120 protein-coding genes and 1 tRNA gene (1 of these 121 running past the window's edge) are annotated in these 111623 nt (G+C 65.4%); 35 read left to right on the plus strand and 86 right to left on the minus strand.

Translation table 11 applies throughout. The features are described 5' to 3' along the window. Positions 1–282 precede the first annotated feature (282 nt). The 17 genes from DQ353_RS07650 to DQ353_RS07730 form a co-directional block, all read right to left on the minus strand. Positions 283–1461, minus strand: coding sequence for a flagellar hook protein FlgE (locus DQ353_RS07650; protein WP_113762184.1), 1179 nt, complete (start codon positions 1459–1461; stop codon positions 283–285). Between the two features lie 65 nt (positions 1462–1526). After that, positions 1527–2006 carry a flagellar hook capping FlgD N-terminal domain-containing protein gene (locus tag DQ353_RS07655; RefSeq protein WP_113762185.1) on the minus strand — a complete coding sequence of 160 codons (480 nt, stop codon included), beginning with the start codon at positions 2004–2006 and terminating at the stop codon, positions 1527–1529. Between the two features lie 15 nt (positions 2007–2021). Continuing rightward, on the minus strand, positions 2022–3617 hold the full coding sequence (locus DQ353_RS07660; protein ID WP_146755220.1) for a flagellar hook-length control protein FliK: 1596 nt from the start codon (positions 3615–3617) through the stop codon (positions 2022–2024). Then, positions 3614–4444 (minus strand): C40 family peptidase, encoded by an 831-nt coding sequence (locus tag DQ353_RS07665; protein WP_220093986.1) that lies wholly within the window; start codon positions 4442–4444, stop codon positions 3614–3616. The genes DQ353_RS07660 and DQ353_RS07665 overlap by 4 nt, the downstream gene beginning before the upstream one ends. Then, positions 4441–4866 (minus strand): flagellar FliJ family protein, encoded by a 426-nt coding sequence (locus tag DQ353_RS07670; RefSeq protein WP_113762187.1) that lies wholly within the window; start codon positions 4864–4866, stop codon positions 4441–4443. Before DQ353_RS07670 ends, DQ353_RS07665 begins: the two co-directional genes overlap by 4 nt. Continuing rightward, entirely contained in the window at positions 4866–6185 is a 1320-nt protein-coding gene (locus DQ353_RS07675; protein ID WP_113762188.1) for a FliI/YscN family ATPase, read from the minus strand. Before DQ353_RS07675 ends, DQ353_RS07670 begins: the two co-directional genes overlap by 1 nt. Beyond that, the gene (locus DQ353_RS07680; protein ID WP_113762189.1) at positions 6182–6802 is read right to left on the minus strand and encodes a FliH/SctL family protein; all 621 of its coding nucleotides are present in this window, start codon (positions 6800–6802) and stop codon (positions 6182–6184) included. Before DQ353_RS07680 ends, DQ353_RS07675 begins: the two co-directional genes overlap by 4 nt. After that, a complete protein-coding gene (gene fliG, locus DQ353_RS07685; protein WP_113762190.1) occupies positions 6786–7817 on the minus strand; it encodes a flagellar motor switch protein FliG in 1032 nt (343 codons plus the stop codon). The genes DQ353_RS07680 and fliG overlap by 17 nt, the downstream gene beginning before the upstream one ends. Then, complete coding sequence (gene fliF, locus DQ353_RS07690; RefSeq protein WP_113762191.1) at positions 7814–9406, minus strand: flagellar basal-body MS-ring/collar protein FliF; 1593 nt, start codon at positions 9404–9406, stop codon at positions 7814–7816. Before fliF ends, fliG begins: the two co-directional genes overlap by 4 nt. After that, entirely contained in the window at positions 9406–9708 is a 303-nt protein-coding gene (fliE, locus tag DQ353_RS07695; protein ID WP_502696385.1) for a flagellar hook-basal body complex protein FliE, read from the minus strand. The genes fliF and fliE overlap by 1 nt, the downstream gene beginning before the upstream one ends. A gap of 5 nt (positions 9709–9713) precedes the next feature. After that, positions 9714–10109 carry a flagellar basal body rod protein FlgC gene (locus DQ353_RS07700; protein ID WP_113762193.1) on the minus strand — a complete coding sequence of 132 codons (396 nt, stop codon included), beginning with the start codon at positions 10107–10109 and terminating at the stop codon, positions 9714–9716. Further along, on the minus strand, positions 10106–10447 hold the full coding sequence (locus DQ353_RS07705) for a flagellar basal body rod protein FlgB (protein WP_113762325.1): 342 nt from the start codon (positions 10445–10447) through the stop codon (positions 10106–10108). Before DQ353_RS07705 ends, DQ353_RS07700 begins: the two co-directional genes overlap by 4 nt. A gap of 114 nt (positions 10448–10561) precedes the next feature. Continuing rightward, entirely contained in the window at positions 10562–10891 is a 330-nt protein-coding gene (locus DQ353_RS07710; RefSeq protein ID WP_113762194.1) for a hypothetical protein, read from the minus strand. Beyond that, a complete protein-coding gene (gene fliS, locus DQ353_RS07715; protein WP_113762195.1) occupies positions 10884–11288 on the minus strand; it encodes a flagellar export chaperone FliS in 405 nt (134 codons plus the stop codon). Before fliS ends, DQ353_RS07710 begins: the two co-directional genes overlap by 8 nt. Positions 11289–11290: 2 nt before the next feature. Beyond that, positions 11291–12595 (minus strand): flagellar filament capping protein FliD, encoded by a 1305-nt coding sequence (gene fliD / locus DQ353_RS07720; RefSeq protein ID WP_113762196.1) that lies wholly within the window; start codon positions 12593–12595, stop codon positions 11291–11293. Positions 12596–12757: 162 nt separating this feature from the next. Beyond that, positions 12758–13630: a flagellin N-terminal helical domain-containing protein gene (locus DQ353_RS07725; RefSeq protein ID WP_113762197.1), complete on the minus strand. Its 873-nt coding sequence runs from the start codon at positions 13628–13630 to the stop codon at positions 12758–12760. Positions 13631–13747: 117 nt separating this feature from the next. Further along, a complete protein-coding gene (locus DQ353_RS07730) occupies positions 13748–14560 on the minus strand; it encodes a sigma-70 family RNA polymerase sigma factor (RefSeq protein WP_113762198.1) in 813 nt (270 codons plus the stop codon). Between the two features lie 221 nt (positions 14561–14781). On the opposite strand from DQ353_RS07730, the gene DQ353_RS07735 reads away from it, so the two are divergent. From DQ353_RS07735 to DQ353_RS07765, 7 genes are all read left to right on the plus strand, one after another. Further along, entirely contained in the window at positions 14782–15267 is a 486-nt protein-coding gene (locus tag DQ353_RS07735) for a flagellar protein FlgN (protein WP_113762199.1), read from the plus strand. Between the two features lie 9 nt (positions 15268–15276). Continuing rightward, positions 15277–16686 (plus strand): flagellar hook-associated protein FlgK, encoded by a 1410-nt coding sequence (flgK, locus tag DQ353_RS07740; protein WP_113762200.1) that lies wholly within the window; start codon positions 15277–15279, stop codon positions 16684–16686. Positions 16687–16703: 17 nt separating this feature from the next. Continuing rightward, positions 16704–17582 carry a flagellar hook-associated protein FlgL gene (gene flgL, locus DQ353_RS07745; RefSeq protein WP_113762201.1) on the plus strand — a complete coding sequence of 293 codons (879 nt, stop codon included), beginning with the start codon at positions 16704–16706 and terminating at the stop codon, positions 17580–17582. After that, on the plus strand, positions 17579–17953 hold the full coding sequence (gene fliW, locus DQ353_RS07750) for a flagellar assembly protein FliW (RefSeq protein ID WP_113762202.1): 375 nt from the start codon (positions 17579–17581) through the stop codon (positions 17951–17953). Before flgL ends, fliW begins: the two co-directional genes overlap by 4 nt. 377 nt (positions 17954–18330) lie before the next feature. Continuing rightward, the gene (locus DQ353_RS07755) at positions 18331–19200 is read left to right on the plus strand and encodes a GDSL-type esterase/lipase family protein (RefSeq protein WP_113762203.1); all 870 of its coding nucleotides are present in this window, start codon (positions 18331–18333) and stop codon (positions 19198–19200) included. A gap of 133 nt (positions 19201–19333) precedes the next feature. Then, on the plus strand, positions 19334–20596 hold the full coding sequence (locus DQ353_RS07760; protein WP_113762204.1) for a class I SAM-dependent methyltransferase: 1263 nt from the start codon (positions 19334–19336) through the stop codon (positions 20594–20596). 133 nt (positions 20597–20729) lie between these two features. Then, positions 20730–21872 carry a glutamate--cysteine ligase gene (locus tag DQ353_RS07765; RefSeq protein WP_113762205.1) on the plus strand — a complete coding sequence of 381 codons (1143 nt, stop codon included), beginning with the start codon at positions 20730–20732 and terminating at the stop codon, positions 21870–21872. An 80-nt stretch (positions 21873–21952) separates the two neighbouring features. On the opposite strand, the gene tsaD is transcribed toward DQ353_RS07765, so the two are convergent. The 7 genes from tsaD to coaA form a co-directional block, all read right to left on the minus strand. Next, positions 21953–23026: a tRNA (adenosine(37)-N6)-threonylcarbamoyltransferase complex transferase subunit TsaD gene (gene tsaD, locus DQ353_RS07770; RefSeq protein ID WP_113762206.1), complete on the minus strand. Its 1074-nt coding sequence runs from the start codon at positions 23024–23026 to the stop codon at positions 21953–21955. 104 nt (positions 23027–23130) lie between these two features. Next, positions 23131–23616: a ribosomal protein S18-alanine N-acetyltransferase gene (gene rimI / locus DQ353_RS07775; RefSeq protein WP_353616672.1), complete on the minus strand. Its 486-nt coding sequence runs from the start codon at positions 23614–23616 to the stop codon at positions 23131–23133. After that, entirely contained in the window at positions 23613–24284 is a 672-nt protein-coding gene (gene tsaB / locus DQ353_RS07780; RefSeq protein ID WP_113762207.1) for a tRNA (adenosine(37)-N6)-threonylcarbamoyltransferase complex dimerization subunit type 1 TsaB, read from the minus strand. The genes rimI and tsaB overlap by 4 nt, the downstream gene beginning before the upstream one ends. A gap of 10 nt (positions 24285–24294) precedes the next feature. Continuing rightward, positions 24295–24843: a tRNA (adenosine(37)-N6)-threonylcarbamoyltransferase complex ATPase subunit type 1 TsaE gene (gene tsaE, locus DQ353_RS07785; RefSeq protein WP_502696386.1), complete on the minus strand. Its 549-nt coding sequence runs from the start codon at positions 24841–24843 to the stop codon at positions 24295–24297. Next, on the minus strand, positions 24836–25981 hold the full coding sequence (gene alr / locus DQ353_RS22220; RefSeq protein WP_286166689.1) for an alanine racemase: 1146 nt from the start codon (positions 25979–25981) through the stop codon (positions 24836–24838). The genes tsaE and alr overlap by 8 nt, the downstream gene beginning before the upstream one ends. A 221-nt stretch (positions 25982–26202) precedes the next feature. Further along, positions 26203–26601: a large conductance mechanosensitive channel protein MscL gene (gene mscL / locus DQ353_RS07795; protein WP_113762210.1), complete on the minus strand. Its 399-nt coding sequence runs from the start codon at positions 26599–26601 to the stop codon at positions 26203–26205. Positions 26602–26696: 95 nt separating this feature from the next. Further along, entirely contained in the window at positions 26697–27656 is a 960-nt protein-coding gene (coaA, locus tag DQ353_RS07800) for a type I pantothenate kinase (RefSeq protein ID WP_113762211.1), read from the minus strand. 148 nt (positions 27657–27804) lie between these two features. On the opposite strand from coaA, the gene glmS reads away from it, so the two are divergent. Further along, a complete protein-coding gene (glmS, locus tag DQ353_RS07805) occupies positions 27805–29676 on the plus strand; it encodes a glutamine--fructose-6-phosphate transaminase (isomerizing) (RefSeq protein WP_113762212.1) in 1872 nt (623 codons plus the stop codon). A gap of 81 nt (positions 29677–29757) precedes the next feature. Here the strand turns inward: glmS and DQ353_RS07810 are convergent, their stop codons facing one another. Beyond that, positions 29758–30339 (minus strand): mycothiol transferase, encoded by a 582-nt coding sequence (locus DQ353_RS07810; RefSeq protein WP_113762213.1) that lies wholly within the window; start codon positions 30337–30339, stop codon positions 29758–29760. Between the two features lie 104 nt (positions 30340–30443). Between DQ353_RS07810 and DQ353_RS07815 the strand changes: the two genes are divergently transcribed. Continuing rightward, positions 30444–30794 (plus strand): holo-ACP synthase, encoded by a 351-nt coding sequence (locus DQ353_RS07815; RefSeq protein WP_113762214.1) that lies wholly within the window; start codon positions 30444–30446, stop codon positions 30792–30794. Between the two features lie 84 nt (positions 30795–30878). Further along, positions 30879–32414 (plus strand): NAD(P)H-hydrate dehydratase, encoded by a 1536-nt coding sequence (locus DQ353_RS07820; protein ID WP_113762215.1) that lies wholly within the window; start codon positions 30879–30881, stop codon positions 32412–32414. A gap of 241 nt (positions 32415–32655) precedes the next feature. Here DQ353_RS07820 and DQ353_RS07825 read toward each other — a convergent pair whose 3' ends face one another. From DQ353_RS07825 to rpsL, 41 genes are all read right to left on the minus strand, one after another. Continuing rightward, positions 32656–33999 carry a UDP-glucose dehydrogenase family protein gene (locus DQ353_RS07825; RefSeq protein ID WP_113762216.1) on the minus strand — a complete coding sequence of 448 codons (1344 nt, stop codon included), beginning with the start codon at positions 33997–33999 and terminating at the stop codon, positions 32656–32658. Positions 34000–34127: 128 nt separating this feature from the next. Further along, positions 34128–35474, minus strand: coding sequence for a phosphoglucosamine mutase (glmM, locus tag DQ353_RS07830; protein ID WP_113762217.1), 1347 nt, complete (start codon positions 35472–35474; stop codon positions 34128–34130). 176 nt (positions 35475–35650) lie between these two features. Beyond that, complete coding sequence (gene rpsI, locus DQ353_RS07835; protein ID WP_113762218.1) at positions 35651–36151, minus strand: 30S ribosomal protein S9; 501 nt, start codon at positions 36149–36151, stop codon at positions 35651–35653. Between the two features lie 36 nt (positions 36152–36187). Then, positions 36188–36631, minus strand: coding sequence for a 50S ribosomal protein L13 (rplM, locus tag DQ353_RS07840; protein WP_071212959.1), 444 nt, complete (start codon positions 36629–36631; stop codon positions 36188–36190). 343 nt (positions 36632–36974) lie between these two features. After that, positions 36975–37919, minus strand: a complete 945-nt coding sequence (truA, locus tag DQ353_RS07845; RefSeq protein WP_113762219.1) for a tRNA pseudouridine(38-40) synthase TruA — start codon at positions 37917–37919, stop codon at positions 36975–36977. Between the two features lie 133 nt (positions 37920–38052). Next, the gene (rplQ, locus tag DQ353_RS07850) at positions 38053–38565 is read right to left on the minus strand and encodes a 50S ribosomal protein L17 (RefSeq protein ID WP_113762220.1); all 513 of its coding nucleotides are present in this window, start codon (positions 38563–38565) and stop codon (positions 38053–38055) included. A 94-nt stretch (positions 38566–38659) separates the two neighbouring features. Beyond that, positions 38660–39667 carry a DNA-directed RNA polymerase subunit alpha gene (locus DQ353_RS07855; protein WP_071212957.1) on the minus strand — a complete coding sequence of 336 codons (1008 nt, stop codon included), beginning with the start codon at positions 39665–39667 and terminating at the stop codon, positions 38660–38662. Positions 39668–39840: 173 nt separating this feature from the next. Further along, positions 39841–40242 carry a 30S ribosomal protein S11 gene (gene rpsK, locus DQ353_RS07860; RefSeq protein WP_113762221.1) on the minus strand — a complete coding sequence of 134 codons (402 nt, stop codon included), beginning with the start codon at positions 40240–40242 and terminating at the stop codon, positions 39841–39843. Positions 40243–40285: 43 nt separating this feature from the next. Further along, positions 40286–40660, minus strand: coding sequence for a 30S ribosomal protein S13 (gene rpsM, locus DQ353_RS07865; protein WP_113762222.1), 375 nt, complete (start codon positions 40658–40660; stop codon positions 40286–40288). A gap of 149 nt (positions 40661–40809) precedes the next feature. Next, on the minus strand, positions 40810–40923 hold the full coding sequence (rpmJ, locus tag DQ353_RS07870; protein ID WP_013349661.1) for a 50S ribosomal protein L36: 114 nt from the start codon (positions 40921–40923) through the stop codon (positions 40810–40812). 85 nt (positions 40924–41008) lie between these two features. Continuing rightward, positions 41009–41230 (minus strand): translation initiation factor IF-1, encoded by a 222-nt coding sequence (infA, locus tag DQ353_RS07875; protein WP_068731548.1) that lies wholly within the window; start codon positions 41228–41230, stop codon positions 41009–41011. 231 nt (positions 41231–41461) lie between these two features. After that, a complete protein-coding gene (gene map, locus DQ353_RS07880) occupies positions 41462–42292 on the minus strand; it encodes a type I methionyl aminopeptidase (protein ID WP_113762223.1) in 831 nt (276 codons plus the stop codon). 110 nt (positions 42293–42402) lie between these two features. Continuing rightward, on the minus strand, positions 42403–42975 hold the full coding sequence (locus tag DQ353_RS07885; RefSeq protein WP_113762224.1) for an adenylate kinase: 573 nt from the start codon (positions 42973–42975) through the stop codon (positions 42403–42405). Further along, positions 42972–44276: a preprotein translocase subunit SecY gene (gene secY / locus DQ353_RS07890; RefSeq protein WP_113762225.1), complete on the minus strand. Its 1305-nt coding sequence runs from the start codon at positions 44274–44276 to the stop codon at positions 42972–42974. Before secY ends, DQ353_RS07885 begins: the two co-directional genes overlap by 4 nt. A gap of 288 nt (positions 44277–44564) precedes the next feature. Beyond that, positions 44565–45020 carry a 50S ribosomal protein L15 gene (gene rplO, locus DQ353_RS07895; protein WP_113762226.1) on the minus strand — a complete coding sequence of 152 codons (456 nt, stop codon included), beginning with the start codon at positions 45018–45020 and terminating at the stop codon, positions 44565–44567. Positions 45021–45022: 2 nt separating this feature from the next. Continuing rightward, the gene (rpmD, locus tag DQ353_RS07900) at positions 45023–45229 is read right to left on the minus strand and encodes a 50S ribosomal protein L30 (protein WP_113762227.1); all 207 of its coding nucleotides are present in this window, start codon (positions 45227–45229) and stop codon (positions 45023–45025) included. 2 nt (positions 45230–45231) lie between these two features. After that, complete coding sequence (gene rpsE, locus DQ353_RS07905) at positions 45232–45939, minus strand: 30S ribosomal protein S5 (protein WP_113762228.1); 708 nt, start codon at positions 45937–45939, stop codon at positions 45232–45234. After that, on the minus strand, positions 45936–46307 hold the full coding sequence (gene rplR, locus DQ353_RS07910) for a 50S ribosomal protein L18 (RefSeq protein WP_113762229.1): 372 nt from the start codon (positions 46305–46307) through the stop codon (positions 45936–45938). Before rplR ends, rpsE begins: the two co-directional genes overlap by 4 nt. 2 nt (positions 46308–46309) lie before the next feature. Continuing rightward, entirely contained in the window at positions 46310–46846 is a 537-nt protein-coding gene (gene rplF / locus DQ353_RS07915) for a 50S ribosomal protein L6 (protein ID WP_113762230.1), read from the minus strand. 21 nt (positions 46847–46867) lie between these two features. After that, on the minus strand, positions 46868–47266 hold the full coding sequence (gene rpsH, locus DQ353_RS07920; RefSeq protein WP_071212946.1) for a 30S ribosomal protein S8: 399 nt from the start codon (positions 47264–47266) through the stop codon (positions 46868–46870). Positions 47267–47328: 62 nt separating this feature from the next. Next, positions 47329–47898 (minus strand): 50S ribosomal protein L5, encoded by a 570-nt coding sequence (rplE, locus tag DQ353_RS07925; protein ID WP_113762231.1) that lies wholly within the window; start codon positions 47896–47898, stop codon positions 47329–47331. Next, entirely contained in the window at positions 47898–48242 is a 345-nt protein-coding gene (gene rplX, locus DQ353_RS07930; RefSeq protein WP_071212944.1) for a 50S ribosomal protein L24, read from the minus strand. Before rplX ends, rplE begins: the two co-directional genes overlap by 1 nt. A 2-nt stretch (positions 48243–48244) precedes the next feature. After that, complete coding sequence (gene rplN / locus DQ353_RS07935; RefSeq protein WP_113762232.1) at positions 48245–48613, minus strand: 50S ribosomal protein L14; 369 nt, start codon at positions 48611–48613, stop codon at positions 48245–48247. Positions 48614–48939: 326 nt separating this feature from the next. Then, complete coding sequence (locus DQ353_RS07940) at positions 48940–49815, minus strand: endonuclease/exonuclease/phosphatase family protein (protein ID WP_181578294.1); 876 nt, start codon at positions 49813–49815, stop codon at positions 48940–48942. Positions 49816–50138: 323 nt separating this feature from the next. Next, entirely contained in the window at positions 50139–50426 is a 288-nt protein-coding gene (rpsQ, locus tag DQ353_RS07945) for a 30S ribosomal protein S17 (RefSeq protein ID WP_113762234.1), read from the minus strand. Then, the gene (rpmC, locus tag DQ353_RS07950; protein ID WP_113762235.1) at positions 50426–50695 is read right to left on the minus strand and encodes a 50S ribosomal protein L29; all 270 of its coding nucleotides are present in this window, start codon (positions 50693–50695) and stop codon (positions 50426–50428) included. The genes rpsQ and rpmC overlap by 1 nt, the downstream gene beginning before the upstream one ends. Before the next feature lie 2 nt (positions 50696–50697). Beyond that, entirely contained in the window at positions 50698–51114 is a 417-nt protein-coding gene (rplP, locus tag DQ353_RS07955; protein ID WP_113762236.1) for a 50S ribosomal protein L16, read from the minus strand. Continuing rightward, on the minus strand, positions 51115–51945 hold the full coding sequence (rpsC, locus tag DQ353_RS07960; RefSeq protein ID WP_113762237.1) for a 30S ribosomal protein S3: 831 nt from the start codon (positions 51943–51945) through the stop codon (positions 51115–51117). 1 nt (position 51946) lies between these two features. Further along, on the minus strand, positions 51947–52312 hold the full coding sequence (gene rplV / locus DQ353_RS07965) for a 50S ribosomal protein L22 (RefSeq protein ID WP_071212937.1): 366 nt from the start codon (positions 52310–52312) through the stop codon (positions 51947–51949). Positions 52313–52369: 57 nt separating this feature from the next. Beyond that, positions 52370–52651, minus strand: a complete 282-nt coding sequence (gene rpsS, locus DQ353_RS07970) for a 30S ribosomal protein S19 (RefSeq protein ID WP_068731512.1) — start codon at positions 52649–52651, stop codon at positions 52370–52372. A gap of 12 nt (positions 52652–52663) precedes the next feature. Beyond that, complete coding sequence (gene rplB, locus DQ353_RS07975; protein ID WP_113762238.1) at positions 52664–53503, minus strand: 50S ribosomal protein L2; 840 nt, start codon at positions 53501–53503, stop codon at positions 52664–52666. A 30-nt stretch (positions 53504–53533) separates the two neighbouring features. Next, entirely contained in the window at positions 53534–53836 is a 303-nt protein-coding gene (gene rplW, locus DQ353_RS07980; RefSeq protein WP_071212935.1) for a 50S ribosomal protein L23, read from the minus strand. Beyond that, positions 53833–54435, minus strand: a complete 603-nt coding sequence (rplD, locus tag DQ353_RS07985) for a 50S ribosomal protein L4 (protein ID WP_113762239.1) — start codon at positions 54433–54435, stop codon at positions 53833–53835. The genes rplW and rplD overlap by 4 nt, the downstream gene beginning before the upstream one ends. 4 nt (positions 54436–54439) lie before the next feature. After that, on the minus strand, positions 54440–55090 hold the full coding sequence (gene rplC / locus DQ353_RS07990; protein WP_071212933.1) for a 50S ribosomal protein L3: 651 nt from the start codon (positions 55088–55090) through the stop codon (positions 54440–54442). 20 nt (positions 55091–55110) lie between these two features. After that, the gene (rpsJ, locus tag DQ353_RS07995) at positions 55111–55419 is read right to left on the minus strand and encodes a 30S ribosomal protein S10 (protein WP_003803825.1); all 309 of its coding nucleotides are present in this window, start codon (positions 55417–55419) and stop codon (positions 55111–55113) included. A 575-nt stretch (positions 55420–55994) separates the two neighbouring features. Continuing rightward, the gene (locus DQ353_RS22225; RefSeq protein WP_286166679.1) at positions 55995–56123 is read right to left on the minus strand and encodes a hypothetical protein; all 129 of its coding nucleotides are present in this window, start codon (positions 56121–56123) and stop codon (positions 55995–55997) included. Between the two features lie 87 nt (positions 56124–56210). After that, positions 56211–60293, minus strand: coding sequence for a hypothetical protein (locus tag DQ353_RS08000; RefSeq protein WP_113762240.1), 4083 nt, complete (start codon positions 60291–60293; stop codon positions 56211–56213). 217 nt (positions 60294–60510) lie between these two features. Beyond that, entirely contained in the window at positions 60511–61701 is a 1191-nt protein-coding gene (gene tuf, locus DQ353_RS08005) for an elongation factor Tu (RefSeq protein ID WP_113762241.1), read from the minus strand. A 234-nt stretch (positions 61702–61935) separates the two neighbouring features. Then, positions 61936–64050, minus strand: a complete 2115-nt coding sequence (gene fusA, locus DQ353_RS08010) for an elongation factor G (RefSeq protein ID WP_113762242.1) — start codon at positions 64048–64050, stop codon at positions 61936–61938. An 81-nt stretch (positions 64051–64131) separates the two neighbouring features. Further along, positions 64132–64602, minus strand: coding sequence for a 30S ribosomal protein S7 (gene rpsG / locus DQ353_RS08015; protein ID WP_113762243.1), 471 nt, complete (start codon positions 64600–64602; stop codon positions 64132–64134). Then, positions 64602–64976 carry a 30S ribosomal protein S12 gene (rpsL, locus tag DQ353_RS08020; protein WP_007271021.1) on the minus strand — a complete coding sequence of 125 codons (375 nt, stop codon included), beginning with the start codon at positions 64974–64976 and terminating at the stop codon, positions 64602–64604. Before rpsL ends, rpsG begins: the two co-directional genes overlap by 1 nt. A gap of 507 nt (positions 64977–65483) precedes the next feature. Between rpsL and DQ353_RS08025 the strand changes: the two genes are divergently transcribed. Beyond that, positions 65484–66683, plus strand: a complete 1200-nt coding sequence (locus DQ353_RS08025; RefSeq protein WP_146755221.1) for a hypothetical protein — start codon at positions 65484–65486, stop codon at positions 66681–66683. Next, positions 66635–67267 (plus strand): HNH endonuclease signature motif containing protein, encoded by a 633-nt coding sequence (locus DQ353_RS08030; protein WP_181578295.1) that lies wholly within the window; start codon positions 66635–66637, stop codon positions 67265–67267. The genes DQ353_RS08025 and DQ353_RS08030 overlap by 49 nt, the downstream gene beginning before the upstream one ends. Before the next feature lie 521 nt (positions 67268–67788). On the opposite strand, the gene DQ353_RS08035 is transcribed toward DQ353_RS08030, so the two are convergent. Together DQ353_RS08035 and rpoB are read right to left on the minus strand one after the other, a co-directional pair. Beyond that, on the minus strand, positions 67789–71682 hold the full coding sequence (locus DQ353_RS08035; protein ID WP_113762246.1) for a DNA-directed RNA polymerase subunit beta': 3894 nt from the start codon (positions 71680–71682) through the stop codon (positions 67789–67791). 198 nt (positions 71683–71880) lie between these two features. Further along, on the minus strand, positions 71881–75387 hold the full coding sequence (gene rpoB, locus DQ353_RS08040; protein WP_113762327.1) for a DNA-directed RNA polymerase subunit beta: 3507 nt from the start codon (positions 75385–75387) through the stop codon (positions 71881–71883). Positions 75388–75696: 309 nt separating this feature from the next. On the opposite strand from rpoB, the gene DQ353_RS08045 reads away from it, so the two are divergent. Both DQ353_RS08045 and DQ353_RS08050 read left to right on the plus strand, forming a co-directional pair. After that, entirely contained in the window at positions 75697–76890 is a 1194-nt protein-coding gene (locus DQ353_RS08045) for an acetyl-CoA C-acetyltransferase (RefSeq protein ID WP_113762247.1), read from the plus strand. A gap of 5 nt (positions 76891–76895) precedes the next feature. Beyond that, on the plus strand, positions 76896–77399 hold the full coding sequence (locus DQ353_RS08050; protein WP_113762248.1) for an aminoacyl-tRNA deacylase: 504 nt from the start codon (positions 76896–76898) through the stop codon (positions 77397–77399). Here DQ353_RS08050 and DQ353_RS08055 read toward each other — a convergent pair. From DQ353_RS08055 to DQ353_RS08090, 8 genes are all read right to left on the minus strand, one after another. Beyond that, entirely contained in the window at positions 77362–78555 is a 1194-nt protein-coding gene (locus tag DQ353_RS08055; RefSeq protein WP_113762249.1) for an acyltransferase family protein, read from the minus strand. The two genes, DQ353_RS08050 and DQ353_RS08055, sit on opposite strands and share 38 nt — an antisense overlap. A 205-nt stretch (positions 78556–78760) precedes the next feature. Then, complete coding sequence (gene rplL / locus DQ353_RS08060) at positions 78761–79132, minus strand: 50S ribosomal protein L7/L12 (RefSeq protein WP_071212923.1); 372 nt, start codon at positions 79130–79132, stop codon at positions 78761–78763. 68 nt (positions 79133–79200) lie between these two features. Further along, a complete protein-coding gene (rplJ, locus tag DQ353_RS08065) occupies positions 79201–79755 on the minus strand; it encodes a 50S ribosomal protein L10 (RefSeq protein WP_007271013.1) in 555 nt (184 codons plus the stop codon). A gap of 1029 nt (positions 79756–80784) precedes the next feature. Beyond that, positions 80785–81495 carry a 50S ribosomal protein L1 gene (gene rplA / locus DQ353_RS08070; RefSeq protein ID WP_113762250.1) on the minus strand — a complete coding sequence of 237 codons (711 nt, stop codon included), beginning with the start codon at positions 81493–81495 and terminating at the stop codon, positions 80785–80787. A 158-nt stretch (positions 81496–81653) separates the two neighbouring features. After that, positions 81654–82085, minus strand: coding sequence for a 50S ribosomal protein L11 (gene rplK / locus DQ353_RS08075; RefSeq protein ID WP_071212921.1), 432 nt, complete (start codon positions 82083–82085; stop codon positions 81654–81656). A gap of 132 nt (positions 82086–82217) precedes the next feature. After that, entirely contained in the window at positions 82218–83015 is a 798-nt protein-coding gene (gene nusG, locus DQ353_RS08080) for a transcription termination/antitermination protein NusG (RefSeq protein ID WP_113762251.1), read from the minus strand. A gap of 57 nt (positions 83016–83072) precedes the next feature. Continuing rightward, positions 83073–83339 (minus strand): preprotein translocase subunit SecE, encoded by a 267-nt coding sequence (gene secE, locus DQ353_RS08085; RefSeq protein ID WP_113762252.1) that lies wholly within the window; start codon positions 83337–83339, stop codon positions 83073–83075. A gap of 117 nt (positions 83340–83456) precedes the next feature. After that, positions 83457–83529, minus strand: a tRNA-Trp gene (locus tag DQ353_RS08090). 171 nt (positions 83530–83700) lie between these two features. Here DQ353_RS08090 and DQ353_RS08095 point away from each other — a divergent pair. From DQ353_RS08095 to DQ353_RS08105, 4 genes are all read left to right on the plus strand, one after another. Further along, entirely contained in the window at positions 83701–84279 is a 579-nt protein-coding gene (locus DQ353_RS08095; RefSeq protein WP_113762253.1) for a hypothetical protein, read from the plus strand. A gap of 197 nt (positions 84280–84476) precedes the next feature. Further along, complete coding sequence (locus DQ353_RS08100) at positions 84477–85676, plus strand: pyridoxal phosphate-dependent aminotransferase (protein ID WP_113762254.1); 1200 nt, start codon at positions 84477–84479, stop codon at positions 85674–85676. 678 nt (positions 85677–86354) lie between these two features. Then, complete coding sequence (locus tag DQ353_RS22230) at positions 86355–86525, plus strand: NAD(P)-binding domain-containing protein (RefSeq protein ID WP_286166681.1); 171 nt, start codon at positions 86355–86357, stop codon at positions 86523–86525. A 10-nt stretch (positions 86526–86535) separates the two neighbouring features. Then, a complete protein-coding gene (locus tag DQ353_RS08105) occupies positions 86536–86958 on the plus strand; it encodes an NAD(P)-binding domain-containing protein (protein WP_286166682.1) in 423 nt (140 codons plus the stop codon). Between the two features lie 291 nt (positions 86959–87249). Here DQ353_RS08105 and DQ353_RS08110 read toward each other — a convergent pair whose 3' ends face one another. Next, the gene (locus DQ353_RS08110) at positions 87250–87900 is read right to left on the minus strand and encodes a LuxR C-terminal-related transcriptional regulator (protein ID WP_113762255.1); all 651 of its coding nucleotides are present in this window, start codon (positions 87898–87900) and stop codon (positions 87250–87252) included. Continuing rightward, entirely contained in the window at positions 87893–89152 is a 1260-nt protein-coding gene (locus DQ353_RS08115) for an ATP-binding protein (protein ID WP_113762256.1), read from the minus strand. Before DQ353_RS08115 ends, DQ353_RS08110 begins: the two co-directional genes overlap by 8 nt. Positions 89153–89277: 125 nt before the next feature. Between DQ353_RS08115 and DQ353_RS08120 the strand changes: the two genes are divergently transcribed. From DQ353_RS08120 to DQ353_RS08140, 5 genes are all read left to right on the plus strand, one after another. After that, positions 89278–90645, plus strand: coding sequence for a PspC domain-containing protein (locus DQ353_RS08120; RefSeq protein WP_113762257.1), 1368 nt, complete (start codon positions 89278–89280; stop codon positions 90643–90645). After that, positions 90642–90872, plus strand: a complete 231-nt coding sequence (locus DQ353_RS08125) for a hypothetical protein (RefSeq protein ID WP_113762258.1) — start codon at positions 90642–90644, stop codon at positions 90870–90872. Before DQ353_RS08120 ends, DQ353_RS08125 begins: the two co-directional genes overlap by 4 nt. Positions 90873–90946: 74 nt before the next feature. Continuing rightward, complete coding sequence (locus tag DQ353_RS08130; protein WP_113762328.1) at positions 90947–91192, plus strand: PspC domain-containing protein; 246 nt, start codon at positions 90947–90949, stop codon at positions 91190–91192. Positions 91193–91476: 284 nt separating this feature from the next. Further along, the gene (locus DQ353_RS08135) at positions 91477–92505 is read left to right on the plus strand and encodes a 6-phosphofructokinase (RefSeq protein ID WP_113762259.1); all 1029 of its coding nucleotides are present in this window, start codon (positions 91477–91479) and stop codon (positions 92503–92505) included. Positions 92506–92597: 92 nt separating this feature from the next. Next, the gene (locus DQ353_RS08140) at positions 92598–93326 is read left to right on the plus strand and encodes a GNAT family N-acetyltransferase (RefSeq protein WP_113762260.1); all 729 of its coding nucleotides are present in this window, start codon (positions 92598–92600) and stop codon (positions 93324–93326) included. A gap of 79 nt (positions 93327–93405) precedes the next feature. On the opposite strand, the gene ygfZ is transcribed toward DQ353_RS08140, so the two are convergent. From ygfZ to DQ353_RS08155, 3 genes are all read right to left on the minus strand, one after another. After that, positions 93406–94482, minus strand: coding sequence for a CAF17-like 4Fe-4S cluster assembly/insertion protein YgfZ (gene ygfZ, locus DQ353_RS08145; protein ID WP_113762261.1), 1077 nt, complete (start codon positions 94480–94482; stop codon positions 93406–93408). Further along, the gene (locus DQ353_RS08150) at positions 94479–95078 is read right to left on the minus strand and encodes a heme-binding beta-barrel domain-containing protein (protein WP_113762262.1); all 600 of its coding nucleotides are present in this window, start codon (positions 95076–95078) and stop codon (positions 94479–94481) included. Before DQ353_RS08150 ends, ygfZ begins: the two co-directional genes overlap by 4 nt. Before the next feature lie 228 nt (positions 95079–95306). Next, positions 95307–96056, minus strand: coding sequence for a hypothetical protein (locus DQ353_RS08155; protein ID WP_146755222.1), 750 nt, complete (start codon positions 96054–96056; stop codon positions 95307–95309). Positions 96057–96257: 201 nt separating this feature from the next. Here DQ353_RS08155 and DQ353_RS08160 point away from each other — a divergent pair, with 201 nt between their 5' ends. From DQ353_RS08160 to asd, 12 genes are all read left to right on the plus strand, one after another. Further along, on the plus strand, positions 96258–96956 hold the full coding sequence (locus DQ353_RS08160; RefSeq protein WP_113762264.1) for a winged helix-turn-helix transcriptional regulator: 699 nt from the start codon (positions 96258–96260) through the stop codon (positions 96954–96956). Positions 96957–96981: 25 nt separating this feature from the next. Continuing rightward, complete coding sequence (gene mshD / locus DQ353_RS08165) at positions 96982–97959, plus strand: mycothiol synthase (RefSeq protein ID WP_113762265.1); 978 nt, start codon at positions 96982–96984, stop codon at positions 97957–97959. 87 nt (positions 97960–98046) lie between these two features. Next, positions 98047–100260 carry an RNA degradosome polyphosphate kinase gene (locus DQ353_RS08170; RefSeq protein ID WP_113762266.1) on the plus strand — a complete coding sequence of 738 codons (2214 nt, stop codon included), beginning with the start codon at positions 98047–98049 and terminating at the stop codon, positions 100258–100260. Positions 100261–100264: 4 nt separating this feature from the next. Then, the gene (locus tag DQ353_RS08175; protein ID WP_113762267.1) at positions 100265–101230 is read left to right on the plus strand and encodes an NUDIX hydrolase; all 966 of its coding nucleotides are present in this window, start codon (positions 100265–100267) and stop codon (positions 101228–101230) included. A 92-nt stretch (positions 101231–101322) separates the two neighbouring features. Beyond that, positions 101323–101658: a GNAT family N-acetyltransferase gene (locus DQ353_RS08180; protein ID WP_113762329.1), complete on the plus strand. Its 336-nt coding sequence runs from the start codon at positions 101323–101325 to the stop codon at positions 101656–101658. A gap of 121 nt (positions 101659–101779) precedes the next feature. Continuing rightward, a complete protein-coding gene (locus DQ353_RS08185) occupies positions 101780–103648 on the plus strand; it encodes a hypothetical protein (RefSeq protein ID WP_220093987.1) in 1869 nt (622 codons plus the stop codon). Further along, positions 103645–104031, plus strand: a complete 387-nt coding sequence (locus tag DQ353_RS08190) for a GntR family transcriptional regulator (protein ID WP_113762269.1) — start codon at positions 103645–103647, stop codon at positions 104029–104031. Before DQ353_RS08185 ends, DQ353_RS08190 begins: the two co-directional genes overlap by 4 nt. A gap of 140 nt (positions 104032–104171) precedes the next feature. Continuing rightward, positions 104172–104975, plus strand: coding sequence for a thymidylate synthase (locus tag DQ353_RS08195; RefSeq protein ID WP_113762270.1), 804 nt, complete (start codon positions 104172–104174; stop codon positions 104973–104975). A gap of 59 nt (positions 104976–105034) precedes the next feature. Further along, positions 105035–105544 carry a dihydrofolate reductase gene (locus DQ353_RS08200; RefSeq protein WP_502696388.1) on the plus strand — a complete coding sequence of 170 codons (510 nt, stop codon included), beginning with the start codon at positions 105035–105037 and terminating at the stop codon, positions 105542–105544. After that, positions 105541–105786, plus strand: coding sequence for an NF038396 family protein (locus tag DQ353_RS08205; RefSeq protein ID WP_181578296.1), 246 nt, complete (start codon positions 105541–105543; stop codon positions 105784–105786). The genes DQ353_RS08200 and DQ353_RS08205 overlap by 4 nt, the downstream gene beginning before the upstream one ends. Next, positions 105783–106283: a hypothetical protein gene (locus DQ353_RS08210; protein WP_146755223.1), complete on the plus strand. Its 501-nt coding sequence runs from the start codon at positions 105783–105785 to the stop codon at positions 106281–106283. Before DQ353_RS08205 ends, DQ353_RS08210 begins: the two co-directional genes overlap by 4 nt. A 65-nt stretch (positions 106284–106348) precedes the next feature. After that, positions 106349–107467: an aspartate-semialdehyde dehydrogenase gene (gene asd / locus DQ353_RS08215; RefSeq protein ID WP_113762273.1), complete on the plus strand. Its 1119-nt coding sequence runs from the start codon at positions 106349–106351 to the stop codon at positions 107465–107467. A 132-nt stretch (positions 107468–107599) separates the two neighbouring features. On the opposite strand, the gene DQ353_RS08220 is transcribed toward asd, so the two are convergent. The 5 genes in view from DQ353_RS08220 to DQ353_RS08240 are tightly spaced (at most 59 nt apart) and all read right to left on the minus strand, a layout consistent with a single transcriptional unit that may run on beyond the window. Continuing rightward, a complete protein-coding gene (locus DQ353_RS08220; RefSeq protein ID WP_113762274.1) occupies positions 107600–108766 on the minus strand; it encodes a winged helix DNA-binding domain-containing protein in 1167 nt (388 codons plus the stop codon). Positions 108767–108784: 18 nt separating this feature from the next. Next, positions 108785–109861, minus strand: a complete 1077-nt coding sequence (locus DQ353_RS08225) for a UDP-N-acetylmuramate dehydrogenase (protein ID WP_113762275.1) — start codon at positions 109859–109861, stop codon at positions 108785–108787. Between the two features lie 12 nt (positions 109862–109873). Continuing rightward, positions 109874–111064: an MFS transporter gene (locus DQ353_RS08230; protein ID WP_113762276.1), complete on the minus strand. Its 1191-nt coding sequence runs from the start codon at positions 111062–111064 to the stop codon at positions 109874–109876. Positions 111065–111123: 59 nt separating this feature from the next. Further along, the gene (locus DQ353_RS08235; RefSeq protein WP_113762277.1) at positions 111124–111564 is read right to left on the minus strand and encodes a MaoC family dehydratase; all 441 of its coding nucleotides are present in this window, start codon (positions 111562–111564) and stop codon (positions 111124–111126) included. After that, positions 111564–111623 carry the 3' portion of an FAS1-like dehydratase domain-containing protein gene (locus tag DQ353_RS08240; RefSeq protein WP_113762278.1) on the minus strand. 390 nt of this gene lie beyond the right edge of the window, so only the last 60 of its 450 coding nucleotides appear in the window; its start codon lies off the right edge, out of view — the gene reads right to left on this strand; the stop codon is at positions 111564–111566. Before DQ353_RS08240 ends, DQ353_RS08235 begins: the two co-directional genes overlap by 1 nt.

Here is a 111623-nt window from a genome sequence, read left to right on the forward strand (position 1 = left end):
GGGGTTACGGGCTAAAGGACGTTGTTGAGGGCCGGTGGCTCCCTCCCGGGGAGGTGCCGGCTCTCAACGGCAATAATGGTGGCTCCGAACGGCAATATCCGGTGGCTCTCAAACCTCCGAATATTCAAGCTTGACGTAGAGGGCGGTGCCACCCCAACTCCATGGCCAGGCCACTGGGTCCAAGGGAAGAAACGCCCATGCAGTGTCATCGTGCCGCTAACCGGTAGTTTGCACAAAGCCCCCGAACCGGATTTGGCTCGGGGGCTTAGTTGCGCGTCATGGTTAACGCTTGAGGTTGGCCAGTTCCTGCAGGACCTCGTCGCTGGTGGTGATGATCCGGGCGTTGGCCTGGAATCCACGCTGGGCGACGATCAGGTTGGTGAACTCCTGGGACAAATCCACGTTGGACATCTCCAACATGCCGCCGGCGATCGAGCCCATGCCCGGATCCCCCGGCGCACCGAATTCGATGTTCCCTGAGTTTGCGGTGACGGTGTAGCCCGAGCCTCCGGTCTTCTGCAGGCCCGAGGGGTTGGCCACGGTCCCGAGCACGATCTGCGCAATGGCCTGCTGCTTGCCGTTGGAGAAGGTGCCGGTCAGCGTGCCGTCCGAACCCAGGGTGTAGGACTCCAGGGTGCCGGCGGCGTTGCCGTTCGCCGAGGCGATCGACACGGTCTTCAAGCCTGCGTACCCGGTGACCTTGGAGATATCGATTTTGATGCCGCCCAGGTCCGGGAGGGTGCCGGTAAGCGTGCCGTTGGCGGCCAGGGCCAAGTTGGTTGCGGGCATAGTGTTTCCGGCGCCGTCATTGCCGGTGACCGACCAGCCGCCAGCGGTGCGGGTGAAGGTCAGGGACATGGTGCGGCTGGTGCCGTCGGCGGCGAAGATTTCCTTGTCCTGGATGATGGACTGGCCCACTGCTGTTTCGCTGGGCAGGTTGCCGGTGAGCGCCGCCTCGGTGGTGGCGGTGCCCGGCGAGACCAGGTCGCGGGGCAGGACGATGTCGCCCAGTGCGCCGCCGGTGGGCATGACGCCGTTGGTGTTGGCCATCCGGCCCTGCACGATTCCGCCGTCGGGGCTGGTGAGCCGGCCGTTGGCGTCGAACTCGAAGGCACCGGCGCGGGTCAGGGTGGTTGCGGTGCCCGAGCGGGTGATGAAGAACCCGTCCCCGGAGATCATCATGTCCGAGGCGCGCCCGGTGCTCTGGGACGAGCCCTGGCCGAAGTTGGTGGCGATGCCGGCAACCTGCACGCCCAGGCCCACCTGGGCCGGGTTGCGTCCACCGGTGTTGGCACCGGGGGTGGTGGCGCCCTGCGTCATCTGCGAGAGCGTGTCCTGGAACTGGACGGAAGAGGACTTGAAGCCCGCGGTGTTGACGTTGGCGATGTTGTTGCCGGTGGTGTCAAGCATGGTCTGGTGGGCGCGAAGACCGGAAATTCCTGAATACAGTGAACGAAGCATGGTGTGTGGTCACTTTCTGCGTTGAAGGAAAGGCGGGTGGATCAAGGGGAATTGCGGGATTGCGGTTAGACGACGGTGGGATCGGGTTCCGTGGTTTCGGGTTCGGGGTCCTGAATGGGAGCCTCCACCGCCGGCGGATCATCCGGCATTCCGACGGTGATGATCTGTCCGTAGGGGATCTGCTTGTCCCCCACGGTGACCACCGGGTTGACCCCGGCAAAGGAGACAGCCGTGACGACACCCGTGACGGGGTCATCGCCGCCGGTGGTGATCTGCTGTCCGATCAACGCCGAAACGGCCAGGCGCTGCTGGATGGCCAGGGACACGTCCTGGGTGGCGCTGAGCTGGTTCAGCCGCTCCATGGACGCCAGCTGCGTGGTCTGGGAAATCATGTCGTTGGTGTCCATGGGCGAGCTGGGGTCCTGGTTGGCCAGCTGGGTGACCAGCAGGTGCAGGAACATCTCCCCGTCCATGGTCTGCTTTGGCACGCGGGCAGGTGCTGCGCCGGCCCCGAATTGGGCGGCCTCGATGGGTGGCACGGTCATGGGCGTATTTCCTTCCTAGGCCATCACGTCGAGATGGGATGTGGCACGGTGCGTCGGGAGTTCTGGCTGGGCCTGGAATTCGGGCGCTTCTCCGGTGTCCCCGGGCAACACCGTGGACCGGGGGCCGGAGGCTGCACGCTGCTCTCCCCCGCCTCCGAACGCTTCGCCCCTGGGGCTTCCCCCGGAGGACGAGCCGTCCGCGGAGGTGTTCAGGGTGATATTGCCGCCGCCGCTGGCCGCCAGCTCGCGGCGCAGTTCCGGCAGCATGGCGCGCAGCGCCTCGCGTCCGGCTTCGGTGGGGGCGGAGAGGTCCATGCGGATTCCTTCGGATCCCAGGTGGGCCTTGACCGTGATGGGTCCCAGCGCCTCCGGGGCGATGTTCACGCTGAGCGTGCGTTCCCCGTTGGGGCCGGCTGCCAGCGTGGCGATGGGCCCGAACAATTGACGGTGCAGCGGCAGCGGGGCTTGGGTCCGGGCCTGGGCAGTCTGGGCCTGCGGGGCTTCGAGCGCGTCGATGGCCCCGACGCCCACACCAGCGGGCTGGCGGGCCACGACGGCCGGGCCGGAGTCCGTAGCCTGGCCAACGGCGTGAACCGGAATTCCTGGAGCCGTCACCAAGGCTGGAGGCACGACGGACGGCGCTGGGTCGGCAAGGACAACGCCGGCGGCAGCAGGTGCCGGCCCGCCTCCGGCCCGGGGGCCGTCACCCGCGGGGATGGACGGTTCGGACGTGTCGGACCCGGTTTCGGGGACTTCTGGGTGGATCTTGACCGGTGCAGTACCCTGCACCGTTGCCGACCCTGGCGATGTGGCGGGCAGGGTGGCGGTCGGTGCCGGTTGCCTCGCGTCCGGGGAGCCCTGTTCGACAGCAGAGTCCAGCAGCTGTGGTGCACCCGGCGCGGAGTCGGCCGACTCCGGCAACTCGATGACCAGCAGCGGAGCCTTGGCCACCGGCAGCGGCGGCGCAGCGGTCTCGGGTGTCGGCCCGCCGGACAACGGCAAGGTGAGCAGCGGGGCAACGGCCACCGGCAGCGCTGGAGCCTGCGGCGGTGCAGCTGTCTCGGGGGTTGGTGCCCCGGGCACCGGAACCGTGGGCAGGGGGGCAACGGCGACAGGGAAGGATGCCCGGGCTGCGGAACCGGTTGCCACAGGATCACTGCCGGCGCGGAGGTCCGGAGCTTGTGCGGTTGGGATTTCGGTCTGGCCAGGCGAAGCAGGCTCGTTCGTCGTTGGGGCCATGTCCGTCGAACCTGGTGCGGCAGCATCCGGTGTGGCTTCGACCGGTGCCAAGGTCGGATAGTGCGCCCGCTGCGCCAGCAGCAAGCCCTCCGGCGGGGCTTCCGTCGTCTGGGGTGTCGCGGCAGCGGGTTGTCCCTCCGCGGCGGGATCCTCCGGGGCCACGGCTGGATCCGTTGTCGATCGGACAGAGGCGTCCGCTTCTTGTCGTGGTGCCGAAACGGGGACCATGGAGGCGAAGAGTTCGGCGAACAGGCCCGGCGCCGCTGCTCCGTGGAGCTCGGTGCCACCGGCACGGGCCGATGTGCCGATGCCCGTGGTTGAGGTGCCGGCCGAAGCCGGGAACACGGTTGGTGTGGGGAATGCGGGCATCATGCGCCGTTCACCGCCGTGGAGAAGAGGGCTCGCTGCACGGCAGCGGTCAGTTCGGCCTGTTCGATGGCTGCGTCCTTGGTCGTCCCGGAGGCCGGCTTCGCCGCGGCCGGGGCGGGGGTTTCGGAGGGCACGATCCGGCGTATGGTCATGATCGTGGCGTCCGTTTCAAAGAGCTTGCGGATGCTCACGCTTTCGCCGGGGCGCGGGGCATGGATCATCTTGTTGTCTCCCAGGTAGATGCCGATATGGCCGCCACCCCGGGTGACGATCAAGTCCCCCGGTTTGGCCTGGGCCAGCGACGGGACCTCGGTGCCTTGCGTGGCCTGCTGCCGGGCGACGCGCGGCAGGCCCACGCCCAGGTCCTTGAAGGTGTGCTGGACGAAGGATGAGCAGTCAAGGCCGATCTTCGGGTTGTTGCCGCCCCACACGTAGGGAACGCCAAGGTACTTCTTCGCGGCCGCCACCACGTCCGATCCGTCAACGCCGCCGGCCTTTGCCTGCGGTTCGTTGCGCACGGCGTCCGGCTTGGCAACGGCGGTGCCGGAGCCCGGGGCAACGGAGGGCGCCGGCACCGGGGGCGCAGTCTTCGGGGCGAGCACCGCCGGGGAGGCCATGGCCTCCTGCAGTGCCTGGGTGAAGGCTGCAGGGGTTGAAGGGGCAGCGGGCAACGCGGAATTCGTGCCCGTGGTTCCCCCCGCGTACATGGAGGCCACTGCGCCGGTTCCGGCCGACAGCGGTTCCGGACGCGCCGTCGCCGTGGTGCCGCTGACGCGTGCCAGGGTTCCCTGGATCGCACCGATGCGCGAGGCCATGTCGGTGAAGCTCACGGTGTGGTCCCTTCGAAGGCGTTGGTGGCACCCAGGTCGTCAAGCAGTACCTGCTCGCGGGCCAGGGCCTGGTTGCGGATGGTGATCTCGTGGCGGTCGGCGAGTTTTTCCAGGGACTTCAGCTCGGCCCGGGCCTGCCGGTGCGCCTCGCGGGCGAGGTCCGCGTCCGAGTCCAGGGTCGCGACCACCGCGTCCAGCTCCAGCAGCATCCCGCGCGTGGAGGCACGGGCGGCCATGAGCGCCAGCAGCGTTTCGCTGTCCACCGGTGCATCCTCGGGAGCCCCAATGGACTCCCGCAAGGTGTTGCGCTCGCCGGTGCGTCGGCGCAGGGCATGGTTGGCCGCGGCGAGTTCGCCGGCAGCCTTGGTTTCCTGCAGGCCGCGCAGGCGCAGCAGGCCGGACAGTGCAAATCCCTTGGACATCAGGACACCCCCATGGAAAGCAGCAGCGCTTCAAGCTCGGCCCAGGACCGGGCGCTGGGCACCGGTTCCTCAAGCCTTTGCTGCAGGAAATTGTTGATTGATCCCTCGTGCTCGACCGCAGCGTCGGCCAGCGGGTTGCTGCCGCGTTGGTAGGCGCCCACATCGAGCAGGTCCTGCACCGAGCGCCGCGCGGCCAAGACCTTGCGCAGCGTCCCGGCAGCATGGGCCTGGTCCCGGGTGGTGACCTTCGAGGCGACGCGCGAGACCGAGGCCAGCGCGTCGATGGAGGGGAAGTGCCCGGAGATGGCCAGCTTGCGGTCCAGCACGATGTGCCCGTCCAGCAGCGAACGGGTCGCATCGGCGATGGGTTCGTTGTGGTCGTCGCCGTCCACCAGCACCGTGTAGATCCCGGTGATCGAGCCGTTCGCCGAGGTCCCGGCGCGTTCCAGGAGCCGGGCCAGCAATGAGAAGGTCGAGGGCGGGTAGCCGCGGGTTGCCGGCGGCTCGCCGGCCGAGAGCCCGATCTCGCGCTGGGCCATGGCCACGCGGGTCAGCGAGTCCATCATCAGCAGCACCTGTGCCCCGGATTCGCGGAAATGCTCGGCGATGCGCGTGGCGACGAAGGCCGCCCGCAGGCGCATCCGTGCCGGCTCGTCCGCGGTCGAGACCACAACGATGGACCGGGCCAGGCCCGCAGCGCCAAGGTCCTCCTCGAGGAACTCGCGCACCTCGCGCCCGCGCTCGCCGACCAGGGCGATGACGTTGATTTGCGCGGCGGTGCCGCGGGCAACCATGGACAGCAGCGAGGACTTGCCGACACCGGACCCGGCGAACAGGCCGATACGTTGCCCGGCACCCACCGCGGTGAGCGTGTCCATGACCCTGACACCCAACTGCAGCGGGTCGGTGATCCTGCTGCGCTCCAGGGCGGCCGGTGCCTGGTTCTCCATGGGCACCATGGTGTGCTCCCCCAGCGCGCCCTTGCCGTCGATTGGCGCGCCAAGCCCGTTCAGCACCCGTCCCAGCAGGCCGGTGCCGACCGGGATGTAGGCAGCGGTGCCGCTGCTGTGCACGAAGTCGCCCACCTGGATCTCATCCAGGGCGCCCAGCGGCATGCAGTGCAGGGTGTCGCGGCGTGCGGCCACGACCTCGGCGGGGACCTTCTCGTCCCCGATGTGCAGCACCGTGCCCACGGGGGCGTTGAGCCCGGCGACCTCCAGGCCCAGGCCCACCACGGAGGAGACGACCCCCATGGGCACCGGTCCGGCCGCGGACAGCGCGGCACCAAGGCCCGTCCAGGAACCCGTATCCAGGCTCATGCGATTCCGCTCCGCAGGGCGGCGGCGGCCCGCTCGAATGCGGTGGAAATACGTGCGTCGAGGAATCCGGCCTCGAAGGCGGTGAGCGCGTCCCCGCGGGCCAGCGTTGAATCGGGGACCAGCGCGATCGAGGTGCCCGGCACGGTGTCCAGTTCCAGCAGCGCCAGATCCTGCGGGTTCATCCGCACCTGTCTCACGGTGGCCGCATCAATGCCGCCCATGGCGCGGTCCAGCGCGGCCTTGGCCCCGAAGCGGTCGTTGGACAGCTCCCTGCCCACGATCCGCTCCGCCAAGAGCAGTGCGGATTCCACCAGCACGCCGGAGGCCGACTCCAGCACCGGGACGGTGCGTGCGTGCAAAGTTGCAGCCGCACCGGCCAGGGCGCGCAACGCGTCGGCGTGTTCGGCTCTCCGCGCGGCTTCGGCCTCGGCGGCCGCCCGCGCCGCATCCTCGCGTGCGGCCCGTGCCACGGCCTCCGCTTTGCGGATGCCCTGCGCGTAGCCGGTGGCATAGCCGTGCGCCTGGGAGGCGCCATTCTCGCGCCTGTCCTCGGGCGAGGGTGCCAGCACGCTGAAGTGCACCGGTTCGAACTGATGGGCGTTAGAGGACATAGTCATCCTCTTCTCCGCGCTTGATGGTGATCTCGCCGCTGGCTTCCAGCGCCCTGATCGACTGGACGACGTCTGCGCGGGCCTCCTCGACCTGCGAGAGGCGCACCTTGCCCATGGAGGAGATTTCCGCGTCCAGGATGTCCTTGGTGCGGTCGGAGATGTTGGCGCGGATGGTTTCCTCGACCTCGGCCGCCGCACCCTTGAGCGCGAAGGCCAGCGTGGTCGGGTCGACCCCGCGCAGCACGCGCTGCACGTCGCGACGTTCGAACTTGACCAGGTCCGCGAAGGAGAGCATGCGCGAGCGAACTTCCTCGGCCAGGCCGGGGTCCCGCTCGTCAAGTGAGGCCAGCAGGTCCTTCTCCATCGTGACGTCCGAGCGGTTCAGGATGTCCACCAGGGGCTGGATCCCGCCGACCGTCTCGAGCGGTTCGTGGCTCGTCATCACCGATCCGGTGCGTTTCTTCAGTTCCTCGGCGACCACGCGCACCGCCTCGGGCACCGCGGTGCCCATGGTGGCCAGGGCCCTGGCGGTGTCGGTGCGGGCCGGCCCCTCGAACCCGGCCAGCACCACCGAGGCCACCTCGGGACGCAGGTGGGCCAACACCAGGGCAATGGTTTGGGGCAGTTCGCCGTCGAGCAGCGAGGCGATGTGCGCCGGGTCGCTGCCGTCGAGGAACTCGAAGGTCATCCCGGACATCGAGGAGGACAGCCGGTTCATCACCGTGGTGGCCTTCTCGCTGCCGAAGGAGGCCTCCAGCAGGCCCGCCGCCACGTCGCGGCCCCCGCGTGCGGTGGGTTTGCCGGAAGTGGCCATCTCGTGGATCTCATCGATGGTGTCCTCGACGGCTAGCGCGTCGACCCGGCGCAGGCGCACCAGCTCGGCGGCGATCTCGTCCGCCTCGAACTCGCTGAATTGGCGCATGACCTCGGCCGCGTGGTGCTGATCGAGCTGCATCAACACAATGGCGACCTTTTGGGTGCCGGTCAGCTTTCGGGCGCCATTGTCCGGGTCCTGCTTCATTCGTTGCCCCTATCGTCCATCACGGCGCGCAGGTAGTCGGCCATCTTGGCCGGGTCGCTGGCGGCCAGTGCGGAGAGCTCGTCGCGCTTGACGTGGTGCGGGGTGGCCAGTGCGAGGGCCGGTTCCGGGATCGGCACCTGGCTGATGGCCATGGTCTCCGGGTGTGCGGTCTCTGCGGCCGGGATCGAAATCGGGGCGAATTCACGGAATTCGCCCAGGTCCACCGGCTCCCGGTTCTGTTTGTTGCGCCGCACGTACAGCGCGTAGACGGTTGCCAGTATCAGCGCCAGGGCGATGACCCCGCCGATGACCAGGGTCTTCTGCAGGGCGGCGTTGCGTGCCGCGGTCTCCGCGGCGGCGGCAGCGGCCAGGGCGTCCTGCGCGGCGGAAGCGGCATCCGCGTTGAACGGGACCACCGAGACGTTGACCGTGTCGTTGCGCTCGGTGTCGATGCCTGCCGCGGTGCTGACCATCCGGGTGATTTCCGGGATGTCCAGACCTTGGGCGGCCGCAGAGTCCAGTGCGACTGACACGCTCTGGCGGTTGAGCGTGCCGGAGGGGATCAACCGGTTTTCGGTCACCTTGTTCACCGCGTTGGTGCGTTGGGTGTCGGTGGAGTTGAAGGTTCCCTCGCCATCGGAGCCGCCGGGCACCGCGATGTTGTCCGGGCCCAGGACCCCGGCACCGGCACCGCCGCTGCCCTCGTACTCTTCTTCCTTGCTTGATTCGGTCAGCGCGGGGTTGCCCTCGGGGTTGGTGAAGGATTCCTCTGTGCGTTCGGCGGATTCCAGGGAAAGGTCCGCGGCGACGGCCACCGTGGCGTTGCCCGGGCCCACCACGCGGTCCAGCATGCCCTGGATGACGCTGGCAACCCGGGACTCGTAGTCGGCCGTTTGCTTCTCGGCCCCTCCGGTGAGCCCGACGCCCGCGGCGGAGAGCAGCTTGCCGGTGGAATCCACGACCGAGATGTCCTCGGCCTTGAGCCCGTCGACGGCAGAGGAGGTCAAATGGACGATGGATTGGACCTGGCTGCTGGACAGGTTTACGTTCGGCTTGGTCTCGACGAAGATCGAGGCGGTGGGGTTGGTCTTGGAATCCACGAAAACGGTCTGCTCGGGGATGGCAAGCTTGACCGAGGCGAGCTTGATGCCGTCCATGGCACCAATGGTCATGGCCAGTTCCCCCTCGAGGGCACGCTTGTAGGTGATGGACTGCTGGAACTCGCTCGAGGTCACGCCCATGTCGTCAAGCAGCGAGTAGCCGCTGGTTCCGGCGCTGGGCATCCCCGCGGCGGCGGCCTTGAGCCGCGAGTCGTAGACGTTGGCCTCGGGCACCAGGATGGTGCCCCCGCCCCCGGTCAGCTCGTAGGGAACCGCATCGGCCTTGAGCTGTTCCACGATGCCCGCGGCATCTTCGGGCGCCAGGCCCGTGAATAGCGGGGTCAACTTGGGTTGGCTCATGAAGGCCACCAACGCAATGGTGCCCAGGACCAGGACGGCGATGCCGATCAGGGCGATGGTGCGCTGGGCCAGGGAAAAGCCGCGCACGGCATCGAGTGCCTTGGTCACAGGCGCTGGAACGTTGGCCACTAGGCTTGCATCCTCATGATTTCGTTGAACGCCTCAACACCGCGGTTGCGGAAGGTGGAAACCATTTCCAGGGCGACCGCGGCACGCGTCGAGGCCAACGTGGCTGCGTGGATGTCGGTGAGGTCCCCGGTCACGGCCTTGATCGAAAGGTCGTTCGAGGTGGACTGCAGGGACTGGACCTGGTCCACGGCCCCGCCCAGGGCGGTGGCAAAGGCCGATCCGTCGGTGGACGGCGTTCCGGCCGGCTTCAGGTACCCGGTGGGCTGGGTGGGGAGGACCCCGGCGACGGGTGCAATATCCATGGGCATTACTGGTTGCGTCCGATCTGCAGTGCTGCCTGGTAGGTTTCCTTGGCACGGTCCACGACCGCGGCGTTGACCTGGTAGCCGCGCTGGGCCATGATCAACGATCCCATTTGCTCGGACATGTCGATGTCCGGGTAGCGGACGTTGCCCTCGGCATCGGCCAGCGGGTGGTCCGGTTCGTGCACGATGCGCCCCGCGGCGTCCCCGAGCTCGGTCCCGGCAACATACACGCCGGTGTTTTCGGCGCCGGCCTGGGCCAGCACGTAGCGGGCCCGGAAGGCGTCACCGTCGGTGGAAGTGGCGGTGTTGACGTTGGCGAGGTTGTCGGAAACGGCGTCAAGCCATTTGCGGTGGACGGTCAGCGCGGTTCCCGCGATTCCGATGGCATCAAGCATCAGTTGCTCCGAAGTGCGGTGCGGATGGAGTTGAACGGCCCGGAGGCTGCCTGGGTGGCGAATTGGTAGCGCAGCACGGTGTCGATGTTGGACAGCGTCTCGGTGTCCAGGTTCACGTTGTTTCCGTCAAGGCGCGTGGGCTCCAGCGAGGTCGACGTGGTTGCGGCAACGTGGCCGTTGCCCTCGGACACGGACTTGGCCAGGGCGGACTCGAACTCGATACGGCGGGCGTGGTAGCCGGGGGTGTTGACGTTCGCGATGTTGTTTGCGATGGCACGCTGGCGCAGGGCCAAGCCGTCCAGCGCGCTTTCCAGCGCCAAGGACGTGACGGAATCGAACACGACGAATTGCTCCAGGGTCGGTGCGTGGCCCATCCGTGGGCGCAAAAGGAAAGTGAGCTATCCGTGCTCTTCCTAGACCATCGGCCGATGTCAGCTAGCCGTTAGCTGTTTGCTCTATCCGATTGAATCCAGATAGATGGCGCTCTGCCCGGTGTCCCGGGGAACCGAGTCGACGGCCCGCAGCTGCTTCATGGTGGCCTCACGGCGCTGCTCGAGCAGCGGAGCAAGGTCCTGCATCTGGGACAGCAGAGCTGCGGCCCGCGACGCGAGTCCTTCCGGGATCGCCCCCAAGCCTTCCGGCGGGAGCCACTGGGCGACGGGCAATTCCAGAAGCATGGATTCATCCGCGGCGGCGGAGCGGAGCGTTGCCACGTGGGCGGCCAACCCGTCCAGGATTTGTTCCCAGGAATCCGTGACGTGGACCGGTGCCGGGCTATCAGCCAATGTGTTCGCCGCCGGCAAGCGGTGCGGAGGGTGCAGCTGCGGCCTCGTGCCAGGTCTGGCGCAACGGTTCCATCAAAGTGATGGCCTGGCGGGTCAATGCCGGGTCGCGCTTGATGTTGGCGTCGATGAGCAGCTGGGTGGCGAAGGCGTAGATGCTGTGTAGCTGCGTGGCCCCCGACCAGAGATCGCTGTTTAGGGAGGAAATGAGCTCGGCGATGATCGACTGGGCGTGCACCAGGTTTTCCGAGGCCACCGGCCAGTCCCCCGAATTCTGTGCGGCTTCGGCTCGGTTGAGGTCAAGCAGCAGGCGGTCGTAGAGCATGGTGAGCAGGCGCGCGGGGCTGGCCGAAAGGATCGCTTCGCGGTTGAGCTGCGCACGTTTCAGGGCCGGGTTCATCATCACTTCTTCTGCGTGTTCGGGAGCGAGGCCAGTTGCGAGGCCAGGTATGACTGTTGGGAGTTGAGGTTGCTCAACTGCACTTCCAGGGATGAGTAGATCCGCTTCAGCGTGGCCTCGCGGCTGTCCAACCGGCGATCCCAGTCCAGGATCTGGGTGTCCAGCCGGGAGACCATCGATTCCTGGCCCTTGATCCTGGAGGTGATGGCCCCGTCGTATTTGTCGGACATGTTCGAGGCAACCGTGGAAACCCGCGAGGAGATGGTGGTGAGCACCGATTCGACTCGGGCGGGGTCCTCGGCCAGGGCCTTGGAGAACTTCTCGGCGTCGAACTCGAGCTTGCCGTCCTTGGTGATGGAAATGCCTATTTCCGAGGGCGACTTGCCATCGATCGGCATGATGGCGGCATCCATGGTGCGCTGCTTCACGTCGCGGGCGGTGCTGTCGCCGGTGAAGATCATTCCGCTGGTGGCGCCGCCGGCGCCCGAGGTGACGGAGGAGTTCGTGGCAAGGAACTTGAACAGGTCGTTCAGGGAGTTCACCAGGTCAGAGGCGACCTTGGAGGTGGCCTCGTTGTCGCGTTCGATCGACACCGTCACCGGTTCGGTGGAAACCTTGGATACTGTGACGTCCACCCCGGGTAAGAGGGCCGCAAAGGTGTTGGTGGACGATTTGATCGTCTGCTCGGCGGCGGTGCCGGCCCACAGCGTGGCTTCGGCGTCCTGCGCTGCACGGATCGGGGTCATCGGAACGGTGGTCCCGGAAATCGTGAACGCGTTCTCGGCGCCGGACTCGGTTGCGGAAAACTGCACGCGGTATTCGCCACCACCCGAGGCAACTTTGACCGCTTTGACTCCCGAATCCGAGGCATTGACTGCGGTAATGATGTCATCGAGGGAGTTTGATTTGGCCGTGATGACGGTGTCGGTGCCACCCGCGGTGATGGTGATGGTGGATGCATCCCATTCGGTGACGGGATCGGATACCTGCAGCTGGCTTTGGGCGAGCTTGTTGACCGTCAGGTCAAGGGTTCCAGAGGTGGCCCCGGTGGAGGTTGTTACCTTCAGGCCCTCGGAGCTTCCCGCGGTGTTGAAGAGCTGGAGCGACTCGGGCTTGGCCAGCTTCGTGGTAAGCGTGGCGAGGTCGGCGACCTTGGTGTTCAGCGCCTGCAAGGCGGCCACCATGGTCTTGGTGGCACTTACCTTGTTTTTCAGGATGGCCTGCGGGATCGCTTCGACCTGCATCAGGGATTTGATCAGCGAGGTGGTGTCCAGCCCACTGGCGAGTCCGTCGAGTGCCAGGCCCATGTTTTCTCCGCTTTCTAGCTGTGGTGTTGATACCGCGAATCTCCCGTGGCAAGCACAGGGCTCGGGGAGCCCAAACCTGCCACGGGAGATCGTTGGATGCTTAGCTCGGTTCCGAAGCGCTTCGTGGCTCGGAACCGCTAGTTGCTAAACGGCTTGAGATGCTTAGCCGAGGAGCTGTAGGACACCCTGGTTTGACTGGTTGGCCTGCGCGAGCATCGCGGTACCAGCCTGCGACAGGATGTTCGAGCGGGTGAAGTTCACCATTTCGGCAGCCATGTCGACGTCGCGGATACGGGACTCTGCGGACTGCAGGTTTTCGCGGGAGACGTTGAGCGTGTTGATGGCTGATTCGAACCGGTTCTGCACGGCACCCAAATCTGCTCGTGAACCCGACACTGCGGTAATTGCCGTGTCCAACAATTCAATCGAGGCCGCAATCGTGGTCGTGTCGGTGACGTCAATCAGCGAATCCGTGACATCGGTGCCGTCTGCGGTCGTTGTGACGATTCCAGCCAGTGCGCCAGCGGTGGAGATGTCAGCGTGATTCACAGTGATCGTGTTGGAAACGTCCGTAGCGGTGTTTCCGTTGGCACCGATCTGGAAGCTCATCGATCCACCCTGAAGTAGCTTCGATCCGTTGAACTCGGTGTTGTTCGAGATTCGGTTGAGCTCAGAGGAGAGCCCGTCGATTTCCTTATCGATGGCTGACAGCGATTCGGTGTTGTTGGACCCGTTTCCGGCCTGAACTGTCAGGTCACGCATGCGCTGCAGGATCGAGTGGACCTCGGTCAGGGCCCCTTCGGCGGTCTGGATCACCGAGATACCGTCCTGGGCGTTGCGTGCCGCAACACCCAGGCCGTTGACCTGCGAGCGCAGGCCCTCGGAGATCGACAGACCGGCGGCGTCGTCGGCCGCGCGGTTGATGCGCAGGCCCGAGGAGAGCTTCTCCAACGACTTGGAGAGGTCGTTCTGCGTGTTGGAAAGGTTGCGGTGAGCGTTCAGCGCCGCGATGTTGGTGTTGATCTGCATACCCATGGTGAATTCCTCCGTGAGACGGGTGTATGTACCAAGGTCCGTCCGTGGACCTCAATCACCGACTATCGACCGCCCAACAAGGTCGGTTAGCAGTCACGGGAAATAGGTGTTGGGCCGCTATGCCGAGGGCCATGCAGGCTGGCCGGCAAGCCGGACGATGCCACCGGCGACACGTTCGCCAAAGTCATTCAGGTACTGCTCCCGCCGCTGCGTGGCCGCCTTGGTTAGACTCGATTCCGGCAAGGGTGCCTGGTCCGGAATGTACCGCGATTGCAGTCCCTCGTGCAGCAGCTTCATCGCGGTGGTGCGTCGCTGGGACACCGCCGAGTGGGTGACTCCCATTTCGGTCGCGAGTTCCTTCACGCTGGAGCCCTCGAAGTAGATGCGTTCGATGACCAAGCGCAGGTTGTCCGGCAGCGCCGCGACGGCATCGCGGATGACCTTGGTGCGTTCCGCTTCGAGCAATGATTCTTCCGGCGTCTCGATGCCGGAAGAGAGGTAGTCATTCATGGTGTCATCGATCGCCACCACGGTGCGTGCCGAGTCGCTCAAGATCGCGAGAGTAGCCGTCTGGTCTAGGCCCAGCGCTTCAGACAGTTCGGTAACCGTCGGCGTTCGCCCCAGCGCGGCGGTCAGGGAGTCCTGGACGGTGCGTGTTTCGGTGATCTTCTTGCGCGCGCCGCGTGTGGCCCAGTCGTTGGATCGCATGTCGTCGGCGAAGGCACCCACGATTCGCCGCCTGGCGTAGGCCCCGAAAGGAACCCCTAGGGTGTTGTCGAAGGAATCCGCCGCGGTGATCAGGGCAATGGCCCCCACCGACGCCAAATCCTCGCGGGAGAGATGCGTCGCCTTCGCGCACAATTCTGCGGCGAGATAACCTACCAGCGGAAGGTTTTCCAGCACCATCTGGTTGCGTACTTGTCGCTCCAACCGGATCGTCCTTGTCCACTTGAGTGATCAAAAGTCCAGAAGCCATTGCCTCTGGCCAACTAGCCATTTTCCCCAAATGCGTAATTCCCCAAGAACAGATGTTAGCCGCAATCCGGCCTAAATGGTCCGTTGGATAACTAACGTTCACTTTGTGTCGGCCGATAGACTCCTTTGACTGGGGGAAATTATTGGGGCACAACAGTTTTGGAGAGACAAAAATCATGGGTACCAATGAGCTTTCGGCTCTGTTGTGGAAAGAACGGGAACTGCTTGAGCTGCTGCACTTCAAGTTGGAGGAACAGCATCTTTTGCTCGTTGCCGGCAAGTCCCAATGGATCCAGCTGGCCACTCGTGAGATCGAAAATGTCTTGGAGAAGGTCAACGCCGCGGGCCTGAACCGTGCCGTCGAGGCAGCGCGGGTTGCCCTGTCTTGGGGACTTGACGCAGCTGCGCCACTGTCGGAAATCATCGAAGCCGCACCCGAAGGGCCATGGCACGAAATCCTCGGCGCGCATCTGGCGGCACTGCGACACACCGGTGCCGAGATCGGCCAACTGCGGGATGCCAACGAACAGTATTTGCGGGCCGCCCACCGCTCCACGCAAGAAACCCTGGCGTCCCTCGGTGACGATCCCTCGTTGTATGGCCCGGCAGGGGCAACCGCGTCGCGAAATTCCGGCGCCCACATCATCGACACCAACCTCTAAGGAACCGACGTGAGTACATTCAGCGGCCTGAACACGGCCATGTCCGGCCTGAATGCCGCGCGCCTGGCGATGGAGACGGCCGGCAACAACATGGCCAATGTGGGCACGGCCGGCTACACGCGGCAACGCGCAGACTTCCTGTCCGTCGGCTCCGTGGCATCGACTGGCCTGCTGGCTTCCCGGCCCGGCGTCGGACAAGGCGTAACCCTGACAGGGATCGCCCGTCTGGCCGATGCGCACCTAGATGCCCGCGTTCGCGGAACCATCGCCCTGGCTGCCCAGTCCGACACCCGCGCCGAGGCCATGACCAACCTCGAGGGGATCTTGCGGGAACCGGGCGAAAACGGGCTCTCGGCACTGCTCAACGATTTTTGGGCCGGCTGGCAGGATGTCGCCAACCAGCCCGGCGAGGCCTCCCCCGCGGTGGTGCTGATCGAGCGCGCCAAGGCCGTGGCCAACCGGATAGGGCTGTCCCGCACCGAGATCTCCGACCAGTGGGAAGCCCAGCGACAAAGCCTGGACACCATGGTCGGGGACATCAACGCCGCGGCCTCCGCCGTGGCAGGGCTGAACGAACAGATTCGATCGACCCTCGCGTCCGGCGGCACTCCCAATGCCCTGCTCGACCAGCGGGACCTGCTGACCCAGAACATCGCCGAGCTTTCCGGCGCAACCGTCCGCGAACTGCCCGACGGGACCATCGACGTACTGATTGACGGAAATGCTTTGGTCACCGGCGGCACGGTCCGCCCGCTGGAAGCCACCGGCGCCATGAACTTCGGTGGCGCAGGAGCCGCGCCGTCCATTCAGTGGGCCCACCGCACCGGGTCGCCAATTGCCCTGCAATCCGGACGCCTCGCCGGGGCGCTGGCGGTCCTTGCCCCGGCCGATGGCAACGGAACCGGTGGCTCGCTCGCCGAAGGCGCGAAGGCGCTAGAAGGCATCGCCAAGGAACTGGCTGGCCGAGTCAACGACGTCCAGGCTGGCGGCTTCACCGTGGCGGGCGGCCCCGGCCAGGCGTTCTTCGGCTTCGACGCTGCCGGCAACCTGGCGGTCCTGGCTCAGGGTGCTGCAGACCTGGCAACCAGCAGCACCATTGATGGGAACCTGGACGGTTCCAACGCCGCGAAGATGACGGAACTCGGCAAGGTGCCTGGTGGTCCCGACGCCTTGTGGGCGAACCTTGTCATCAAGATCGGCACGACCACCCGCGCCGAGGCCCAGCAAGCGGTCTCCACCGCGGTGGCGGCCTCCGGCGCCATCAACGCCCAGCAATCGGTCTCCGCGGTATCCCTCGATGAGGAGAACGTTGCATTGATCGCCAACCAGCATGCCTTCCAGGGTGCCGCACGCGTCATGACGGCCATCGATGAAATGCTCGACACGCTGATCAACCGCACCGGACTCGTCGGACGCTAGGGGAAGGAACCAAACCCATGACCAGAATCACGACCGCGGCACTCAACCTCAATGCCGAGCGCAACCTACAGGCAGCCATGACCCGGCTGGCCACCATCCAGAACAAGGCCGGCACCCAGAAGGAAATCGGCAAGCCAAGCGACGACCCCTCGGGCACCGCAAATGTCATGGCCCTGCGCGCCGAACAGCGACTGAATGCACAGTTCTCCCGCAACGTGCAGGACGCCAATGGCTGGCTTTCGACCACTGACAAGGCCCTGACCAGCGCGACCAACATCATCCAGCAGATCCGCGACCTCACCGTCAAGGGAGCCAATGACGGCGCCCTGAACCCGGACGCCAAGGAAGCGATCGCCCTGGAACTCGACCAGTTGCACGACGCCCTGCTCACCGCGGCCAACACCCAATTCATGGGACGCCATGTCTTTGCCGGAACCACCAACAAATCAGAGGCGCTGGACAAGAACACCTACCAATTCCACGGTACCGCTGCCGTGGATCGGCGCATCGGCCCGAACTCGACGGTCCGCGTGGACGCCGCCGGGGCCACCGTCTTCGGGGAAGGGGACGACAGCGTGTTCAAGCTCGTGAAGGACATTGCCGATGCACTGCGTGCGGGGACCAACATCTCCCCCAAGATCGGTGACGTCGACAAGCACCTCCAACAGGTCCTCGGGGCCCAGGCCACCATCGGCGCCAGCCACGCGGCCGTACTGGCAGCCGACGATGCGCTGCTCTCGGACGCCGTTTCCCTCGAAGCCCGCCGCAGCGGCATCGAGGACATCGACCTGGGCAAGGTCATCCTGGAGCTCAAGACCCAGGAGGTCGCCTATCAGGCGGCCCTGTCCGCCGCGGCCCGCACCCTGCAGCCCTCGCTGATGGACTTCCTGCGATGAGCCGGGTACTGGTTCCCGCCGCCGCGCTGCCGGGATTCCCCGAGGCCACCACGCTGTCCCTGGAACCCGTCGAGGGTGCGCTGGGGCTGTACTCGTTGGCTTCGCCGCAGTCCGCGGGGCTGCGCCTCTTCGTGCTGGATGCGGCATTGCACCTGGCCGACTACAAGCCGGTGTTCACCAACGAACAAATGGCGTTGCTCGGGGAGCCGGAGCCCGCTTCCCGCTGCGTCCTGGTCGTGGTGAACACTTCCGACAGCCAAGCGAGCGTCAACCTGCTGGCGCCGCTGGTGTTCAACACCAATACCGGGGCCTGCGCCCAGCTCATCCTGGAGGGCCAGGACTGGCCCATCCGCTCGGCACTGCCGCTCTGATCCCGGGCCCGGAACCCGTTTGCCAGCCTCGGGACGACTTCCGAGAACCCGGTAACAGCCGAGGCCACGGGCTTCTGCCTGCTGCTCCCCGGGAGCCGCAGCGCCGTGACGTGCCATGTTCCCCCTCCCAAACCCTGTCCAATGGCCATTTTCAGTCCTAGGATTGGCAATACGTGCGAGTCGAGAGCCTCGGTCCCGCATCCTGGCACACCGGCCGTGCCTCGCGCCCGGCCGGATGGTGGTTCCCATCCTTGGGGATTCGAACCACGGGGCCCCTTCCGGCAACGGCGCGGCGCCCCACACGGCCACCCGACCCTTCGGGAAACCGGCGGCGCGTCACCGACGCCCCGCCATGTTGAAAGCAGGGGGACCTTCCCATGGCTCGCTTCGCACCATCTCGACTTTTCGCCATATTCGCCGCCGGCATTGCCGCGTGTGCCCTGTCCCTCACCGGGATGGGCCCGGCCGCCGCGCTGGCGCCGCCGACGGAAACCAGCACCTCGGGGATCGTGAACTACGTCAACCTCGGCGACTCGTACTCCGCCGGATTCGGCTCCGGGGCCTTGGTCCCCGGTCCGTTCCCGGGTTGCCTGCAAGGAAACGGCCAAACGCACGTCACCAAGATCGCTGCCATGGACAACGTCAACCTCACCGCCAACGTTGCCTGCGCGGGGTTCACCACCGCTCAGATCGGGGCAGTGGCCCAGCAGGTCACCCCGTACCTTGCCACCGCGGACCTGACGACCCTCACGCTCGGCGGCAACGACCTTAACCTGGCCGGCTTGGTGATCGCCTGCAGCACCCTGGGATCGGATGCGGCCTGCGATGCCGCACTGGCAGCAGGGAACGCCGCGCTCCCGATGGTTGGCGGGTCCGCCCACCAAACCCTGCAGTTGATTGATGCAGCGACACCCGGCGAGATCCTGGTGCTGGGCTACCCGCGGCTGTTCACGGCCTCCAACGGAGACCAGGCGCTGATGAGCGCAAGCCACGCGCGGGACCTGAACAAGCTGGGCGATTCGCTGAACCGGGCCATCCGCGACGCCACGGAGGGCACCAGCGCCACGTTCGTGCCGGTGCTGGGACCGTTCAACAACCACGGCTTGGGTGCAACGGATTCCTGGATCTACTTCAACATGGCGAACCTCGGCGATCCGTTCAATCTGCACCCCACCACCAACGGCTACCTCAATGGCTACTACCCCGCGGTGCGCAACCACATCCACATGAACCAGCTGGTGCGCTAACTCCCACCGGCGGTTTATCGACCGCGGCCACCCGCACGGCATTTCAGCGGCCGTGCGGGTGGCCGCACACTGCCCGCCGCACCGCGTCCCGCCCGTCCGCGGACCGGACCGCATCCGTACTAGGCTTGAACCCATGGCAAACCAAAGCTCCGAGGCCGCAGCATCCCAGCTGGAAATACTGTTGACACCCCAGGGGTGGGAACTGCTGAACTCGGTCGACCCGTCCGCCGCCGGCACCAAGGAGGCGGCGCTGAACCTGAACCTGTCGCTGCGCAAGGCCGGGCACCCGGTGGAACTGGTCACCGCCGTGGTCCAGCAGGCGCAGTTGCGTTCCAAGGCCCGGGTCAAGTTCGGGCCCTTCGCCGACCGCATGGTGTTCACTCCCGCGGGCCTGGAACAGGCCACGCGCTTGAAACTTGCTGGCCTGCATGCCCAGCGTTTCACCCGCGCCGGTATCAAGAAGGTGGCCGACCTTGGATGCGGCATCGGCGCGGATTCCCTCGCCCTGGCCAGTGCCGAGATCGAGGTGACCGCCGTGGAGATGGACGAGACCACCGCGGCCGCGGCCACCCTGAACCTCATGCCCTGGCCCACTGCCACGGTCATCAACGCCGACGCGACCGAGTTCGACCTCACCGGCTTCGACGGGGTCTGGCTGGACCCGGCCCGGCGCACCACCGACACCTCCGGCACCTCGCGGATCTTCGATCCCGAGGCGTTCTCCCCTCCGCTGTCTTTCGTCGAGTCGCTGGCCAACCGCGGGCTGGCCGTGGGCGTGAAGATGGGCCCGGGCCTGCCGCACGGTGCGGTCCCGGCCAATTGCGAGGTCCAATGGGTCTCCATCAACGGGGATGTCACCGAGGCCGCCCTCTGGTTCGGCCCGCTGGCCCGCCCCGGCGTCCGCCGCGCGGCCCTGGTCATCGGCGCACACGGCGCCACGGAACTGACCAGCCCCGTCGACTTCGACCCCGACGCGGCGCTGCGCGGGGACGTGCCGGTCGGCGCGATCGATTCCTACATCTACGAACCCGACGGTGCGGTGATCCGCGCCGGGCTGATCGACCAGCTGCTCAAGGACACCGGCGGGCACCTTCTCGACCCGCACATCGCCTACTTCAGCACCGCCGAAGCCGTGGACACCCCGCTGGCCAAGGCCTACAAGGTCCTGGCCATCCACCCGTACCACGTGAAGAACCTGCGCGCGTGGGTCAAGGCCGAAAAGATCGGCGTGCTGGACATCAAGAAGCGCGGCATGGACGTCACCCCGGAGGAGCTGCGCAAGATCCTGCTGGCCGGCACCGGACGCGATGCAAAAAACAAGGCGACCCTGGTGCTCACCCGCATCGGCGATACGCGCCTGGCCATCGAGGTCGAGCCGGTCGCTTTCCCCGTGTGAGCGCAATTACACGACCGCTGGACCGCCAAACCCCACCGAACCTCCAGCGGTGGCATCAACTGTGTGGTTTCGCTCGATAGACTGGCGGGAAGAACATATTGGGGTGGATCGCCTCATGAATCATGGAGGTTCGATGCAAATAGATTTCGCATCATCACGCCAGTCCACGCTCGGTGTGGAATGGGAAGTTGCGTTGGTGGATCGCCATACTTCCGACCTGCGTTCGGTAGCCGAGGAAGTCCTCGCCGAACTGAACGTGCGGCACGGATCCCTGGGCGTCGGCGACGAACATCCCCATGTGAAGCAGGAGTTGCTGCTGAACACCGTGGAAATCGTGACGGGTGTGTGCGAAACCGTGGCGCAGGCGAAGGCCGAACTGCACGAGAACCTGGTGGCCGTCCGCGAGGTCACCGACCCCATGGGCGTGGATTTGTACTGCGCCGGGTCCCACCCCTTCGCGCCCCCGAAGCTGCAGCCGGTCTCCGACAAGGACCGCTACGCGAAGATGATCGACCGCACCCAGTGGTGGGGCCAGCAGATGGTCATCTACGGGGTGCACGTGCACGTGGGCCTGGATTCCCGGGCCAAGGCCCTGCCGATCGTCGACGGGCTGATCAACTACCAGGCGCACTTCCAGGCGCTCTCGGCCTCCAGCCCCTTCTGGGGAGGGGAGGACACCGGCTACGCCTCGCACCGCGCCCTGATGTTCCAGCAGCTGCCCACCGCCGGGATCCCGTACCACTTCGGGGCGTGGGAGCAATACGAGGCCTACGTCGCGGACATGATGCACACCGGGGTCATCGACGACATCTCCGAGATCCGCTGGGATGTGCGCCCGGTGCCGCGCTTCGGGACAGTGGAAATGCGCATCCCCGACGGGCTGTCCTCGCTGCAGGACATCGGTGCGATCGCCGCACTGACCCAGTGCCTGGTCGATGACATGTCCTCCACGCTGGATGCCGGGGGAACCATCCCGGTCATGCCTCCGTGGTTCCGGGTCGAGAACAAGTGGCGTGCCGCCCGCTACGGCATGGAGGCGATCATCATCCTCAACGCCGCCGGCGACGAAATGCTCGTCACCGACCACCTGCGCCTGGAGCTCGAGCGACTGGCCCCGGTCGCCGAAAAGCTCGGCTGCAGCGCCGAGCTGGCCGATGTGGAACGCATCATCACCGGCGGCGCCGGCTACCAATGGCAGCACAAGATCGCCTCGGCGAACAACGGCGACCTCCACGAGATCGTCAAGGACAACGTCCGGCGGATGCACCTGGCCTGAGCCAAGGATCCAAATATGCAATAAGGGGTGGCCGGGAAATTTCCCGTCCACCCCTTATTGCATCCAAAGATGTCTTGGTTCTATGCCACCAATGAAACCAGGGACACCGGCTGCCCGGAGTCGGTGGAGAAACCCAATCCGGTCGGGGCAATGCCGCCGGCGACCAGCTGGGCGCCCAGGGCAGCGACCATCGCGCCGTTGTCCGTGCACAGGTTTCGCGGCGGCACCCGCAGGGTGATCCCGGCCGAGGCGCAGCGCGCGGCCAGCAGTTCGCGCAGCCGCGAGTTCGCCGCCACCCCTCCCCCGAGCATCAGGTTGGTCAGCCCGTGTTCCTGGCAGGCGCGCACCGCCTTGGAGGTGATCACATCGACCACGGCCTCCTGGAAGCCGGCGGCGATGTCGGCCACCGGCACCTCCTCGCCGCGCTTCTGGTACTGCTCCACGCAGCGTGCCACCGCGGTCTTGAGCCCGGAGAAGGAAAAGTCGTGGCGGTGCTTGCCCGGTTCCTCGGCGGTGCCGATGAATTTGGGCAGGGTCAGCCCGCGCGGGAAGCGGATGGCCTTGGGATCCCCGTCCTTGGCGATCCTGTCAATGACGGGTCCGCCGGGGTAGCCCAGGCCCAGCAGCCGGGCGACCTTGTCATAGGCCTCCCCCGCGGCGTCGTCGATCGTGGCCCCGAGCAGGCGCACATCGTCGGTCAGGGAGTTGACCTGCAGGATCTCGGTGTGGCCGCCGGAGACCAACAGCGCCCCGAGGTTTTCCGGGAGCTTGCCCCCGTCCAGGATGCCGACGCCCACGTGGGCGACCAGGTGGTTGATCGCGTACAGCGGCTTGCCCGTGGCCAGGGCCAGGGCCTTGGCGGCGGAGACCCCCACCATCAGGGCGCCGGAGAGCCCGGGGCCGCTGGTGACGGCGATCGCGTCGATCTCATCCAGCGTCACCCCCGCGTCCTTCAACGCGGCCGACAGCGTCGGCACGAAGGCGTCCAGGTGGGCGCGGGAGGCAATCTCGGGGATGACCCCGCCGAAGCGCACATGCTCTTCCATGGAGGAGGCCACGGCGTTGACCAGGAGTTCGGTTCCACGCACGATACCCACCCCGGTTTCGTCACAGGAGGATTCAATGCCAAGAACGAGCGGTGCAGTAAGGGACATGGTTCCAATTTTAGGGCCGGGGCCCCGCTTTGGGCGAAGCGGGCGCATTCACCGCTGCGTTGCCCGCCGGCCACGGGCCACCCGGAAGCGTGGATGCTGCGGGATCAAGCGGGAGTGAACAGCACCTTGCGCATGATCACGGCATCGACGCCGTCGCGGTAGTACCCCCTGCGGCGGTGGATGGCCTCGAACCCGTGGCGCTCATACAGGCCCTGGGCCCTGGGGTTGTCCTCGCGGACCTCCAGCAACAGGTCGGTGGCGCTGCGCGCAGTGGCGGTGTCGATCATCAGGCGCAACAGGTGCGTGCCGATCCCCCGGCCCTCGTAGAGCGGATCCACGGCGATGGTCTGCACATCCGCCAACGGCAGCACGCACATCAGCCCGCAGTACGCGATTGTTTTCCCGGCGTCCTGCACCACCCAGTAGTTCCGGGTGTCCACCAGGTCCAGTTCGCCGATGAACATCTCCCGCGGCCAGGCATCCGCCGGGAAGAGCGCCTTTTCCATCTTCCAGACCTCGTCCACGTCCGAGTGGAGCATGGGCCTGGTTTCCAGGCCCGCAGGCACGGAGTTGGCTTGTTGCCCGGTCACAGCAGCTTGCCCTTCATCACCGCGGGCACCTTGGCGTCGGATTCGCGCAGGTACAGCGGCTCGGTGCCCAGCAGGGGATCGCCGGCAGCCAGGCTGCGCAGCGCGCGGGTGCCAAGCGACACGGCGCCGGGGTGGGAGCTTTCGAAGCCTTCCTCGGCTTTGGCACCCACCGCGGCCAGGCGGTCGGCGTAGAGTCCGGCCCCGGCCCCGTACACCGGGCCTGCGGGCAGTTCCTCGGCCACGGTGACGTGGGGCCCGTCGAGCAGCACCCCGGCCTTGTCGTAGCGTGCCCAGTAGAGCTCCTTGCGCCGCGCGTCGATGGCGACGGTGAAGTCCCCGGCCGGTTGCTGCGCCGCCGCATCCAGCGCGATGGCATCCAGGCTCATCACCCCGTGGACCGGCGCGCCCCAGACAAAGCCCAGGGTGCGGGCCGTGGCCAGGCCCACGCGCAGCCCGGTGAAGGGCCCGGGGCCCACGCCGACCGCGATCGCCGCGGGAACCACCGAACCGGCGGTGGCCAGCAGGGATTCGATGGCCGGGGCCAGGACCTCGGAGTGGTCGTTGCTTTCGGTGGAGGTGAAGGAGCCGAGCACTTCGATGGCGGTGCCCTCGGCGCGCAGCAGCGCCGCCGAGGCGTTGGCGGAGGTGTCGATGGCCAGTAGCAGCATGTGTTTTCCCTTAGCTCGTGAAGTCGTTCAGCAGGGCCGCAAGCGCCGGGTCGTTGTCCCAGCGCGGGCCGATGGCCGTGAGCTTGATGGTGCGCGGCTCATCGTCCTCGCCCTCGTGGAAGTCGAAGACCAGGTCCTCGTGGTTCTGCACCGAGCCGGGGCGCAGCAGCACGATCTCCAGGCGGGAGTCGCTGAGCTGCTCGACCTTGCCCGCGCCCCACTCCACGACCGTGACCGCGGTGCCCATGCCCGCTTCCAGGTCCAGGTCGTCAAGCTCGGCGGCGCTGTCCAGCCGGTAGGCGTCCACGTGCACCAGGTCGGGCCCGGTGCCCAGGGCCGGGTGGGTCCGGGAGATCACGAAGGTGGGCGAGATGATGCCCTCGCGCACCCCCATGCCCAGCCCGAGGCCCTGGGTGAAGGTGGTCTTGCCGGCCCCGAGCTCGCCGGTGAGCACCAGCAGGTCCCCCGGGACCAGGATCGCCCCGAGCCGGTGCGCGAACTCCTTGGTCTGGGCGATGTCGTGCACCGCGAGTTCGACGGCCACGGAAGGCTCACTCACCGGATTCACCCCAGGAGCCTTCCACCAACCGGCGCGGGACCCGCGGGGAAATCCGGGTGACGATCTCGTAGTTGATGGTGCCGGCGGCGTCGGCCCATTCGGTGACCGAGGGGCCGCCGTCGCCAAAGAGGATGACCTCTGAGCCCAGGATTGCCTCGACGTCGACATCCGGGCCCAGGTCCACCACGAACTGGTCCATGGCGATGGTGCCCCGAACCCGGTAGATCGTGCCGTTGATGCTCACCGGTGCGTTCAGCGCGACGCGTGGCACCCCGTCGGCGTAGCCCATCGGGACCAGGCCCAGGTAGGTGTCTCTCTCCGTGTGGTAGCGCAGGCCGTAGCCCACGCCCTGCCCGGCCGGTACCTTTTTGACGTTCGCGATCCTGCTGACCAGCGTCATGGCGGGGCGCAGGCCGTAGCGTGCCGGGTCTTCCCCGGCAAAGGGGCTCAGTCCGTACAGGCCAAGGCCCAGGCGGACCATGTCGTAGTGGGCGTCCGGACGGGTGAGGATTGCCGGGGTGTTGGCGATGTGCCGCACCTCGAGGTCGAAGCCCGCGTCCTCGGCCAGTGCCACGGCCTGGTTGAAGGCCTCGAGCTGGTCGTCGGTCTCCGGGCGTTCGGGTTCGTCGGCGACGGCCAGGTGGGAAAAGACGCCCACCACGCGCATCAATCCCTCTTCCTGGTAACTGGCAGCGCGACCCAGCAACAGTTCCCATTCCTCGGGGGTGCTGCCGTTGCGGCCCAGTCCGGTGTCGATCTTCAGGTGCACGCGTGCCGGTTGGGCCGCGGCCTGCGCGGCACGGGCCACATGCTCAAGTTCCCAGCCGGAGACGGCCAGGTCGATGTTTGCGGCGATGGCCTCGGCGAAGGGGGTCCCCTTGGTGTGCAACCAGGCCAGCATGGGGACCTCGAGTCCCGCTTCCCGGACCTTCAGGGCCTCGGTGACGTGGGCGCAGCCCAGCCAGGTGGCCCCGGCCTGCACCGCGGCGCGACCCACGGCCACGGCTCCGTGCCCGTAGCCATCGGCCTTGACAACGCCCATGATGGCGGCCGGCGCCACGAGCTCGGCAACCCGCTTGACGTTTTCCCGGACGTTGGCCAGATCGATGATGGCGCGCCGTTCCCAGTCCGACGCCACTGTCGGATCCTGGGTGTGGGTTGGATTTTCGGTCTGATCGGTAGATTGTGCACTCACCGCTCCATCATCCCACTATCCATGCGGTGCCTGCTTCAGGGGCACACCGCCTGCCCGGGCCCGCACCGTGCCAGGTCTTGGCATGAAAATGCCCCGGCGGCCGGATCACAAGGATCGGGACGCCGGGGCATCATCGGTAGTGGCACCCGAAGGTGCGCGGTGGATCAGACGGTTCGATTGCGCAGTTCGTCGCGGATCTCGGCCAGCAGGGCAACCTGCGGATCGAGTTCCTCGGCGGGTTCCTCGACGCCCAGGCGGGCCTGGCGCATCTCGTTGAGATGCTTCATCGGCAGAACGACGATGAAGTAGATGGCGGCAGCAATCAGGATGAAGTTCACCAAGACGGTCAGGAACACACCGAACTTGATGGCGACACCGTCGCCGATCGTGACAACGAGGAAGTTGTCGAAGTTCGGCGAACCAACCAATGCTGCGATCAATGGCATGAGAATGTTCTCAACCAATGAATTGACCACGGCGCCAAAAGCGGCGCCAATGACGACGGCAACGGCAAGGTCAACAACGTTGCCCTGCATAATGAAATCTCTGAATCCTTTGAGCATGTGCCCAGCTTTGCACACAATGCCAGTGGTCAACAGGTGGTGTCGCGGTATTTTTTCGAATAGTTTACGAACAGTTCATCGGAAACATTCCGGTTTCAGATCTTGCGCAGCAGCATTCGGCGGATCGAATGGTCCGCCGATTTGCTTAATACGAGCTGCGCGCGGCCCCGGGTGGGAATGACGTTTTCCCGCAGGTTCGGCTCGTTGATGCGCTTCCAGATGCCATGCGCCGTTTCCCTGGCCTCCTCGTCGCTGAGCGATGCGTAGCGGTGGAAATAGGACGCGGGATCCGAGAACGCACCCGAACGCAGCTTCATGAAACGGCGGATGTACCACTCCTCGATGTCGGCGGTCCGCGCGTCGACATAGACGGAAAAATCAAAGAAGTCGCTTAGCGCCAGGCCCGCGGTGCCGTCCATCCGGGCCCTGGCCGGCTGCAGGACGTTGAGCCCCTCCACGATCAGCACCTGCGGGGAGCGCACCACCACTTCCTTGCCGGGGACGATGTCGTAGCTCAGGTGCGAGTACCAGGGTGCGCGTACCTCGGGGGCCCCGGATTTCACTTCCGAGACAAAGCGCAGCAGGCGGCGGCGGTCGTAGGACTCCGGGAATCCCTTGCGGTGCATGATGCCGCGTTTTTCCAGATCCGAGTTCGGGTACAGGAAGCCGTCGGTCGTGATCAATTGCACGTCGGGGGTGTCGGGCCAGCGGCGCAACAACTCCTGCAGCACGCGGGCGGTCGTGGACTTGCCCACGGCCACCGACCCTGCCACGCCGATGACGAAGGGGGTGCGCCCGGTCTTCTCCCCCAGGAACGTGTTGGTGGCCTGGTGCAGCGAGGCCGCGCCCTGCACATAGAGGTTAAGCAGGCGCGACAGAGGCAGGTAGACCTCGCGCACCTCGGCGAGGTTGAGCTGTTCCCCCAGGCCGCTGAGGCGCCGCAGGTCCGCTTCATCGAGGGGCTGCTTCAGTTCATTGGACAGTCTTGCCCACGTCTGGCGGTCCAATTCGACGAAGGGTGTAGCACTGTAGTCGACCGCACGCTGTCCATTCACGCCTTGAATTGTGCCAACAACCCACCTGTATTCCCAAACTTCACCGTTTGGCCATACTTGTGGCCTATGTTCATGACCACAAAATTTTATGCCCATCCGACGGGGCAAACGTATCTGCGGCCTTGTGCGACACGGTACTCTTTTTTTCATGTGTGGAATTGTTGGATACGTAGGTAATGCTGGACGCGCGGCCGATCACGGCGCGCTCGATGTGATTCTTGAGGGCCTGCGGCGCCTCGAATATCGCGGTTACGACTCGGCCGGCCTGGCCGTTGTCACCGACGCGGGCATCGACTCGCGCAAGAAGGCCGGCAAGCTCGCCAACCTCGTCCAGTCGCTGGAAGAGGAACCGCTTCCCGCGGCATTGACCGGCATCGGGCACACCCGCTGGGCGACCCACGGCGGACCGACCGACGCCAACGCCCACCCGCACCTTGCCGACGAAGGCAACCTCGCAATGATCCACAACGGCATCATCGAGAACTTCGCCGAGCTGAAGGCCAAGCTCCGCGCCCAGGGCGTCGAGTTCATCTCCGACACCGACACCGAAGTTGCAGCGGCACTGCTTGGCTCCGTCTACCGCGGCGCCGGCGAAGGGAACCTCACCCGTTCCATGAAGCTGACTGCCCGCCAGCTCGAGGGAGCCTTCACGCTGCTGGCCGTGCATGCCGAGCACCCCGGTGTCGTCGTGGCGGCACGCCGCAACTCCCCGCTGGTGCTGGGACTGGGCGATGGGGAAAATTTCCTGGGTTCGGACGTCTCTGGCTTCATCGACTTCACCCGCCGCGCGGTCGAGCTGGGCCAGGACCAGATCGTCACCATCACCCCCGAGACCCACAGCATCACCGACTTCGAGGGCAACCCCGCCGAGGGCAAGGAATTCCATGTCGATTGGGACGCAGCCAGCGCCGAAAAGGGCGGCTTCGCCTCCTTCATGGAAAAGGAAATCTTTGACCAGCCCGCGGCAGTCGCAGACACGCTGCTGGGCCGCTCGGACGCCTTTGGCCGCCTGACCCTCGACGAGCTGCGCATCTCCCCCGAGGAACTTGCCTCCGTCACCAAGATCGTCGTGCTGGCCTGCGGCACCTCCGCCTACGGCGGATCGGTTGCCAAGTACGCCATCGAGAACTGGTGCCGCATCCCGGTCGAGGTCGAGCTGAGCCACGAGTTCCGCTACCGCGACCCGATCGTTGACTCCAACACCCTGGTCGTCTCCATCTCCCAGTCCGGAGAAACCATGGATACGCTCATGGCCGTGCGCTACGCCAAGGAGCAGGGAGCCAAGACCCTGTCGATCTGCAACACCAACGGATCGACCATCCCCCGCGAGTCCGACGCCGTGCTCTACACGCACGCCGGACCGGAAATCGCCGTGGCCTCCACCAAGGCGTTCCTGGCCCAGATCACCGCAACCTACCTGCTGGGCCTGTACCTGGGCCAGCTGCGCGGGAACCTGTTCAGCGGCCAGATCAAGGACATCCTGGCCGACCTGGGCAAGATCCCGGCGAAGATCCAGGACATCCTGGACCGCGCCGAGGAAATCAAGGAGCTGGCACGCTCGATGAAGGACACCGAGTCGGTGCTTTTCCTGGGCCGCCACGTGGGCTACCCGGTGGCCATGGAGGGCGCCCTGAAGCTCAAGGAAATCGCCTACATCCACGCCGAGGGCTTTGCCGCCGGCGAGCTCAAGCACGGCCCGATCGCACTGATCGAAGAGGGCAAGCCGGTCTTCGTGGTGGTCCCGTCCCCGCGCGGCCGCGACTCGCTCCACTCCAAGGTCGTCTCCAACATCCAGGAGGTCCGGGCCCGCGGCGCCAAGACCCTGGTCATCGCCGAGGAAGGCGACGAGGCGGTGCGCGACTACGCCGAGTTCATCTTCTACGTCCCGGAGACCCCGACACTGTTGATGCCGCTGCTGGCCACTGTCCCGCTGCAGCTCTTCGCCTGCGAACTGGCCACAGCCAAGGGCCTGGACGTCGACCAGCCGCGCAACCTGGCCAAGTCGGTCACGGTCGAGTAGCCACTCGGTTCTTCAACGTCCCACCATCGTGCGGTGCCGGTGCCTTCCCCCCTTGCGGGGAGGCGCCGGCGCCGTTCGGGGTTAAGCCCCCGGGCGCCGGGTGCGCTGCACATCCAGGTAGATCCCGCGCACGAACTGCGCCTGGGCCAGGTGCGCGGTGGTCTCCCCCAGGATGCTCACCAACCGCGCCGCCGCGGTGACCGGCGGGTCCCAGCGTCGGTCGACGACCACGCCAAGGTCCGTTTCGCGCAGCGTGCCCAGGATTTCCAGGCACTGCCGGTGCACGTCCAGGTGGTAGCCGCGCAGGTACGCCCCGTCATACATGCCGAAGTCCGCGACCTGTTCGCTGCTGTGCCCGAACCCGGTGTCCAACCGCCGGTAGGGGAGGTTGAAGCGGGAAACCCAGTCGTTGGCGATCCAGCGCTGCTCGGTGCCCGAGGCCGGATCCAGTGCCCGGGCCAGGAAGGTGAAGTGGTCATCCTGCACGCGGCTCAGGTGCCAGATAAGCCACGCCACGGGGTTTGCGGAGCTGCTGGCCCGGAAACGCAGCATCCGCGGCTCGGCGGCCTCCAGCAGGGTCTCGATCCCGTCGCTCACCCGCGTAAATCCGTCGCGCAGCAGCCCGATCGCGCTTGGTTCCGGTTCGCTCCCGTTGACTCCCATGGCCGTTCCCCTTCCCCGCCTGCGCCCTGCACGCGGTGCCTTGAAGCCTACGCCCGTAGCTCCCCGGCACGGGGCCGGAGCGGCGAGCCGATAAACTCGAAGGCATGATCGTGGGAATTGGTGTTGACGTGGTCCAGGTGTCTCGTTTCAAGGCGCAGCTTCAGCGGACCCCCGCGTTGCTCGAACGCCTCTTCGTGCCCGAGGAGCGTGAGCTGCACGTCCGTTCCCTGGCCGCGCGCTTTGCCGCCAAGGAGGCCATTGCCAAGGCGCTCGGTGCCCCGGCGGGCATGAACTGGCAGCACTGCCGGATCGAAAAGGACGAGGCCGGCGATCCCTACGTGGTGCTCGACGGTTCGGTGGCCGAAGCCGCTGCGAAAAAGGGAGTGGTGCATTGGCACCTGTCCATGAGCCACGACGGGGACCTGGCCACGGCCATGGTCGTCGCCGAACGCTAAGGACCGCCACCGCAGCGGGCGCGCCCGTGCCCCGTCATCCGAAACGTGCGGCAAATACCACCCGCAGTTGGGTATTCTGAAGTCATGATCCCCGTCTACGCAGGTTCCCGTGTTCGAGATGCCGAAAAGCCGCTGCTGCGCGATTCCAGCGACCTGAAACTGATGCGCCGGGCCGCCGACGCACTGGCCCACCAGGCGGTGCTGATGCTCAAGGAACACACCGGCCGGCTCTACGGGTCCCGCGTCGTGGCACTGGTCGGTCCGGGCAACAACGGCGGGGACGGGCTCTTTGCCCTGGCCGCCCTGGCCAGGCGCGGGGTCGCCGTCACCGCCGTGCTGCTGGCCTCCCACGCCCACCAGGAGGGACTGGCCGCACTGGTGCGCGCTGGCGGCCGCACCGGCGCCACCAAGGCCCTGGATGAGCTGCTCGAGGAATGCGACCTGCTCATCGACGCCGCCTACGGCACCGGGCTGCGCCCCGGCGTCCGTCTGCCGGCCATCCCCCGCCACATCCCGGTGCTCGCCTGCGACGTGCCCAGCGGCGTCGACGCCGACACCGGTGCGGCGGCAGACAGCGTGATCCCGGCAGAGCGGACCGTGACCTTCGGGGCGCTGAAGACCGGCCTGGTGGTGGGATCCGGGCATCTGGTCTCCGGTCGCATCCGCGTCACCGACCTCGGGCTCAATCCGACACTCGGCGAACCGGAGGCCTGGGTCGTGCAGGGAGAGGACCTGGGCCTGCTGCTGGACCGCGACCTCGGCTGGTCGGCGACGGGTAGGCACAAATACCAGCGCGGGGTGCTGGGTTTGCTGGCCGGCTCCGCCCGCTATCCCGGTGCCGCGGTGCTCAGCGCCCGCGCCGCCGTTGCCACCGGGCTGGGACTGCTGCGCACCATCGTCCCGGAGAACGTGGCCGCGGCCCTGACCAGCCAGGTCCCCGAGGCCGTCCCGCTGGGCACCGACGAGCTCACCGCGCTGCTGGCGCACAACCGCCGCAACGGGCGCGAGGGAGCCACCCGCATCGGCGCGTGGGCCATCGGCCCCGGGCTGGAAGACACGCCCGAGACCCGCCGGCACCTGCAGCAGATCCTGGCGGCCAACAACCCGTGCGTCATCGACGCCGGCGCGCTGGCGATGCTGGAACCGGGCGGGCACAGCCAGCTGCGCATCCTCACCCCGCACGCCGGGGAACTCAACGCCCTGCTGGCCAAGGCCGGGGTGCGGGTCAGCGCCCGGGACATCGCCGCCGACCCGATCCGCTGGGCCCGCTGGGCCGCTGTCGCCTATGACTGCGTCGTGTTGCTCAAGGGCTCGGCCACCATTTGCACCGCGCCGGACGGGTACGCGTTGATCGTGCACGCCTCGACCCCGGACCTGGCCACGGCGGGCAGCGGGGACGTGCTCACCGGCATCCTGGGCACGTTGCTGGCTGCAGCCAACTTCCCGGCCACACCCGCCACCGGCGATGCCACCGCGCTGACCCATCGGCTGACCGACCTTGCCGCTGCCGGCGCGTTGATCCACGCCCATGCCGGTGCCCTGGCGGCACGCGAGGGCACGGTAAGCGCCGTGGACCTGCTGGTGGAGCTGCCGCGCGCGGCCAGGGACCTGGGGCTCTAGGTCCCGTATCGGGCGCCGCTTCCGGCTGCAGGTCCCGGTTTCGGGCATGAAAAAGGACCCACCAAGCTTGCGAGTCATGGTGGGCCCCTTTCGCACTTGCGGAAACTTGGGGTATCCGCAGCATGCTGACGCGGGTAATTGGGGTAACCAACGCTGATGAACATGCTACCCAATTTTCCCGATTTGGCACGTCCAGCCGCCGATGTTACAAGATACGGGCGGGCAGGCCACGAAGTGGGTCCTACAGTTCGCCGTCCAGCGGGGCGTGGTGCTGGCCCATTCCCACGATTTCCCAGCCGGCGGCCTCCCATTGGCCCCGGGAAAGCACGTTGCGTCCGTCGATGATCCGGCGCGCTGCCACCAGCGGCTCCAGGTCCGCGGGGGCAAGGACCCTGAACTCGGCCCATTCGGTCAGCAGCAGCACCAGGTCCGCCTGGGCCACGGCCTCGGGCAGGTCGTTGGCGTAGTGCAGCCGCGGGAAGCGCTCGGCGGCGTTCTTGTTCCCCTTGGGGTCGTAGACCAGCACCTCGGCTCCGGCGTTGAAGAGCCGCACCGCGATGTCCAGCGCCGGGGAGTCGCGCACGTCGTCCGAATCGGGTTTGAAGGTCACCCCGAGCACCGCGATGCGCGCACCGACCAGCTTCTCGTTGAGCATGGTGTGGGCCAGGCGCACCACGCGTTCGCGGCGGCGCAGGTTGATCTCGTCGACCTCGGCCAGGAACCCCATGGTGTGGGTCAGGCCCAGTTCGCTGGTCCGTGCCTGCAGCGCGCGGATGTCCTTGGGCAGGCAGCCGCCGCCGAAGCCGACCCCGGCGTTGAGGAACTTGCGCCCGATGCGCGCGTCGTGGCCCAGCGCGTCGGCCAGCACGGTGATGTCCCCGCCGATGGTCTCGGTGATTTCGGCGAAGGAGTTGATGAAGGAGATCTTGGTGGCCAGGAACGCGTTGGCGGCGACCTTGACCAGTTCGGCGGTTTCGTAGTCCGTCACGATCAACGGGGTGGCTGCCTCCAGCGCGCTTGCATAGATGCTGCGCAGGACCGCCTCGGAGGTTTCGTCCTCGACACCGAGCACCAGCCGGTCTGGTGTCATGGTGTCGGCCACGGCGAAGCCCTCGCGTAGGAACTCGGGGTTCCAGGCAAGGGTGATCTCGGCATCCGGGTGGGCGTTGGCGGCAATCAGGGTGCGCAGCCGGCGGGCGGTGCCAACCGGCACCGTGGACTTGCCCACGATCAGGGCCTTGCCGCGGATGCGGGTGGCCAGCTCGGCGACGGCCGCATCGACATAACGCATGTCGGCCCCGTGCCCGTCGGCGCGCTGCGGGGTGCCGACGCCGATGAAGTGCACGTCGGCCCAGGAAGACACCTGCTCATAGTCGGTGGTGAAGCGCAACCGGCCGGAGGCCACGTGCTTGCGCAGCAGCTCGGGCAGGCCGGGCTCGTGGAAGGGCAGCAACCCTGCCGAGAGCGCCTCGATCTTGGCCGGATCGACGTCGACGCCGATGACCTCGAAGCCCAGCTCCGCCATGCAGGCCGCGTGCGTGACGCCCAGGTACCCGGTGCCCACCACCGAAATCTTCATGCTCATGCCCGTGGGAAACCCTTCAACTTTTCGGGGTGCAACAAAGGTGTTGCACCTGCACAAATGAACGTGGCCGAGGTCCGAGCACCCTGGTGCCGGAACGCTCGGCCACATTGGCAATGCGGAAGTGGATACTAAAGCGCCAGTTCGCGCAGGACGACGTCGGCCAGCGACTGCGCCAGGGAGCTGGCCATGGCGTGCGAGGTGGCCTCGACCATCACGCGGACCACCGGCTCGGTTCCCGAGGGGCGCAGCAGCACGCGGCCGCTCTCACCCAGTTCGGCCTCGGCTGCGGCGATCGCGGTGATCAGTGTCTTGTTGCTGGGCGCGGCTTCCTTGTCGACACCCTTGACGTTGATCAGCACCTGCGGAAGCACCGTCATGGCGGCGGCAAGCTCCTTGAGGGTCTTGCCGGTGGCGTTGACGCGGGCTGCGATGTGCAGGCCGGTCAGCACCCCGTCGCCGGTCGTGGCGTGGTCTGCGAAGATCACGTGGCCGGACTGTTCCCCGCCCAGGTTGTAGTCGCCGGTGCGCATGCCCTCAAGCACGTAGCGGTCGCCCACTCCGGTCTCCAGGATGGTGATGCCTGCCTCGCGCATGGCGATCTTCAGGCCGAGGTTGCTCATCACGGTGGCCACCAGGGTGTTGTCCTTCAGGACGCCGCGTTCCTTCATGTCGGCGGCCATGATCGCCATGATCTGGTCCCCGTCCACGACGGTGCCTTCGTGGTCGACGGCCAGGCAGCGGTCGGCGTCGCCGTCGTGGGCGATGCCCAGGTCCGCGCCGTTGTCCAGCACGGCGGCTTGCAGGCGCTCGAGGTGCGTGGAGCCGTAGCCGTCGTTGATGTTGATGCCATCGGGTTCCGCGCCGATGACCACGACCTGGGCTCCGGCGGCGTTGAAGACCTCCGGGGAGCATCCGCTGGCCGCACCATGGGCGCAGTCCAGGACGATCTTCATGCCTTCAAGGCGGTTCGGCAGCGTCTGCAACAGGTGCATGATGTAGCGGTCCTCGGCGTCCGCGAACCTGTTGATGCGTCCCACATCCCCGCCCACCGGGCGGTACTTGGGCTTGTCGAGGGCCGCCTCGATGGCGTCCTCGAGGGCGTCGTCGAGCTTCTTGCCGCCGCGGGCCAGGAACTTGATCCCGTTGTCCGGGGCGGGGTTGTGCGAGGCGGAGATCATGACGCCGAAATCGGCACCCAGATCCGCGACCAGGTACGCCGCCGCCGGCGTCGGAAGGGTCCCCGCATCGTGCACGTCGACGCCGGAGGCTGCAAGCCCCGCCTCGATTGCAGCAGAGAGGAAGTCGCCACTGATCCTCGGATCCTTGGCCACCACCGCCACGGGCCTGCGCCCGTCATGTATTTTCTCGTGCCCCAGCACCATCGCGGCGGCCTGTGAAAGCGCCATCGCCAGTTCGGGGGTCAGAAGTTCGTTTGCTTTTCCTCGGACACCGTCGGTCCCAAATAACCTTGCCATCGTCATCCATCATAGGGCCAGGAATCCCCGAAGTCCGGCATCTGCGGGGTTTATCAAGGCATTCTTTGTCTAATCATGTGCCATATCCCACTAAGGCATTGCGCCTTAACGGGCGAAGGGCCCCGGCACGAATGCCGGGACCCTTCGGTGCCGGGTGGAAACCCGGCGCAAGCGGTTTAGCGCTTGGAGAACTGCGAAGCCTTGCGAGCCTTCTTGAGACCAGCCTTCTTGCGCTCGATGACGCGGGCGTCACGAGTCAAGTAGCCGGCCTTCTTGAGGGCGGCGCGGTTGTTGTCGCGGTCGATCTCGTTCAGCGAGCGGGCGATGCCCAGGCGCAACGCACCGGCCTGGCCCGAGGGGCCGCCACCGTGGATGCGTGCAATGACGTCGTATGCGCCGTCCAGCTCGAGGAGCTTGAACGGTTCGTTGACGTCCTGCTGGTGCAGCTTGTTCGGGAAGTAGTTGTCCAGCGAGCGGCCGTTGAGGGTCCACTGGCCGGTGCCCGGAACGACGCGCACGCGGGCAATTGCCTGCTTGCGACGGCCGACTGCTGCACCTGCAACGGTCAGTGCCGGACGTTCCTTGACTGCTTCTACCTCTACGGCAACGGTCTCCGAGGTGTACGAAGTCGGAGCTTCACCCTCGAATTCAGTGATCTCTTCAGTGTTCTGAGCCACGATAATCTCCTAAAGTCTTGTTCTCGGGGCCCAGCGCTACTGCGCGACCTGGGTGATTTCGAAGGTCTGCGGCTGCTGCGCAGCATGCGGGTGCTCGGCACCGCGGTAGACCTTCAACTTGGACAGCTGATCTGCAGCCAGCGAGTTCTTCGGGAGCATGCCCTTGATGGCCTTCTCCACTGCCTGGACCGGGTTCTTTTCAAGAAGCTCGGCGTAGGTAACGGACTTCAGGCCGCCCGGGAAACCCGAGTGGCGGTAGGCGCGCTTGTTTTCGAGCTTGGCGCCGGTGAGGGCAACCTTCTCGGCGTTGATGATGATGACGTGGTCGCCCATGTCCATGTGGGGGGCGAAGGTAGCCTTGTGCTTGCCGCGCAGCAGGGTTGCGGCCTGGACGGCGAGGCGGCCAAGTACAACGTCGGTGGCATCAATGATGTGCCACTGGCGGGTCTGGTCAGCCGGCTTTGGAGTGAACGTACGCACTGTAATTGCCTTTGTTTATTGGTTACTGGTCAAGCACACTTTTGGTCAGCGGCTGTGAGATCCGTTGTCCTTGAACGTGCTGTGTTCGATGCGCTGTACCAGTTCGCCAGGTGAGGACTGAAAAGACCGGCCGTCCATGAATGTTCGCAATCCCAGCAGACCAGTGGCTCTGCAACTGAGCCGTCACGCGGAGAAGGTTGTGTCGAACAAAGGACACGCACAACAGCCGTTAGTCTATCGGATTAACCCCGACACCACCAAAGCGTGCGCCGTGAACCGCGCTACGCGTGCGTGATTCGCCTCTCACCACCCGGGGCGGGGCACCGGAGCGCGGGTCTTTCCGCTATTCCAGCGACACTCCCCCGATGGGGATGCCCACGTCGTGCGGAAGGCGCCTGGCCCGGGTGAGCTCGGCACGGGCCGCCGCCTCGCGCCCGTCGGGGTAGGCGACTTCCTCGAGCACCAGGGCCCGGGGATCGGCCAGCAACGTCTTGGAATCGCGCAGCTCCTCGGCGAGCCGGGTGGCAACCCAGCCGGGTTCCTCCCGCCCGTCGCCCACCAGCAGGCACGCCCCGATGAGGGCGCGGACCATGTTGTGGCAGAACGCGTCGGCCTTCAGGTGCGCCACCACGATGCCGCGCTCGTCGCGGGCGAAGGAGAACTCGGTCAGCGTGCGGATGGTGGTGGCATGGTCCCGCGGCTTGCAGAACGACAGGAAGTCGTGGCGGCCGAGCAGGCTTTTCGCCTCGGCGTCCAGCAACTCCGCATCGACCTCGCGCTTGTGCCACATCGTGTAGGCGCGCGAGAGCGGGTCCCAGCTTCCGGCGCCGTCGGCGATCCGGTAGGAATAGCGCCGCCACAGCGCGGAGAACCGCGCGTCAAACCCGGCCGGGGCGACCTCGGCCTGGTGGATGAGGATGGCACCGCGTTCCCGGGTCAGCACCCCGCGCAACCTGCGTACCAGTGCGCGTTCCGGGGAGATGGCCGCGCCACGGGGCAGTGTCTCGAACTCGTCGGCGGTCAGGTCGAAATGGACCACCTGGTTCCGGGCATGGACCCCGGCGTCCGTGCGCCCGGCCACGGTGGTGCGCACGGGTCGGCGCAGGAGCATGGCCAGGGCCGCTTCCACCACGCCTTGCACCGTGGGAAGGCCCGGCTGGATGGCCCAGCCGTTGTATCCGGTGCCGTCATATCCCAGGCGCAGGCGCATGCGCACCAGCGCCGGCTCGGTGGGGCTGGAACTGGGGGCCAGTGAGGGATCCACCGAATCAATGGCGGGAATCAACATGTTTCAATCCTAGATCCACGCGCCGGCCCGCTGCGGGACGGCGCCGTTTAAAGCCATTGGCCCGGTGCATTTCCCCCGTAATCGGGGAAGCCGCACCGGGCCAATGTATTGGCTGTTGCCAAGGTGACAAGGACTAGGCCTTGTTCTCCTCTGCTGCCTCGGTCTCAACGACCTCGGCGGTTTCGGTTGCTTCGGTCTCGACGACCTCTTCAACCGGAGCAGCCACTGCGGCAGCCTTTTCGGCTTCCTTCACAACGGCCTGCTTCGGGGAAACCGGCTCCATGACCAATTCGATGACAGCCATCGGGGCGTTGTCGCCCTTGCGGTTGCCGATCTTGGTGATGCGGGTGTAGCCACCCGGACGCTCGGCCATGAGCGGTGCGATGTTCTCGAACAGCTCGTGAACGATCAACTTGTTGGTGCGGCTGCGCGAGGCAATGACTGCCTGGACGCGGCGACGCGAGGCCAGGTCTCCGCGCTTGGCGAAGGTGATCAGGCGCTCTGCGTGCGGACGAAGGCGCTTGGCCTTGGTCAGCGTGGTGGTGATGGATTTGTTCTCGAACAGCTGCGCGGACAGGTTCGCGAGCATCAAACGCTCGTGAGCTGCGCTGCCGCCGAGACGCGGACCCTTGGGAGGGGTAGGCATAGTGTTCTCCTAGTATGGTGGCCTTTGCGCCCGGGGCCCCGGTGGGAAACCGGGCGCAAAGGTTTAAGTTCTATAGCTGGTGGGCCAAGAAGTCTTAGACTTCTTCCTCACCGTAGACGTCATCGTCGCCAATGGCGGCGGCACGTGCTGCAAGATCGAAGCCCGGAGGGGAATCCTTCAGGGCCAGACCCAAATCGATCAGCTTCGCCTTGACCTCGTCGATGGACTTCGCACCGAAGTTACGGATGTCCATCAGGTCGGCCTCGGAGCGTGCAACGAGTTCACCCACGGAGTGGATGCCCTCACGCTTGAGGCAGTTGTACGAGCGAACCGTCAATTCGAGATCCTCGATCGGCAGTGCCATGTCGGCTGCGAGTGCGGCGTCCGTCGGGGACGGGCCGATCTCGATTCCTTCAGCGGCGGTGTTCAGCTCGCGTGCCAGGCCGAACAGTTCAACCAGGGTGGTGCCGGCGGATGCAACTGCATCGCGCGGGAGCATCGAGTCCTTGGTTTCGACATCGACGATGAGCTTGTCAAAGTCGGTGCGCTGCTCGACACGGGTGGCCTCCACGCGGAAGGTCACCTTAAGTACCGGCGAGTAGATCGAATCCACGGGGATGCGACCGATCTCTGCGTCCACGTTCTTGTTCTGCGCTGCAGAAACATAACCGCGGCCACGTTCGATGGTCAGTTCCATGTCGAACTTGCCCTTCGCGTTCAATGTCGCGATGTGCAGGTCCGGGTTGTGGAATTCCACGCCGGCTGGCGGGGTGATGTCGGCTGCGGTGACGACGCCCGGGCCCTGCTTGCGCAGGTAGGCGACGACCGGCTCGTCATGTTCGGAGGACACTGAGAGATTCTTGATGTTCAGAATCAACTCGGTGACATCTTCCTTCACACCGGCTACGGTGGTGAACTCGTGCAATACCCCGTCGATCCGCACACTGGTGACAGCTGCACCAGGGATGGAGGAGAGCAGGGTACGGCGAAGCGAGTTACCCAGGGTGTAGCCGAAGCCAGGCTCCAACGGTTCAATTACGAAACGGGAGCGGTTCTCCGCTACGACTTCTTCGGTCAGGGTAGGGCGCTGTGCAATGAGCACTTACATTTCCTTTCAGCGAGCGTCCGCTATATGACGCAACACAGGGGGTGGAAACGACGTATGCCTCGTCGGCGTTCGTCTGGTTCGGTCTGGCTTGCCGTGGCGATCATGCCGCCGCGCCCAACCCCCTTGCGGGGGAAAGACGCGGCGGCATCAAAGCCAGACAGTCATTATTAGACGCGGCGACGCTTTGGCGGGCGGCAGCCGTTGTGTGCGCTTGGGGAAACGTCCTGGATGGACCCAACCTCAAGGCCAGCAGCCTGCAGCGAGCGGATCGCGGTTTCGCGTCCCGAGCCGGGGCCCTTGACGAAAACGTCGACCTTGCGAAGGCCGTGCTCCTGTGCGCGCTTTGCAGCGGCCTCGGCGGCCATCTGTGCGGCGTACGGAGTCGACTTACGCGAGCCCTTGAAGCCAACCTCGCCGGCCGAGGCCCACGCGATTACAGCACCGTTCGGATCCGTGATGGAAACGATGGTGTTGTTGAAGGTGCTCTTGATGTGCGCCTGGCCGAGCGGGATATTCTTTTTGTCCTTGCGACGCGGCTTACGCACCGCTCCACGAGTCTTGGGGGGCATACTTACTCCTACGAGAAATTTGGCTTAGTGATGACCGCTAGATTTAGCGAGTCTTCTTCTTACCGGCGACGGTGCGCTTCGGGCCCTTGCGGGTACGAGCGTTGGTCTTGGTGCGCTGACCGCGGACCGGCAGGCCCTTGCGGTGGCGGATGCCTTCGTAGGAGCCGATTTCAACCTTGCGGCGAATGTCAGCTGCCACTTCACGGCGGAGGTCGCCCTCAACCTTGAAGCTTCCTTCAATGAAGTCACGCAGCTGTACCAGCTCAGCGTCGGAGAGATCCTTCACGCGAGTGTCCGGGTTGATCCCGGTCTCGGCGATGGTCTGTTCTGCACGGGTCTTGCCCACGCCGTAAATGTATGTAAGCGCAATGATCACGCGCTTTTCGCGCGGGATGTCTACGCCAGCTAGACGAGCCATATGCTGTCTACCTTTCGATATTCGGAGGTCTAAAGCAGTACAATCCCGGGTGTTCCCGGTCCGCGGCCTCCGTGCCGTGGGTATGCATCGCGCGATGGATGCTGTACTGCCGATTTCATTACTACGCGCAGGATTTCCCGTAAGGGAAATTAGCCCTGGCGCTGCTTATGGCGTGGGTTTTCGCAGATCACCATGACCACGCCATTACGGCGGATCACCTTGCACTTATCGCAGATCGGCTTCACGCTAGGGTTAACCTTCAAGGCAATTTCCTTTTGCGGTTGCGGTTTCAAGTGGAGCGTAATTACCTTCGTCGCCCTTCCCCGCAGGGAAGAATGGCAAAAATCTTTACTTGTAGCGGTAAACGATACGTCCGCGGTTGAGGTCATACGGACTGAGTTCCACCACTACGCGATCCTCAGGGAGGATTCGAATGTAGTGCTGACGCATCTTTCCCGAGATAGTTGCAAGTACAACGTGCCCGTTGGGCAGCTCAACACGGAACATCGCGTTGGGCAGTGCCTCTGACACGGTGCCTTCTACCTCGATGACACCCTCTTTCTTGGCCATATCCTCCGCTAACTTTTGTTGCTGGCGATATTTACCGCCAACAGATTTATGGTCTCGGTCATCGATCACAGAGGTACCCGCGGCAAGAGCTTTTGGGCACCAAGGAACAGACAACCAACAGTCAAGCCTACGCGGTAGATGGCTTAAAGGGAAACCGGAAGGGTCAACCTATTTTGTTAGGTTGACCACATTCCCCTCGCGCCACCTGGTGCGCCGGAATGCGGACCGTCGCTAGGAAACGATCGGGGACGGGACGACGCCGTACGGCGCAAGCCCTGCCGCTCCACCGTCGTGGGCCGTCAGTACCCAAATTCCACCCATGTGTACGGCCACCGAGTGTTCCCACTGCGAGGCGCGCTGCCCATCGACGGTCACCACGGTCCAGTCGTCGGCCAACACCTTGGTCTCAAGTCCCCCGCGCACCAGCATCGGTTCGATGGCCAGGCACATGCCCGGCTTCACCCGGGCGCCACGGTGTCCGGTGCGGTAGTTCAGGACATCTGGCGCCTGGTGCATCTCCGATCCGATGCCGTGGCCCACGTAGTCCTCCAGGATGCCAAGCGGAGCGCCCGGGATCCCGGAGACGAAGTCGTCGATGGCGTCGCCGATCGCACCCACAAAGCGTGCCTCGGCCAGCGCGGCAATCCCCCGCCACATGGCTTCCTGGGTGATGTCGGACAGGCGCTGGTCCTCGGCGGCTGCCGTGCCGACGATGACGGTGCGTGCCGAGTCGGCATGCCAGCCGTCGACAATGGCTCCGCCGTCGATCTTCAGCACGTCTCCGTCGGCCAGCGCATACTCGCTGGGGAACCCGTGGACGACCTCCTCGTTGACCGAGGCGCAGATGGTGGCCGGGAACCCGTGGTAGCCCTTGAAGTTGCTGGTGGCCCCGTGGCGTTCGAGCACCGAGGCGAAGACCGCATCCAGGTGGGCGGTGGTCACGCCGATTTGCGCGGCGGCAACGGCTTCGTCCAATGCCTCGGCCAGGACCAAGCCCGCCTCGCGCATCTTCAGGATCTGCCCGTTGGTCTTGTACTCGATCTTGCGTTGGCTGAAAGCCATGGTGTGTATGTCCCTTTCCAAAGACGTTGCTACACGTCATTATCGCAAAAAACCGCGGGGATGGCGGCACTGGTGTGCCGGTCCCCGCGGTTCTTGCGTGTGTAAGCGATTTAGACGTTCTGTCCCAGCGCGTCCATGACGCGGTTGGTGACTTCATCGATCTCGCCGATGCCGTCGACCAGGCGCACGATGCCGCGCTCCTGGTAGCGGTTGACCACGACGGCGGTTTCCTCGTGGTAGAGGCCCAGGCGGTGGCGGATGACCTCTTCGTTGTCATCCGCGCGGCCCTCGATCTGCGCGCGCTTGAGCAGGCGGGCGACGAGCTCCTCGTCGTCGGCGGTCAGCTGCAGCACGGCGTCGAGCTGCACCCCGGCGTCGGCCAGGATCGAGTCAAGCTCGTCGACCTGGGCGCTGGTGCGCGGGTAGCCGTCCAGCAGGAAGCCGTCCTTGACGTCGTCCTGGGCCAGGCGGTCGCGCACCATCGAGTTGGTGACCGAGTCGGGAACGAAGTTCCCGGCGTCGATGTACTTCTTGGCCTCGACGCCCAGCGGGGTTCCGCCCTTGACGTTGGCGCGGAAGATGTCGCCGGTGGAGATGGCCACCACATTGAGGCGCTCGGAGATGCGGTCCGCCTGGGTGCCCTTGCCGGCACCGGGTGGTCCAATGATCAACAGTCTTGTCATCGCAGAAGTCCTTCGTAGTGTCGCTGCTGCATTTGTGCGTTGATTTGCTTGACGGTCTCAAGACCCACACCAACCATGATGAGGATCGAGGTGCCGCCAAATGGGAAGTTCTGATCGGCGTTGATCAGCACGAAGGCAATCAACGGAATCAGGGCCACGAATGCCAGGTAGAGGGCACCGGGGAAAGTGATGCGGCTGAGGATGTACTCGAGGTACTCGGCCGTCGGGCGTCCTGCACGGATGCCCGGGATGAATCCTCCGTACTGCTTCATGTTGTCGGCAACCTCGGTCGGGTTGAACGTGATCGCGACATAGAAGTAGGTGAAGCCGATGGTCAGCAGCGTGTAGGCAACCATGTACAGCGGGGACGAACCGGAGAAGTTCGTCTGTACCCACAGCGCCCAGTCCGGCAGCGTGCCGTCGGCGCGCGTGTTGAACTGCACGACCATCGAGGGCAGCGCCAGCATCGAGGATGCGAAGATCACCGGGATCACGCCGGCCATGTTGACCTTGATCGGGATGTAGGTGGAGGTTCCCCCCACGGTGCGGCGCCCGATCATCCGCTTGGCGTACTGCACCGGGATGCGGCGCTGGGATTGCTCCACGAAGACGACCAGGGCGATGACCGCCAGGCCGATGAGGATGACTCCCGCGAAGACGCCCCAACCCTGCGAGGTGGCAATGGCGCCCATGGCCGCGGGGAAGCCCGAGGCGATGGACACGAAGATCAACAGCGACATGCCGTTGCCGACGCCGCGCTCGGTGGCCAGCTCGCCCATCCACATGATCAGGCCGGTGCCTGCCGTGAGCGTGAAGATCATCAGGATGATGACCCAGAGGTTGTCCTCGGGCACGATCGGGAGCTGGCAGGAGGGGAAGAGCATTCCGCTGCGTGCCAGCGAAACCAGCGTGGTTGCCTGCAACAGGCCCAGCGCAATGGTCAAGTACCGGGTGTACTGGGTCAGGATGGCCTGTCCGGCCTGTCCTTCCTTGTGCAGTTCCTCGAAGCGAGGGATCACCACACGCAGCAGCTGGACGATGATGGAGGCCGTGATGTAGGGCATGATGCCCATGGCGAAGATGGAGACCTGCAGCAACGCGCCGCCACTGAACAGGTTCACGAACTGGTACAGGCCGCCGGTGGTGTTACCCGCGGCAAGGCACTGTTGGACGTTGGAGTAGTCCACACCGGGTGCAGGGATGTAGACACCTGCACGGTAGATCGCAATGATGGCGAGCGTGAACAACAACTTGCGTCGCAGGTCAGGCGTCCGGAATACCCGGGCAATGGCGCTGAACAAGCGTCCTCCTGATTGATGGTGGCCGGGGGTACCCGGGGGGTTGACCTATCGATTCTATCGGGTGGTGAGCGTTACACACCAAATGAACCGCGGCTGAGGCTGTAATCATTCCCCGGCTGATCGATATTTTCAGCGGGAAACCACCTTCGAACCATGCCCACGGCATAACTGGATGCCGGCCGGTTCCCGAAGGTGTAGTGCGGCAAGAAAAAAGGGGTGTCCCCGGGAATCCGCTTAGCGAATTCCGGGTCCACCCCTTCTCACTGTGTGATCAAGAGACCACGTAGCTTAGAGCTCTACTGCAGAGCCGCCGGCTGCGACGATCTTTTCCGACGCGGACGAGGAGAAGGCGTTGACCTTCACGTCGACCTTGACGGTCAGTTCGCCCGAGCCAAGGACCTTGACGGGCTCGTTCTTGCGAACGGCGCCCTTCGCGACCAATGCCTCAACGGTGACTTCGCCACCTTCGGGGAACAGCTCCGAGATCTTGTCCAGGTTTACAACCTGGAACTCGACGCGGAACGGGTTCTTGAAGCCGCGAAGCTTCGGAAGGCGCATGTGCAGCGGCAACTGGCCACCGGCGAAGCCGGCCTTGACCTGGTAGCGCGCCTTGGTGCCCTTCATACCGCGACCAGCGGTCTTACCCTTGGATGCCTCACCACGACCCACACGGGTCTTGGCCTTCTTGGCACCTTCGGCTGGACGCAGGTGGTGTACCTTCAGTGCGTTTTCTTTTTCAGCCATGATTACTTCGCCTCCTCAACCTTTACGAGGTGCGGAACCGTGTTGACCATGCCTACGGTGACGGCGTCGGCGGTACGGACCACGGTGTGGCCGATGCGCTTCAGACCGAGCGAGCGAAGGGTGTCGCGCTGGTTCTGCTTGCCACCAATGGTGGACCTTATCTGGGTGATTGTCAGAGTTGCGTCGCTAGGGACAATGTTCTTCGCCACTATTACGCACCTGCCTTCTGGTTCTGGATGTTCCAGAGCATCTGTGCCGAAACAACTTCTTCCAACGGCAGGCCACGACGTGCTGCTACTGCCTGAGGCTCTTCAAGGAGCTTCAGCGCGGCAACGGTGCCGTGGACAATGTTGATCTGGTTGCTCGAGCCCATGGACTTCGACAGAACATCGTGGATGCCTGCGCATTCCAGTACGGCGCGAACCGGACCACCGGCGATAACGCCGGTACCCGGAGCAGCCGGACGCAGGAGGACAACGCCGGCAGCGGCTTCACCCTGCACCAGGTGCGGGATGGTGGTGCCGACGCGGGGAACGCGGAAGAAGGACTTCTTGGCTTCTTCAACGCCCTTGGCGATTGCTGCCGGAACTTCCTTGGCCTTGCCGTAGCCAACGCCAACGAGACCGTTGCCGTCACCCACAACCACAAGCGCGGTGAAGCTAAAGCGACGACCACCCTTGACGACCTTGGATACGCGGTTGATGGCTACAACGCGCTCAAGGAACTTGTCCTTGTCATCGTTGCGGCTATCCTTCGAATCGCGGCCTCGGCCACGACCCTCGCCACGGCCACGGCCTTCGCCGCCACGTCCACGGCCTTCGCCGCGAGCGGCTCCGGCCTTGTCAGCGGCAGGAGCAGTCGCGACTGCCTCAGTAGCTTCAGACACCTGAGTTTCCTTCTTGTTAGTTGCTTCGCTCACAGCGCCAGCCCACCTTCGCGTGCACCGTCAGCAACAGCAGCCACGCGACCGTGGTACTTGTTGCCACCGCGGTCGAAGACCACGGATTCGATGCCTGCGGCCTTGGCGCGCTCGGCGACGAGCTCACCAACGCGCTTGGCCTTGGCGGACTTGTCACCTTCGAAGCCGCGCATGTCGGCTTCCATGGTCGAGGCGTAAGCAAGGGTGGTGCCCTTGCTGTCGTCAACGACCTGGACGAAGATGTGGCGTGCCGAACGGTTGACGACCAGGCGCGGACGCACCTCGGTGCCGGTGATGCGCTTGCGAACGCGCAGGTGGCGACGGCCGCGTGCGGCTGCCTTGCTCTTACCCTTGATTCCGAGAGCCATGGTTACTTACCAGCCTTTCCGACCTTGCGGCGGATGATTTCGCCAGCGTACCGAACGCCCTTGCCCTTGTACGGGTCAGGCTTGCGGAGCTTGCGGATGTTGGCGGATACTTCGCCAACCTGCTGCTTGTTGATACCCGAAACGGTGATCTTGGTGTTGCCCTCGACCACGAAGGCAATGCCCTCGGGAGCCTCGACAACAACCGGGTGCGAGAAGCCCAGGGCGAACTCGAGGTTCGAGCCCTTTGCTGCAACGCGGTAACCGGTACCGTGGATTTCGAGCTTCTTTTCGTAGCCAGCGGTGACACCGATGATCATGTTTTCGATCAGGGTGCGGGTCAAGCCGTGCAGCGAACGCGAATCGCGCTCGTCGTTCGGGCGGGACACGGTTACGGTGTTCTCTTCGAGAACAACTGCAATCGGGCTTGCTACGGTGTGGTTCAGTTCGCCCTTGGCGCCCTTGACGGAGACAACGTCGCCATCAATCTTGAGCTCAACGCCGGCAGGAACAGTGATCGGAAGACGTCCAATACGTGACATGGTTTCTTTCTCCCTTTCCCGTTACCAGACGTAGGCGAGGACTTCCCCACCTACACCCTTCTTGGCTGCCTGGCGGTCCGTGAGGAGACCGGAGGACGTGGACAGGATTGCAATGCCGAGGCCACCAAGGACGTGCGGCAAATTGGTGGACTTTGCGTATACACGCAGGCCCGGCTTCGAAATACGGCGGACGCCAGCGATTGAACGCTCGCGGCTCGGGCCGAACTTCAGGGTGATGGTCAGCTTTTTGCCAACCTCCGCTGCTTCTTCAACGAACGAGCCGATGTAGCCCTGTTCCTTGAGGATCTGGGCAACTCGCACCTTCAGCTTCGACGACGGCATGGAAACCGTGTCGTGGTAAGCCGAGTTGGCGTTGCGCAGACGAGTCAGCATATCTGCGACAGGATCTGTCATTGTCATTTGGGCTTCTGCCCTTCCTCGCTACGGTTTCCGCGCAAGCGCGGACCTGCAACGTAGTTGATCTAGTTGGCGGTCTTGAACGGGAAGCCCAGGGCCTTGAGCAAGGCGCGGCCTTCGTCGTCGGTCTTCGCGGTGGTCACTACGGTGATGTCCATGCCGCGAACGCGGTCAACGGAATCAACATCGATTTCGTGGAACATGGACTGTTCCGTGAGACCGAAGGTGTAGTTGCCGTTGCCGTCGAACTGCTTCGGGCTCAGGCCACGGAAGTCACGGATACGCGGCAGTGCCAGCGTAACCAGACGATCCACGAATTCCCACATGCGATCTCCGCGCAGGGTGGCGTGGGTACCAATCGGCATGCCTTCGCGCAGCTTGAACTGTGCGATCGACTTGCGTGCCTTGGTTACCAACGGCTTCTGGCCGGTGATGGCGGTGAGGTCGCGGACTGCGCCTTCGATGAGCTTGGAGTCCTTGGCGGCTTCGCCGACACCCATGTTCACAACAACCTTGACCAGGCCAGGGACCTGCATCGGGTTGGCGTAGTTGAACTCGCTCGTCAGGACTTCGCGGATTTCAGACTTGTACTTGGCCTTGAGGCGGGGCTGGATGTTCACAGCTGCTTCAGTCATTACAGTGCCTTTCCGGAAGACTTGGCGAAGCGAACACGGACGGTCTTGGACACGCCGTTCTTCTCCACGGTTTCCTCGCGGAAGCCAACGCGGGTCGGCTTCTTGGTCTCCGGGTCAACGATTGCGACATTCGAGATGTGCATCGGGGCCTCAACGACCTCAATGCCACCGGTCTGCGTGCCACGCTCGGTCTGGCCGGCCTTGGTGTGCTTGGTGACGCGGTTGACGCCCTCAACAAGAACGCGCTGCGCTGCGGGGAATACCTTCAGCACCTTGCCCTGCTTGTTGCGGTCGGAACCGGCGATGACCTGAACAAGGTCACCCTTCTTAATTTTTGCACCCATGGTTACAGCACCTCCGGAGCCAGGGAAACGATCTTCATGAACTTCTTGTCGCGAAGTTCACGCCCAACCGGTCCGAAAATACGGGTTCCGCGGGGCTCGCCGTCAGCCTTGAGGATGACAGCTGCGTTCTCGTCGAATTTGATGTAGGAACCGTCTATACGACGGCGCTCCTTCTTGGTGCGAACGATGACAGCCTTCACGACGTCACCCTTCTTTACGTTTCCGCCAGGGATTGCATCCTTGACGGTAGCGACGATTACGTCGCCGATGCCTGCATAGCGACGGCCAGAGCCACCGAGAACACGAATGGTAAGGATTTCCTTAGCACCGGTGTTGTCGGCAACCTTCAGTCGCGATTCCTGCTGAATCACTTTTTACTCCTGTCGTCTCGCTGGTTCTCCTAGGGAGCCTTGCGGAACGGATATGGTCCATCTCAGCTTCTGCTTACCCCCACCTCCATACACCGCTGTTCGCAACGCACGAATGCGCAACAACATGATGCTGGGGAAGCAGGGCCGAGGCTTGGGCTCAGAGCTGTGCCGCACAACCTTCCGGGCCCGTAAAAAACCCTCCGGCTGCACTGTGCTTTACGCAGGAGGTGGATAGTCCCCATACTTAACGCGCACAGAATAAAAAGTCTACCGCAAGAATGCGTGATCCCGAAACCGTGTGCTATGGGGCAAAATGGGGTCCTTGGTCACAAGCATCCGCGGCGATTCGGGTGCCGACGGCCAGTCGCCCACCGGCAGAAGGCCAGCTTGGCCACGATCCCGTGGTGGTCCGTTCCTGCCACCGCAATGCGCGCGGAGTCCATGACGCCAAGGCCGCGCACCGGCACATGGTCGATGGCGGCAAAGGCGGGAACGGCGCCGTTGGCCGGCCAGGTTACGGTGGCCAGGGGGCCGAACGCCGGGGAGGCCTCGGAAAATCCGTGCGCGGGTGCCCGAAACCCGGGGTGCGTCCTGGTGACGTTGACGTCCCCCGCCAGCACCAGCGGCAAGTCGGCATGTTGCCCCGCCCGGCGTTCCACGGTGGACAAGGTGTCCGCCCAGGATGCCGGGCCGTGGGTAGGTGGCACCGGATGGATCCCGGCCACGCGGATCCGGCCCGCCCGCGGGTGGTCGATAACCGCCACCGGTACCTCAAGGAGCGCGCCGGCCGATTGCCTGGCCGCCGCTGCCTCGGAACGCATCGGGTGCCGGGAGAAGATGACCGTGTCCACGGCTCCTCCGGTGACCACGAACCCGGTCCTGTGGTGGTACTGCCACTTTGGCAGGGCCGTGCCCAATGACCGCGGCATCGCCTCGCTTGCCTCAACCGGCACCAACACATCCGGGGCTGACGCGATGATCACATCGGCAGCCATCGACGGATCGGCATTCCCACGCCCCGCGTTCAGGGACAGCACCGTCACCGGTTCGCCCGGAGCACACGCTCCCCCGGCAACGGGTTGGAGCGCGGGGACCAACGACACGGCCGCGCACACCAGCAGCACCGCCGCTGGAATCCAGACGTGTCGAAGGACCAGCACCAGGTTGAGGGCCAGCGTGGCCACGCCAAGAACCGCAAGCACGGCCTGAAGCACCGCCGGGGACCTGGAAGCGCCAACGTCCAGGTTCTTCCCGGACCGCCAACAGCACCCCGGCAAGAACCACGGGGATCATGCCACGGTTCTTGGGTGCACGACCTGCCCACGCCCGTCCTGCCCCGGCGTTGGCCATCGCGTGGCTCCCAACCGATTGTGTTGAAGCCTGCCGCCCCGGGTCCCGGCCAAGGCTCCCACGCTGCCGGCGGTGTACCGCGGGAACGCAAAACACCCCGGCACCGGCTGGATAAATCCAGCTGTCCCGGGGTGTTGAGCTTGGTTCACGTCAGGGTGAAAACCAGCGAAAGGGCTTACTTGGCCTTTTCGAGGATTTCCACGAGGCGCCAGCGCTTGTCGGCAGACAGCGGGCGGGTCTCGGCGATGAGAACGAGGTCGCCGATGCCGGCGCTGTTCTCTTCGTCGTGAGCCTTGACGTTCTTGTTGCGACGCATGACCTTGCCGTAGAGGGCGTGCTTTACACGGTCCTCGACGTCAACGACGATGGTCTTCTGCATCTTGTCGGAAACCACGTAACCACGGAGGGTCTTGCGGTCGTTGCGCTCTGCAGCTGCATCCACGACGTTATCCTTCTCGCTCATTACTTGGCTTCCTTGCTCTTCTTGGTCTCTTCGACCGGCACTACAACGTCGGGACGAATGCCCAGCTCGCGTTCGCGAAGCACGGTGTAGATACGAGCGATGTCGCGCTTGACAGTCTTCAAGTTGCCATGCGATTCGAGCTGACCGGTGGCCGACTGGAAACGGAGGTTGAACAGCTCCTCCTTGGCCTTCTTGAGCTCCTCGACCAGACGGGCGTTATCAAAGCCGTCCAGTGCTTCGGTTGCTAGATCCTTGGATCCGATTGCCATTCCTATTCACCACCTTCGCGACGCACAATGCGTGCCTTCAACGGCAGCTTGTGGATTGCCAGGCGCAATGCCTCGCGTGCTACCTCTTCACTGACACCGGAGAGTTCAAAGAGAACCCGTCCCGGCTTGACGTTTGCGACCCACCATTCCGGCGAACCCTTACCGGAACCCATGCGGGTTTCGGCAGGCTTCTTGGTCAGCGGACGGTCCGGATAGATATTGATCCAGACCTTGCCGCCACGCTTGATGTGGCGGGTCATTGCGATACGAGCTGCCTCGATCTGGCGGTTGGTAACGTAGGCCGGTGTAAGGGCCTGGATACCGTACTCGCCGAAGGCTACCGTGGTACCGCCCGAAGCTGCGCCACTCCGACCGGGGTGGTGCTGCTTGCGGTACTTTACTCGGCGTGGGATAAGCATTTAAGCCTGTCCTCCTTCTGCAACTGCTGCTGCGGGAGCCTCAACAGCCGGAGCTGCTTCTGCACCTGGAGCTGCGCTGCGCTCGGGGCGACGACGACGTTCGCCACCTTCGGGGCGTCCACCCGGACGTCCGCCGGGACGATCGCCGCGACCGCGGGCCGGAGCTGCTGCAGCCTGGGCTGCCAGTTCCTTCGAAGTCACGTCGCCCTTGTAGATCCAGACCTTCACGCCGATGCGGCCGAAGGTGGTCTTGGCTTCGAACTTGCCGTAGTCGATGTTCGCACGCAGGGTGTGCAGCGGCACACGGCCTTCGCGGTAGAACTCCTTGCGGGACATTTCTGCCCCGCCAAGACGACCCGAGCACTGTACGCGGATGCCCTTGGCACCTGCGCGCATTGCCGACTGCATGGCCTTCTTCATCGCGCGGCGGAAAGCCACACGCGAAGCAAGCTGCTCTGCAATGCCCTGGGCAACAAGCTGGGCTTCGATCTCGGGGTTCTTGACCTCGAGGATGTTCAGCTGAACCTGCTTGGCGGTGAGCTTTTCGAGCTCGCCACGGATGCGATCGGCTTCGGCGCCGCGGCGACCGATAACGATGCCCGGGCGTGCGGTGTGGATATCCACACGAACACGGTCACGGGTGCGCTCGATCTCCACGCGGGCGATGCCGGCGCGTTCCATGCCAACGGTCATCAGTTCGCGGATACGGATGTCTTCTTTTACGAAGTCCTTGTAACGCTGTCCGACCTTGGTGCTGTCGGCGAACCAGTGCGAAACATGGTCGGTAGTGATACCGAGACGGAACCCATGCGGGTTAACCTTCTGTCCCATTTTACTCTTCCCCACCCTTCTTAGGGGTTGCGACGACCACAGTGATGTGGCTCGTGCGCTTCTTGATCTGGTATGCCCGACCCTGAGCACGCGGCTGGAACCGCTTCATGGTCGGACCCTCGTCAACAAACGCTTCGCTGATGAACAGCTCGTCTTCGTTGAACGCGACACCCTCGCGGTCTGCGGCGGCACGGGCGTTAGCCACTGCCGATGCTACAACCTTGAACACTGGCTCTGAAGCTGCCTGCGGGGCAAACTTCAGGATCGCCAGTGCTTCGTTCGTCTGCTTGCCACGAACAAGGTTGACGACGCGCCGGGCCTTCATAGGCGTCACGCGGATATGGCGCGCAATTGCCTTGGCTTCCATTGCTTTCCTTCTCTCGTCTCTCGAAGAAGTGCTAAGCACTCGCTGAACCCTTGCGGGTTAGCGGCGCTTGCCCTTCTTGTCGTCCTTCACGTGGCTGCGGAACGTCCGGGTCGGGCTAAACTCGCCGAGCTTGTGCCCGACCATCGACTCGGTGACAAACACGGGGATGTGCTTGCGTCCGTCGTGTACGGCGATCGTGTGCCCGAGCATGTCGGGGATGATCATCGAACGGCGGGACCACGTCTTGATGACGTTTTTGGTGCCCTTTTCGTTCTCAGCAGCGACCTTAACAAAAAGGTGCTGATCGACGAAGGGGCCTTTCTTCAGGCTGCGTGGCATGTTTCCAGGCTCCTATCGCTTGTTCTTGCCGGTACGACGACGGCGAACAATCAACTTGTCGCTGTCCTTGTTGGGACGACGGGTGCGTCCCTCGCGCTTGCCGTTCGGGTTCACCGGGTGACGGCCACCGGACGTCTTGCCTTCGCCACCACCATGCGGGTGATCAACAGGGTTCATGGCAACGCCACGCACGGTCGGGCGAACGCCCTTCCAGCGCATGCGGCCGGCCTTGCCCCAGTTGATGTTCGACTGCTCGGCGTTGCCGACCTCGCCGACGGTTGCGCGGCAGCGCACGTCAACGTTGCGGATTTCGCCGGAAGGCAAACGGAGCTGAGCGAAGCGACCCTCACGGGCCACCAGCTGCACCGAGGCACCTGCGGAACGAGCCATCTTTGCACCGCCGCCGGGACGCAATTCCACAGCGTGGATTACGGTACCGACCGGGATGTTGCGCAAAGGCAGGTTGTTGCCAGGCTTGATGTCGGCATTTGCGCCGGCCTCAACGGTGTCGCCCTGGGCGAGCTTGTTCGGTGCGATGATGTAACGCTTGGTTCCATCAGCGTAGTGAAGAAGCGCAATGCGAGCGGTGCGGTTCGGGTCGTACTCGATGTGAGCGACCTTTGCCGGCACGCCGTCCTTGTCGTGGCGACGGAAGTCGATCAGACGGTACTGGCGCTTGTGTCCGCCACCCTTGTGACGGGTGGTGATCTTACCGGTGTTGTTGCGGCCGCCAGTCTTGTGGAGCGGGCGAAGCAACGACTTTTCCGGAGTCGATCGGGTGATTTCTGCGAAGTCGGCAACGCTCGAGCCGCGAAGGCCCGGGGTTGTCGGCTTGTACTTACGGATTCCCATAGTTTAATTCCTCGTTAAAGTGGTCTCCGCTTAAGAAAGCGGACCGCCGAAGATGTCAATCGAGCCTTCCTTCAGGGAGACGATCGCGCGCTTGGTAGCCTTGCGAGTCCCCCATCCGAATTTGGTGCGCTTGCGCTTGCCGGCACGATTAAGGGTGTTTACGGAGTCAACCTTGACCGAGAAGATAGCTTCCACGGCGTTCTTGATTTCCGTCTTGTTCGAACGCGGGTCAACGAGGAAGGTGTACTTGCCTTCGTCGATCAGACCGTAGCTCTTTTCCGAAACAACGGGTGCGATGACCACATCGTGCGGAGCCTTTGAGAAGGTGCTCATTTGGCTTCCTCCTTCTGGACCAGGGCATCGAATGCGGCCTTGGTGAAGACTACGTCGTCGGAAACCAGCACATCGTAAGTGTTGAGCTGGTCTACGTACAGGACGTGGACCTCGGGGAGGTTGCGGACCGAAAGGGCTACAACGTCGTTGGCGCGCTCGATGACTACGAGCAGGTTCTTGCGCTCGGACAGAGCGCGCAGGGTGGCCAGTGCTGCCTTGGTGTTCGGCGTGGTGCCTTCAACCAGGGCTTCAATGACGTGAATGCGGTTGTTGCGAGCGCGGTCGGACAGGGCGCCGCGCAATGCAGCAGCCTTCATCTTCTTGGGGGTGCGCTGGCTGTAATCGCGAGGAGTCGGTCCGTGGACAACGCCACCACCGGTCATGTGAGGAGCACGGATTGAACCCTGACGGGCGCGGCCGGTGCCCTTCTGTGCGAACGGCTTGCGACCGGCACCGGAAACTTCGGCGCGGTTCTTGGTCTTGTGCGTGCCCTGGCGAGCAGCTGCCAGCTGGGCCACGACGACCTGGTGCAGCAGCGGAACGTTGGTCTGAACGTCGAAGATCTCCGAAGGGAACTCGACAGTAAGTGCCTTAGACATTTAGTTATGCTCCCTTCACAGCGGTGCGCACGAGTACGACGCGGCCGCGAGCGCCTGGAACGGCACCCTTGATCAGCAGGAGGTTCTTCTCGGCATCCACAGCGTGAACCGTGAGGTTCTGCGTGGTGACGCGCTCGGCGCCCATGCGACCGGCCATCTTCTGGCCCTGGAACACACGGCCCGGGGTCGATGCGCCGCCGATGGAGCCCGGCTTACGGTGGTTCTTGTGAGCACCGTGCGATGCCGGAGCACCGTGGAAGCCGTGGCGCTTCATGACGCCGGCGAAGCCCTTACCCTTGGAAGTTCCAACGACGTCGACCTTCTGGCCGGCGGCGAAGATTTCGACGGTGAGTTCCTGGCCTGCGGCGTAGGAATCGGCGTCGGCAGTGCGCAGCTCAACGACGTGGCGACGCGGGGTGACCCCTGCTGCCTCGAAGTGGCCGGCGAGCGGCTGGGTGACCTTGCGCGGGTCGATCTGGCCGTAGCCGATCTGAACCGCGGTGTAGCCATCGCGCTCGGCGTTGCGCAGCTGAGTGACGACATTGCTGTCGGCCTGTACAACGGTTACCGGGATGAGGTTGTTGTTCTCGTCCCAAACCTGGGTCATGCCGAGCTTCGTGCCCAGCAGGCCCTTTACATTACGGGTTGCGGTCATAGTTTTCTCGCCACCTCCCCTTAGAGCTTGATTTCGATGTTGACATCCGCCGGCAGGTCAAGACGCATCAGCGAATCTACGGCCTTCGGGGTCGGATCGATGATGTCGATCAGACGCTTGTGCGTGCGCATTTCGAAGTGCTCACGGCTGTCTTTGTACTTGTGGGGTGAACGGATAACGCAGTACACGTTCTTTTCCGTTGGGAGCGGCACTGGGCCGACTACGGTTGCGCCAGCGCGCGTCACCGTCTCAACGATCTTCCGGGCAGAAACGTCAATGACCTCGTGGTCATACGACTTCAGCCGGATGCGGATTTTTTGTCCCGCCATGGCTTGATGCCTCTTTCTAATTAGCACTCTCTGTACAGTTACTGTGCCCTACGGGCCCCTTTCGGGACCGGCACGCCTCGCATCGAACTGAATCCGGATAAATCCGGGTTCCTCAATCCGCCGAAGCCCGACCCCCGCGGTCGGGCGTGTCGCACTTTTCAGCGACACCGAACCCGTATAAAACCTTGGGGGACATTGTTCGTGTTTCCAGGAATTTCGGTTGTATTGCTCCCCAGCCCCGGGCATTATCCCGGGTGAGACACAATCTCGGTTGAAAAATCCATGTCCCGGTGTCGGTTTCCCGATCGGCAGACATGAAGCATGGAAATGCTCACGAACAACTTGTCTAGTGTGTCAGGTTCGGGGCCCAAACACCAAATCTTTGCTCTCCCGCGCCACCTGCCAGCGGCTGCAGACGGCGCGCGGACATTGGCCCGCACGAACCCCGCCGCGGGAAAATCACCGGAATTTCGGTCGCCGATTCCCCGCACCTGGTGGTTCGGGGCGCCGGTTCGAGCAGGGACAGGAAGAATCGCGTGAGTAAGCTCACCGGCGCGTTTCTGCCCGCCGTACTGCTACTGGTCGTCTTCCCTGGATCGCCGGATCTCCTTGGCCCGCTGGATCTCCTTGGAGAACTGCTTGCGCAGCCGCATGACCACCACGACAACAACCACCACGATCAACACGAAAATCAAGAACTTCATGTGGCCAGCGTAACCGCTTGTCAGGAGCCGGTCACCGGATCCGGCCAAATCAATGGCGCGCTGCACTCCGGCACCGTTGGCCCAGTGCTAATCGTCGGAGGCGTCATGGCCGTGCGGCCTCATCCACGGCATGCCGCTGCCGGCCGGTGGCGAAGCCGGGCCCTGCGGTCCGGTCGGCCCGTAAACCGTTTGGTCCGGTTCCGATTGGCCGGCGGCGGGCGCCGGCCTCGCGGCCGGCACTGCTGCCGGCGGATACGGATGGGAGGGAGAATCGTGGTCCTGGGATCCCTTGTTCATCTTCCCCAGTCTCCACAGCGCCAGGGCGATCAAGCCGGCCGCGATCAGCAACAACAGCAGGAACGTGTACCCACGCAGGAACCACAGCACCGCCACGGCGACCCCGACCGCACCCCACACCGTGAAGATCTTCCGGCTGGTCACCAGCCCGAAGACCAGCAGCGCCGTGAAGGTCAGCAACACCACCAGCTGCTGGGCCAAGGTGGAGGAAAGGAAGGTTCCCAGCCCCGCCATCGACAGCAAGACCGAGGACGCACCCAGGACAACGATTCCGTTCCGTTCGCGCTTGCGCCGGAATTCGTAGGCAGCAAGCAGTCCCAGGACGATGATCCAGTAGTAGAAGGCGGCAAACGTGCTTGTCCCGCCAACCCCGACCCACCAGCAACGGTGGATGACCGCGGCGCCCACCAGGGCGGCGACCTCGTATCCGGATTCCCGCAGGCGGGCCGGAACCTCCAGCGCCGCCGCGGCGAAGACCGCCACCAGCAGCATCACTGCCCCGGCATAGACATGCCTATCGATATCGTTCGTCTGCCCGAGCAACCCGCCAAGGCCAAGGGCCGCCAACGAGGCGGAAAAAAGCACCCGGGCGTGGGCCGGGGCCCAGCCGGCAGCCCGCCGCACGACCGCGGCAAACGGCACCGGCTCCCCGCCAAAGCGGTCACCGAAGATCGAGGCGATCAGCAGGATGACCCAGGTGGCCCCGAGTCCGATCATGCTGTCCAGCGGTTCGCTCCCCCGCTCCAGGGCCAGGTCGTGGATGAAGTCCACCCCGCGCAGCGAGGCCAACAGCACCAGTGCGGAGCTGCCCAGCAGCAACAGCGGGATGCCCCACGTGGCGGAGAAGACCATGAAGCCGGCCGCGCCCAGCAGCCCTGCAATCACCTGCCATCCGGGCTCCTGCCAGTCATGCAGCCCGAAGAGCACCACCCAGTACGCCACGGCCACCACGGCTCGCACCCAGCGCCAGTCCTTGCCGGCCAGGTTGCGCACCTCGGCGACCAGGATGCCAAGAAGCAGGAGCACCAGCACCGTGCCGGCGACGTCCTTGTTCCACAACGGCGTCGGCAACCAGCCCCCGAATCGCAGTGACTGCCCAAGCGCCGGGACAAGCACCAGTCCCAGCAGCCCCAGTGCGGCGGGAACCGCAACGTACCGCAAGGCCGGAGCCCGACGGACATGGGTTGTGACAACGACACCGGAGAACGCCAGCAGGCACAGGAACTGGACCAACAGCCCGGCCTGGTCGTATCCACCGGCATGAGACATCAGGTAGACCGCCGGGATCAGCATCAGCAGGACCACCGCGGCAAGGGTCATCAGCGTGCGGGGGTCGGAGTACTTCGGCATGGCCGATGTCCGTCCCACGGCGGCACGAACGGATTGGGCCAGCGCGATGGTGAAGGCGAACAGCGCAAACTGGCCATGGCCGTCCATGTCGAAGCGGTCGGCAACGTGCCATGCGGTGCCGGAGAATAGTGCCTGGGCCAGCACCGAATAGCCCACCTTCTCCGCCAGTCCGGTGCCGGCCAGGATCCGGATTCCGGCATGGGCCAGGCCCAGCACGGCAACGAGTTCAACCATCCAGGCGGGGTCGCGGCCCGCGGCCATGCCAAGCCCGGCGCCCAGGGCGGCCAATCCGCCGAGGTGGGCCAGGGCCAGCGGGACCCGTTCCAGGACTGCCCCGGTCCGCTCCCCCGGCGTGCGATGCAGTGCCCGACGGTGGCCCAGGATGGCGGTGGCGCCCACCAGGCCCGCGAGCAGGCCCAGCCACAACAAGAAGGTGTCCCATTGGTAGCCCAGCCACAACACCGTGGCGAACCCTGCGGTTCCCGGATCCACGTCGGCGTAGAGCAAGGAGTCGCCCCAGCCGAGCATTACCGACAGGGACCAGGTGGCCACCGCCGTGCACAGCACGCCGCCGGCGAAGATCAGCGATTCCCCGAACGACTCAAGGCGGGGGGCCGTCGCCGCTTGTGTGCTCCGCCGCATCCTGGACAGCAGTGCTGCGGCAACGCAGAGCTGGATGAGCAGCGCCAGTACGACGCCGACCAGCGTTGCCACCTCGATGGTGTGCTCCAGGGCTGAGGAACGGGTCGGGCTCGCGGTGCCGGGCAGCACCATCAGGGTGCTGCCGAACCGCGGCTGGAGTGCCCAGCCCGCCGCCGCGTACGAGAACAATGCCCCCGTTGCGGGGATCGATGCGATCCGCGCGGCCCACCGAAGCGGCGAGCGTCCGGTGCCTGAGGCGTTGCGAGCCAGCCACCAGGTGGTCAGCGCCGCTGCGGCGAGCATGATCCCCTGGCGACCCTGGTTGCCGTCCATCGGTTCCACGATGCCCAGGACCGCGACTCCCAACGGGACCCATCGGAAATTCCCGCCAAGTCGTGCGCCAACGAAGACACCGGCCACCAGCAGCAGTGCCAGGGCCCAGTTCAGCTCGAGGCCGCCCCTGGAGCCGGCAAACCCCGGATCACGCAGCAGCGACTCCGCACCGATCATCGCTGCCAGCCCCGCCAGTGCCAGCAGGACCCAGGTTTCACCGGTGACGGAGACCTGCTTGAGGCGCAGCTTGCCCGCATAGCCCGGGGCGAATTGTGCCAGCAGCACCAGCTGCGCCACGAGCAATGCGGCCATGATGCGGAAGATGTCAGTCGCCGAAATATCGGCCACATGCAGGAAGGCCCCGATGCTGGCCATCGCCGAGATGCGGGCCGCGGCGAGGTGCGCGAACCGTTCGACCGCAGGTGCCGCGATCAACGCAACGGCGTAGTACAGTGCCGCCGCGGCAAAGATCCACCCGTAGTCCTTGGCTTCGAGCACGGCGAACGACAGGAGCGCGGCAAGCACGGTGGCCGGAACCAAGTACCGGTGGGCGAGCGCGAATGACTGCACGTGGATGTTGCCGACCCAGCGTGGTTTCCTGGCACCGACCAGCGTGATCGCGGTGGCAAGCAGCATGCTGAAGAGGAAGTAGTAGATCAGTCCGCGGTTGAGCACCGCGCCGCCGGAGTAGGCGGTGGAGACCAGGAAGGTGGTGCCAAGGCCGGCGACGATGCGCGATTGCAGCTTCCCGGCGGCGTAGGCGAAGGCGACGGTTCCCACCACGGAGGTGACGAACCAGCTGGCCCCGGGGGTGGTGGACAGCAGCAGGAAATGGGCCAGCCCGGTCATCGGGATCAGTGCGAGCCCGGTCGCGGTGAACGCGGCGGCGGCCGGTCGCAGCCGGACGCTGCGCGCGTGCATCAGCAGGCCAACCCCGTAGAAACCCGCGGCGACCAGGCCCAGTCCCACGACCTTGGCCGCGGCCGGCAGTGCCAGGGCAATGAAGAGCGAGGCCGCGGCAACCATGAGCAGTGCTGCGACGTACAAGGTGATGTTGATGTTCCGCAGTGCGCGCACGCGCGGGTCCACCGGAACAACTGGCACCCGAGGAGGCGGGGGCGGCATCGTGGACTGTCCCGCGTGGGCCACGGCGGGCATGGCACCGGCGAATTGCGGTTGTCCGCTTCCGGGCCCGGGAGGTCCAACTGCCGCCGCAGGGCCGAATGGGGCCGGGTTGAACGGGGCCGGGCCGTGTTGCAGCGATACGGCGATGGAGGTGCGGTGATCCCCGGGAACCGGTCCCGAGGTCTCGGTCGGGGCGTCTTGGGGCCCGAGTGCATCACCGGTTTCCCGTTTCCGGGCCTCCTCCTGCGTTGCCGAGTCGAAGCCGCGCTGCCAGGCAAGGGCCAGTGCCGCCCGGTCGGGGGCCGGGGCTTGGGCCGGTTGCCGGGACTGGAACCTGTTGGACGCCAGTTGCTTGCCCAGGAACAACCCTGCAAGGAACATGGCCACGGCCACGGCCACCACGATCAGGACGAACCCATCCATACCGGTTTCCCGCCTCCACCTATGTCTTTGTGCCACCCGAGTGCCAAGGGCCGCTTGCGGACTCCAGCGTACCCCATTCAGAACATTCGTTAGATATAAATGCCCGGTGGTTTCCAGGCAAATGCCGCGGGCACAGAAGAAAGACCCCTGCCGCACTGTCGAAACAGTGCTGCAGGGGTCTTTCCTAGACCATTAGGTCAAGATCTGCGAAGTGAACTTACGCGGTGATCTTGGTGACCTTGCCCGAACCAACGGTGCGGCCGCCTTCGCGAATTGCGAAGCCGAGGCCCTCTTCCATGGCGATCGGCTGGATCAGCACGACAGACATTTCGGTGTTGTCGCCGGGCATAACCATTTCCGTGCCTTCCGGCAGGGTGATAACGCCGGTGACGTCCGTGGTGCGGAAGTAGAACTGCGGGCGGTAGTTCGAGTAGAACGGGTTGTGACGCCCGCCCTCATCCTTGGAAAGGATGTACACGTTGGCCTCGAAATCGGTGTGCGGGGTGATGGAACCCGGCTTCACGATGACCTGGCCACGCTCTACGTCTTCGCGCTTGATGCCGCGAAGCAGCAGACCACAGTTCTCGCCGGCCCATGCCTCGTCGAGCTGCTTGTGGAACATCTCGATACCGGTAACCGTGGTCTTCTGGACCGGGCGGATGCCGACGATCTCGACCTCGGAGTTGATGGCGAGGGTTCCACGCTCGGCGCGGCCCGTAACAACGGTGCCACGACCGGTGATGGTGAAGACGTCTTCAACCGGCATCAGGAACGGCTTGTCGCGGTCACGAACCGGGGTCGGAACGTGCTCGTCGACGGCGTCCATCAGGTCCTCGATGGACTTGACCCAAACCGGGTCGCCTTCCAGTGCCTTCAGGCCCGAAACACGGATAACCGGTGCCTCGTCGCCGTCGAAGCCCTGCGAGGAGAGAAGTTCGCGAACTTCCATTTCCACGAGGTCCAGAAGTTCTTCGTCATCGACCATGTCGGACTTGTTCAGTGCGACCATCAGGTAGGGAACGCCAACCTGGCGTGCCAGCAGAACGTGCTCGCGGGTCTGAGCCATCGGGCCGTCGGTGGCGGCAACCACGAGGATCGCGCCGTCCATCTGAGCAGCACCGGTGATCATGTTCTTGATGTAGTCGGCGTGACCCGGGGCATCAACGTGCGCGTAGTGGCGCTTCTCGGTCTGGTACTCGACGTGCGAGATGTTGATGGTGATACCGCGCTGGCGCTCTTCCGGAGCGGAGTCGATATTCGCGAAATCGCGCTGCTCGTTCAGATCCGGGTACTTGTCAGCAAGCACCTTGGAAATGGCGGCGGTCAACGTGGTCTTCCCATGGTCAACGTGACCAATGGTGCCGATGTTGACGTGCGGCTTGTTCCGCTCGAACTTTGCCTTTGCCACAGGTTCCTCCTAGAAACGTTTACAGAAGACGTACCTCGTCCACACGGGTCGCGGACGAAACTTGTACAAGTCTACTGGGGGCTTAGTGAAATGTTTAAATTGTGGTTAGCTGCGGGATCCACGGGGGATCCGTTAGTTGGCCTGGCGGGGCCGGATTGGATCTCTCCGCACCGGCCCCATCGTGCGGCCAGTCACCCGATGATCGGGGTCACGGCCAATTCTTGCTCCGGACGATTACTCGCCGCGGGACTTCTGGATGATCTCTTCGGCAACTGCCTTCGGGACCTCTGCATAGCTGGAGAAGGTCATCGAGTACACTGCACGGCCCTGGGTCTTCGAACGCAGGTCACCAATGTAACCGAACATCTCGGACAGCGGGACCGTTGCACGGATGACCTTCACGCCTGCAGCGTCTTCCATCGAGGCGATGGAACCACGGCGGGAGTTCAAGTCACCGATGACGTCGCCCATGTACTCCTCGGGAGTACGGACTTCGACATCCATAACCGGCTCAAGGATGATCGGCTGGGCGCGACGTGCGCCTTCCTTGAACACCTGCGAACCAGCAATCTTGAACGCCATTTCCGAGGAGTCGACGTCGTGGTAGGCACCATCAAGGAGGATAGCCTTCACGCCGACCATCGGGTAGCCGGCCAGGATGCCGAACTGCATGGCGTCCTGGATACCAGCGTCGATCGACGGGATGTATTCGCGAGGAATACGGCCACCGGTAACGCTGTTCTTGAATTCGTAGATGACACCGTCAACAACTTCCAAGGGCTCGAACGAGACCTGGACCTTTGCGAACTGGCCCGAACCACCGGTCTGCTTCTTGTGGGTGAAGTCAACCTTCTCCACAGACTTCTTGATGGTTTCGCGGTATGCAACCTGCGGCTTGCCAACGTTGGCTTCAACGCGGAATTCGCGACGCATGCGGTCCACCAGGATGTCCAGGTGAAGCTCGCCCATGCCGCCAATTTCGGTCTGGCCGGTGTCTTCGTTGAGGGAGACGGTGAACGTCGGGTCCTCAGCCGAAAGCTTCTGGATTGCCGTCGAGAGCTTCTCCTGGTCACCCTTGGTCTTCGGCTCAATGGCAACGAAGATCACGGGATCAGGGAAGGACATCGACTCAAGAACGATCGGGTGTGCCGGATCGCACAAGGTATCACCGGTGGTGGTGTCCTTGAGGCCGATCACAGCGTAGATGTGGCCGGCGTGGACCTCGTCTACGGGCATTTCCTTGTTGGCGTGCATCTGGAAGAGCTTGCCGATGCGTTCCTTCTTCTGCTTCGTCGAGTTCAGCAGCTGGGTACCCGGAGTTGCCTTGCCGGAGTACACGCGGATGAAGTTCAACTGGCCGAAGAACGGGTGGGTTGCAATCTTGAAGGCAAGTGCCGAGAAAGGCTCGGTTTCATTCGGCTCGCGCCGGATCTCGATCTCTTCGTTCTTCGGATCGTGACCGATCGTCGCGCCAACATCCATCGGATTCGGCAGGTAGTCGATGACAGCATCGAGCATCGGCTGGACACCGCGGTTCTTGAATGCGGAACCACAGAAGACCGGGTAGAGCTGCGAGTTGACGACCATCTTGCGGATGCCGGCCTTGAGCTCAGGAATGCTGATCTCTTCGCCCTCGAGGAACTTCTCCATGAGCTCGTCAGAGCCCTCGGCGACGGCCTCTACCAGGTTGGCGCGGTATTCCTCGGCCTTTTCCAGCAGGTCGGCCGGGATTTCGCGGGTCTCGTAGGCGGCACCCATGGTGACGTCACCCTTGGAGTCGCCCTCCCAGACGAAAGCCTTCATGGTCATCAGGTCGACAACGCCGGTGAACTCGGACTCGGAGCCGATCGGCAGCTGCATGACCAGCGGCTTGGCACCGAGGCGCTTGATGATGGTCTCTACGGTGAAGTAGAAGTCAGCACCCAGCTTGTCCATCTTGTTGACGAAGCAGATACGCGGCACGTTGTACTTGTCGGCCTGGCGCCAAACAGTCTCGGACTGCGGCTCCACGCCTTCCTTGCCATCGAACACGGCAACTGCGCCATCGAGGACGCGCAGCGAGCGCTCTACCTCAACGGTGAAGTCAACGTGGCCCGGGGTGTCAATGATGTTGATCTGGTTGTTGTTCCAGAAGCAGGTCACGGCGGCAGACGTGATCGTAATGCCGCGCTCCTTTTCCTGTTCCATCCAGTCGGTCGTCGAGGCACCGTCGTGCGTTTCGCCGAGCTTGTGGTTCACACCCGTGTAGAACAGGATGCGTTCCGTAGTAGTGGTCTTACCGGCATCGATGTGGGCCATGATGCCGATATTGCGGACCTTGTTAAGGTCGGTAAGCACGTCCTGTGCCACGATGTCTCCCTTTGTTGAATATGCCCGCGACGTTGGCGGAACCGGTCTGCGACCAATCCCGCCAACCGGACAAAACGCTTTTTACCAGCGGTAGTGGGCGAAGGCCTTGTTGGACTCTGCCATCTTGTGAGTGTCTTCGCGACGCTTGACAGCGGCACCAAGACCATTCGATGCGTCGAGGATCTCGTTCATGAGACGCTCGATCATCGTCTTCTCGCGGCGAGCCTTGGAGTAGCCGACGAGCCAGCGAAGAGCCAGCGCGGTGGAGCGTCCGGGCTTGACCTCAACGGGAACCTGGTAGGTTGCGCCACCAACACGGCGGGAGCGAACCTCGAGGGCCGGGCGGATGTTATCCATGGCCTTCTTCAGGGTCACAACCGGGTCGGTACCGTTCTTGGCCAAGGCACCTGCGAGTGCACCGTAAACGATACGCTCTGCGGTGGACTTCTTACCGTCGACCAAAACCTTATTGATCAGCTGGGTAACAAGCGGGGAACCGTATACCGGATCCGAGACGAGGGGGCGCTGTGGCGCGGGGCCCTTACGAGGCATTACTTACCTTCCTTCTTGGCGCCGTAGCGGGAACGAGCCTGCTTACGGTTCTTGACACCCTGGGTATCGAGAGCGCCACGTACGATCTTGTAGCGCACACCCGGGAGGTCCTTCACACGTCCGCCGCGCACCAGCACGATGGAGTGTTCCTGCAGGTTGTGGCCGACACCCGGAATGTAAGCGGTAACTTCGACGCCACCGGCAAGACGCACACGTGCGACCTTACGAAGTGCGGAGTTCGGCTTCTTCGGGGTGGTGGTGTACACACGGGTGCATACGCCACGACGCATTGGGTTGCCCTTAAGGGCTGGGGCCTTGGTCTTGGTGACCTTCGGCGAGCGACCCTTGCGGATCAGCTGCTGAATAGTAGGCACTTTCGTGTCCTCCGGTTTCTTTGTTCTGCGGCGCCACCCACAATCAAACTGCTTGGAGACGCTGCGTTTATAGTCGTTTCATCACAGCGATTTCGGATTTGACCCTAGGCGTGCGAAAGTGTGGCATCTGTTGCGCAACCTACCCGCAACCCGGACCGTGTCCATTTGCCACACATGAAAAACAATTAGCACAAGCTTAGCACGCGGATCACCCGCTCCCTGACACCGGGCCCCTTCCGGAGAGGCCCCTCATCCCCGTCGAATCGGGCCACGCTCCCCCGTCGCCTCGGGAACCACCGTGATTCCGCTATTGCCTCCCGCCACCGGGCCTTCCCCGCGTGCCTGCACTGACACGCACATCACTTAATTTCCGCCTCCATTCGGCCGCCCCCCGGGAATCCCATTCACTTCCCATCCGACACGGCGCCACCGCCAAGCCAACGAAAGTTATCCACTTATTCGCCCAGACCCAGGATTTCGTCCCGGCAAAGGTTCATGGTGGATGGCATGACGACGACGGCAACACTCGCGACCGCCGGATTGGCTGCTCTGCAGCAAATCCTGGCTTCGTCCACGGAAGGCCCGGAGGCAAACCCATCCGCAGCCACGGTGGACGAGAAGTTGCGCCTGCTCGCCATCCTGACCTCCATGCAGAAGATCCACCTTGACGACGTCGCACACGCCGTCTCCTCATCACCTGCCAGGGCCGTGTTCCTGGCACTGCTGACCGAGGACCTGGCCCGGACCGCCGGCCGCGCCCAGATCGTTGCAGCGGGGAAACTCGAGGAAACCGAGGCCCACACCCTGCGGGAAGAACCCCTCGCCCGGCTTCACGAAGTGCACCGCGATTTGGAAGCATTCATCGGAGGAACCACCTCGCTGCCCGACGACCAGCGCAACACCCCCGGGACCAAGATGCTGTTCAAGGACGCCACCGATCTGGTCAAGAACCAGCTGCACCTCTCCTTTGCCCAGGCCAAGCGCCGGATCATCGTCCGCGACCTGCTGCTCCCCCATGCAGGATTCAACGGCGCCGTTGTCCGCCCGCAGCTTGGGCAGCTGGCCAGGGTGTTCAATGACGGTTCGGCCGACCCCCACCAGGTCGCACTCGCCGCCCGGCGAATGCTCGCCCTGCAACCAGGCATCGATGCCCAGCAGGATCCTGTGGCAACGGCCGAGGCCTTAGAGCAGCAGCTCGCCGAATCATTGGCAGAGAGGAACCACTCCGGCACCGCGCAGCTTCTCAGGCGCTTTTTGCGGAACTCGACGCCGGCGCGCTGGAACACAGCGAGGCGGAGATGGAAGCCCACATCGGGCTGCGGTACAAGGACAAGCAGTCACGCGGATTCATCTGGGAGCTCTGCGCTGACCTCCGGGGACATGGGATGCTCCAGACGCTATCGGACCAACTGTCCAATCCGCGGTCCGCATTCGGTCGTGACACCGCATGCCCCGCTGGAGACGGCAACGGGCAACAGGCAAGGGAACATGCCGCTGGGCAACCCGAGCTTCCGGGCCTTTCGCCCGGCTCGCTTCCCCCGGCTGCGCCGCCGATCCCCTCGTGGGCAGCCGATCCCGATGTGCCGGAAGACCAGTGGCAGCGAGCCTGGTTTACGGACGTTGGATTGCCCTAAACCGTCGAAGACCAGATGCCCGGGATGCAGCTCCAAGCCGGCGAGACTCCGACGGCGGCCCGGGAACGGCTGAAGGCAAGGAACCTGCTCGAGTTCCTGTTCGATTCCGCGCGCTTCGTGGCCGACGGTGACCAGGAAGCCGCGCCGGATCTACCCATGAGACCCAATGTGGACATCATCGTCATCATTTCGTGGGATTCCCTGGTCGGGAAGCTGAACGACCCGGGCCTCACCAGCCACAACCATCTGGTTTCAGCCGGCTACGCGCGAAGACTCGCCTGTTCCAGCAACATCATTCCGGCCGTGCTGGGAACGGAGTCGCTACCTCTGGATCTCGGCAGGACCCAGCGCTTCTTCAACCGCGCACAAAGACGGGCCATGATGCTGAGGGACAGGGGCTGCATCAACCCGGGCTGCAGCATCGCAGGGCATCGCTGCGAAGCCAACCACATCAAGCGCTGGTATCTCGGCGGCGAAACCAACCTGGCCAACAGCGCCCTTCGTTGTCCTGTATGCCACGATTCCTTCCATGCCGGACACTTCAAGATCGTGGTGGTGAATTCGATCCGCTACGTCCTGCAGAACAAGGCACTTGATCCCGAACAGCGGCTTCGCCGAAATTGGATCTTCCACCCGAGCGCCAAGGCCATCGGCTAACCGGCAAACCGCCTGGCTCCTCCGATCCTCACGTTGCATGCCTTTCATAACGGAAAACGCAGAGCCGTTCCTTTCCCGTGCGGCAGCTCTCGACACCGAACCCCGCGCCTCGGTCCACCTGATGCACACCAGCCTACTTGTCCCCTAGTTGCATAAACATGCTGTTTTTCCCATCCATGTCCGGGATCCCTCGTCGCTTCCGCGCCAAGACCCGCACGGGCAGCCCCGCAAGCGGGAACATCCGGGGATTGCCCGGCTGAAACCGGGTGCAACTACAACCGTTCCCGCACCATCCTCCAGCCATGCGACCGTCGTGCCCCACCTGGAAACCTGCCGACCGCACGTGCCGCTCAGAGCCTGGGCGCGATTCCAGCCGATACGGCACCGACACCCTTGGGCATGAAAAAGGCCGGCCCGCGGCGCACTCCCCCGCCTCCTCTTTCAAGGAGTGGGAAGTGCGGCGCGGGCCGGCCTCGTTACGTGTTCTTCCTCCCGGCGAAGCCGGAAAGAAGAACTACGCCTTAGCGGAAATCGTTGCCGAGATCGTAGTCATCCATGGCGATGGCGTGGAACTCCGGGCTCAGGCCCGGCTCCAGACCTTCGTAGTCCATGCCGGTGGAGAAGGCGGACTGCCCGGTGAACAGCGAAGCCTTCGCTGCCTCGGTCGGTTCCACATTCACCTGGGTGTAGCGGTCCAGGCCGGTACCGGCCGGGATGAGCTTACCGATGATGACGTTTTCCTTCAGGCCGAGCAATGGATCGGACTTGCCTTCCATTGCGGCCTGGGTCAGGACACGCGTGGTCTCCTGGAAGGACGCGGCCGAGAGCCAGGAATCGGTGGCCAAGGAAGCCTTGGTGATACCCATCAGCTCGTCACGACCGGATGCGGGACGCTTGCCCTCGGAGACGGCCTTGCGGTTCTCCGACTGGAAGCGTGCCTTGTCCGCGAGTTCGCCCGGCAGCAGGTCGGTTTCGCCCGACTCGATGACGGTGATGCGGCGAAGCATCTGGCGAACGATGACTTCCACGTGCTTGTCGTGGATGCCCACGCCCTGGGACTGGTAGACCTCCTGGACTTCGCGTACGAGGAACTTCTGTGCCTCACGCGGGCCAAGAACTCGCAGGACCTGCTTCGGATCGATCGCACCGGCAACCAGCTGCTGGCCAACGGTGACGGACTCGCCCTCGATAACCAACAGACGTGCACGGCGCAGCACCGGGTAGGCGATTTCTTCGTCGCCGTTGTCCGGGGTGATCACGATGCGAAGCTGCTTCTCGGAATCCTCGATGGTCACGCGACCGGCAACCTCGGAGATCGGGGCAACACCCTTGGGGGTACGTGCCTCGAAGAGCTCCTGGATACGCGGCAGACCCTGGGTGATATCTTCCGCGGAAGCAGCGCCACCGGTGTGGAAGGTACGCATGGTCAGCTGCGTGCCGGGCTCACCAATGGACTGGGCGGCAATAATGCCAACAGCCTCACCGATGTCAACGGTCTTGCCGCTTGCAAGCGAGCGACCGTAGCACAGTGCACAGGTTCCGACTGCCGACTCACAGGTCAGCACGGAGCGGACCTTGATCTCGGTGACACCGGCGTTGAACAGTTCGTCGATGAGCACGTCGCCCACGTCCGAGCCGCCCTCGGCCAGCACCTTGCCCTCTGCGTCGGTCACATCGGTGGCCAACGTACGGGTGTAGGCCGAGTTCTCGACGGTTTCGTGCATGCGCACGGTGCCGATCTCGTCCGTGTAGGCAATCGGCACGGTCAGGCCGCGGCTGGTGCCACAGTCCTGCTCACGCACGATGACATCCTGCGAGACGTCCACCAGACGACGGGTCAGGTAACCCGAGTTGGCGGTCTTCAGCGCGGTATCCGCCAGGCCCTTACGGGCACCGTGGGTCGCGATGAAGTACTCGAGAACCGACAGGCCTTCACGGTATGAAGACTTGATCGGACGCGGGATGATCTCACCCTTGGGGTTGGACACCAGGCCACGGATACCGGCAATCTGGCGCAGCTGCAGCCAGTTACCACGAGCCTTGGAGGTCACCATGCGGTTGATGGTGTTCAGCTCTTCCATGCCGGCCTGCATGGCCGCGGCAACCTCGTCGGTCGCCTTGGTCCAGATGTCGATCAGGTCCTGGCGGCGCTCCGAGTCGGCAATCAGGCCCTTGTCGTACTGCGACTGGACGCGACGTGCCTTCTCCTCGTACGGGGCAAGGATGGTGGCCTTGTCCATGTTCGAGGTGATGTCGGAGATGGCAACGGTGATGCCCGAGCGGGTGGCCCACTTGAAGCCTGCATCCTTGAGGTTGTCCAGCGTTGCCGCGGTAACAACCTTCGGGTAGCGCTCGGCCAGGTCGTTGACGATGTCCGAGAGGGCATCCTTGCCAGCGACACGCTCAACCCACGGGTAATCCGCAGGCAGGGTCTCGTTGAACAGAACCTGTCCGAGGGAGGTGTCGATGAGCGCCTCGGCGCCCTCGACCCAACCTTCCGGAGCCGGCTGGTCAGCGGACGGGACGAAGCCCGACACGCGGATCTTGACCGGTGCGTTCAGGTGCAGCTCGCCGCGGTCCATCGCCATGATCGCCTCGGCGGCCGAGGAGAACGCACGACCGGCGCCCTTCTCGTCCAGGCGCTTGGTGGTCAAGTGGTGCAGACCGATGATCATATCCTGCGAAGGAAGTGCAACCGGGCGGCCATCGGACGGCTTCAGGATGTTGTTCGAGGACAGCATCAAGATGCGTGCCTCGGCCTGGGCCTCGGGGCTCAGCGGCAGGTGAACTGCCATCTGGTCACCGTCGAAGTCGGCGTTGAACGCAGCACAAACCAGCGGGTGGAGCTGAAGGGCCTTGCCTTCAACCAGCTGCGGCTCGAACGCCTGGATGCCCAAACGGTGCAGGGTAGGTGCACGGTTCAGCAGCACCGGGTGCTCGGTGATGATCTCTTCGAGAACGTCCCAGACCTGCGGACGGTAGCGCTCGACCATGCGCTTGGCGCTCTTGATGTTCTGTGCGTGGTTGAGGTCGACCAGGCGCTTCATCACGAACGGCTTGAAGAGCTCCAGGGCCATCTGCTTGGGCAGACCACACTGGTGCAGCTTCAGCTGCGGGCCAACCACGATGACCGAACGGCCCGAGTAGTCGACGCGCTTGCCGAGGAGGTTCTGGCGGAATCGTCCCTGCTTGCCCTTGAGCATGTCGCTCAGGGACTTCAGCGGACGGTTGCCCGGACCGGTCACCGGACGGCCACGACGGCCGTTGTCGAAGAGCGAGTCCACAGCTTCCTGCAGCATGCGCTTTTCGTTGTTCACGATGATTTCCGGCGCACCGAGGTCCAACAAGCGCTTGAGGCGGTTGTTGCGGTTGATCACGCGGCGGTACAGGTCGTTGAGGTCGGAGGTCGCAAAGCGGCCACCGTCCAGCTGCACCATCGGGCGAAGCTCCGGCGGGATCACCGGAACGGCGTCCAGGACCATGCCCAACGGGGAGTTGGTGGTGGTCAGGAACGCGTTGACGACCTTGAGGCGCTTCAGGGCACGGGTCTTGCGCTGGCCCTTGCCGGTCTCGATGATTTCCCGAAGGATCTCGGCTTCCGCTTCCATGTCGAAGGACTCGAGGCGCTTCTTGATGGCTTCGGCACCCATGGAGCCTTCGAAGTACAGTCCGTAGCGTTCGCGCAGCGAACGGAACAGGCCTTCGTCACCCTCGAGGTCAGCGACCTTCAGGTTCTTGAAACGATCCCAGACCTGGTCAAGACGTTCGATATCGGCGTCGGCGCGCTTGCGCACCTGGGCCATGGTCTTGTCCGCAAGGTCGCGGGTCTTCTTCTTTTCCGCTGCCTTGGCGCCGTCGGCTTCGAGGGCAGCAAGCTGGTTCTCGAGTTCGCGGGCGATGGAGGCGATGTCGGAGTCGCGGGTGTCAACCAGCTGCTTGCGTTCCAGGTCATGCTGGGCCTGGAGGTTTGGCAGCTCGGCGTGGCGGCGCTCTTCATCAACGGCGGTGACCATGTAGGCCGCGAAGTAGATGATCTTCTCAAGATCCTTCGGGGCCAGGTCAAGCAGGTAGCCCAAGCGCGAGGGAACGCCCTTGAAGTACCAGATGTGGGTCACCGGAGCGGCGAGCTCGATGTGGCCCATGCGTTCGCGGCGGACCTTGGCGCGGGTGACTTCGACGCCACAGCGTTCGCAAATGATGCCCTTGAAACGCACGCGCTTGTACTTGCCGCAGTTGCACTCCCAGTCACGGGTGGGACCGAAGATCTTTTCGCAGAAAAGACCGTCCTTTTCCGGCTTGAGGGTGCGGTAGTTGATGGTTTCGGGCTTCTTTACCTCGCCGTAGCTCCACCCGCGGATCTCTTCCGCAGTTGCCAGGCCGATGCGCATGAGGCCGAATGAGGATTCGCTGGACATATGGTCCTTATCTCTCTTCTAAGTTCTCTGAAGTCTAATGTGGTGAGGTGTTCGCCCAACTTGTTGGTTGGGCGCTCACCGTGGGTCTGAAAGAGTTTCAGTCCTTGCAAGCTGGTCCGCTGTTCCCGGGAGAGCGGGGGGACGCATTGCTGCGTGCCCCACCGCCGTACCCGGGAACAAAGGCCCACTTGGCGCGAACTAAACTTCTTCGACGGAGTTCGGTTCCGACCGGGAAAGGTCGATGCCGAGTTCTTCCGCGGCCCGGAAGACTTCTTCATCCGAGTCTCGCATTTCGATGGTTTGGCCGTCGGTTCCAAGGACCTCGACGTTCAAGCACAACGACTGCATTTCCTTGATCAGGACCTTGAACGATTCCGGAACGCCGGGCTCCGGGATGTTCTCGCCCTTGACGATCGCCTCGTAGACCTTCACGCGACCGTGGATGTCATCGGACTTGATCGTGAGCAGTTCCTGCAAGGTGTATGCGGCACCGTAGGCCTCCAGGGCCCACACTTCCATCTCACCAAAGCGCTGGCCACCGAACTGTGCCTTACCACCCAGCGGCTGCTGGGTGATCATGGAGTACGGGCCGGTGGAGCGGGCGTGGATCTTGTCGTCCACCAGGTGGTGGAGCTTCAGGATGTACATGTAGCCCACGGAGACCGGATCCGGGAACGGCTCGCCGGAGCGGCCGTCAAACAGACGGGTCTTGCCGGAGTTGCCGATCAGGCGCACGCCGTCGCGGGTCACCGCAGTGTGGTCGAGCAGCCCGCGGATTTCGTCCTCCGACGCACCGTCGAAGACGGGGCTGGAAACCTTGGTGGATCCCATTTCACGCGGGAGGGCCGGCAGGTTCTTGACCCACTCCGGCTCGCCCTCGATCTTCCAGCCCTGCTTCGCGGCCCAGGCCAGGTGGATTTCCAGGACCTGTCCGACGTTCATTCGGCCCGGAACACCCAGCGGGTTCAGGACGATGTCGACGGCGGTTCCGTCTTCCAGGAACGGCATGTCCTCGATCGGCAGGATCTTGGAGATGACGCCCTTGTTGCCGTGGCGGCCGGCGAGCTTGTCGCCGTTGGTGATCTTGCGCTTCTGGGCCACGTAAACGCGGACCAGCTGGTTGACGCCCGGGGGCAGGTCGTCGTCGTTGTCGCGATCGAAGATGCGAACACCGATGACAACACCGGACTCGCCGTGCGGCACCTTCAAGGAGGTGTCGCGCACTTCGCGGGACTTCTCACCGAAGATGGCGCGCAGCAGGCGCTCTTCCGGGGTCAGCTCGGTCTCGCCCTTGGGCGTGACACGGCCAACGAGGATGTCGCCTGCTTCAACCTCTGCACCGATGTGGATGATGCCGCGCTCGTCGAGCTGCGCCAGGATCTCCTCGGAGACGTTCGGGATGTCGCGGGTGATTTCCTCGGCACCGAGCTTGGTGTCGCGGGCATCGACTTCGTGCTCCTCGATGTGGATCGAGGTCAGCACATCGTCGGAGACCATGCGCTGGGAGAGGATGATTGCATCCTCGAAGTTGTGGCCTTCCCAGGACATGAACGCCACGAGGAGGTTCTTGCCCAGGGCAAGCTCGCCCTTGTCGGTGGACGGGCCGTCGGCGATGATCGAGTTGTAGTCAACCCGGTCGCCCTCGGAAACCATCACGCGCTGGTTGTATGCATTGCCCTGGTTGGAGCGTGCAAACTTCATGATCGGGTAGGCCGTCTCGGTGCCGTCGTCGTTCATGACGGTGACCAGGTCGGCCGAGACCTCGGAGACCACGCCGCCGGTGGAGGCAACGACGGAGTCGCCGGCATCCACTGCTGCGAACTTCTCCATGCCGGTGCCCACGAGCGGGGACTCGGAAGCCAGCAGCGGCACAGCCTGGCGCTGCATGTTGGCACCCATGAGTGCGCGGTTGGCATCGTCGTGCTCGAGGAACGGAATCAGGGCGGTTGCCACGGACACCATCTGGCGCGGGGAAACGTCCATGTATGCGATCTCGGACGGCTCGACGATGACAGGCTCGCCGCCACCGCCCTTTTCACGGACCAGGACGCCGTCTTCGATGAAGTGGCCGTCCTCGCTCAGCGGCGCGTTGGCCTGTGCGATGAAGTGGTCCAGCTCGTCGTCCGCGGTCAGGTAATCGATCTGGCCGGTGACCTGGCCGTTGACGACCTGGCGGTACGGGGTTTCGATGAAGCCGAAGGCGTTGATGCGGCCGTAGGTTGCCAACGAACCAATCAGGCCGATGTTCGGGCCTTCAGGGGTTTCAATCGGGCACATGCGTCCGTAGTGGGACGGGTGAACGTCTCGAACTTCCATGCCTGCACGGTCACGGGACAGGCCACCCGGGCCCAGCGCGGAAAGACGACGCTTGTGCGTCAAACCGGCCAGCGGGTTGTTCTGGTCCATGAACTGCGAGAGCTGGGAGGTTCCGAAGAACTCCTTGATGGCTGCAACAACCGGGCGGATGTTGATCAGCGTCTGCGGGGTGATTGCTTCGACGTCCTGGGTGGTCATGCGCTCGCGCACAACACGCTCCATGCGGGAAAGACCCGTGCGGACCTGGTTCTCGATCAATTCGCCCACGGCGCGGATGCGACGGTTGCCGAAGTGGTCGATGTCATCGATGCTGACGGTGAGGTCGACAGGCTTGCCATCGCGGATGCCCGGGGTGGTCTTCTCGCCTGCGTGCAGGGCAACCAGGAACTTGATCATTGCGACGATGTCGTCGATGTTCAGTACCGATGCGTCCGGGGAGTTCAGCGGGGTGTCGACACCGAGCTTGCGGTTGATCTTGTAACGACCAACCTTGGCCAGGTCGTAGCGCTTCGCCTCGAAGTAGAGGTTCTTCAGCAACGCCTGTGCGGCATCGACCGTCGGCGGCTCGCCCGGGCGAAGCTTGCGGTAGATATCCAGGAGTGCTTCTTCCTGGGTATCGGTGGTGTCCTTCTCCAGGGTGGCGCGGATCGAGTCGTACTGACCGAATTCCTCGAGGATGCGACCTTCGGTCCAGCCAAGCGCCTTGAGCAGGACGGTGACCGACTGCTTGCGCTTGCGGTCGAGGCGTACGCCGACCTGGTCGCGCTTGTCGATTTCGAGCTCGAACCAAGCACCACGCGACGGGATGATCTTCGCGGTGAAGATGTCCTTGTCACTGGTCTTGTCGGGGGTGCGCTCGAAGTAGGCTCCCGGGGAACGCACGAGCTGGGACACCACGACACGCTCGGTGCCGTTGATGATGAAGGTGCCCTTGTCGGTCATCAGCGGGAAGTCGCCCATGAACACGGTCTGCTGCTTGATTTCGCCCGTGTTGTTGTTCATGAACTCGGCCTTGACGTACAGCGGAGCCGCGTATGTTGCGTCGCGGTCCTTGCACTCGGCCATCGTGTACTTGGGATCAGCGAACTCCGGCTCCGAGAAGCTCAGGGACATGGTCTCCTGGAAGTCTTCAATCGGGGAGATCTCTTCGAAGATCTCGGCCAGGCCGGAGACGTTGGCTACACTGGTGTCACCAATGGTCTGGGCGTATGCCAGACGGTTCTTCCAGCGCTCGTTGCCGATGAGCCAGTCGAAGCTCTCGGTCTGAAGTGCCAAGAGGTTCGGGACGTCAAGTGGTTCGTGAATCTTTGCAAAAGAAAGTCGGCCAGCATATTCCGCGCTGCGGGCCGAACTAGCGGTTTGGTTGTTAGAGGTGCTCGAGGCGACCAAGATGGATCCTTCCACAGACCGTCAGGTTTCCGGCGTCGTCTCTCTGTGAACAGTTTCACTGTTTACAGCACCGCTGAGCAGGCCCACCGCTATATGAAGGCCGGAGATGAAAAGAGAAGACGCAAATCTCCACGCTACACCATGCGACCTACCATGTCCATCGGCCTGCTTGCAACCCGGCACCCCAGCGGCCGATTTCGATGAGATTTCCATCACTGTTGGCACGAAGCCCTGTGGCCCAAACCACAGCGCGCTAGCCTAGAGGTAGCAGTTGTTTCACCGCAACCCCCGAAAGCGAGATCCACCGTCATGTCCTCACCACGAGATGCAGTCATAGTCGCCGGAGCGCGCACCCCCTTCGGCCGCCTCAATGGCCAGCTCTCCACCCTCAGTGCCGTTGACCTAGGTGCCGCCGCCATCCGCGGGGCATTGGAACGCTCGGGTGTCGCGGTCGGAGACGTGCAGGCTGTCATCATGGGGCATGTGGTCCAGGCCGGTTGCGGCCAGAACCCGGCCCGCCAGAGCTCGATCGCGGCCGGGATCGGCTGGGACGTCAATGCCACCACGCTGAACAAGGTCTGCCTGTCCGGACTTGCAGCCGTCACCGATGCGGCGCGGCTGATTCGCGTGGGCGACGCGGATGTCGTGGTCGCCGGCGGCCAGGAATCCATGTCGCAGGCCCCGCACCTGCTGCCCGGTTCGCGCCAGGGCTGGACCTACGGGAACATCACCGCAATCGACTCGGTCGCCAACGACGGGCTAACCGACGCCTTCGACGGGAACTCCATGGGGGTAAGCACCGAAACCAAGAACACCGCGCTGGGCCTGACACGGACCCAACAGGACGAAGTTGCCGCGGCATCGCACCAGCGGGCCGCAGCGGCCGTCGAATCGGGCGTCTTTGCCGAGGAGATCGTCCCGCTCAGCATCCCGCAGCGCAAGGGCGATGCCTTGGTCGTCGACACCGATGAGGGCATCCGGTCGAGCACGACCGTCGAAACCTTGGCCGGGTTGCGCCCGGCCTTCGCCCAGGACGGCAGCATTACCGCCGGCAACTCCTCTCCCTTGTCGGACGGGGCCGCAGCGGTCATCGTCACTTCGCGCGCATACGCCGATTCCCACAACATGGTGGTCTTGGCGACCATCGGGGCGGCCGGCCAGGTCGCCGGCCCCGACAACTCGTTGCACTCCCAGCCGTCGCACTCGATTGCCGCCGCCCTGGAGACCCAGGGCTGGACAACCTCGGACCTTGATTTCATTGAGATCAACGAGGCCTTCGGTGCCGTGGCCTGCCAGTCGCTGAAGGAACTGGACTACCCGCTGGCAAAGACCAACATCCACGGCGGTGCGATTGCGCTCGGCCACCCGATCGGTGCGTCCGGTGCCCGCTTGGCCCTGACCGCGGCCCTGGAACTCAAGCGCCGCGGCTCCGGCAAGACCGCCGTCAGCCTGTGCGGCGGCGGCGGCCAGGGCGATGCCCTGCTGCTGAGCCGAGAGGCCTAGGCAAGATGTCGGATCAGCTGCCGGCAGGTGTGGAACGGATGATGCATGACGCATCGGCACGTGGACTCGATGTCGAAGTCGTTTCCCGCCCACCGGCCGGCAGCCTGGCCGAGGCAGCCGGCCTCCTGGGAATCCAGCCGCGCGAGATCATCAAGTCGCTGGTGGTCAAGCACAAGGACGGGTCGTTCTTCTTTGCCCTGATTCCGGGCGACAGGGTGATTTCCTGGCCCAAGCTGCGTTCCTTGCTTGGCGTGAACAAGTTGTCCCTGCCGCACTCCGAAGTGGCCTTCGCTGCCACGGGATACGAGCGCGGCACCATCACCCCGCTGGGTTCTCGCACGCCGTGGCCTGTCTACGCGGATTTCGGCATCGAACAGGGACGCATCTGCATCGGTGCCGGCGCCCATGGGCACTCGGCGTTCGTGGATTCGGCGGACCTGGTCGCGGCACTTGATGCCACGGTGGCCGACATCAGCGATCCCGAGCCGCAGCCTCGACCTTCTTCGTGAGCCCGAGCCGGCTACCCAGGTAGTCCAGGGACCTGGTGGTCGCGGCGGCCAGTGGTTTGGCCAGCGGGCGTTCAATGAATCTCTGGACCAGGTATGCGGAACCGAACACTATGCCAAGGACCAGGAACAGCGTCAGGTATTGACCCAGCACCGGGTTGAGGTGCTCGATCAGCCACCAACCCCATACCTGGTGCAAGAGGTAGACCGGATAGGTCAGCGCACCCAACGTGGCCAGGAATTTCCATTGCACGTTGCGCAGGGGCGTGAGCGACAGCAGGATCACTGCGGCAAAAAGCCCGGCAATGATCAGCCAATAGTGCCAGGCGGGGATGACATAGCCGACCAGTTCCAGGGCCTCGGCGGGGCCCTTCACGCCCGTGAAGAACGCGGCGAGGATGACATTGAGCGCCAGCAGGGACCAGCGCACCGGGCTGTGCCCAAAGCGGTAGATGAGGAAGAGCATGATGCCGCCGCAAAAGAGCGGCGCATATTCACTCATCAGGAACTGTGCCGCGGTCTCGCGGTTCGCGATGTGCAGTGCCAGGCCAGTCACGGGCCATATGGCCGCCAAGATGGTCATTGTCCGAATGGTCAGCAGCCGCAGCATGATCATCGCAAGAATAAGCAGGTAGAACCGCATTTCGACCCACAAGGTCCAGTAGACCCCGTCGACGTGTCGCAGGCCCATGGCCGGGTGGAACATCGTGAGGTTGGCCAGCAGCTCCTTGATGCCCAGTCCTGCACCCATCTGGGGCCACACGTAAATCACCAGTGTTCCAGTGGCCAACACGGCGAACCAGTAGGCGGGATACAGCCGGCCGATCCGCGAACCGACGAAGCGTCCGGCACCTTTTCCGTAGGCGGAGAGCAGGATGACGAATCCGCTGATGATGAAGAACAGCTGCACACCCATGTTGCCGTATGCGGTGACCTTGGAGAGTAGCGGCCACGCGTCCCTGGCTTCATCGGTTCCCCAGAAACCGTGGTGCCACGCGGTGTAGTGAAAGAGCACCACCAGCACGGCTGCGGCGAATCGCAGTCCGTCGAGCAGTGCAAGGCGTGGGGCCCGCTTCGGAGGGGTTTCAGCTCTATGGGCAGGCTTGGTCTGGGTTGCGGCGGCCGGGGCGGTGATGGTTGCCGTGGCGTTGAACGACATGGCTGCTTCCCCCTGCCCTTGACTTAGTTCGTTATAGATCCGTTATCTACGGTATCAAAGAACATTAGTTGCAGTACCCCAAAGTTCAACAAGAGACGCATGTCACAGCAAGTCATGAGCTTATTCGCCGGAAGTTCGAGGGGTTAAAGACCTCTGGCCCGCAAAACCAAGAGGTTTTGCGGGCCAGAGGCAATGAAGCAAAGAGTTACTTGACAGTAACCGTTGCGCCGGCGGCCTCCAGGGCCTCCTTTGCCTTCTCTGCAGCTTCCTTGGTGGCAGCTTCGAGGATGGCCTTCGGAGCGGCGTCAACCATGTCCTTGGCTTCCTTCAGACCCAACGAAGTCAGGGCACGAACTTCCTTGATGACTGCGATCTTCTTTTCGCCGGCCGATTCGAGGATAACGTCGAATTCGGTCTGCTCTTCGGCTTCAGCGGCACCAGCGGCCGGGCCGGCAACTGCAACAGCAGCTGCGGAGACCTCGAAGGTCTCCTCGAAGGTCTTTACGAACTCGGAGAGCTCGATGATGGTCATTTCCTTGAAGGCTTCCAAAAGCTCTTCGGTGGACAGCTTAGCCATGGTGGGCAGCCTTTCCGTCGGCGGCACTTATGTGCCGCAAGTTACTTGAGTGAGGGGTTGAAGAAAGCTTAGGCTTCTTCGGTGGCGGCTTCGGCAGCAGGTGCCTCGGCCTCGGCAGGTGCTTCAGCAGCGCCACCGTTTGCTTCTTCGAGCTTTGCACGCAGTGCTTCGATGGTGCGGACTGCGGCGGAAGCCGGAGCCTGCAGCACACCGGCAACACGTGCCAGCTGGAACTCACGCGATTCAAGGGCTGCCAGTGCGGCAACTCCGGCTGCGTCAAGGGCCTTGCCCTCGAAGAAACCGGTCTTGATGATGAGCTGCTTGTTGTCCTTCGCAAAATCCGTGAGGCTCTTAGCGGCAGCGATTGCATCACCCTTGATGAAGGCGATTGCAGTCGGGCCAGCAAGCTGGCCTTCGAATGCTTCGATGCCGGCTTCCTTTGCTGCGATACCAGTCAAGGTGTTCTTCACTACCGCGTACTTGGTCTCCTGACCAAGTGAGCGGCGAAGCTGCTTGAGCTGCGCAACAGTAAGCCCACGGTATTCGGTCAGGACAGCGGCGGTCGACTCCTTGAAGTCGGCGGTGATTTCCTCAACTGCGGAAACCTTAGTCGGCGTTGCCATAACACTCCTTCCGGGGTATAGATCTGAAACCTGTCAATCTGGCCCGGTCAGGAGTACTGACATAAAAAACGCCCCATGCAGATGCACGGGGCGGAAAGAACGCAACAGTATTGCGGAAAATTCACTTCGTTCACCTGCGCAGGTCGTCCTTTGTGGGACTTTCGGAGTCTTGCCGCGTAAACAGCAATCCTCGACCGACGGTCTTCGGTAGTTCCAAGCCTAACAGCGGAACGCCGCCGGTTCCAAATCGAGTGCAGGGTGTTCTTTGCAACAGCGCCGGGACGGTGCCCGGATGCGGTTTGGAGGGAAAAGCGACAGGCCCCTCAGGTTCCGCAACTTGGGGGATAGCGGAAGGGAGGGGCCCGTCTGTGCAGCAATGCAACTTGGGGGAACGCATTGCTGCGGTATCACGCTCGGGGCGGGGCTTGGGGTCTCCGCCGTGGAGCGCGTGGTGACATAGTCACCGGTCGCAATCAGATCGCGACCACTTAACCTTATCAGGAATGTGGCAACCAACAACTCACTGGACCGATATTTTTTCCTGATGTCCCGCTGATCAGGCGAAAGGCAATTCCGAGGGCGGCCGGCCGAAAAACCGTGGAGTGCCGGGGTTTGCCGGGCGTAGACACATCGGCAATCGCCCGCGGCCGACATGGTTTTGCGCAGCAACGACCCGGGCATGGCCGGCCTTCCCGTGACTCGGCGGCCAGCCGCCAGGGCAAGGATTCGAACTCGTTGTCGCTGGCACTCCCCCGGCATGGTCCCGGGTTTCCGCCGGCCGGGCTCACGGAGCCGAGTGCCTGGGCCGCACCCAGGAGCGGCTGGGGACGTTCTGCGGCGTTGGTCCACGTTGCTGGTCACCAATCCGGCCTTCGTGCGCGGACGTTGCACAGGCTTGTTGATCCGGGGCCGTCCGGTGTCCATGCAGGCTCCCGGTGTCCGGCAGACAACGACATGCTCGTTAAACGGGCGGACCCGGTACCAGCACCCGTGAGGGGCTGATACCGGGTCCGCGACGTGGACGCGTACTTAGGAAGCGTCAGGCAGAACACGGGTGACGTTGGAGTCAACCGCAATGCCCGGGCCGAACGTGGTGGTCACGGTGGCCTTGGTGATGTAACGACCCTTGGAAGAGGAAGGCTTCAGACGAAGCACCTCGTCCAGGGCTGCTGCGTAGTTTTCTGCAAGCTTCTGCGCATCGAAGGAAACCTTGCCGATGATGAAGTGCAGGTTCGAGTGCTTGTCGACGCGGAAGTCGATCTTGCCACCCTTGATGTCGTTGACAGCCTTGGCGACGTCCATGGTGACGGTGCCGGTCTTCGGGTTCGGCATCAGGTTACGGGGACCCAGTACCTTGCCCAAGCGGCCAACCTTGCCCATGAGGTCAGGGGTTGCAACTGCTGCGTCGAAGTCGGTCCAGCCGCCGGCGATCTTGGCGATCAGGTCGTCCGAGCCAACGAAGTCGGCGCCGGCTGCAATTGCAGCCTCTGCCTTGTCACCGTTCGCGAACACGAGGACGCGGGCGGTCTTGCCGGTGCCGTGGGGAAGAATCACGGTGCCGCGAACCATCTGGTCTGCCTTGCGAGGGTCAACGCCCAAGCGGAAAGCAACTTCAACGGTCTCGTCGGCCTTCGAGAAGGCGATCTCCTTGGCCAGGGCAATTGCCTCGACCGGAGCGTAGAACTTGTCTTCTTCGATCTTCGCCGCGGCGGCTACGAATGCTTTACTGCGCTTTGCCATCTGCTTTTTCTCCTTATGCAGTCGTGGTCATGTTTGGGTCGCGCGCGACCCTGCCACTTGCGATGTGGTGCACCGGTTAGCTCCGGCGGGTTCCGCATCGTCTGGTTGTTTTGGGTTTGCGTTCCTGGCTGGCCAGGTACGCGGTGTAAAGGGCGTGATTAGCCTTCTACGGTGATGCCCATCGAGCGGGCGGTGCCGGCGATGATCAAGGCAGCAGCCTTGATGTCGTTGGCGTTGAGATCTTCCATCTTGGTGGTGGCGATCTCTTCAACCTGTGCCTGGGTCAGCTTGGCAACCTTGACGGTGTGCGGAGTGGCTGAACCCTTGGCAACGCCTGCGGCCTTCTTGATGAGCTCGGCGGCCGGCGGGGTCTTGGTGATGAAGGTGAAGGAACGGTCTTCGTAGACAGTGATTTCAACCGGAACCACGTTGCCGCGCTGCGACTCGGTGGCGGCGTTGTACGCCTTGCAGAATTCCATGATGTTGACGCCGTGCTGACCAAGCGCCGGGCCGATCGGAGGTGCCGGGTTGGCGGCGCCTGCCTGGATCTGCAGCTTGATGAGTCCGGTGACCTTTTTCTTGGGGGCCATGTCGGGTCCTTCTTCTTTTGCGTTGCCCCGCTGCACAGGAGCGTGCCTCGGGGGGTTGACCGCCGTGGCGCGGCGGCCGAGTCGTGCCGATTTCCCGGTAAAGCAAACCGGGAAGGCACGAAGTCTCTAATGTTACTGGATCTTGGTGACCTGGCTGAACGACAGGGTCACCGGGGTCTCGCGTTCGAAGATCGAGACCAGGACGACCATGGTCGAGGATTCCAGCTTGATCTCGCTGATCGTTGCGGGCAATGTCTCGAACGGGCCGTCGTTGACGATGACCGATTCGCCGACCTCGAAGTCGACGTGGACCTCGGTGATCGGGGCGCGGCCGGCCTTCGAGTGCTCGCCGGCTTCCTCGGTCACGATGGTGTGCTCGAGCATCGAGAAGACTTCCTCAAGACGCAGCGGGACAGGATCGTGGGCGTTTCCGACGAAGCCGGTGACACCCGGAGTGTGGCGAACCGCACCCCACGAGGCGTCGGTCAGTTCCATGCGGACCAGCACGTAGCCGGGAATGCGAACACGACGCACGATCTTGCGCGTGGTGTTCTTGATCTCGACGACTTCTTCCATCGGGACCTGGATTTCATAAATGAATTCCTCCATGCCCAGGGTCTGGATACGGGTCTCGAGGTTCACCTTGACGCGGTTTTCGTAACCTGCGTACGAGTGGATGACGTACCAGTCGCCGGGCTGGCGGCGAAGCTTGGTGCGGAATTCTTCAATGGGATCCACGGCCGGGGTTTCCTCGGCTGCTTCATCCTGCTCGGCATCCTCGGAGGCCTGCACGGCGTCCTCGGAAACCTCGGGAGCCTGCTCGGCGTCCTCGGAAACGACGGAATCGGCCGACACCTCATCGGTATCGACCTCAACTGCCTGGCCTTCGAGTTCTTCGGTGGCCTGCGGTTCGAGTTCCTGCTCGGACACTGCGGTTCCTGCTTTCTGTTACTGGTTCACCAGAAATGTGGGGCGATTGGTCCCGGGTTACTGTTCGGGCGAATTGGTGAAGATCAGAATCGATCCGTTGCCGAACACGAAGTCCAGACCGGAGATGATCAACATCATCAACACCACAAAGCCGATGACAACCAAGGTGTAGTTGACCAGCTCACTGCGGGTTGGCGTGACGACTTTCTTCAGCTCGGAAATCATCTGGCGGAAGAAGAGGGCAATGCCTGCGAAGAAGCCGGCTTTCGACGGTTTCTTGTTGTGCCCAGCGCCATGCGAATTGCTCGCAGTCGTTTCGGTCACCGATTCCTCGTTTCAGATTATCCCACTTGAAACAATCACGGTGTGCCGCAGCCGTATCGACCACAACACACCGTGACGTGAATATTCGCCGAGCAACCGTAGATGATTGCCACTGCGCAGGGCAGACAGGACTCGAACCTGCAACCTGCGGTTTTGGAGACCGCTGCGCTACCAATTGCGCCACTACCCTTCGAGCATCAAGCCCGCGGACCCTCAAATCCTTCTCGGACTTGGTGATCCAGATGTTTTCCAACACCGAGGATCAAGTCTACGCAAAGAATGTGCCGATTGTCGAACCGGGGGCCCCGTAGGCGTTTTCCAGCCGACATTTGCCCCGGAAACGTCCTGCTAGGTTGGTTGCATGTTCCCCATTACAGCCGGGCGCCCGCGCCCCGGTTCCGCCACCGCCTTGGTCTTGTTGGTTTTTGCCGGCGGTTCGGTGCTTGATTCCATCCTGCGCGCAACCTCGCGGTACTCGCCGGCAGCCGGAATGCTGCCGCAGATGCTGCTCGCCGTTGTACCGATGTTCATCGCCATTGGCGTCTGGATCTGCCTGCGCGGCCAAAAGGGGCTTTCCGGGAGCCTCCTCCTGCAATTGCTGCTGGCCATCGGGGTCGGGGTCCTGACCATGGGCTCGGCGCTTCCGCTGTCCTGGTATCTCGGCATCGGCCTGGTGCTCTGGGCGATGCGTCTGGGCCGTAGCCTGCTGATGTGGGTGGGCACCAGTCTCCTGGTGCTGGCGGGAGGGGCCCAATTCGGAATGATCGAATTTTCCGGGGTGCTGTTCCTGCCCTTCACCCTCACCCCTCCGCTGTTCCTCGGTGCTGCCGCCTACTACCAGTGGCACCAGGTGCGCCACAGCCAGCTGGAGACGGACAGCGACGCGGAGCAGTCCGCACAGCTGCATCGGAATCGCTACGGCCGCGAGCCGGGCCACTAGGTCCCGAACCCTTCCGGGACCTGTCTTGGCAGCATTCACGGTGCCACCATGTGCCCGGCCGGCGCTTGCCTCGGTCCGGCGGGAAATACGGCTTCACACTACGACGGCGCGTCAACAAATAATAGTGCCGCCACCGCCGCGACCACTAAGCTTGTTCCATACGCAAACCCACACCTCCCTTTCCAGGAAGCGACGACATGCCACGCATTTCCCGACGTATCGGGTCCATCGCAGAATCAGCCACGCTTGCCGTAGACGCCAAGGCCAAGGCCCTGAAGGCGGCGGGCCGACCCGTCATCGGCTTCGGCGCCGGTGAACCTGACTTCGCCACCCCCGACTACATCGTCGAGGCGGCCGTTGCCGCGGCACGCAACCCCAAGTACCACCGCTACTCCCCCGCCGCCGGCCTGCCCGAGCTGCGTGCAGCCATCGCCCAGAAGACCATGCGCGACTCGGGCTACCAGCTCGACGCCTCGCAGGTCATGGTCACCAACGGCGGCAAGCAGGCCGTGTACAACGCGTTTGCCACGCTGCTGGATCCGGGCGACGAGGTCATCGTGCCGACCCCCTACTGGACCACCTACCCCGAGTCCATCCGCCTGGCCGGCGGTGTCCCGGTCGAGGTGTTCGCGGGCCCGGAGCAGGGTTACAAGGTCACCGTCGACCAGCTCGACGCGGCGGTCACGGACAGGACCAAGGTGCTGCTCTTCGTCTCCCCGTCGAACCCGACCGGCGCGGTGTATTCCCCGGAGCAGGTCGCGGAAATCGGCCGCTGGGCCGCCTCCAAGGACCTGTGGGTCATCACCGACGAAATCTACGAGCACCTGACCTACGACGATGCGGTGTTCACCTCGATCGCCACGGCCGCCCCGGAACTGGGCGACAAGGTCATCGTGCTCAACGGCGTGGCCAAGACCTACGCCATGACCGGTTGGCGCGTGGGATGGATGGCCGGGCCGCTTGACGTCATCAAGGCCGCCACCAACCTGCAGTCGCACTCGACCTCCAACGTCTCGAACATCTCGCAGGTCGCCGCGCTGGCCGCCGTCTCGGGCCCGCTGGATGCGGTCGCCGAGATGCGCACCGCCTTCGACCGCCGCCGCAGGGCCATGGTCTCGGCGCTCAACGCCATCGACGGCGTCAACTGCCCCGTCCCGGAGGGCGCGTTCTACGCGTACTCCGACGTGCGCGCCCTGCTGGGCCGCGAGATCCGCGGCGCGGTCCCCACGACGTCGGCGGCACTGGCCGCACTGATCCTGGAACAGGTCGAGGTGGCGGTGGTGCCGGGCGAGGCGTTCGGCCCGTCGGGCTACATCCGCATGTCCTACGCGCTCGGCGACGAGGACCTGGCCGAGGGCGTCGGCCGCCTGGCCACCCTCCTTGGCGAGGCCAAGTAACCGAACCTGCATGACACAACGAAGGCCGGCGGCAGGATTCCCTTGCGGAATCCTGCCGCCGGCCTTCCTCGTATCCTCTGCCGGGTAGGAACACGTGGGCAGGCTCCCCGGATGCCGTGCGCTGCATGCTGGAGACCCGCCGTCCGGCAAGCCGGGCGGCAAGCGCCCAACCGGCCGAAATGATGTGTGCCCCGGGTGCCACGTTCGCCGTCACATGGCGGTCAGGCTCGGTGCCGAGGCGTCGGGAATGATTTGGAGCCGGGCCCTGCCCCCTGCCCCGGCCCCCGCGTTCAACCGCGCCGACGACAAGGGCCTTGCCGGACGCTCCACGGCCCCTGGCCACGGGACACCCACCGCCAATGAAGGTCCCGTCGACCTCGACAGCCCCCGTGGGTCGCCCATGGGCCGAAGGGTCCACGGCCATGCGGAACCCCTGCAGCATTGTCCAGGGCATCCCATAGCTGCCCAGGCCAGTGGAGTGCGGCGGGGTTTGGGCCGAAAGGCCTTGCTTGGAGACCGTCACCAACCACGCAGCCTCGAACCACAGCTTGAGCGGGGTCCGATTCCCACGGTGAGGCGCTCCTCCGGAATAGCAGGAGGGACCTCCCCGGTCATGAAAGGCAGCGCGAGAGGTGCCTGACCCAGGTACCGGACCACACACCATGGAGGATCATCGTCATGACCACCATCAGCATCATCGGTTCGGGCAACATGGCCTCCGCCATCGGTACCCGGGCAGCGAAGCACGGCCACACCATCGAGCTCATGGGCCGCCAAAGCGCAGGCACTCGCCGACCAGATCGCCAACGGAGCCACCGTCGGCACGTTCGGCGCAAGGCCGGCGGGTGAAATCGTCATCATGGCCGTGACGTACAGCGGTGTGGTTGACGCGGACGCGAACCACGGCGATGGGCTGGCCGGCAAAATCCTCGTCGATATCTCCAACCCGTTCAATGACGACGCCAGCGGGCTGGTGAGCACAAGTTCCGCCGCCCAGCAGATCGCGGCTGCCGCCCCTGGGAGCGCCGATGTCGTGAAGGCCCTGAACACGGTCTTCGGCCACGTTCTGGCCAAGGGCACGCCGCTGGACGCGTTCATCGCGGGCGACAGCGCCGATGCGAAGTCGGTTGTCACGGCGTTCCTGCAGAGCCTGGAACTGCGACCCCTCGGTGCAGCTGGGCTGCAGGCGGCCTCGATCCTCGAGTCGACCGGCCTCCTGCTGATGGGGCTGGCGCGCAATGGCGCCGGCTTCGACGTCGCTTTGGGCGCCGAGGTCCGCTGAGGATTCTCTCCAGCAGCGAACAAGGCCGCGATCGCCCCATGGGAGTACCTTGGGGAAGGGCTTCCACGTCGAACCCGGGATGCCGCGATGCCCGGTGCCAAGTCCTTGGTCGACACTTCAAAAGCCTGGCGTCGGCATCGGGAAAGGCATCAGGATTTGCTCGTCCCGTGGTTTCCCCCGATGACTTGCCACGGGCCCGTCGGCGCAGTGTCGCCAGGCAGGACGCCTCGTAGCCCATGTCCTGCCTGGCGACTCAATGGCAGGAGTGCGACCATTCGCCGGCCTCCAGGCTCAGAGGATCCGGCGGTCCACGGCCCAGCGGGTGAGTTCGTGCCGGTTGGAAAGCTGCAGCTTGCGCAGCACGCTCGAGACGTGGGTCTCGACGGTCTTGACCGAGATGAACAGGTCCTTGGCGACCTCCTTGTAGCTGTAGCCGCGCGCGATCAGGCGCATGACCTCCAGCTCGCGGGCGCTGAGCAGATCCAGGTCCTCGTCGGCGCTGATCGCCGCCTGCGTGCCGAAGGCATCGAGCACGAATCCGGCCAGGCGCGGGGAAAACACCGCGTCTCCGCCCGCCACCCGTGCCACGGCATCGGAGATCTGCGCCCCGGAGATGGACTTGGTGACGTAGCCGCGGGCCCCGGCACGGATCACCGTGACCACGTCCTCGGCGGCATCCGAGACGCTCAGGGCCAGGAAACGGGTTGCCTCGAACAGCTCGGCGCAGCCGGCCAGCACCTCGGCACCGCCGCCGCCGCGCCCCCCGGGCAGGTGCACGTCAAGCAGCACCACGTCGGGCCGCTCGGCGTGGATCACGGCAATCGCTTCCTCCACGGTTGCCGCCTCTCCGGCCACCATGATGCGCGCGTCGAGGTCGGCCTTGAGCCCGGACCTGAAAATGGCGTGGTCATCGACGATGACCACGCGAAGGGTCTCACTCATGTTCTTCTCCCTGGGTGTGTTTCATGGACAGGTGCACCTCGGTGCCGCCTTCCGAACTGCGGATGTCGGCGGATCCGCCATTGCGGTTCATCCGCCCGATGATTGATTCGCGCACGCCCAGCCGGTCCCCGGCCACCTGCGAGAGCTCGAAGCCCGGTCCGCGGTCGCGGATGAAGACGTCCACGCCGTCGTCGCGGGCCTCGACGTACACCGAGACCTCTCCGCCGGCGTGCTTGGCTGCGTTGACCATCGCCTCGCGGGCCGCCTGCAGCAGCGCGTCGTGCCCGGCCAGGCCGCTGCGGGCCCCCACGACGACCACGTCGATGTGCGCGTCGTGGCTGTCCTCGATGCGGGCCGCCTCCCCGCGGATGGCCTGCCCGATGTCGCCCTCGGCGGCCGGGGCCTCGCGGTAGAGCCATTGGCGCAGTTCGCGTTCCTGGGCGCGGGCCAGCCGCATCACCTGGGCGGGGTCGGTGGACCGGCGCTGGATCACGGCCAGGGTCTGGAGCACCGAGTCGTGCAGGTGCGCGGCGATCTCGGCGCGTTCGTCGGCTCGCACCCGCGAGGACCGTTCGGTGGTGTAGTCGCGCCAGAAGCGCAGTGCCCAGGGCAGCAGCACCAGGCCCACGCCGCACAGGACCACGGTGCCCACCAGCAACCCGGAGAACAGCGCCGCCCAGGAGACCGTTCCCGAAAGCAGGAAGACCAGGCCCAGCACCACCAGTGCCACCCCTGCCGCCAACCGGGCCACACCGGAGCGGCGGTCGGCCCCCGCACGGCGGAGCAAGCCCTCGCGCCCGCTGGCATCGAGCTGCGTCCAGGCGGTCACCGCACCGGCAAGGATGATCACCACCGGCCAGATGATGCCCCAGTCGAGGTCCAGGCCCATCAATTGCGCGGACACCAGGCCCGCCAACGCCAGCAGCGCCGCACCGGCCAGGATCTCGCGGTGGGCACCCTGCCGCGCGCTGCGCGGTCCCTCGGCAACCCGGTTCAGCGATTCGGCCAGGGTGGGACGCCGCGGGCCGGCATGAAGCTCTTCCTCGCGGGCCTTGTCCTCGGAGGAGGGCATGAATATCCACAACCAGCCGTAGAGCACGATCCCGGCCCCGCCGGCCAGCACCGCGATGGCCATCAATACGCGGACGGCCCGCAGAGACAGCCCAAGGTGGGCCGCGACCCCCGCGCACACCCCGGCCAGGATGCGTGGTTCCCCACGGACCAGCGCGGGACGGCTCGGTGCTTGTGTCATGCTTCCATCCAAGCACGATTCGGCCCCGCCACGGTGCCGTTCAGGGGTACCCCGGGCCAGGTTCAGGGTTCAATCAGGGCCGACCCCCATGGCGGGGACGCCCGCGACGCGACAGGATTGGAGACATGAACCAAACACCTGTTGAGAATGGATTCTTCCGCTGGGTCCGAGACCTGGGGGTCAACCGCAGCGAACATGCCTGGATCGGCGGCGTGGCGGCCGGGGTCGGCAAGCGCTTCGGCATCGACCCGATCCTGGCCCGGGGCATCCTGCTGGTCTTGTGCCTGTTCGGCGGGGTCGGCCTTGCCGCCTACGGCCTGGCCTGGGCCCTGCTGCCCGGACACGACGGGCGGATCCACCTGCAGGAAGCTGCCCGCGGCCGCTGGTCAAGCGGGATGACCGGTGCCGTGCTGTTCTTCGTCGTCGGCAGCATCGGACGGCCCCTGGCCTTGGACTCCTGGAACTGGGGCGGCTGGTGGGGCGGATGGATCGTCCCCGCCGTCGTCGTGGGACTGGTGCTCTGGCTGGTTTTCTCCCGCCGCCCCGAGGCCCCCGCTTCCCGCCAGGCAGGGTCACCCGGGCCCTTTGGCCCGCAGCCTTCATCCGGGACGCCCGGCCCCGGCGGGCAGGTGCCCTTCGGCCCGCAACCTGAACCCTCCGTTCCGGGTCCCGAAGCGCCGTTCTCCGGCGCCACCCATCCAACACCCGAAAGCAGGGCAACCATGGAGAACAATCCTCCGACAGTCTCCTTCAACACCCCCGGACCTGCTTCCGGGTCGGTACGCGCGGACACCGGGTCGGGCCACACCGGCCCCGCCCCCTACGTCCCGGCTCCGCCGGAGCCCCGCGGGCCCAAGACCCCGCGCCCGCTTCCGTTGCCCGGACACCAGGGGGCGATCGTGCTGGGCATCGCCGCGGTGGTCGGAGGGCTGGTCCTCGGCATGGAAAACCTCGGCTACATCGACCTGGGCCGTTCCACCGCCGCGGTGGCCCTGGCCGCGGCGCTGTTGGTGATCGGCATCGGCGTCGTCGGCGCAGCCGCTTCGCGACGCACCGGTGGCGTGCTGGTCGGGCTCGGCATCCCGGTGCTGATCCTGACGCTGGTGGTCGGCGGCGCATCGGTGACCGCCAACCACCACCCGTCCTGGTTCACGACTTCCGGCATCACGGAGCACAGCGGAAACAACTACGACATCGCCTTCCACAACGGCAGCCTGGATCTGACCGGATACTCCACGATCACGACGGACACCACCGTGAACGTGGACAACGCGTTCAGCAACATGGAGATCATGGTTCCCGGCAACATCCCGGTCATCGTCAACGCCGAGGGCGCCTTCAGCGTCGTGCGGCTGTCCTCCGTGGACACGGCGCAACCCGGCAGCAGCAACCGGCTCAACCCCCAGGCCACCGGCCCCACCCTGACCCTCGAGATCGACGGAGCGTTCAACTCCGTCACCGTCACCCCACAGAAAGCAGCGGTCACGCCATGAGCGAGCACTCCTTGAATGAACACACCGCTTCCGGAACCGAATCCGCACGGTTCCCCATCGGGACCTTGGTTTTCGGACTCATCCTGGTCGTCGTCGCGGCCGCCGTGCTGCTCTCGCTGCTGACCGGCTTCCAGGTCAACGGCGGGCTGCTGGCCATCGGCGTGCTGGTCTTTGCGGGCCTGGCGATGGTCATCGGCGGCATCGCCGCCAGCCGAAGGCACGGCTGAGCCGCCCCTTTCGGCAAAAACCCCAGCACGCTCCACCGCACGAATCCGTGCCAGGCATGAAAGACTTTGACACCATGGACACCTTTTTCAATTCCCTTCGCTCGATCCCGCTCCGCCGCGGCCCCAAGCGCCTGGTCGGCGGCGTCGCCGGCGGCATCGCCGACAAGTTCGGCTGGGACGTCACCCTGGTGCGGATCGGGGTGCTGCTCAGCTTCCTGCTGCCGGTCTTCGGCCTCGGCGCCTACGTGGTCGCCTGGCTGCTGATCCCCAACCAGGACGACACGATCGCCCTGCAGAAGCTGATCCGCTCGGTGGGCTGACGCTTCACCCCTGCATCGCCCAGGGCCATTCCGCCGGGCAGAAACCTCCCCGTGCGGCATGGCCCTGGTGCGTCCACGACACGCCAGGGGCGCGGCGCGCAGGCCCGTTGCCGAGACGGTGGCGGCGTCATGCGGGCGGCGCAGGGCCGACGCGGTGTTGGTCATCACAAGTGTTGCTTGGCTACACTTGTTCTCGGCGAGCTCAACGTCGCGCTCCAACACACAACGCCCGGACCGAGGCAGGTCCCTCGTGGGTGATCGAGCACCAAAAGAATTGAGTGAGCATGCGCATCGGGATCATGACCAGCGGCGGGGACTGCCCCGGGTTGAACGCCGTCATCCGCGGAGCCGTCCTGAACGGCATCAAGAGCTACGACCATGAATTCGTCGGCTTCCGCGACGGCTGGCGCGGGGTCAAGGACGGGGACTTCGTCGACCTCCCCCGCCATGCGGTCCGCGGCATCTCCAAGCAGGGCGGCACCATCCTGGGCACCTCGCGCACCAACGCGTTCGAGGGCGAAAACGGCGGGGCCGCGAACATCGCCGCCACCCTCGAGCGCCTCGGCGTGGACGCGCTGATCGCCATCGGCGGCGAGGGCACCCTGGCCGGGGCCAAGCGGCTGACCGACGCCGGGCTGAAGATCGTCGGGGTTCCCAAGACCATCGACAACGACCTGGACGCCACCGACTACACCTTCGGCTTCGACACCGCCAACCAGATCGCCGTGGAGGCCATCGACCGGCTGCGCACCACCGGCGAGTCCCACCACCGCTGCATGATCGCCGAGGTCATGGGCCGGCACGTGGGCTGGCTGGCGTTGCACTCCGGCATGGCCACCGGCGCGCACGCGATCCTGATCCCCGAGCAGTCCACCACCATGGAGCAGATCTATGCCTGGGTTTCCGAGGCCCACGACCGCGGGCGCGCCCCGCTGGTCGTGGTGGCCGAGGGCTTCGTCCCCGAGGGCGCCGAGGGGGCCTTCTCCGAGCGCGGGCTTGACGCCTTCGGCCGCCCGCGCCTGGGCGGCATCGGCGAGCAGCTGGCCCCGTTCATCGAGGACGCCACCGGCATCGAGACCCGCGCCACGGTGCTCGGGCACATCCAGCGCGGCGGGGTGCCCAGTGCCTTCGACCGCGTGCTGGCCACCCGGCTGGGCATGGCCGCGGTGGATTCGGTGGCCGAGGCCGCCTGGGGCTCGATGGTCTCGCTGCGCGGCACCAAGATCAACCGGGTGCCGTTCCAGGCGGCGCTGAACAACCTCAAGCGCGTCCCGCAGGATCGCTACGACGAGGCGCGGATCCTCTTCGGCTGATGCGCCCGGCGGGCGGGCAGGGCGCAACGCCGCAGCGTTTTGCACGCCGCCGGCGGCGCCCGGGACCGGCGCACCTGCACTAGGCTCGAAACGTGAATCTTGAATTCGGCACCCGTGCCATCATTGCGCTGTCCTGGGCCCGCGAGTTTTCCGTGCCCGACTCGGCTCTGCAACCCGACCGCGCGCCGGTGAGCCTGTTCGTGCCCTCGCTGGGCAGCGACCGCGTGGAGGTGCTGCACCTGGGCGACCACCAGGTGGTCCGCGCACCGGCGGACATCCTGCCGCTGCTGCGCGATGCCAGGGACCAGCGCTTCGTCGATGACCGGTCGCTGCTGGGGCTGCTGCATGCCTCGGGGCTGGCCCCCTCGGTCCGCTCGCTGGGCGTGGACGCGCTGACCTACCTGGACGCGCCGTTCGAGATCGTGGACTCGGAGCACATCACGGTCTCCGTCGATGCGGAGGACCTGGCGGATCTTCGCGGGCAGAGCCCGCGCGACGACGCCTCCTCCACCGAGCTGGCCGGCTGGGACCAATGCTTCGTGCTGTTTTCCGACACCCGGGAGGACCCGGTGGCAGGTGCCGGCTACTGGGCGCCGGGCGGGTTGCTGGCCGACACCACGGTGCTCACGCTGCCGGGGCTGCGTGGCCACGGGCTGGGCAGGTACGCCGCGGCGCTGGCCGTGGACGACGCGTTGTCCGAGGGCCTGGTCCCGCAGGCGCGCATCAAGGAGGGGCAGGACGCCGCCAACGCGCTGGCCACCTCGCTGGGATTCGAGATGGTCGGCTCGCTGATGACCCTGAAGCTGCACAACGGGCTCTAGGGCACGCAAACGGGGCCGGGGGATCTCTCGATCCCCCGGCCCCGTGCGGCGCGTTCCCGCGGCTTTGTCCTGTTTCCCCTTAGTGCGGGGTGCGCAGGAACCCGGTGAAGCGCCCGGCGATCTGCCCGGCATCCGGGCTCACGATGGTTTCCTGCTTCGCGGCGTAGTGTTCCCCGCCGTCCACCACCTCGACGTCGATGTCCGGGTCGATGTTGCGCTTGATGAGGGCCAGGCCGATGGGGCCGGCCTCGAAGTGCGAGGCCACCGAGGTCAACGTGCCCACGGTCTTCTCCCCGATGCGGACCTCCGAGCCCAGGGCCGGCAGCGTGTGCATCGAGCCGTCCAGCTGCAGGAACACCAGCCGGCGCGGGGGCCGGCCGATGTTGTGCACGCGGGCCACGGTCTCCTGGCCCTTGTAGCAGCCCTTGTCCAGGTGGACCGCGGTGCGCAGCAGGTCAAGTTCCTGCGGGATCGTCTTCTCGTCGGTGTCGAAGCCGAAGCGCGGGCGCCAGGCGGCGATGCGCAGCGCCTCCACCGCGAGCATCCCGGCCAGCGGCAGGTCCCCGACGGCGGTTTCCAGTTCCTCGGCCGGCACGATGTACTCGAACCACGGGCGCTCGGCACCGGGGTGCCCGGGCGCGGAGTAGGCGTAGCCGCCCTCGGTGACGCCGGGCCACGGATCGACCCACACCGGGTATTTTTCCAGCGCCGGCTGCACCGCGCACGCCCCCAGGATCGCGAACCGCCCGGAGACGTCGGTGATCTCCACGCGCAGCATGAAGCGCATGCGCGTCAGGAACGCGACCAGCGGTTCGGCCTGGCCCGGTTCCACCAGCAGCCAGAGCTTGTCGTCATCGGCCAGCACGCGGATGTCGAATTCGATGCGGCCCTGCACGGTGAGCAACAGCGTCTGGGTGCTCTGTCCCGGGAGCAGTCCGGTCACCGCCTGGCTGGAAAGCGTGTTGAGCCAGGACAGCCGGTCCTCGCCGGCCAGGGTCACCACCTCGAAGTGGGACATGTCGGCCACCGCGGCGCCGTTGGACAGCGCGCGTTGTTCCTTGTTCAGTTCCCCGTAGTGGGCTGCCGTGCCCGCGTCGATCCCTGATCCGGCGACTGCGCCGGGTCGTGACAATAACGGCGAATTCGCCATGGTCATCCCTGTTTCTTGAGGGCGGCCGACGCGTGGGCCTTCAGGTCGTTGCCGCCGGTGGATACATCCCAGCGCCAGAACAGGTCGCCGTTGACCAGCCCGTAGATCCGGGTGGCCGAGGCGTAGTCCTTGGCGTTGGTGCCGCGCATCACCAGATCCGTGGCCAGGTGGATCTGCGGGCCCTTGATGACCCCGTAGTAAAGTTCGGAGATCGCCCCGGGGTGCGCGATGTTGACCTGGATCTTGAACCCGCCCTCGTCGCTGCGCAGGTCCTCGACGTCCTGGGCCGAGCGAAGTGCCGGCACCACGTCGCCGGGCACCATGCCCGGGCCGAGGTCGGCTTCGACCATGGGGCGTTCCAGCGACCAGAAACCGGTCTCGACCGTGAGCGGGCGCAACGTGTTGCCCTGCTCGTCGGTGATCCAGGTTTCGGACCGGTATTCCAGGAACGGCAGGCCGTTCTGGGTGAAGCTCACGCGCTGGAGGAAGTGTTCGTCGTCGGCCTCCCCCTCGCCGAGGCGGCCGGTTCCTTCCCAGGAGCCGATCAGCCACGACAGCGGCACCAGCTCGGGGGTCAGGTCGGTGGGAATCTCAATGGCCATCGTGTGTGCTTCTTTGCCGCTGGGGGTGGCTTACTTCTGGCCCTTGAAGAGGCGCGCGACCACGAGCCCGGCGAAGCCGGCCATGCCCAGGCCCGCGAGGGTCAGCAGGGAGAGGAAGAAAATTTCAAGTCCAAGGTATTCGTTCATGCCACCATCCTAACCGCTTCGGGCCGGCGGTTGCCTCTTTCATGACGCCAGCCACGCATTGGGGGCCACACGCCGCAGCCGCTAGAGCAGCAGCAACAACACGTACCAGGTGACGGATCCGCATACCAGCAGCGGGGCCAGCGCCGCGGCCGCCATCTGGCCGGTTCCCTTCGGTCCGCCCAGCGAGACCAGCATGGCCCGCGAGCCGACGACCACCAGCCCGCACGCGGCTCCCAGCACCAGCGCCGGGGCCAGCTGGACCTGCGGGTGGAGCATGCTCGCGGCCCCGCCGGCCAGCACTGCCAGCACGAATCCCAGCGGGAAGACGATGCGGTCCGGCAGCCGAAGCACCCCGGGCACCGCGGCGGCCAGGATGCTGATCCCGGCCATCAGTGCCACCGAGCGCCAAGCCGGTTCGGTGCCCAGCACCGCCCAGCCGGATCCGAAGGCGGCGATCAGCAGTCCGACGATGCCCACGGCGGCCGATTCCAGGCGCTTGGTGGCATCGGTGCCGCGCACCAGCTGGGTGAGGAACACCAGGATGACGCCGGCCGCCAGGGCCGGTGCCACCCAGCCCAGCGAGGGCCGCGGAGGGGCCCACAGGCCCAGCACCGTCGACCCGGCGCCCACCAGGAAGATCACCACGGACACCGGGAGCGGGGCCGAGAGCTTCATGAGCCGCGGCCAGCCGAGCGCGAAGGCGGCAATCAGCACCAGGGTCATAGCGGCCAGCGGCCAGTTGGTCGCGCCTTCCAGCTGGCCGGGCAGGTAGCTGGCCACGACAAGCAGTGCCAGGGCAATGGTTCCGGTGGCCAAAACTTTGAGTCTCACAGGTTACATCCTGCCTTAACCACCGCCTTCGGCCCCCATTCGGGAGCGGGTGCGGTGCGCGTGTTGCGCGCACCGAAACATGTTCGAAACCCGTCGCAATCTATACTTCATCTTGTAAGCACCGTTTGTCCCCTTTCGGTGCGCCGCGCAGGCGGCGCCGCACGGGGACCCGGCAACCCAAGCACAAAGGGGGAGGTCCCGATGGCGATCATCGCGCTGCTGACCAACACCCCCGGCACCTCCGCCCAGATCGTACCGTCGCTGGAGCTGCTCTCCCACCAGGTCCGGGTGCTGCCGGCCTCCGGCTCCGCGCTGCTGGCCGCCGACGGCGCCGAGGTCGTGCTGGTGGACGGGCGCAAGGACCTGGCCGCCTCCCGCACGCTGTGCCAGCTGCTGCGCACCACCGGCGTCTCGGCCCCGCTGCTGCTGGTGCTCACCGAGGGCGGGATGGCGGCGATCTCCGCGTCCTGGCAGGTCGACGACGTGCTGCTTGACACCGCCGGGCCCGCCGAGGTCGAGGCGCGGCTGCGCCTGGCCATCGCCCGCTCGGCACCCGCCGCGGGAACCACCGGCGCGCCCATCCGCGCCGCCGGGGTCATCATCGACGAGGCCAGCTACACCGCCAAGGTCCACGGCACCCCGCTGAACCTCACCTACAAGGAATTCGAGCTGCTCAAGTACCTGGCGGCGCACCCGGGGCGGGTCTTCACCCGCGAGCAACTGCTGCACGAGGTCTGGGGCTACGACTACTACGGGGGGACCCGGACGGTGGACGTGCACGTGCGCCGGCTGCGCGCCAAGCTGGGCACCGACCACGAGCAGCTCATCGGCACGGTGCGCAACGTCGGCTACCGCTTTGCCTCGGCACGCCACGAAAACACCGAGGTCATCGACGCGTAGGCGCCGCTGCGGCTATCTTAGGGATATGAACGCCGCACCGAATCCCGAAGTCAGCATCCACGTCGTCACCGGCACCCCGAACCCCGAGGTGCTCTCCGAGCTGCATGCACTGGTGGCTGCGGGCGAGGAAGCAGACGGCAACCCTCCGCTGAGCGAACAGACGCTTCTCGACCTGCGCACGCCGTCGGCCTCCGGGCTGCTGGTGGGTGCCTACGCCTACCTGGGCCAGGACGACGACACCGTGTCCACCGACCTGGTCGGCGCCGCTGTCGCGGTGCACGGGACCGGCGGGGAACCGGGCACGCTGGAAATGGTCGTGCACCCCTCCTTCCGCGATTCGGGGATCGCCGGGTCGCTGGTCGCCGCCCTGGGAAAAAACACCAAGCTGGGCACGCTGCGCGCCTGGGCGCACGGGAACCACGAGGCCGCCGCCAAGCTGGCCGAACGCTTCGGCTACACCCCGGTGCGCGAGCTGTGGCGCATGCGCATGGTCGCCGGCACCCGGGTCCCCGCCGCCATCGTCCCGGCCGGCATCACCATCCGCGCCTTCAACCCGGACACCGACCCCGCAGGCTGGGTCGCGGCCAACGCGGCGGCCTTCGCCCACCACCCCGAACAGGGGGCGCTGACGCTCGAGGACCTGGCCTCGCGCATGGCCGAGGACTGGTTCGACCCCGCCGGGTTCCTGCTGGCCGTGGACGAAGCCGGGAAGATCCTGGGCTTCCACTGGACCAAGGTGCACCCGGCGCTGTCCTCGCCCACCACCGGCGAGCACCAGGCCATCGGGGAGATCTACGTGGTCGGGGTGGTCCCCGAGGCGCAGGGCACCGGCCTGGGCAAGGTGCTCACGCTGGCGGGCATCGAGTACCTGGACTCCCTGGGCCTGGATGCGCTGATGCTCTACGTGGATGCGGACAACGCCCCGGCGGTTTCGCTCTACCGGAAACTGGGCTTCACCAAGTGGGATGTCGACGTCATGTACGCCCCGGCTTCGGTAAGCTAGAGAGCGACGCAAGGCCGCGTGCCCGTTCCACGGCCCGCCGTGAAAAGCACGCACCACCACCACCATTTCACGCTAGGGGCAACGCTCATGGATTCGCACCCACCCACCTCCTCCCTGGGCATCACCGACGTCCCGGCGGCCCGCGCCACCCAGGACCGGATCGAGCTGCCCGACTTCGCGCCCTCGCCGATCCCGGACGGCGACTTCGCCGACGACAGGTTCCTGGACCGCGAGCTGAGCTGGCTGCACTTCAACGCCCGGGTGCTGGAGCTGGCCGAGGATGCGGAAATGCACCTGCTGGAGCGGGTCAACTTCCTGTCGATCTTCGCCTCGAACCTGGACGAATTCTTCATGGTCCGGGTCGCGGGCCTCAAGCGCCGCATCGCCACCGGCCTGGCGGTGCCCTCGGCGGCCGGGATGAGCCCCATCGACCAGCTGGAAATGCTGCTGGGCGACGCGCACGCACTGCAGCTGCGCCACGCGCAGGTCTTCGCCGACCAGGTCCGCCCCGCCCTGGAAAAAGAGCAGATCCTGCTGGTGTGCTGGGAGGAGCTCGATGAGCGCGCCCGCGAGGAGCTGCACCGCTGGTTCATCGACCAGGTCTTCCCGATCCTCACCCCGCTGGCCGTGGACCCCGCCCACCCCTTCCCCTACATCTCCGGGCTCTCGCTGAACCTGGCCGTGGTGGTCCGCAACCCGGTGACCGGCAAGGAGCTCTTCGCCCGGCTGAAGGTCCCGGACACCATGGCGCGGCTGATCTCGGTCGACGGGCCGCGCGCCGGGAACTCGGCGGGCCGGGTGGCGCGCTTCATCACGCTCGAGGACGTGATCGCGGTGCACCTGGAGCACCTGTTCCCGGGCATGGACATCGTCGAGCACCACTTCTTCCGCGTCACCCGCAACGAGGACCTCGAGGTCGAGGAGGACGATGCGGAGAACCTGCTCCAGGCCCTGGAGAAGGAGCTGCTGCGCCGCCGCTTCGGCCCGCCGGTGCGCCTTGAGGTCGTCGACGACATCAACCCCAACATCCGTGCGCTGCTGGTGCGCGAGCTGGGCATCGAGGACGACGAGGTCTTCGCGCTTCCGGCCCCGCTGGATCTGCGCGGCCTGGGCGTGATCGCCAACATCGACCGCTCCGATTTGCACTTCCCCAAGCACCTGGCGCACACCTCGCGCTTCCTCAACGAGTCCGAGACCTCCAAGGCCGCCAACGTGTTTGCGGCGATGCGAAGGCGCGACATCCTGCTGCACCACCCCTACGACTCCTTCTCCACCTCCGTCCAGGCGTTCCTGGAGCAGGCGGCCAACGACCCCAAGGTCATGGCCATCAAGCAGACCCTGTACCGCACGTCCGGCGATTCGCCGATCGTTGACGCATTGATCGACGCAGCCGAGTCCGGCAAGCAGGTGTTGGCGCTGGTGGAGATCAAGGCGCGCTTCGACGAGCAGGCCAACATCTCCTGGGCCCGGAAGCTGGAGCAGGCCGGGGTGCACGTGGTCTACGGGATCGTGGGCCTGAAAACCCACTCCAAGCTCTCCCTGGTGATCCGCCGCGAGGGCGAGCGGCTGCGCCGCTACTGCCACATCGGCACCGGCAACTACCACCCGCGCACGGCCCGCTACTACGAGGACCTGGGCCTGCTGACTTCCGACGACGCGGTCGGCGAGGACCTCTCCAGGTTGTTCAACCAGCTCTCGGGCTACGCGCCGCGCTCCACCTTCAAGCGCCTGCTGGTGGCCCCGCGCTCGCTGCGTTCGGGGCTGATCGACAGGATCGAGGCGGAGATCGCCAACCGCAAGGCGGGCCTGGCGGCCCGGGTGGTCATCAAGGTCAACTCGATGGTCGACGAGGCAGTCATCGACGCGCTCTACCGCGCCTCGCAGGCAGGGGTGCAGGTGGACGTGATCGTGCGCGGGATCTGCGCACTGCGCCCGGGCGTGCCGGGGCTGAGCGAGAACATCCGGGTGCGTTCGGTGCTGGGCCGCTTCCTGGAGCACTCGCGGGTGTTCATGTTCGCCAACGCCGGGGAACCGGTGGTGTACATCGGCTCGGCCGACATGATGCACCGGAACCTGGACCGCCGTGTCGAGGCCCTGGTGTCGCTGAGCAGCCGCGAGGACACCGCCGAGCTGGTCGCGTTGCTGGACCGCTACATGGATCCGGGCACCGCCAGCTGGCACCTGGATGCCGAGGGGCAGTGGACCCGGCACCACAAGGACCAAGACGGCGCGCCGCTGGAAGACATCCAGTCGTGGCTGATCGAGTCGCGCACCCGCCAGCGGACCGTGGTCAGGCGCTAGGGGCGTGCATTTCGTGCGTTCAAGTGATTCGGAGCCCATCCGCACCGGCGACTTCGCGGTGCGGGCGGCCGGGGCCCTGGTCTGGCGGGTCAACGGCGGCGGGCTCGAGGTCCTGATGATCCACCGGGACCGGTACGACGACTGGTCCTGGCCCAAGGGCAAGCTCGACCCCGGGGAGACACTGCCCGAGTGCGCAACCCGCGAGGTCTTCGAGGAGGTCGGGCTGGACATCGTGCTGGGCATCCCGCTGCCGGCGATGACCTACCAGGTGGGTTCCCGGGCCAAGGTCGTGTACTACTGGGCCGCGAAGTTCCCGGGCACCGCGCCGGTCCCGGACGGGAAGGAAACCGACGCGGTGCGCTGGGCCACCCCGAAGATGGCCCGCTCCTGGCTGACCAACCCCGGGGACCTGGAGCCGATGGAGGCACTGGTCGCCGCGCACCGGGCCGGGATGCTGGACACCCACCCCTTTGTGGTGGTGCGCCATGCCAAGGCCAAGCCGCGCTCCAACTGGACCCGCGAGGAGGGCAAGCGCCCGCTGGCGGCCACCGGACAGCGGCAGGCGCTTGCCGTGGCCCGGCTGCTGGGTTCCTGGCGGCCGGCCAAGGTTGCGTCCAGCCCGTGGACCCGTTGCGTGCAGACCGTCGCGCCCTATGTGAAGCAGCACCGCTTCATCGTGAAGATGCTGCCGTCGATCACCGAGCACGAGGCCAAGCGCCGCCCGGAAAAGGCCCAGCGCGCCATTGCCAAGCTGCTGGACAAGCGCCGCGCGCAGGCGGTGTGCACGCACCGACCGGTGCTGCCGCTGGTGCTTTCCGAGCTGCGCGGCAGGATGGATTCGGGGCTGGCCGCCTTCCTGCCCGAACTGGACCCGTTCCTGCGCCCCGGGGCGCTCGTCGTGGTCCACCAACCGGTCTCTGGCAAGCGCAAACTCGTATCCGTGGAAGTTTACGACGCGTTTGAGGACTAGCCTGCACCCTTCGCGGTAGTCTCTAGGTAGGTGCCCGAATGCGCGGTGCCCCGGTTGTGTTTTTCACGGCTCAACGGTTCAAGGAGTGCATCATGGCCCGACACGATTCCCCACCAGTCCACGGCAACGCCGGGGAGAAGATCGCGCACCAGGGGTTGCGGCTGGACCACGACGAGGACCGCGGCCGCTACAGCCTGTGGCACGGCGCGACCTACGTGGGATTCCTGGGCTACAGCGTCGAGGGCGAGGTGGCCACGTTGCAGCACACCATCATCAACGAGGAGTACGGCCGCCGCGGTTATGCCCGTGCGCTGGTGACCCTGGTCCTCGAGGACATGCGTGCCCGCAAGCTGAAGATCGTCCCGGAGTGCTCCTATGTGCAGGACTACCTGCGCCGCTACCCGGAGTACAACGACCTGCTGGTCTGAGCCCCTACGGCAGCCATTCGGCCGCGGCCGGGGAAACCGCCCCGCGGACCGGGACTTTGTCTCAATGTGTTGATACATTGATACAAAGTTCCAAGCAGAGGGGTCCCCCATGATGGGTGCGTTGACAACCATCGGTTCCGGCCTGGCCATCTCGGCGGCGCTGATCTATGTGCTGCTGCGCTTCCTGGTCGCCGAACCCAGCGCGTCCAACGCCACCGCCGCGATCTCGCGCCACGCCTTCTGGACCGCGCTGATCGCGTTCCTTGCCTCGGGCACCGCCGGGCTGTCCAACCTGTGGGCCAACCCCGGAGAAGACCTGTTCAGGGAGACCGGCTCCGCGAGCACCAGCTTCCCGACGCTGGTCATGCATGCCGCCGCTCCCGGGCTCTGGCTGGGCATCGTCTACGTGCTGGGCCAGTTCACCTGGCCGCGGCATCTCAAGCCGGTGCGCGCCGCCTCGCTGGAGGTGCGCCGGCTCAAGACCCTCGTCCCGAGGTTCCTGGCCGGATTCCTGCTGCTGTGCACCGCGATCAGCACCGTGCTCATCATCGTGGCCTGGAACGATTCCGGGGCACCGGACCGGAGGGGCAACGAGTCTTCAACCGGCATGGAACTGCCGATCTACGACGGGGACACCGACGAATACGGCAATCCGCTCGACGAGGACGGGAACCCGGTGGACCTCGACTACCCGGAGGACTACATCACCCGCGCCGAGGCCGACGCCGCAGCCAACGAGCCGACAATCTGGCCCATCACCGGAACCCGGCCCGGCGACGTCGTGGGCCCGTACCTGCTCGGCGGGCTCGGGCTGGTGCTGCTCGGTTCCCTGGGTGCCGCCACAGCGGTCGTCCACCGCCCGCCGCTGGATTCCCTGGGCCCCGAGGACAACGCGGTGCTGCGCGCCATCTGGATCAACCGGCTGCTGCGCACCACGATCCTCGCCGTCACCGGCTTCGGCATCGCCGCCCTGGGCTACGTCACCGAGGGCATGCGGGCCCGCGCCGACTGGGGCCTGACCCTCGGAGACGCCGGTTCCCCCTTCGATTCGACAGCCCAGGACCAGGCCAACGCGATGAACGGCATCGCAACGATCTGGATGCTGCTGGTGCTGGTGCTCATCGTGGCCTTCGGGCCGCCCAAGCTGGAGCCTTCGGCCTCGTTCACCGGCCTTCGGCCCGGAGCGCCGTCCGCGTCGTTTGCCAAGGCCCGGGATTTCCTCCTGCTGGCCCAGGGCGCCTCGATCCTCGCCGTGGCGATACTGGGGTCGATCCCGGCCTGGACCGCATCATCCTCATCCAGCGGCCAGGTGTGGGAGATCGTGGACGAGAACGGGGACGAGATCCACCGCCTGGTCTCATCCGACGGGCCCTCGCGGTTGGACGATCTGGGCGGCTACGCCGCCGGGATGTTGCTGGTCATCGCCGGATACTTCCTGGTCCAGACACTGGCAGCCTGGATCGTGTCCCGCCGGCTTGGCAGCGGTGTTCCCCTCGATCGGCCGCGCACCGACCTGCTGCCCACCTGGTTTGTGGTCGTGCTGTGCCTGGCCGCGACCACGGGCGTGGCCAGCATCGCCACGTTCCTGCTCACCGGCCCGCCGGCGCTTGCCGCAGCGGCCTGGTGGATGCTGGGCATCCTGCTGCTGGCCGCAGCGCTCGCCTGGGGCTTGTACCGCATGGCCGCACGCCGACCGTTGCTCCGCGGGGCCGGCGGCGTCGAAGACCACCAGCTGCGCGTCCTTGTTGCCCAGCGCGGGGCCCGCACCTTCGGCGGGGCCTCGTTCATCATCGCGGGAATCCTGGTCACCCCCGGCTACTGGGTCTCGACCGACTTCGGCTATGTGGCGGGCTCGTTCCAGGACCCGGCTCCCTCCGGCTTCCAGATCGTCTGCCTCGTGCTCGGTGTGGTCCTGTGCCTGCTGCCGGCGTCCACCGCCTACCGCCCTGCGCTGCTTCACACCCCGGACCCAAGCCTGGGCAACCATTGAGTGCCCTGGTCACCGTCGACCTGCGCGACGCCACTCCCCCGTTCGAACAGATCCGCACGCAGATCGCCTCGCTGATCGCCGTGGGGCAGCTGGCCGACGGCTCGCGCCTGCCCACCGTCCGGGCCCTGGCCTCGGACCTCGGCGTGGCCACCGGAACCGTGGCCCGCGCCTACAAGGAGCTCGAGGCACTGGGACTGATCGAGTCCCGGCGCAGGCTCGGCACCGTGGTGACCCACACCCCGTCGGGCAGCAAGCTGGAAGCCGAGGCGGACATCCAGCTGCGGATCACCGAACTCATCGCCGCCTCCCGGGCCGCCGGCATCGAGGACGGCACCTTGCTCGCGCTGCTCCAGGGGCGGTTGCGGGCCACCGGGCGGGCCTGATTCCGGGCGGCAACGCAAGGGCGCGGGAGCATCCGCGATCCTGCCGGCCGCCTGTCCCTTCGTGGTGATCATGAGCGCATTTCCGGTGTTCGGGGCAGTCGTTTCCGCCTGACCCGCCCGCCCGCGGTTAGACTGATGCGGTGACGATTCAAACCCCGTATGAAGACCTGCTGCGTGACGTCCTGGCCCATGGCACCGCCAAGGGAGACCGGACCGGCACCGGAACCTCGAGCGTCTTTGGCCGACAAATGCGCTTTGACCTCTCCGAATCCTTCCCGCTGATCACCACCAAGCGGGTGCACTTCAAATCCGTGGCCGTGGAGCTGCTGTGGTTCCTGCGCGGGGACTCGAACACCTCGTTCCTGCGCGAGAACGGCGTGAAGATCTGGGACGAGTGGGCCGACGAGAACGGCGAGCTCGGACCGGTCTACGGGGTGCAGTGGCGCTCCTGGCCCACCGCGGACGGACGGCACATCGACCAGATTTCGCAGGTCGTGGATTCGCTGCGCAAGAACCCGGATTCGCGCCGGCACATCGTCTCGGCCTGGAACGTCGCCGAGATCGAGAACATGGCGCTGCCGCCCTGCCACGCGTTCTTCCAGTTCTACGTGGCCGACGGCAAGCTTTCCTGCCAGCTCTACCAGCGCAGCGCCGACATGTTCCTGGGCGTTCCCTTCAACATCGCCTCCTACGCGCTGCTGACCTGCATGATGGCCGACCAGCTCGGCCTGCAACGCGGCGAGTTCATCTGGACCGGCGGGGACACCCACATCTACGACAACCACCTGGAGCAGGTCAAGGAGCAGCTCACCCGCGAGCCGTACCCTTACCCGCGTCTGCGCATCACGCGCACCCCCGATTCGATCTTCGACTACACGCTCGAGGACTTCGTGATCGAGGACTACCAACACCACCCGACGATTAAGGCCCCCATCGCCGTATGAGCAACCCAAACCAAGGCGCCGGACACCGCGCCGAAACCACCGCACCCGAACGCATCGGCATGATCTGGGCCGAGGCCGCGGACGGCATCATCGGCGCCAACGGCACCATGCCCTGGTCCCTGCCCGAGGACCTGGCCCATTTCAAGGCCACCACCATCGGCCACCCGGTGATCATGGGCCGCAAGACCTGGGAGTCGTTCCCGGAAAAGTTCCGCCCGCTGCCCGGGCGCACCAACATCGTGATCACCCGCGATGGAACACGCCACGCGGCGCTGCGCAGTGCAGGAGCGGTGCCCGTCGCCACCGCCGGGGAAGCCCTGAAGGCCGCCCGCGCGGCCGAGGGCGCCGAAGAGATCTGGGTCATCGGCGGCGGCGAGATCTACTCGATGTTCGCCGGCCATGCCCACCTGGCTGTCAAGACCGTCATCAACGCCTCCCCGAAGGGCGACACCCGGGCCCCGGCACTGAATGGCGGCTGGAGCAAGTCGCTCTCGGAACCGGAGGCCGGATGGCTCACCGCTGCCAACGGCACGCAGTACCGCGTCGAGGCGTGGGAGCAGAAGGCATGAAGGACGCCATCAACGCGCTGAAGACCAGCCCCGAGGGACTCTTTGTGCTCGGCTACATGCTCTTCCCGCTCTTCGCACTGATCCTTGCCGGGCTGGGCCTGTTCATGGTCCTGACCGGCTCCAAGATCATGGGTCTGGTGCTGTTGTTGGTCTTCACCCAGGTCTTCGCGTTCGGCTCGCTGAAGCTGGTGGGCATGCGCAAGGCGCTGCTGGCCGGGCAGGACGACGGCCCGGGCAAGTGAGCCACGCCCCCGGGGCACCCCGGCGGCCCGAACAGCCCAACCCGCCCGGCCGGCCCCGCAAGAGCATGTTCAAGTACTACGATCCCGAGCGCATCGAACGCGACAAGGCCGTGGTCCTGGCCCATGAACTGACCGTCGCCCGGGGCGAAAACCGCCGGCTGGTGCGCACCACCGACGGGGAGCTTTTCAGTTACCTGGCCGAAGAGATCGGTTTCACCACCGGCGGCGCCGGGCCGAAGATCACCACCGGGCCGGGCATGCTCTTTGGCGCGACCCTGTTCTGGATCGCGGTCCCGGCCCTGGGAATCTTCATCCTCGCGGGGCCGCCGGGCATCACGCCCGGGGAATTGGCGGGACTGGTTTTTGCCGAACTGTTCATGATCGCCGGCGGCTGGTACTTCACGCACCTGGGCCGCGCCGAGCATCGCGCCCGGAAGCTGCGCAAGGCCCGCGGCCTGCCCAAGCCGCTGCTGGGTGCACCCCTGGACCTGCCCTGAGCGCGGGGACGGCGCACTGCGTAACCGAATCCGCGTGCGGGGCCTTCACCCCTTAAGCTTGAACCATGACTTCTTCCGTTGGCTTTGTCGGTTACCGCGGCATGGTCGGCTCCGTCCTGATGCAACGCATGCAGGACGAGGGCGACTTCGCGAACCTCGACCCCGTGTTCTTTTCCACCTCCAACGCCGGCGGCGCGGCCCCGGCCTTCGCCGAGGGCGCACCCGCATTGCAGGACGCCTACGACCTGGACACCCTGGCCAAGCTGCCGATCATCGTCACCGCCCAGGGCGGGGACTACACTTCGGCGGTCCACGGGGATTTGCGCAAGCGCGGCTGGGACGGCCTGTGGATCGATGCGGCCTCCACGCTGCGCATGAACGACGACTCGGTGATCGTGCTTGACCCGGTCAACCGCAACGTCATCGACACGTCGCTGGCCGGCGGCACCAGGGACTTCGTGGGCGGCAACTGCACGGTCTCGTGCATGCTCATGGGCCTGGGCGGGCTGTTCACCAACGGGCTGGTCGAGTGGGGAACCTCGATGACCTACCAGGCTGCCTCCGGCGGCGGCGCCCGGCACATGCGCGAGCTGCTGACCCAGTTCGGCGACATCAACAGCCACGTCGCCTCCGAGCTCGACGACCCGGCCTCCGCGATCCTGGAGATCGACCGCAAGGTCCTCGCCGCGCAGCGCGGCGGCCTGGACGCCACCCAGTTCGGCGTGCCGCTGGCCGGCTCGCTGATCCCGTGGATCGACGCGGATCTGGGCAACGGGCAGTCCAAGGAGGAGTGGAAGGCCGGGGTCGAGACCAACAAGATCCTGGGCAACACCGAGGCCAACAAGGTCGTCGTGGACGGTCTGTGCGTGCGCATCGGCGCCATGCGCTCACATTCCCAGGCGCTGACGCTCAAGCTCACCGAGGACCTGTCGGTCGCGGAGATCGAAAAGCTCTTGGCCGAGGACAACCAGTGGGCCAAGGTCGTGCCGAACACCAAGGACGCCACGGTCGACGCACTGACCCCGGTTGCCGCCTCCGGCACCCTGGACATCCCGGTGGGACGCATCCGCAAGCTGGAGATGGGTCCGAAGTACATCTCCGCCTTCACCGTGGGCGACCAGCTGCTCTGGGGCGCGGCCGAGCCGCTGCGCCGCATGCTGGCCATCGCGCAGGGCCGCCTCTAGGCACGCCGCACGGGCCGGTCCCGGCCGCCGTTCCCCTGCTGGGGGCGGCGGCCGGGGCCGGCCTTTTGCGTGCCACCGGCCCGCGGCCTTCCGGTCGGCCGCGGCCGCGTTCCGTTCCCTCCATCCATGGCCCTAGCTGCTGCGGAATTCCAGGTACGCCTCGATGCGCGCGGCAACCTGTGCGGCGCGCGCGGGGCTCCCCTCGCCCGACCCGCGCGCAGGTCCCGCCGCCGGCCCGGTTCCCTCCCCGGCGCCGAAGGGCACGAAGCGCCCCCGCCGCTGCTTGCCGGTGGCGGCCAGTTCCCAGGTGCCGACGGTTTGGCCTCCGGCGGCCACGGTGCGCAGGAAGATCCCGTTCTTCCCCGGGGTCACCGCCTGCACATGCTCCTGGGGCAGGGTCGCGGAGCGGTCCTTGTAGCCGAGCACGAACTCGTCGAACCCCGGAAGCGCCAGCACGCTGCGCGCCCCGGGCGGGTGCTCCCAGCGTTTTGCGTGTGCGGCGGCGAAATGGTGCGCGACCCCGCCCAGTTCGCGGCTGCCCAGCACCCCTGCCAGGTCCGCGACAGCGGCACGCACGGGCGTCAGCGGAATGCCGAGCCACCAGGCGCAATCGGCGACGGTGGCCGGGCCGTGGGACTCGAAGTAGGTGCGCACCAGCAATTTCAGCGCCCTGCGCGCGTCGGGCACCTCGGCCCCGGCCCGGATCCAGGACCCGGCGGCCATGAACAGCTGCCGGGTCTCGCTGCCGGGCTCCATGGGGCCCTGGACGATGCCCCCGTGCAGGCTCGCGGCCACGATCAGGTGGTAGCCGCGCTGCCCGGCGATGCTTGAGCCGGACGCGGCAAAGGCGTCAAGCAACTCCGTGCGCGTGGCACCCGCCCCGGCGCAGCGCTCGCGCGCCACCTCGGCCAGGCGCGCGATTTCCGGTGCGGTGATGTCTTCCTGCGCCCGGGTGGCGGCCATCTTCGCGTTCATCCGCGGTGCCGTCACGCTCATGAGCCTGCCGTGCAGCGCCGGGTCGATGAGCATCAACGTGCCGCGGGCGCCCCAGCAACGGATGACCGAACCGTCCGTCAGGGCCGCATGGATGTCGCTGAGCCCGGCACCGGGCAGCCGCACGCCCACCGCCCAGCACACCTGGGGCAGGTCCTGGGCCTGCATCATGCCCAGCGCGGCGACCACTTGCTGCGGCGTGGTGGCCGGCGCATCCAGGGTGGCCGGAGGAACACCCCGCAGCAGCCCCTGCGCGGCCAGGCGCAGGCGGGCGACGGCGGTGGTGCGTGGGGTTCCGGGTGCCATGGTGCACCCCACGATTCCCTACAGGGCGCAGCCGATCAAGAGCGGTTCGTTGTGCAGCTCGATGCCGAAGCGTTCGCGGACCCCGGCACGCACCGCGCGGGCGATGGCCAGCACGTCCGCGCTGGACGCGTGTCCGCGGTTGGTGATGGCCAGGGTGTGCTTCGTGGACAGCGCCGCCCGACCGCCGGCCAGCCGTTCCCCGGCGGTGCCTTCCAACCCGAAGCCCTTGGCGAAGCCGGCCCTGTCGATCAGCCAGGCAGCCGAGAGCTTGACCATGCCGGGGGTGTCCACCGGGAAGTTCGGGGCCCCGGCGGGCAGCGAGTCGAGCACCGCGGCCGGCACGATCGGGTTGGTGAAGAAGGAACCGGTGGAAAAGGTGTCGCGGTCCGCGGCGTCCAGCACCATGCCCTTGGAGGCACGCAATTGGAGCACCGTGGCGCGCACCGCCGCGGCGTCGGCGCGTTCTCCCACCGACACGCCCAGGGTGCGGGCCAGCTCCTGGTAGCGGATCGGCGCGGAGTCGGGCCGGCGCTCCAGCGCGAAGGACACCGAGAGCACCACGTATTGCGGCGAGCCGTTGGTGGTGGTGCGCTTGAGCAGCGAATCGCGGTAGCCGAACCCCAGCCCGGCGTTTCCGAAGTAGGTGGTGAAGCCGGTGGCGCGTTCGTAGACCTTGGCCTCGAGCAACGTGTGGGCCACCTCGGAGCCGTAGGCGCCGACGTTCTGCACCGGGGTGGCCCCGGCCGATCCGGGGATCCCGGACAGGGCCTCGAGCCCCGAGAGCCCGGCGTCCAGGGTCTGGGCGACGGCGTCGTCCCACGGGTGCCCGGCGGCGATGTCCACGCGGATGCGACCGTCGGACAGCTCCTTGCCGATCGACACCCCCCGGTTGGCGATCTGCAGCACCGTGCCGGGGTACCCGGCGTCGTCGATCACCAGGTTCGAGCCGCCGGCAACGATCAGCAGTTCCTCCCCCGCCGCGTCCGCGGCCCCCACCGCGGCGGTGATCCGTGCCTCGGTGTCCGCACGGACGAAGGTGGCGGCGGGGCCGCCGACGCCGGTGGTGGTCAGGGGTGCGAGCAGCTGGGTGTTCACGGTGGTTGCGCCTTAGTGTTCGGAGGTGTTGGTTGCGGGTTCCGGCACGGCGGCGGCCTTGCGGGGGCCGGCGGCCGGGGCCAGGAAGAAGGAGATGACCACGAGGATGCCCACGTAGCCCAGGGCGTGCAGCAGCCCGACGCGGTCAGCCAGCAGGCCCAGCAGCGGGGGGCCGCCCAGGAACGCACCGTAGCCGATGGTGGAGACCACCGAGACCCGGGCGGCGGCGCGCATCGGGTCGTCCGAGGCCGCGGTCATCGCCACCGGGAAGCTCAGTGCGACCCCCAGTCCCCAAAACACCAGGGCCGCGAAGGCCGTGTGCAGGGAGGGCCCGAAGACGAACAGCAGCAGTCCGGCCAGGGTGGACGCCGCGGAGATCCGGATGACCACCACGCGCCCGAGCCGGGCCAGGACAAACCCGCCGCCGAGGCGGGCCAGGGTCATCGCGGTGACGAAGACCCCGTAGCCGATGGCACCCACGGAGTTGATGGCCCCGTAGCCGTCGGACAGGGCCAGGGCGACCCAGTCCCCCGCCGCGCCCTCGGCCAGCGCCATGCCGAGGACCAGCACGCCGAGCACCAGGGTGCGCGGTTCGCGCCAGGCATCGGCCAGCAGCGACTTGTTGGAGTGCCCGGACCCGGCGTTGGAGGCGTCGGGCCGAAAGGCCCTGGTGCCGGTGTGGATGATGGCCAGCACGGCCACGGACATCAATGCGAAGTGCCAGGAAATGGACAGGTGCAGCGCGGCGCCCAGGGCCCCGGCCGCGGCACCCAGCACGGTGCCCACGGAGAAGAAGCCGTGCAGCACCGGCATGATCGGCACGCCCAGGGCCCGTTCCATGGCGGCGCCCTGGACGTTGGAGGAGACGTTCCAGGCGGCGTTGCCGGCGCCCACGAGTCCCAGCGCCGTCCCGGTAAGCACCAGCGAGTGGAGCGCTGCCGCCGCGACGCCTACGGCAGCAAGTGCCACTGCGGTCAGCGAGGCGGCGAGCACCAGGGTCCGCTTGGAGCCCAGGCGCATGACCACGAATCCGGAGACCGAGACCGAGGCGAAGGACCCGGCCGTCATGCACAGCAGCAGCAGGCCGACCTCGCCGTGGCTCAGCCCCAGCGCGTCGCGCACCGAGGGCAGCCGGGAGACCAGCGTGGAGAGCATCAGCCCGGAGGCCAGGTACAGCGCGAGCACGCCATTGCGCCAGGGCATGACCCCGGGGTTGCCCCGGCGCCCCGCGGGGGCGGGCGATGCGGATTCCGATGCTGGTTTCAGAGCTGCACCACGGCCTGGGCCTTGACCAGGACCTTGGTGCCCTCGACGCTGACCACCAGGTCCACGCGGGCGGTGCGGGCCTCGGTGTCCAGCGCGCCGATGGTGCCGACGATCTCGATGGCGGTGCCCCGGGTCTCGGACGGGTTGGTGCCGGCCGGGTCTGCCACCGGCACGGGCTTGGTAAAGCGGGTCTGGTAGTCGACGATGGCGCCGGGGTTTCCGGCCCAGTCGGCGACCAGCTGCACCGCGGCCCCCATGGTGAACATGCCGTGGGCGATCACCCCGGGCAGCCCGACCTCGGTGGCGAAGCGCTCGTTCCAGTGGATGGGGTTGAAGTCCCCCGAGGCCCCGGCATAGCGCACCAGGTCCGCGCGGTTCACGAAGACGGTGGCGGAGCCGATCTGCTGGCCCTTTTCAAGGGCGTCGAAGTCGATCATTACTGGTCCTCTCCGCGTACCAAAATCGAGGAAACGGTGGTGGCGACCTTTTCGCCCTC

The organism is Arthrobacter sp. AQ5-05, assembly GCF_003287975.1.
In the GTDB taxonomy this organism is placed as follows: domain Bacteria; phylum Actinomycetota; class Actinomycetes; order Actinomycetales; family Micrococcaceae; genus Paeniglutamicibacter.

Bases quoted from the DNA above. Each gene is read 5' to 3' on its own strand.
- DQ353_RS07755 (WP_113762203.1), top strand. From the start codon at position 18,331: ATGGCTCGCTTCGCACCATCTCGACTTTTCGCCATATTCGCCGCCGGC.
- DQ353_RS07650 (WP_113762184.1), bottom strand. From the start codon at position 1,461: ATGCTTCGTTCACTGTATTCAGGAATTTCCGGTCTTCGCGCCCACCAG.
- rpsM (WP_113762222.1), bottom strand. From the start codon at position 40,660: ATGGCTCGTCTAGCTGGCGTAGACATCCCGCGCGAAAAGCGCGTGATC.
- DQ353_RS08235 (WP_113762277.1), bottom strand. From the start codon at position 111,564: ATGATCGACTTCGACGCCCTTGAAAAGGGCCAGCAGATCGGCTCCGCC.
- rpsQ (WP_113762234.1), bottom strand. From the start codon at position 50,426: ATGAGCGAGAAGGATAACGTCGTGGATGCAGCTGCAGAGCGCAACGAC.
- rplD (WP_113762239.1), bottom strand. From the start codon at position 54,435: ATGTCTAAGGCACTTACTGTCGAGTTCCCTTCGGAGATCTTCGACGTT.
- DQ353_RS08170 (WP_113762266.1), top strand. From the start codon at position 98,047: ATGGATTCGCACCCACCCACCTCCTCCCTGGGCATCACCGACGTCCCG.
- DQ353_RS08205 (WP_181578296.1), top strand. From the start codon at position 105,541: ATGAAGGACGCCATCAACGCGCTGAAGACCAGCCCCGAGGGACTCTTT.
- DQ353_RS08130 (WP_113762328.1), top strand. From the start codon at position 90,947: ATGGACACCTTTTTCAATTCCCTTCGCTCGATCCCGCTCCGCCGCGGC.
- DQ353_RS08100 (WP_113762254.1), top strand. From the start codon at position 84,477: ATGCCACGCATTTCCCGACGTATCGGGTCCATCGCAGAATCAGCCACG.
- rplE (WP_113762231.1), bottom strand. From the start codon at position 47,898: ATGACTGAAGCAGCTGTGAACATCCAGCCCCGCCTCAAGGCCAAGTAC.
- rplF (WP_113762230.1), bottom strand. From the start codon at position 46,846: ATGTCACGTATTGGACGTCTTCCGATCACTGTTCCTGCCGGCGTTGAG.
- DQ353_RS07885 (WP_113762224.1), bottom strand. From the start codon at position 42,975: ATGACAAGACTGTTGATCATTGGACCACCCGGTGCCGGCAAGGGCACC.
- DQ353_RS08055 (WP_113762249.1), bottom strand. From the start codon at position 78,555: ATGTCGTTCAACGCCACGGCAACCATCACCGCCCCGGCCGCCGCAACC.
- DQ353_RS07815 (WP_113762214.1), top strand. From the start codon at position 30,444: ATGATCGTGGGAATTGGTGTTGACGTGGTCCAGGTGTCTCGTTTCAAG.
- DQ353_RS08220 (WP_113762274.1), bottom strand. From the start codon at position 108,766: ATGGCACCCGGAACCCCACGCACCACCGCCGTCGCCCGCCTGCGCCTG.
- DQ353_RS22225 (WP_286166679.1), bottom strand. From the start codon at position 56,123: ATGAAGTTCTTGATTTTCGTGTTGATCGTGGTGGTTGTTGTCGTGGTG.
- rplV (WP_071212937.1), bottom strand. From the start codon at position 52,312: ATGGAAGCCAAGGCAATTGCGCGCCATATCCGCGTGACGCCTATGAAG.
- DQ353_RS08095 (WP_113762253.1), top strand. From the start codon at position 83,701: ATGTTCCCCATTACAGCCGGGCGCCCGCGCCCCGGTTCCGCCACCGCC.
- rplP (WP_113762236.1), bottom strand. From the start codon at position 51,114: ATGCTTATCCCACGCCGAGTAAAGTACCGCAAGCAGCACCACCCCGGT.
- DQ353_RS08025 (WP_146755221.1), top strand. From the start codon at position 65,484: ATGACGACGACGGCAACACTCGCGACCGCCGGATTGGCTGCTCTGCAG.
- DQ353_RS08135 (WP_113762259.1), top strand. From the start codon at position 91,477: ATGCGCATCGGGATCATGACCAGCGGCGGGGACTGCCCCGGGTTGAAC.
- rplO (WP_113762226.1), bottom strand. From the start codon at position 45,020: ATGGCTGAAAAAGAAAACGCACTGAAGGTACACCACCTGCGTCCAGCC.
- DQ353_RS08160 (WP_113762264.1), top strand. From the start codon at position 96,258: ATGGCGATCATCGCGCTGCTGACCAACACCCCCGGCACCTCCGCCCAG.
- tsaD (WP_113762206.1), bottom strand. From the start codon at position 23,026: ATGTCCCTTACTGCACCGCTCGTTCTTGGCATTGAATCCTCCTGTGAC.
- asd (WP_113762273.1), top strand. From the start codon at position 106,349: ATGACTTCTTCCGTTGGCTTTGTCGGTTACCGCGGCATGGTCGGCTCC.
- rplQ (WP_113762220.1), bottom strand. From the start codon at position 38,565: ATGCCTACCCCTCCCAAGGGTCCGCGTCTCGGCGGCAGCGCAGCTCAC.
- DQ353_RS08180 (WP_113762329.1), top strand. From the start codon at position 101,323: ATGGCCCGACACGATTCCCCACCAGTCCACGGCAACGCCGGGGAGAAG.
- DQ353_RS08125 (WP_113762258.1), top strand. From the start codon at position 90,642: ATGAGCGAGCACTCCTTGAATGAACACACCGCTTCCGGAACCGAATCC.
- DQ353_RS07760 (WP_113762204.1), top strand. From the start codon at position 19,334: ATGGCAAACCAAAGCTCCGAGGCCGCAGCATCCCAGCTGGAAATACTG.
- rpmC (WP_113762235.1), bottom strand. From the start codon at position 50,695: ATGGCAATCGGATCCAAGGATCTAGCAACCGAAGCACTGGACGGCTTT.
- DQ353_RS08115 (WP_113762256.1), bottom strand. From the start codon at position 89,152: ATGACACAAGCACCGAGCCGTCCCGCGCTGGTCCGTGGGGAACCACGC.
- DQ353_RS07820 (WP_113762215.1), top strand. From the start codon at position 30,879: ATGATCCCCGTCTACGCAGGTTCCCGTGTTCGAGATGCCGAAAAGCCG.
- rplR (WP_113762229.1), bottom strand. From the start codon at position 46,307: ATGGCTCTCGGAATCAAGGGTAAGAGCAAGGCAGCCGCACGCGGCCGT.
- DQ353_RS07825 (WP_113762216.1), bottom strand. From the start codon at position 33,999: ATGAGCATGAAGATTTCGGTGGTGGGCACCGGGTACCTGGGCGTCACG.
- DQ353_RS08000 (WP_113762240.1), bottom strand. From the start codon at position 60,293: ATGGATGGGTTCGTCCTGATCGTGGTGGCCGTGGCCGTGGCCATGTTC.
- DQ353_RS07765 (WP_113762205.1), top strand. From the start codon at position 20,730: ATGCAAATAGATTTCGCATCATCACGCCAGTCCACGCTCGGTGTGGAA.
- rplJ (WP_007271013.1), bottom strand. From the start codon at position 79,755: ATGGCAACGCCGACTAAGGTTTCCGCAGTTGAGGAAATCACCGCCGAC.
- DQ353_RS08045 (WP_113762247.1), top strand. From the start codon at position 75,697: ATGTCCTCACCACGAGATGCAGTCATAGTCGCCGGAGCGCGCACCCCC.
- map (WP_113762223.1), bottom strand. From the start codon at position 42,292: ATGGCTTTCAGCCAACGCAAGATCGAGTACAAGACCAACGGGCAGATC.
- tsaB (WP_113762207.1), bottom strand. From the start codon at position 24,284: ATGCTGCTACTGGCCATCGACACCTCCGCCAACGCCTCGGCGGCGCTG.
- DQ353_RS08035 (WP_113762246.1), bottom strand. From the start codon at position 71,682: ATGTCCAGCGAATCCTCATTCGGCCTCATGCGCATCGGCCTGGCAACT.
- rplX (WP_071212944.1), bottom strand. From the start codon at position 48,242: ATGGGTGCAAAAATTAAGAAGGGTGACCTTGTTCAGGTCATCGCCGGT.
- DQ353_RS07680 (WP_113762189.1), bottom strand. From the start codon at position 6,802: ATGACTATGTCCTCTAACGCCCATCAGTTCGAACCGGTGCACTTCAGC.
- DQ353_RS08230 (WP_113762276.1), bottom strand. From the start codon at position 111,064: ATGCCCTGGCGCAATGGCGTGCTCGCGCTGTACCTGGCCTCCGGGCTG.
- ygfZ (WP_113762261.1), bottom strand. From the start codon at position 94,482: ATGACCATGGCGAATTCGCCGTTATTGTCACGACCCGGCGCAGTCGCC.
- DQ353_RS07725 (WP_113762197.1), bottom strand. From the start codon at position 13,630: ATGGGTATGCAGATCAACACCAACATCGCGGCGCTGAACGCTCACCGC.
- DQ353_RS08120 (WP_113762257.1), top strand. From the start codon at position 89,278: ATGAACCAAACACCTGTTGAGAATGGATTCTTCCGCTGGGTCCGAGAC.
- fliG (WP_113762190.1), bottom strand. From the start codon at position 7,817: ATGAAGCAGGACCCGGACAATGGCGCCCGAAAGCTGACCGGCACCCAA.
- glmM (WP_113762217.1), bottom strand. From the start codon at position 35,474: ATGGCAAGGTTATTTGGGACCGACGGTGTCCGAGGAAAAGCAAACGAA.
- truA (WP_113762219.1), bottom strand. From the start codon at position 37,919: ATGTTGATTCCCGCCATTGATTCGGTGGATCCCTCACTGGCCCCCAGT.
- rpsJ (WP_003803825.1), bottom strand. From the start codon at position 55,419: ATGGCGGGACAAAAAATCCGCATCCGGCTGAAGTCGTATGACCACGAG.
- DQ353_RS07735 (WP_113762199.1), top strand. From the start codon at position 14,782: ATGGGTACCAATGAGCTTTCGGCTCTGTTGTGGAAAGAACGGGAACTG.
- DQ353_RS07675 (WP_113762188.1), bottom strand. From the start codon at position 6,185: ATGAGCCTGGATACGGGTTCCTGGACGGGCCTTGGTGCCGCGCTGTCC.
- rpsK (WP_113762221.1), bottom strand. From the start codon at position 40,242: ATGCCCCCCAAGACTCGTGGAGCGGTGCGTAAGCCGCGTCGCAAGGAC.
- rplC (WP_071212933.1), bottom strand. From the start codon at position 55,090: ATGACCGCAACCCGTAATGTAAAGGGCCTGCTGGGCACGAAGCTCGGC.
- mshD (WP_113762265.1), top strand. From the start codon at position 96,982: ATGAACGCCGCACCGAATCCCGAAGTCAGCATCCACGTCGTCACCGGC.
- DQ353_RS07670 (WP_113762187.1), bottom strand. From the start codon at position 4,866: ATGTCCAAGGGATTTGCACTGTCCGGCCTGCTGCGCCTGCGCGGCCTG.
- glmS (WP_113762212.1), top strand. From the start codon at position 27,805: ATGTGTGGAATTGTTGGATACGTAGGTAATGCTGGACGCGCGGCCGAT.
- fliW (WP_113762202.1), top strand. From the start codon at position 17,579: ATGAGCCGGGTACTGGTTCCCGCCGCCGCGCTGCCGGGATTCCCCGAG.
- DQ353_RS07810 (WP_113762213.1), bottom strand. From the start codon at position 30,339: ATGGGAGTCAACGGGAGCGAACCGGAACCAAGCGCGATCGGGCTGCTG.
- infA (WP_068731548.1), bottom strand. From the start codon at position 41,230: ATGGCCAAGAAAGAGGGTGTCATCGAGGTAGAAGGCACCGTGTCAGAG.
- fliS (WP_113762195.1), bottom strand. From the start codon at position 11,288: ATGAACCCGGCCCTGAAACGTGCGCAGCTCAACCGCGAAGCGATCCTT.
- fliD (WP_113762196.1), bottom strand. From the start codon at position 12,595: ATGGGCCTGGCACTCGACGGACTCGCCAGTGGGCTGGACACCACCTCG.
- fliE (WP_502696385.1), bottom strand. From the start codon at position 9,708: ATGGATATTGCACCCGTCGCCGGGGTCCTCCCCACCCAGCCCACCGGG.
- DQ353_RS08105 (WP_286166682.1), top strand. From the start codon at position 86,536: ATGGCCGTGACGTACAGCGGTGTGGTTGACGCGGACGCGAACCACGGC.
- rplA (WP_113762250.1), bottom strand. From the start codon at position 81,495: ATGGCAAAGCGCAGTAAAGCATTCGTAGCCGCCGCGGCGAAGATCGAA.
- rpsS (WP_068731512.1), bottom strand. From the start codon at position 52,651: ATGCCACGCAGCCTGAAGAAAGGCCCCTTCGTCGATCAGCACCTTTTT.
- rplB (WP_113762238.1), bottom strand. From the start codon at position 53,503: ATGGGAATCCGTAAGTACAAGCCGACAACCCCGGGCCTTCGCGGCTCG.
- DQ353_RS08200 (WP_502696388.1), top strand. From the start codon at position 105,035: ATGATCTGGGCCGAGGCCGCGGACGGCATCATCGGCGCCAACGGCACC.
- DQ353_RS08050 (WP_113762248.1), top strand. From the start codon at position 76,896: ATGTCGGATCAGCTGCCGGCAGGTGTGGAACGGATGATGCATGACGCA.
- DQ353_RS07660 (WP_146755220.1), bottom strand. From the start codon at position 3,617: ATGATGCCCGCATTCCCCACACCAACCGTGTTCCCGGCTTCGGCCGGC.
- DQ353_RS08150 (WP_113762262.1), bottom strand. From the start codon at position 95,078: ATGGCCATTGAGATTCCCACCGACCTGACCCCCGAGCTGGTGCCGCTG.
- rpsG (WP_113762243.1), bottom strand. From the start codon at position 64,602: ATGCCTCGTAAGGGCCCCGCGCCACAGCGCCCCCTCGTCTCGGATCCG.
- rplK (WP_071212921.1), bottom strand. From the start codon at position 82,085: ATGGCCCCCAAGAAAAAGGTCACCGGACTCATCAAGCTGCAGATCCAG.
- DQ353_RS22230 (WP_286166681.1), top strand. From the start codon at position 86,355: ATGACCACCATCAGCATCATCGGTTCGGGCAACATGGCCTCCGCCATC.
- rplW (WP_071212935.1), bottom strand. From the start codon at position 53,836: ATGAGCACCTTCTCAAAGGCTCCGCACGATGTGGTCATCGCACCCGTT.
- mscL (WP_113762210.1), bottom strand. From the start codon at position 26,601: ATGCTCAAAGGATTCAGAGATTTCATTATGCAGGGCAACGTTGTTGAC.
- DQ353_RS07655 (WP_113762185.1), bottom strand. From the start codon at position 2,006: ATGACCGTGCCACCCATCGAGGCCGCCCAATTCGGGGCCGGCGCAGCA.
- rplL (WP_071212923.1), bottom strand. From the start codon at position 79,132: ATGGCTAAGCTGTCCACCGAAGAGCTTTTGGAAGCCTTCAAGGAAATG.
- rpsC (WP_113762237.1), bottom strand. From the start codon at position 51,945: ATGGGACAGAAGGTTAACCCGCATGGGTTCCGTCTCGGTATCACTACC.
- DQ353_RS08110 (WP_113762255.1), bottom strand. From the start codon at position 87,900: ATGAGTGAGACCCTTCGCGTGGTCATCGTCGATGACCACGCCATTTTC.
- flgL (WP_113762201.1), top strand. From the start codon at position 16,704: ATGACCAGAATCACGACCGCGGCACTCAACCTCAATGCCGAGCGCAAC.
- rpsH (WP_071212946.1), bottom strand. From the start codon at position 47,266: ATGACAATGACAGATCCTGTCGCAGATATGCTGACTCGTCTGCGCAAC.
- DQ353_RS08030 (WP_181578295.1), top strand. From the start codon at position 66,635: ATGCAGCTCCAAGCCGGCGAGACTCCGACGGCGGCCCGGGAACGGCTG.